The 115,343-nt window shown below is 54.8% G+C and carries 105 protein-coding genes, 1 tRNA gene, 1 pseudogene and 1 riboswitch (1 of these 108 running past the window's edge); of the genes and pseudogenes, 68 read left to right on the top strand and 39 right to left on the bottom strand.

Features of this window, described 5'->3' with window-relative positions:
• The 8 genes from EXY20_RS23635 to EXY20_RS23600 all read left to right on the top strand — a co-directional run.
• A protein-coding gene (locus EXY20_RS23635; protein ID WP_135554586.1) for an adenylosuccinate synthase crosses the window boundary here: on the top strand, positions 1 to 855 show its 3' portion. The gene continues 432 nt to the left of window position 1, outside the view; the window shows 855 of its 1,287 coding nt (coding positions 433-1,287); its start codon lies off the left edge, out of view; it ends in the stop codon at positions 853 to 855.
• A 554-nt stretch (positions 856 to 1,409) separates the two neighbouring features.
• On the top strand, positions 1,410 to 2,069 hold the full coding sequence (locus tag EXY20_RS23630) for a hypothetical protein (RefSeq protein ID WP_135554585.1): 660 nt from the start codon (positions 1,410 to 1,412) through the stop codon (positions 2,067 to 2,069).
• A 799-nt stretch (positions 2,070 to 2,868) separates the two neighbouring features.
• Entirely contained in the window at positions 2,869 to 4,518 is a 1,650-nt protein-coding gene (locus EXY20_RS23625) for a peptidoglycan DD-metalloendopeptidase family protein (RefSeq protein WP_135554584.1), read from the top strand.
• A 116-nt stretch (positions 4,519 to 4,634) separates the two neighbouring features.
• The gene (gene yycF / locus EXY20_RS23620) at positions 4,635 to 5,345 is read left to right on the top strand and encodes a response regulator YycF (protein ID WP_135554583.1); all 711 of its coding nucleotides are present in this window, start codon (positions 4,635 to 4,637) and stop codon (positions 5,343 to 5,345) included.
• Between the two features lie 69 nt (positions 5,346 to 5,414).
• Positions 5,415 to 7,334 carry a cell wall metabolism sensor histidine kinase WalK gene (gene walK, locus EXY20_RS23615; protein ID WP_135554582.1) on the top strand — a complete coding sequence of 640 codons (1,920 nt, stop codon included), beginning with the start codon at positions 5,415 to 5,417 and terminating at the stop codon, positions 7,332 to 7,334.
• Positions 7,331 to 8,617: a YycH family regulatory protein gene (locus tag EXY20_RS23610; protein ID WP_135554581.1), complete on the top strand. Its 1,287-nt coding sequence runs from the start codon at positions 7,331 to 7,333 to the stop codon at positions 8,615 to 8,617. The genes walK and EXY20_RS23610 overlap by 4 nt, the downstream gene beginning before the upstream one ends.
• Before the next feature lie 32 nt (positions 8,618 to 8,649).
• Entirely contained in the window at positions 8,650 to 9,387 is a 738-nt protein-coding gene (yycI, locus tag EXY20_RS23605) for a two-component system regulatory protein YycI (RefSeq protein WP_135554580.1), read from the top strand.
• Positions 9,388 to 9,418: 31 nt separating this feature from the next.
• Positions 9,419 to 10,225 (top strand): MBL fold metallo-hydrolase, encoded by an 807-nt coding sequence (locus tag EXY20_RS23600; protein ID WP_135554579.1) that lies wholly within the window; start codon positions 9,419 to 9,421, stop codon positions 10,223 to 10,225.
• On the opposite strand, the gene EXY20_RS23595 is transcribed toward EXY20_RS23600, so the two are convergent.
• Entirely contained in the window at positions 10,194 to 10,400 is a 207-nt protein-coding gene (locus EXY20_RS23595) for a hypothetical protein (RefSeq protein WP_135554578.1), read from the bottom strand. The two genes, EXY20_RS23600 and EXY20_RS23595, sit on opposite strands and share 32 nt — an antisense overlap.
• Positions 10,401 to 10,609: 209 nt before the next feature.
• Between EXY20_RS23595 and EXY20_RS23590 the strand changes: the two genes are divergently transcribed.
• Positions 10,610 to 11,827, top strand: coding sequence for a S1C family serine protease (locus tag EXY20_RS23590; RefSeq protein ID WP_135554577.1), 1,218 nt, complete (start codon positions 10,610 to 10,612; stop codon positions 11,825 to 11,827).
• Between the two features lie 128 nt (positions 11,828 to 11,955).
• Positions 11,956 to 12,129, top strand: a complete 174-nt coding sequence (locus EXY20_RS23585) for a CxxH/CxxC protein (protein WP_135554636.1) — start codon at positions 11,956 to 11,958, stop codon at positions 12,127 to 12,129.
• A 128-nt stretch (positions 12,130 to 12,257) separates the two neighbouring features.
• On the opposite strand, the gene EXY20_RS23580 is transcribed toward EXY20_RS23585, so the two are convergent.
• Positions 12,258 to 12,881, bottom strand: a complete 624-nt coding sequence (locus EXY20_RS23580; RefSeq protein ID WP_135554576.1) for a DUF3298 and DUF4163 domain-containing protein — start codon at positions 12,879 to 12,881, stop codon at positions 12,258 to 12,260.
• Positions 12,882 to 13,122: 241 nt separating this feature from the next.
• On the opposite strand from EXY20_RS23580, the gene EXY20_RS23575 reads away from it, so the two are divergent.
• From EXY20_RS23575 to EXY20_RS23565, 3 genes are all read left to right on the top strand, one after another.
• A complete protein-coding gene (locus EXY20_RS23575; protein ID WP_135554575.1) occupies positions 13,123 to 13,713 on the top strand; it encodes a TVP38/TMEM64 family protein in 591 nt (196 codons plus the stop codon).
• Positions 13,714 to 13,746: 33 nt separating this feature from the next.
• The gene (gene rlmH, locus EXY20_RS23570) at positions 13,747 to 14,226 is read left to right on the top strand and encodes a 23S rRNA (pseudouridine(1915)-N(3))-methyltransferase RlmH (protein ID WP_135554574.1); all 480 of its coding nucleotides are present in this window, start codon (positions 13,747 to 13,749) and stop codon (positions 14,224 to 14,226) included.
• Between the two features lie 106 nt (positions 14,227 to 14,332).
• A complete protein-coding gene (locus tag EXY20_RS23565; RefSeq protein WP_036692130.1) occupies positions 14,333 to 14,689 on the top strand; it encodes a nucleotide excision repair endonuclease in 357 nt (118 codons plus the stop codon).
• Positions 14,690 to 14,809: 120 nt separating this feature from the next.
• Here EXY20_RS23565 and EXY20_RS23560 read toward each other — a convergent pair.
• A tRNA-Met gene (locus EXY20_RS23560) sits at positions 14,810 to 14,886 on the bottom strand.
• Positions 14,887 to 15,136: 250 nt separating this feature from the next.
• Here EXY20_RS23560 and EXY20_RS23555 point away from each other — a divergent pair.
• The 5 genes from EXY20_RS23555 (at position 15,137) to EXY20_RS23535 (ending at position 20,156) form a co-directional block, all read left to right on the top strand.
• Positions 15,137 to 16,696 carry an SAM-dependent methyltransferase gene (locus EXY20_RS23555; RefSeq protein WP_135554573.1) on the top strand — a complete coding sequence of 520 codons (1,560 nt, stop codon included), beginning with the start codon at positions 15,137 to 15,139 and terminating at the stop codon, positions 16,694 to 16,696.
• A gap of 358 nt (positions 16,697 to 17,054) precedes the next feature.
• A complete protein-coding gene (locus tag EXY20_RS23550; protein WP_135554572.1) occupies positions 17,055 to 17,438 on the top strand; it encodes a hypothetical protein in 384 nt (127 codons plus the stop codon).
• A 12-nt stretch (positions 17,439 to 17,450) separates the two neighbouring features.
• Positions 17,451 to 18,635, top strand: a complete 1,185-nt coding sequence (locus EXY20_RS23545) for a DUF6575 domain-containing protein (protein ID WP_135554571.1) — start codon at positions 17,451 to 17,453, stop codon at positions 18,633 to 18,635.
• Positions 18,636 to 19,398: 763 nt separating this feature from the next.
• The gene (locus tag EXY20_RS23540; RefSeq protein ID WP_135554570.1) at positions 19,399 to 19,647 is read left to right on the top strand and encodes an Ntn hydrolase family protein; all 249 of its coding nucleotides are present in this window, start codon (positions 19,399 to 19,401) and stop codon (positions 19,645 to 19,647) included.
• A gap of 164 nt (positions 19,648 to 19,811) precedes the next feature.
• On the top strand, positions 19,812 to 20,156 hold the full coding sequence (locus EXY20_RS23535) for a hypothetical protein (protein ID WP_135554569.1): 345 nt from the start codon (positions 19,812 to 19,814) through the stop codon (positions 20,154 to 20,156).
• Between the two features lie 506 nt (positions 20,157 to 20,662).
• On the opposite strand, the gene EXY20_RS23530 is transcribed toward EXY20_RS23535, so the two are convergent.
• The gene (locus tag EXY20_RS23530; RefSeq protein ID WP_135554568.1) at positions 20,663 to 21,025 is read right to left on the bottom strand and encodes a helix-turn-helix domain-containing protein; all 363 of its coding nucleotides are present in this window, start codon (positions 21,023 to 21,025) and stop codon (positions 20,663 to 20,665) included.
• Positions 21,026 to 21,216: 191 nt separating this feature from the next.
• Here EXY20_RS23530 and EXY20_RS23525 point away from each other — a divergent pair, with 191 nt between their 5' ends.
• Positions 21,217 to 21,516: a hypothetical protein gene (locus EXY20_RS23525; protein ID WP_135554567.1), complete on the top strand. Its 300-nt coding sequence runs from the start codon at positions 21,217 to 21,219 to the stop codon at positions 21,514 to 21,516.
• Between the two features lie 125 nt (positions 21,517 to 21,641).
• On the opposite strand, the gene EXY20_RS23520 is transcribed toward EXY20_RS23525, so the two are convergent.
• Entirely contained in the window at positions 21,642 to 22,064 is a 423-nt protein-coding gene (locus EXY20_RS23520; RefSeq protein ID WP_135554566.1) for a MerR family transcriptional regulator, read from the bottom strand.
• Positions 22,065 to 22,217: 153 nt separating this feature from the next.
• On the opposite strand from EXY20_RS23520, the gene EXY20_RS23515 reads away from it, so the two are divergent.
• Positions 22,218 to 23,081 carry an SDR family NAD(P)-dependent oxidoreductase gene (locus tag EXY20_RS23515; RefSeq protein WP_135554565.1) on the top strand — a complete coding sequence of 288 codons (864 nt, stop codon included), beginning with the start codon at positions 22,218 to 22,220 and terminating at the stop codon, positions 23,079 to 23,081.
• Between the two features lie 31 nt (positions 23,082 to 23,112).
• Here EXY20_RS23515 and EXY20_RS23510 read toward each other — a convergent pair whose 3' ends face one another.
• The 4 genes from EXY20_RS23510 to EXY20_RS23495 form a co-directional block, all read right to left on the bottom strand.
• On the bottom strand, positions 23,113 to 23,586 hold the full coding sequence (locus EXY20_RS23510; RefSeq protein WP_135554564.1) for an SRPBCC family protein: 474 nt from the start codon (positions 23,584 to 23,586) through the stop codon (positions 23,113 to 23,115).
• 2 nt (positions 23,587 to 23,588) lie between these two features.
• Positions 23,589 to 24,035 carry an ArsR/SmtB family transcription factor gene (locus EXY20_RS23505; protein ID WP_207671326.1) on the bottom strand — a complete coding sequence of 149 codons (447 nt, stop codon included), beginning with the start codon at positions 24,033 to 24,035 and terminating at the stop codon, positions 23,589 to 23,591.
• A 204-nt stretch (positions 24,036 to 24,239) separates the two neighbouring features.
• Positions 24,240 to 26,096, bottom strand: a complete 1,857-nt coding sequence (locus tag EXY20_RS23500) for a heavy metal translocating P-type ATPase (protein WP_235886165.1) — start codon at positions 26,094 to 26,096, stop codon at positions 24,240 to 24,242.
• A 70-nt stretch (positions 26,097 to 26,166) separates the two neighbouring features.
• Positions 26,167 to 26,919 (bottom strand): glucose 1-dehydrogenase, encoded by a 753-nt coding sequence (locus EXY20_RS23495; protein ID WP_135554562.1) that lies wholly within the window; start codon positions 26,917 to 26,919, stop codon positions 26,167 to 26,169.
• A 375-nt stretch (positions 26,920 to 27,294) separates the two neighbouring features.
• On the opposite strand from EXY20_RS23495, the gene EXY20_RS23490 reads away from it, so the two are divergent.
• Both EXY20_RS23490 and EXY20_RS23485 read left to right on the top strand, forming a co-directional pair.
• A complete protein-coding gene (locus tag EXY20_RS23490; RefSeq protein ID WP_167859463.1) occupies positions 27,295 to 28,968 on the top strand; it encodes a sialidase family protein in 1,674 nt (557 codons plus the stop codon).
• A 16-nt stretch (positions 28,969 to 28,984) separates the two neighbouring features.
• On the top strand, positions 28,985 to 29,995 hold the full coding sequence (locus tag EXY20_RS23485; RefSeq protein ID WP_135554560.1) for an SDR family oxidoreductase: 1,011 nt from the start codon (positions 28,985 to 28,987) through the stop codon (positions 29,993 to 29,995).
• Between the two features lie 115 nt (positions 29,996 to 30,110).
• Here the strand turns inward: EXY20_RS23485 and EXY20_RS23480 are convergent, their stop codons facing one another.
• Entirely contained in the window at positions 30,111 to 30,644 is a 534-nt protein-coding gene (locus EXY20_RS23480; RefSeq protein ID WP_135554559.1) for a YbhB/YbcL family Raf kinase inhibitor-like protein, read from the bottom strand.
• Positions 30,645 to 30,817: 173 nt separating this feature from the next.
• On the opposite strand from EXY20_RS23480, the gene EXY20_RS23475 reads away from it, so the two are divergent.
• Entirely contained in the window at positions 30,818 to 31,483 is a 666-nt protein-coding gene (locus EXY20_RS23475; protein ID WP_135554558.1) for a GntR family transcriptional regulator, read from the top strand.
• Between the two features lie 133 nt (positions 31,484 to 31,616).
• Here EXY20_RS23475 and EXY20_RS23470 read toward each other — a convergent pair whose 3' ends face one another.
• On the bottom strand, positions 31,617 to 32,255 hold the full coding sequence (locus EXY20_RS23470) for a nitroreductase family protein (RefSeq protein ID WP_135554557.1): 639 nt from the start codon (positions 32,253 to 32,255) through the stop codon (positions 31,617 to 31,619).
• Between the two features lie 133 nt (positions 32,256 to 32,388).
• Here EXY20_RS23470 and EXY20_RS23465 point away from each other — a divergent pair, with 133 nt between their 5' ends.
• The 4 genes from EXY20_RS23465 to EXY20_RS23450 all read left to right on the top strand — a co-directional run bounded on the left by EXY20_RS23465 (position 32,389) and on the right by EXY20_RS23450 (position 35,259).
• Positions 32,389 to 32,742 carry a MerR family transcriptional regulator gene (locus tag EXY20_RS23465; protein ID WP_135554556.1) on the top strand — a complete coding sequence of 118 codons (354 nt, stop codon included), beginning with the start codon at positions 32,389 to 32,391 and terminating at the stop codon, positions 32,740 to 32,742.
• Positions 32,743 to 32,868: 126 nt separating this feature from the next.
• On the top strand, positions 32,869 to 33,330 hold the full coding sequence (locus tag EXY20_RS23460; protein WP_235886164.1) for a MarR family winged helix-turn-helix transcriptional regulator: 462 nt from the start codon (positions 32,869 to 32,871) through the stop codon (positions 33,328 to 33,330).
• A gap of 57 nt (positions 33,331 to 33,387) precedes the next feature.
• Positions 33,388 to 34,266, top strand: coding sequence for a haloalkane dehalogenase (locus tag EXY20_RS23455; protein WP_135554555.1), 879 nt, complete (start codon positions 33,388 to 33,390; stop codon positions 34,264 to 34,266).
• A 126-nt stretch (positions 34,267 to 34,392) separates the two neighbouring features.
• Positions 34,393 to 35,259: an aldo/keto reductase gene (locus tag EXY20_RS23450; protein ID WP_135554554.1), complete on the top strand. Its 867-nt coding sequence runs from the start codon at positions 34,393 to 34,395 to the stop codon at positions 35,257 to 35,259.
• Positions 35,260 to 35,611: 352 nt separating this feature from the next.
• Here EXY20_RS23450 and EXY20_RS23445 read toward each other — a convergent pair whose 3' ends face one another.
• Entirely contained in the window at positions 35,612 to 37,963 is a 2,352-nt protein-coding gene (locus tag EXY20_RS23445) for an alpha-L-rhamnosidase-related protein (protein ID WP_135554553.1), read from the bottom strand.
• Positions 37,964 to 38,149: 186 nt separating this feature from the next.
• Here EXY20_RS23445 and EXY20_RS40000 point away from each other — a divergent pair, with 186 nt between their 5' ends.
• The 7 genes from EXY20_RS40000 (at position 38,150) to EXY20_RS23410 (ending at position 45,909) form a co-directional block, all read left to right on the top strand.
• A complete protein-coding gene (locus EXY20_RS40000) occupies positions 38,150 to 40,285 on the top strand; it encodes a LuxR C-terminal-related transcriptional regulator (protein ID WP_235886163.1) in 2,136 nt (711 codons plus the stop codon).
• A gap of 66 nt (positions 40,286 to 40,351) precedes the next feature.
• On the top strand, positions 40,352 to 41,014 hold the full coding sequence (locus EXY20_RS23435) for a DUF4386 domain-containing protein (protein ID WP_135554552.1): 663 nt from the start codon (positions 40,352 to 40,354) through the stop codon (positions 41,012 to 41,014).
• Between the two features lie 424 nt (positions 41,015 to 41,438).
• Positions 41,439 to 42,491: a Fic family protein gene (locus tag EXY20_RS23430; protein ID WP_167859462.1), complete on the top strand. Its 1,053-nt coding sequence runs from the start codon at positions 41,439 to 41,441 to the stop codon at positions 42,489 to 42,491.
• A gap of 270 nt (positions 42,492 to 42,761) precedes the next feature.
• Entirely contained in the window at positions 42,762 to 43,289 is a 528-nt protein-coding gene (locus EXY20_RS23425; protein ID WP_235886162.1) for a DUF2306 domain-containing protein, read from the top strand.
• A gap of 113 nt (positions 43,290 to 43,402) precedes the next feature.
• Positions 43,403 to 43,969, top strand: coding sequence for a TetR/AcrR family transcriptional regulator (locus EXY20_RS23420; RefSeq protein ID WP_135554550.1), 567 nt, complete (start codon positions 43,403 to 43,405; stop codon positions 43,967 to 43,969).
• Positions 43,970 to 44,101: 132 nt separating this feature from the next.
• Positions 44,102 to 45,223, top strand: a complete 1,122-nt coding sequence (locus EXY20_RS23415) for an ABC transporter permease (RefSeq protein ID WP_135554549.1) — start codon at positions 44,102 to 44,104, stop codon at positions 45,221 to 45,223.
• Positions 45,223 to 45,909: an ABC transporter ATP-binding protein gene (locus tag EXY20_RS23410; RefSeq protein WP_135554548.1), complete on the top strand. Its 687-nt coding sequence runs from the start codon at positions 45,223 to 45,225 to the stop codon at positions 45,907 to 45,909. The genes EXY20_RS23415 and EXY20_RS23410 overlap by 1 nt, the downstream gene beginning before the upstream one ends.
• Positions 45,910 to 45,925: 16 nt before the next feature.
• Here the strand turns inward: EXY20_RS23410 and EXY20_RS23405 are convergent, their stop codons facing one another.
• Positions 45,926 to 46,837, bottom strand: coding sequence for a helix-turn-helix transcriptional regulator (locus tag EXY20_RS23405; RefSeq protein ID WP_135554547.1), 912 nt, complete (start codon positions 46,835 to 46,837; stop codon positions 45,926 to 45,928).
• Positions 46,838 to 46,936: 99 nt separating this feature from the next.
• Between EXY20_RS23405 and EXY20_RS23400 the strand changes: the two genes are divergently transcribed.
• On the top strand, positions 46,937 to 47,410 hold the full coding sequence (locus EXY20_RS23400) for a VOC family protein (protein WP_135554632.1): 474 nt from the start codon (positions 46,937 to 46,939) through the stop codon (positions 47,408 to 47,410).
• 65 nt (positions 47,411 to 47,475) lie between these two features.
• Here the strand turns inward: EXY20_RS23400 and EXY20_RS23395 are convergent, their stop codons facing one another.
• The 5 genes from EXY20_RS23395 to EXY20_RS23375 all read right to left on the bottom strand — a co-directional run bounded on the left by EXY20_RS23395 (position 47,476) and on the right by EXY20_RS23375 (position 54,136).
• Complete coding sequence (locus EXY20_RS23395) at positions 47,476 to 48,366, bottom strand: DUF6999 family protein (protein WP_135554546.1); 891 nt, start codon at positions 48,364 to 48,366, stop codon at positions 47,476 to 47,478.
• Positions 48,363 to 50,240 carry a 3-oxoacyl-[acyl-carrier-protein] synthase III C-terminal domain-containing protein gene (locus EXY20_RS23390; RefSeq protein WP_135554545.1) on the bottom strand — a complete coding sequence of 626 codons (1,878 nt, stop codon included), beginning with the start codon at positions 50,238 to 50,240 and terminating at the stop codon, positions 48,363 to 48,365. The genes EXY20_RS23395 and EXY20_RS23390 overlap by 4 nt, the downstream gene beginning before the upstream one ends.
• Before the next feature lie 322 nt (positions 50,241 to 50,562).
• Positions 50,563 to 51,369, bottom strand: coding sequence for an AAC(3) family N-acetyltransferase (locus EXY20_RS23385; protein WP_135554544.1), 807 nt, complete (start codon positions 51,367 to 51,369; stop codon positions 50,563 to 50,565).
• Positions 51,370 to 51,386: 17 nt separating this feature from the next.
• On the bottom strand, positions 51,387 to 52,712 hold the full coding sequence (locus EXY20_RS23380; RefSeq protein ID WP_167859461.1) for a GH39 family glycosyl hydrolase: 1,326 nt from the start codon (positions 52,710 to 52,712) through the stop codon (positions 51,387 to 51,389).
• 14 nt (positions 52,713 to 52,726) lie between these two features.
• On the bottom strand, positions 52,727 to 54,136 hold the full coding sequence (locus tag EXY20_RS23375) for a gas vesicle protein GvpG (RefSeq protein ID WP_167859460.1): 1,410 nt from the start codon (positions 54,134 to 54,136) through the stop codon (positions 52,727 to 52,729).
• A gap of 126 nt (positions 54,137 to 54,262) precedes the next feature.
• On the opposite strand from EXY20_RS23375, the gene EXY20_RS23370 reads away from it, so the two are divergent.
• From EXY20_RS23370 to EXY20_RS23335, 8 genes are all read left to right on the top strand, one after another.
• Positions 54,263 to 55,114 carry a helix-turn-helix transcriptional regulator gene (locus tag EXY20_RS23370; RefSeq protein ID WP_167859459.1) on the top strand — a complete coding sequence of 284 codons (852 nt, stop codon included), beginning with the start codon at positions 54,263 to 54,265 and terminating at the stop codon, positions 55,112 to 55,114.
• A gap of 216 nt (positions 55,115 to 55,330) precedes the next feature.
• Complete coding sequence (locus EXY20_RS23365) at positions 55,331 to 58,162, top strand: immunoglobulin-like domain-containing protein (RefSeq protein ID WP_135554540.1); 2,832 nt, start codon at positions 55,331 to 55,333, stop codon at positions 58,160 to 58,162.
• A gap of 92 nt (positions 58,163 to 58,254) precedes the next feature.
• Positions 58,255 to 58,878, top strand: coding sequence for a response regulator transcription factor (locus EXY20_RS23360; protein WP_135554539.1), 624 nt, complete (start codon positions 58,255 to 58,257; stop codon positions 58,876 to 58,878).
• Positions 58,879 to 58,905: 27 nt separating this feature from the next.
• Positions 58,906 to 59,616, top strand: coding sequence for a LytR/AlgR family response regulator transcription factor (locus EXY20_RS23355; RefSeq protein ID WP_135554538.1), 711 nt, complete (start codon positions 58,906 to 58,908; stop codon positions 59,614 to 59,616).
• 2 nt (positions 59,617 to 59,618) lie between these two features.
• Complete coding sequence (locus tag EXY20_RS23350) at positions 59,619 to 60,293, top strand: sensor histidine kinase (protein WP_135554537.1); 675 nt, start codon at positions 59,619 to 59,621, stop codon at positions 60,291 to 60,293.
• A gap of 88 nt (positions 60,294 to 60,381) precedes the next feature.
• Positions 60,382 to 62,196 carry an ABC transporter ATP-binding protein gene (locus EXY20_RS23345; protein WP_135554536.1) on the top strand — a complete coding sequence of 605 codons (1,815 nt, stop codon included), beginning with the start codon at positions 60,382 to 60,384 and terminating at the stop codon, positions 62,194 to 62,196.
• The gene (locus EXY20_RS23340; RefSeq protein ID WP_135554535.1) at positions 62,193 to 64,070 is read left to right on the top strand and encodes an ABC transporter ATP-binding protein; all 1,878 of its coding nucleotides are present in this window, start codon (positions 62,193 to 62,195) and stop codon (positions 64,068 to 64,070) included. Before EXY20_RS23345 ends, EXY20_RS23340 begins: the two co-directional genes overlap by 4 nt.
• A gap of 297 nt (positions 64,071 to 64,367) precedes the next feature.
• Complete coding sequence (locus EXY20_RS23335; RefSeq protein WP_135554534.1) at positions 64,368 to 66,620, top strand: helix-turn-helix domain-containing protein; 2,253 nt, start codon at positions 64,368 to 64,370, stop codon at positions 66,618 to 66,620.
• An 81-nt stretch (positions 66,621 to 66,701) separates the two neighbouring features.
• Here EXY20_RS23335 and EXY20_RS23330 read toward each other — a convergent pair whose 3' ends face one another.
• Positions 66,702 to 67,622, bottom strand: a complete 921-nt coding sequence (locus tag EXY20_RS23330) for a family 43 glycosylhydrolase (RefSeq protein WP_135554533.1) — start codon at positions 67,620 to 67,622, stop codon at positions 66,702 to 66,704.
• Positions 67,623 to 67,887: 265 nt separating this feature from the next.
• On the opposite strand from EXY20_RS23330, the gene EXY20_RS39540 reads away from it, so the two are divergent.
• From EXY20_RS39540 to EXY20_RS23295, 6 genes are all read left to right on the top strand, one after another.
• Positions 67,888 to 68,796, top strand: coding sequence for an ABC transporter permease (locus EXY20_RS39540; protein ID WP_135554532.1), 909 nt, complete (start codon positions 67,888 to 67,890; stop codon positions 68,794 to 68,796).
• A gap of 15 nt (positions 68,797 to 68,811) precedes the next feature.
• Complete coding sequence (locus EXY20_RS39535) at positions 68,812 to 69,693, top strand: carbohydrate ABC transporter permease (RefSeq protein WP_135554531.1); 882 nt, start codon at positions 68,812 to 68,814, stop codon at positions 69,691 to 69,693.
• A gap of 35 nt (positions 69,694 to 69,728) precedes the next feature.
• Entirely contained in the window at positions 69,729 to 71,357 is a 1,629-nt protein-coding gene (locus tag EXY20_RS23315; protein WP_135554530.1) for an extracellular solute-binding protein, read from the top strand.
• Positions 71,358 to 71,591: 234 nt separating this feature from the next.
• Positions 71,592 to 74,507 carry an endo-1,4-beta-xylanase gene (locus tag EXY20_RS23305; protein ID WP_167859458.1) on the top strand — a complete coding sequence of 972 codons (2,916 nt, stop codon included), beginning with the start codon at positions 71,592 to 71,594 and terminating at the stop codon, positions 74,505 to 74,507.
• Positions 74,508 to 75,285: 778 nt separating this feature from the next.
• Positions 75,286 to 76,014 (top strand): phosphotransferase family protein, encoded by a 729-nt coding sequence (locus tag EXY20_RS23300; RefSeq protein WP_167859457.1) that lies wholly within the window; start codon positions 75,286 to 75,288, stop codon positions 76,012 to 76,014.
• A 658-nt stretch (positions 76,015 to 76,672) separates the two neighbouring features.
• Complete coding sequence (locus EXY20_RS23295; protein WP_135554526.1) at positions 76,673 to 77,095, top strand: GNAT family N-acetyltransferase; 423 nt, start codon at positions 76,673 to 76,675, stop codon at positions 77,093 to 77,095.
• A gap of 72 nt (positions 77,096 to 77,167) precedes the next feature.
• Here the strand turns inward: EXY20_RS23295 and EXY20_RS23290 are convergent, their stop codons facing one another.
• From EXY20_RS23290 to EXY20_RS23280, 3 genes are all read right to left on the bottom strand, one after another.
• A complete protein-coding gene (locus tag EXY20_RS23290) occupies positions 77,168 to 77,344 on the bottom strand; it encodes an Arc family DNA-binding protein (RefSeq protein ID WP_135554525.1) in 177 nt (58 codons plus the stop codon).
• Positions 77,345 to 77,548: 204 nt separating this feature from the next.
• The gene (locus EXY20_RS23285; protein WP_135554524.1) at positions 77,549 to 78,514 is read right to left on the bottom strand and encodes a phytanoyl-CoA dioxygenase family protein; all 966 of its coding nucleotides are present in this window, start codon (positions 78,512 to 78,514) and stop codon (positions 77,549 to 77,551) included.
• Between the two features lie 108 nt (positions 78,515 to 78,622).
• Positions 78,623 to 79,525 (bottom strand): AraC family transcriptional regulator, encoded by a 903-nt coding sequence (locus EXY20_RS23280; RefSeq protein ID WP_167859456.1) that lies wholly within the window; start codon positions 79,523 to 79,525, stop codon positions 78,623 to 78,625.
• Positions 79,526 to 79,782: 257 nt separating this feature from the next.
• Positions 79,783 to 79,959: riboswitch (cobalamin riboswitch) on the top strand.
• A gap of 178 nt (positions 79,960 to 80,137) precedes the next feature.
• Here EXY20_RS23280 and EXY20_RS23275 point away from each other — a divergent pair.
• The 4 genes from EXY20_RS23275 to nrdF are packed head-to-tail and all read left to right on the top strand — an operon-like array spanning position 80,138 to position 83,773.
• Positions 80,138 to 80,362: a glutaredoxin family protein gene (locus EXY20_RS23275; RefSeq protein ID WP_135554522.1), complete on the top strand. Its 225-nt coding sequence runs from the start codon at positions 80,138 to 80,140 to the stop codon at positions 80,360 to 80,362.
• Positions 80,359 to 80,730 carry a ribonucleotide reductase stimulatory protein gene (locus tag EXY20_RS23270; protein ID WP_135554521.1) on the top strand — a complete coding sequence of 124 codons (372 nt, stop codon included), beginning with the start codon at positions 80,359 to 80,361 and terminating at the stop codon, positions 80,728 to 80,730. The genes EXY20_RS23275 and EXY20_RS23270 overlap by 4 nt, the downstream gene beginning before the upstream one ends.
• Positions 80,727 to 82,820, top strand: a complete 2,094-nt coding sequence (gene nrdE, locus EXY20_RS23265; RefSeq protein WP_135554520.1) for a class 1b ribonucleoside-diphosphate reductase subunit alpha — start codon at positions 80,727 to 80,729, stop codon at positions 82,818 to 82,820. The genes EXY20_RS23270 and nrdE overlap by 4 nt, the downstream gene beginning before the upstream one ends.
• A complete protein-coding gene (nrdF, locus tag EXY20_RS23260; RefSeq protein WP_135554519.1) occupies positions 82,808 to 83,773 on the top strand; it encodes a class 1b ribonucleoside-diphosphate reductase subunit beta in 966 nt (321 codons plus the stop codon). The genes nrdE and nrdF overlap by 13 nt, the downstream gene beginning before the upstream one ends.
• Before the next feature lie 61 nt (positions 83,774 to 83,834).
• Here the strand turns inward: nrdF and EXY20_RS23255 are convergent, their stop codons facing one another.
• The 7 genes from EXY20_RS23255 to EXY20_RS23230 form a co-directional block, all read right to left on the bottom strand.
• Complete coding sequence (locus tag EXY20_RS23255) at positions 83,835 to 87,713, bottom strand: coiled-coil domain-containing protein (RefSeq protein WP_135554518.1); 3,879 nt, start codon at positions 87,711 to 87,713, stop codon at positions 83,835 to 83,837.
• A gap of 103 nt (positions 87,714 to 87,816) precedes the next feature.
• A complete protein-coding gene (locus tag EXY20_RS39140) occupies positions 87,817 to 87,984 on the bottom strand; it encodes a hypothetical protein (RefSeq protein WP_167859454.1) in 168 nt (55 codons plus the stop codon).
• Complete coding sequence (locus EXY20_RS23250; RefSeq protein ID WP_135554517.1) at positions 87,981 to 88,463, bottom strand: hypothetical protein; 483 nt, start codon at positions 88,461 to 88,463, stop codon at positions 87,981 to 87,983. The genes EXY20_RS39140 and EXY20_RS23250 overlap by 4 nt, the downstream gene beginning before the upstream one ends.
• Before the next feature lie 76 nt (positions 88,464 to 88,539).
• Entirely contained in the window at positions 88,540 to 89,334 is a 795-nt protein-coding gene (locus tag EXY20_RS23245; protein WP_135554516.1) for a hypothetical protein, read from the bottom strand.
• Positions 89,335 to 89,355: 21 nt separating this feature from the next.
• A complete protein-coding gene (locus tag EXY20_RS23240; RefSeq protein WP_135554515.1) occupies positions 89,356 to 90,108 on the bottom strand; it encodes a hypothetical protein in 753 nt (250 codons plus the stop codon).
• Positions 90,105 to 90,596 carry a hypothetical protein gene (locus EXY20_RS23235; protein ID WP_135554514.1) on the bottom strand — a complete coding sequence of 164 codons (492 nt, stop codon included), beginning with the start codon at positions 90,594 to 90,596 and terminating at the stop codon, positions 90,105 to 90,107. The genes EXY20_RS23240 and EXY20_RS23235 overlap by 4 nt, the downstream gene beginning before the upstream one ends.
• A 185-nt stretch (positions 90,597 to 90,781) precedes the next feature.
• Positions 90,782 to 91,021, bottom strand: coding sequence for a hypothetical protein (locus EXY20_RS23230; protein WP_135554513.1), 240 nt, complete (start codon positions 91,019 to 91,021; stop codon positions 90,782 to 90,784).
• A 282-nt stretch (positions 91,022 to 91,303) separates the two neighbouring features.
• Here EXY20_RS23230 and EXY20_RS23225 point away from each other — a divergent pair, with 282 nt between their 5' ends.
• Together EXY20_RS23225 and EXY20_RS23220 are read left to right on the top strand one after the other, a co-directional pair.
• A complete protein-coding gene (locus EXY20_RS23225) occupies positions 91,304 to 91,771 on the top strand; it encodes a phage tail protein (RefSeq protein ID WP_135554512.1) in 468 nt (155 codons plus the stop codon).
• Between the two features lie 168 nt (positions 91,772 to 91,939).
• Complete coding sequence (locus tag EXY20_RS23220; protein WP_135554511.1) at positions 91,940 to 92,374, top strand: SRPBCC family protein; 435 nt, start codon at positions 91,940 to 91,942, stop codon at positions 92,372 to 92,374.
• A 97-nt stretch (positions 92,375 to 92,471) separates the two neighbouring features.
• Here EXY20_RS23220 and EXY20_RS23215 read toward each other — a convergent pair whose 3' ends face one another.
• Positions 92,472 to 93,893, bottom strand: coding sequence for an MDR family MFS transporter (locus tag EXY20_RS23215; RefSeq protein ID WP_135554510.1), 1,422 nt, complete (start codon positions 93,891 to 93,893; stop codon positions 92,472 to 92,474).
• A 368-nt stretch (positions 93,894 to 94,261) separates the two neighbouring features.
• Here EXY20_RS23215 and EXY20_RS23210 point away from each other — a divergent pair, with 368 nt between their 5' ends.
• The 5 genes from EXY20_RS23210 to EXY20_RS23190 all read left to right on the top strand — a co-directional run bounded on the left by EXY20_RS23210 (position 94,262) and on the right by EXY20_RS23190 (position 99,275).
• Positions 94,262 to 94,840 carry a TMEM175 family protein gene (locus EXY20_RS23210; RefSeq protein WP_135554631.1) on the top strand — a complete coding sequence of 193 codons (579 nt, stop codon included), beginning with the start codon at positions 94,262 to 94,264 and terminating at the stop codon, positions 94,838 to 94,840.
• A gap of 197 nt (positions 94,841 to 95,037) precedes the next feature.
• A complete protein-coding gene (locus EXY20_RS23205) occupies positions 95,038 to 95,997 on the top strand; it encodes a D-2-hydroxyacid dehydrogenase (RefSeq protein WP_135554509.1) in 960 nt (319 codons plus the stop codon).
• 155 nt (positions 95,998 to 96,152) lie between these two features.
• Positions 96,153 to 96,482: an ArsR/SmtB family transcription factor gene (locus EXY20_RS23200; protein ID WP_135554508.1), complete on the top strand. Its 330-nt coding sequence runs from the start codon at positions 96,153 to 96,155 to the stop codon at positions 96,480 to 96,482.
• Positions 96,479 to 96,874 (top strand): SRPBCC family protein, encoded by a 396-nt coding sequence (locus EXY20_RS23195; protein ID WP_135554507.1) that lies wholly within the window; start codon positions 96,479 to 96,481, stop codon positions 96,872 to 96,874. The genes EXY20_RS23200 and EXY20_RS23195 overlap by 4 nt, the downstream gene beginning before the upstream one ends.
• 151 nt (positions 96,875 to 97,025) lie before the next feature.
• A complete protein-coding gene (locus EXY20_RS23190; protein WP_135554506.1) occupies positions 97,026 to 99,275 on the top strand; it encodes an ATP-binding cassette domain-containing protein in 2,250 nt (749 codons plus the stop codon).
• Between the two features lie 103 nt (positions 99,276 to 99,378).
• Here the strand turns inward: EXY20_RS23190 and EXY20_RS23185 are convergent, their stop codons facing one another.
• Positions 99,379 to 100,860 (bottom strand): M81 family metallopeptidase, encoded by a 1,482-nt coding sequence (locus tag EXY20_RS23185; protein WP_135554505.1) that lies wholly within the window; start codon positions 100,858 to 100,860, stop codon positions 99,379 to 99,381.
• Positions 100,861 to 101,200: 340 nt separating this feature from the next.
• On the opposite strand from EXY20_RS23185, the gene EXY20_RS39135 reads away from it, so the two are divergent.
• From EXY20_RS39135 to EXY20_RS23175, 3 genes are all read left to right on the top strand, one after another.
• A complete protein-coding gene (locus EXY20_RS39135; RefSeq protein ID WP_167859453.1) occupies positions 101,201 to 101,353 on the top strand; it encodes a hypothetical protein in 153 nt (50 codons plus the stop codon).
• A 56-nt stretch (positions 101,354 to 101,409) separates the two neighbouring features.
• On the top strand, positions 101,410 to 102,510 hold the full coding sequence (locus EXY20_RS23180) for a cadherin-like beta sandwich domain-containing protein (protein ID WP_167859452.1): 1,101 nt from the start codon (positions 101,410 to 101,412) through the stop codon (positions 102,508 to 102,510).
• A 198-nt stretch (positions 102,511 to 102,708) separates the two neighbouring features.
• Positions 102,709 to 103,485 carry a TetR/AcrR family transcriptional regulator gene (locus EXY20_RS23175; RefSeq protein WP_135554503.1) on the top strand — a complete coding sequence of 259 codons (777 nt, stop codon included), beginning with the start codon at positions 102,709 to 102,711 and terminating at the stop codon, positions 103,483 to 103,485.
• Positions 103,486 to 103,521: 36 nt separating this feature from the next.
• Here EXY20_RS23175 and EXY20_RS23170 read toward each other — a convergent pair whose 3' ends face one another.
• The 5 genes and pseudogenes from EXY20_RS23170 to EXY20_RS23150 all read right to left on the bottom strand — a co-directional run.
• Entirely contained in the window at positions 103,522 to 104,310 is a 789-nt protein-coding gene (locus tag EXY20_RS23170) for an ABC transporter permease (RefSeq protein WP_135554502.1), read from the bottom strand.
• Entirely contained in the window at positions 104,307 to 105,218 is a 912-nt protein-coding gene (locus EXY20_RS23165; protein ID WP_135554501.1) for an ATP-binding cassette domain-containing protein, read from the bottom strand. The genes EXY20_RS23170 and EXY20_RS23165 overlap by 4 nt, the downstream gene beginning before the upstream one ends.
• A 248-nt stretch (positions 105,219 to 105,466) precedes the next feature.
• Entirely contained in the window at positions 105,467 to 105,754 is a 288-nt protein-coding gene (locus EXY20_RS23160) for a hypothetical protein (RefSeq protein WP_135554500.1), read from the bottom strand.
• Between the two features lie 7 nt (positions 105,755 to 105,761).
• Complete coding sequence (locus EXY20_RS23155; protein ID WP_135554499.1) at positions 105,762 to 106,391, bottom strand: cupin domain-containing protein; 630 nt, start codon at positions 106,389 to 106,391, stop codon at positions 105,762 to 105,764.
• A gap of 169 nt (positions 106,392 to 106,560) precedes the next feature.
• A pseudogene (locus EXY20_RS23150) lies at positions 106,561 to 107,112 on the bottom strand (SDR family oxidoreductase); the annotation flags it as partial.
• 112 nt (positions 107,113 to 107,224) lie between these two features.
• Here EXY20_RS23150 and EXY20_RS23145 point away from each other — a divergent pair.
• Positions 107,225 to 107,827 carry a TetR/AcrR family transcriptional regulator gene (locus EXY20_RS23145; RefSeq protein WP_235886161.1) on the top strand — a complete coding sequence of 201 codons (603 nt, stop codon included), beginning with the start codon at positions 107,225 to 107,227 and terminating at the stop codon, positions 107,825 to 107,827.
• Positions 107,828 to 107,881: 54 nt separating this feature from the next.
• Here EXY20_RS23145 and EXY20_RS23140 read toward each other — a convergent pair whose 3' ends face one another.
• Positions 107,882 to 109,141, bottom strand: a complete 1,260-nt coding sequence (locus EXY20_RS23140) for a sensor histidine kinase (RefSeq protein WP_135554497.1) — start codon at positions 109,139 to 109,141, stop codon at positions 107,882 to 107,884.
• Positions 109,141 to 109,818: a response regulator transcription factor gene (locus tag EXY20_RS23135; protein WP_135554496.1), complete on the bottom strand. Its 678-nt coding sequence runs from the start codon at positions 109,816 to 109,818 to the stop codon at positions 109,141 to 109,143. Before EXY20_RS23135 ends, EXY20_RS23140 begins: the two co-directional genes overlap by 1 nt.
• Positions 109,819 to 110,057: 239 nt before the next feature.
• Between EXY20_RS23135 and EXY20_RS23130 the strand changes: the two genes are divergently transcribed.
• From EXY20_RS23130 to EXY20_RS23115, 4 genes are all read left to right on the top strand, one after another.
• Entirely contained in the window at positions 110,058 to 110,798 is a 741-nt protein-coding gene (locus EXY20_RS23130; protein ID WP_135554495.1) for a polyphosphate polymerase domain-containing protein, read from the top strand.
• Positions 110,795 to 111,478: a DUF4956 domain-containing protein gene (locus EXY20_RS23125; protein WP_135554494.1), complete on the top strand. Its 684-nt coding sequence runs from the start codon at positions 110,795 to 110,797 to the stop codon at positions 111,476 to 111,478. The genes EXY20_RS23130 and EXY20_RS23125 overlap by 4 nt, the downstream gene beginning before the upstream one ends.
• 22 nt (positions 111,479 to 111,500) lie before the next feature.
• Entirely contained in the window at positions 111,501 to 113,312 is a 1,812-nt protein-coding gene (locus EXY20_RS23120; RefSeq protein ID WP_135554493.1) for a carbohydrate-binding domain-containing protein, read from the top strand.
• A 112-nt stretch (positions 113,313 to 113,424) separates the two neighbouring features.
• On the top strand, positions 113,425 to 113,907 hold the full coding sequence (locus EXY20_RS23115; protein WP_135554492.1) for an SRPBCC family protein: 483 nt from the start codon (positions 113,425 to 113,427) through the stop codon (positions 113,905 to 113,907).
• 67 nt (positions 113,908 to 113,974) lie between these two features.
• Here EXY20_RS23115 and EXY20_RS23110 read toward each other — a convergent pair whose 3' ends face one another.
• Positions 113,975 to 114,814 (bottom strand): ion transporter, encoded by an 840-nt coding sequence (locus EXY20_RS23110; RefSeq protein WP_135554491.1) that lies wholly within the window; start codon positions 114,812 to 114,814, stop codon positions 113,975 to 113,977.
• Positions 114,815 to 115,343 lie beyond the last annotated feature (529 nt).

The raw sequence follows: 115,343 nt of genomic DNA, 5'->3' as shown, positions 1-115,343 counted from the left end.
CTGCGTATCGCCGACCTGATGGACGCCGCCGAATTCGAGCGCAAGCTGCGCAAGCTTGTGGCCGAGAAGAACGAACTGCTCGTGAAAGTATACGGCGCCGACGCGCTGGATGCGGAAACGATTCTCCGCGAATACCTCGGCTATGCCGAAGTGCTGCGTCCGTATGTCACGGACACGTCTGTCGTGCTCAACGATATGATCGACGATGGCCGCCGCGTCCTGTTCGAAGGCGCGCAAGGCGTCATGCTCGATATCGACCAAGGCACTTATCCGTTCGTTACCTCGTCTAGCCCGACTGCGGGCGGCGTTTGCAACGGCGCCGGCATCGGCCCGACGAAAATTCACCAGATCGTCGGCGTCGCCAAAGCCTACACGACGCGTGTCGGCGACGGCCCGTTCCCGACCGAGCTGCTGAACGCCACCGGCGACCGCATCCGCGAAGTCGGCAACGAGTACGGCACGACGACGGGACGCGCCCGCCGCGTCGGCTGGTTCGACAGCGTTGTGGTCCGCCATGCCCGTCGCGTCAGCGGCATCACCGGCTTGTCGCTCAACTCGCTCGACGTGCTGAGCGGGCTGGAGACGGTGAAGATCTGCACCGGCTACAAGTATCGCGGCGAAGTGATCCAGCACTACCCGGCCAGCCTGAATATGCTGGCGGAGTGCGAAGCGGTGTACGAGGAGCTGCCCGGCTGGAGCGAGGACATCTCCGGCGCGCGCACGCTGGCCGATCTGCCGGCCAATACGCGCCGCTACGTGGAACGGGTGGCGGAGCTCACCGGCATCCCGATCGCGATCTTCTCGGTCGGCCGCAACCGCGAGCAAACGAACCTGGTTCGCCCGGTGTACGCATAATTCAAGAAGCCTCCGGAACGGGTGCAAGTTGCCCGTTTTGGAGGCATTTTCTGTTTCTGTGGGGGACGAAATAGCCAGTAAAAAATGGCTTATTTCTCAATGAAGCTAATCGCTTACGCTCGCTGATCCTGCGCTGTCCACCGTAACCTGTCTCCGCCGCTATCCGTTTGTTCGATCATCGCCACTCTTGCAGGCATCACCGCCGCGAGCACTCCGTCTGCCGCCGCCCGCAAGCCCCGAATGGTTCCTTCCACACGTCTATCCGCCAAAATCCGCTTCACCGCCTCAATTGCGCATCCGTCCACCGTCTGGCACTGACCCGTAACAGTCTGCCTCTGTCGCTATCCGCTCTTCTATCCGCCACCTCTTCATCACATCTCCCTTCGACGCTCCAGTGCCCCACCCGTCACCCACAAATTTCTCTTGTGCCGCGTTCCCCCTCCGTCCGCCGCGTTAAAACGCAACAAATCGGTCAATACTGGTAACTGGCGCAATTTTACAGTTGCAAGGCAGATTTGTCGCTAGCACATGAAGGAACGGAAGGAGAATGACGATTGCTCAGATGGTTGAACTGGATCAGCAAGCTGCTCGTGGCGGGCATCTTGATTGCCGGCCTGACGCTATATATTACATGGGTCACGGTGAGCATGTATGTGGAGAAGATTATCGCCCAGTTGCCGATTGAAGGTGTACAGCAGGTGGACTTGCCCGAGCTCGTTGGGCGATTGACGCAAGGATACAATTTGATGAAAAGCTTGGGCTCCGGCAATGGCGCCGGCAACGGAAACGGGGCGAAAGGCACTTCCGCCTCCGCAAACGCAAATGCGGCCGGGAGCCCCAGCCCGACGCCTGCGGGAAGCGAGGCCGGGAGCGGCAACAGCGGCGGTACGGCGGCGCAGAAGCAGCCGGGCGACGATGCGCTGGCGGTCATGGGGCGCAGCGGATCGCAAGGGTCCGGCATGACGGAGCAGCGGGAGTTGGTCATGTCGGCCGATCAGTTTCTGCGGGCGAAAGACAATTTGACCGAAGAAGACAGCATGACGATCTTCTCCCTGCTGATCGCGCGTCTGTCGCAGGACGAGCTGCAGCAGTTGTCCGCCATGGTCGAAGACGGCATAACCGAAGATGAACTCGGCCAGGTGGAGCGAATCGTCGAGAACCGGCTTCAACCGGGCGAGTATCAGAAACTGCTCGATATCCTTCAGAAGTACTAATTTCAGCGAGTCGTCACAAAATCGACAAAAAATCCGCGCTCCGGCGTTCGGCTTTGGCAAGCCGTTCGCTCGGAGGAATGGATGCGACCAAGCCGCGTCCCCGATCTTGCCGCTCGCCCATCCGCAAGCTCATGCCTCGGACGCCGCTACCCGCACCGGGGTAAGCGTTTTCCCTCGCAACCGAAAGAAAGCGCATTCAAAGCCCTTCGCAACCCGTTCGCCTACTTCGTTAATCCGCCCGTTTTCCGGCGCAGCGCCCCGGCAATCCTTTGTCTCTTTTCGTCGAATCGAGGGAAATTTTTAGAATTTTCTAGTCAATTACTCCTATTTAGGCGGTGAAAACGGTTGATAAAAGAAGTCCCCCGTGGTACTCTAAACAAGTACATTCTTTTCCATGACAAGTTGAACGGCTCCCCGTCTTACCCAGACAGGCCGCTTCTGCACGACATGCAAGCGCACGGATGGCGGTTTCCGCCCGTTCCGTCCCTACCTGCATGACGATATCGACAGCACCCGGACATACCGGAAATGTACATGCAACGTCTTGATTCGGAGATTCTGCTCCTCATTAGGAACGGCAGCGTTCGCGCAGGTCGCGCCGTCGTTTCCCGGAAATGCCAAGCATCGCCGCTTCGTTTCCGTGAGAATCGCATCGTACCGAATGAGGCGGCTATTGTCGTCTCTTCCGGCTTTTTGCGGTGCGTGCCCGGGATCTTGCCATTGTTTTCCGCTATCGGAACGGCGCGTGAGCCGCGATGCTCCCGCCCATGACCTCCATCCTGACGAAAAGGAGACCATCATGACAGGTTTCAAGTTGTTCCAATGGATCAAAGACCGACGTGACGCCCTCGCCGGCGCCGTGGAGAAGATCCGCTCCAAACGCTTGAACGGCCCGACAACCGACACGGATCAACCCGCCAAAAAACGCTTATTCGCACTCGTATCGATACAACGGTTCTCGGCCAAGTCCGCCGCGCTCGCAGCGGAAACGGGCAACAAGCTTAAGCAATCCAGCCTGACGCGCGAGACGTACTCCAAGTTCCGCGTGTACCGCAACGCCATTCTCGGCAGCGCCGGGGCGTTCGGACTGGCGACCGCTCTGACGGTCGGCGGCGATTATTATGTGAAGGCGAACACCTTCGAAGTGTATCACGTGCTCGTCGGCGGCCAGGAGGCGGGAATTGTCAGCAGTCCGCAAGTCGTGGACGACTACAAGATCGCCAAAGTGAAGCAAGTCGAGCAGGAAAATCCGAACGTTCACATGGTGCTCAATACGAACGAAATCGTCTTGCGGAGTGAAAAGGCTTACAAAATCACCAGCGACGACGAAGCCGCTCTGAAAGGGCTGGACGGTCTGATCAAGTCGCACGCGGTTGGCGTGAAGCTGTTCGTTGACGGCAAGTTGATCGGAACGATGAAGGATAAGGACGAAGCCGATCAGATGCTGGAGCAGATCAAGAGCCAGTACACCGGCAAGAAGTCCGACGGCGCGGCCAAGGTGAGCGTGCTGTCCGCACCGGCCAAGGAATTGAACGTTGGCGAGTCCGAGCTGCAGTCGGCCGATTTTGTCCAGAAGGTGGAAGTGGTGGCGGCGGATATCGAGCCGAGCGACCTGCAGGATCCGAACGATCTGCAGAACAAGCTGGTCACCGGCGACGTGCAGCCGACCAAATATGTCGTGCAATCGGGCGACTGCATCTCCTGCATCGCCAAGAAATTCAATATTTCCAAGCAGGCCATTTATAATAACAACCCCTGGATCGTCGACGACAAGATCAAGGTTGGGCAAGTGATGGATTTGACGGTGCTGCAGCCGACGCTGTCGGTTCGCACGGTGGAGAAGGTCGTCGAGAACCAGGAAATCCAGTACGATACCGAATACCAGAAAGACGACACGATGCGCGCCGGCACGACCAAGGTCGTCAGCCCCGGCAAGAACGGGCTGAAGAAGGTGACGATCAACGTCACCAAGGTCAACGGTCTGATGGCAGACGAACAAGTCATCGGCGAAGAAGTGATCGAGCAGCCGGTCAAGGCGGTGGCTGTCCGCGGCACGAAGGTCGTGCTCGGCGAAGGCACCGGCAAGTTTGCCTACCCGGTATTGTCGGCCAGCCTGTCCAGCGGCTTTGGCTATCGTTGGGGTGCGCTGCACAAGGGACTGGATTTCACGAGTCCGAACAAGAACATTCTCGCTTCCGACAACGGCAAAGTCGTTTACTCCGGTTACGACAGCGGCTACGGCAACCATATCATTATCGATCACATGAACGGGTATCGCACGTTGTATGGCCACATGAGCAAGCTGAACGTCTCCGTCGGCAAGATCGTCGAGAAGGGCGAAGTCATCGGCATCATGGGCAGCACCGGCGATTCGACCGGCGTGCATCTGCACTTCGAAGTGCAACGCAACGGCGTCGCGGAGAACCCTCTTAAATATTTAACCCGCTAGGCATTAGTTAAAACATGGTAGACGCGGTAGGAACGGGAACGTTCCTGTCGTGTCTCTTTTTGTGTTAGAATAGGAGCAAACGATACCCATATCAGCAGCTGCGGATGGTGAAGCCAATGTTCGGGAAAATACTCGTCGTGGATGACGAACAACCGATTGCGGATATACTGAAATTCAATTTGGAAAAAGAGGGCTACCAGGTGCTCTGCGCCTACGACGGCGGAGCGGCGGTGGAGCTGGCGTTAAGCGAAGACCCCGACCTGATCCTGCTCGACCTGATGCTGCCGGTCAAGAACGGCATCGACGTCTGCCGGGAAGTGCGCGCCAAGCGCAACACGCCGATCATCATGCTGACGGCCAAAGATTCCGAGATCGACAAGGTGCTCGGGCTCGAGATGGGCGCCGACGACTACGTCACGAAGCCGTTCGGCACGCGCGAGCTGTTGGCGCGGGTGAAGGCGCATCTGCGCCGGCAATCGCAGGCGCAAGTGCAGCAGGAGCAGGAGGCGCCGCCCGGACCGCAAGGGCTGCGCATCCACCGGCTGCTGATCGACAGCGACATGTACGTCGTGTACAAGGACGGACAGCAGCTCGACCTGACGCACCGCGAATTCGAGCTTATCCACTATATGGCGCGCAACTGCGGCAAGGTAATGACGCGCGAGCATTTGCTCCAGGCGGTGTGGGGCTACGATTATTATGGCGACGTGCGCACGGTCGACGTGACGATTCGTCGGCTGCGCGAGAAGATCGAGGACGATGCAAGCCGTCCGGAATACATTACGACACGAAGAGGGCTGGGCTATACGATGCGCAATCCCAAGTAGGGGAGGCGGCGTCGCGCCGGCCCGGTCGGCATTGGCGTTCGCGGGGACGCCATTCGGGGGGATTTCCCAGTGAAGGCGAAGGGCAACCATTTTTTTGGCACGGTTCAGGCGAAGCTGATCATCATCTACGTGCTGCTCATTCTGTTCGCGATGCAGCTGATCGGCATCTATTTCATCAAGACGATGGAAAATTCGTTCATGAGCAACTACACGGAGTCGCTCAACCAGCAGGCGGGCCTGCTGGCGGAGCTGGTCGGTTCGGCGCTTACCGCAACGCAGGAGAGCGGCGCCAGCAAGGCGACGGCCGGCGACGGGAAGAAGACGCCGACAAGCGAGCTGAACGAATACGTCAGCAACTGGTACAAGGTGAGCAACGCCGACGTCCAGATCATCGACGCCAACGGCATCGTGCTCAGCACGTCGCAGCAGAACGCGCAGGCGATCGTCGGACAGAAGAATACGCAGCAGGTCGTCAGCCGGGCGCTGCAGAACATCAAGGACAACGATAACGAGCGCACGATTACGGATACGGACGGCACGCGCAAGAAGGTCATCGTCAAGCCGGTCAGCGGCCCGGGGGACAAAATCATCGGCGCCGTCTATATCGCGGCGTCGATCGAAGACATTTACAAAACAACGAACCGGGTCAACCGCATCTTCCTCACGGGAACGCTGATCGCGCTGGCGCTGACAGCGTTGCTCGGGGTTATTTTGTCGCACACGATTACGAGTCCGATCAAGGAAATTACCCGTCAGGTGACCTCGGTCGCCAAGGGCGAATACAACCAGCGGGTCAAGGTCGCGAACCAGGACGAAATCGGCCAGCTCGGGCAGGCGTTCAACGAAATGACCGAGCGGCTGAAGGACGCGCTGGCGCTGAACGAAGAGGAGAAAGACAAGCTCGCTTCGATTCTGGCGAACATGAGCGACGGCGTGATCGCGACGGACGATGCCGGACGGGTCATCGTTGTCAATCACCGGGCGAAGACGATGCTGCAGCTCGGCGACAACGAGCCGATTGGCCGCGAGCTGGGCGCGGTGCTCGGCTTGCCGCAGGAGAAGCTGAAGCTGGCCTCGGCCCGGCCAGCCGGTGCTGGCGCCGGAGCGGAGCGGTTCGACGGCGCCGGCCGCGGCGAGAACTCCACGCTGATCGAAACGATCGATCCGGAAGGCGAAGAGTCGCGGCAACTGCGGGCGACGTTCACGTCGATCCATCGCCGCGAGAAGGGCGTCACCGGCACGATCGTCGTGCTGCAGGACGTCACGGAGCAGGAGGAGCTGGAGCGGGCGCGGCGCGAGTTCGTGGCGAACGTGTCGCACGAGCTGCGCACGCCGCTGACGACGATCAAGAGCTATCTGGAGGCGCTGGACGACGGCGCGCTCGAGGAGCCGCAGCTGGCGCAGCGGTTCGTCGGCGTAACGCGCAGCGAAACCGAACGAATGATCCGGCTCGTCAGCGACCTGCTGCACCTGTCGCGTTTCGATTCGAACCAGGCGCGCATCGAGCGGTCATGGACCGACGTGACCGAAATGCTGGAGGAAGTGGCCGACCGTTTCTCGTTTCAACTGCAGCAGCGCAACATTTCGATTTACTTGTTCGTGGAGGTCGGCATCGACCGGCTGCTGCTCGACCGGGACAAGATCGACCAGGTGCTCGACAATCTCGTCTCCAACGCGATCAAATATACGGCCGATTACGGGCGGATTGACCTTTCCGCGCGCAAGCTGGAGAACGGGGCGATCTCTTTCTCCGTCGAAGACAACGGCATCGGCATTCCGAAGAAGGATTTGGACCGCATCTTCGAGCGTTTCTACCGCGTCGACAAGGCGCGTTCGCGCAACATGGGCGGCACGGGGCTCGGGCTGTCGATTGCCCGGGAAATAATCAAAGCGCATGGAGGCACCATCGCGCTGGAGTCGGAATACAACCGCGGCACGAAGGTCAGCTTCGTTCTTCCCGCCGCCCTGGAGGGGGGCGAAGCCGTATGATGGAGAAATTCAAATCATTCGCGCTCACTGCGCTTGTCGTCGCATCGCTGGTGCAAAGCTACTTCCTGGCGTACAGCTCGCCCAAATTCGATATGGTCACGCCGACCGATTATGTGGAAACCCAGTTGAGCGGCACCCAGGCGGAGCTGGAGGAAGTGTTGTTTCCCGAGGAAATTGTCCTGCATTTTGGCGCGAAGAAGCATACGTTGCTGCCTGTGAATCATCAGTTTTACCACATGATCTTCGACGATTTCATCAGGAAGCGGAGCTTCGAGGGCCTGCGCAAAACGGGGCTGATCGGCAGCACCGTCAACTGGGAAGACGTGCGCAACAACCAGCCGGGCTTCGAGGTGCGCTTCAAGGAGGGCATCCCGCTGCACGCGCTGCAGAGCATCGTGCCGATCAAGGAAGACGTGCCGCTCGACAACGACCTGATTACCCGCATCTGGATGTATATGAACCCGGGCAAGGAAGAGGTGAAGACGTTCTTCTTCACCGACAACCCGCAGATCATGTACGAAGCGGTCAAAGCGGACGTGACGGCCAAGGACGTGGAGAAGTACGTCGGACTTGGCGCCTATTTGCCCACGTACCACAGCGACAACGGCGACTACTATTTGCCCGACGATCCGATTACGGCGATCGCGGTGAAGATGGCGTACACGCAGTTTACGTCGGAGCAGCTCAAGCGCAGCTTGTTCGTCGATCCGGAGATGACGCGGTTCCTGCTGGAACGGGACGGTACCCAAATCTACACCGACGGCAAAAAAGGGCTGCAAATTCGCGGCGACCAGCACTGGCTCAGTTACACGGATCCGATTTTCACGTCGGTCGAGAGCCGCAGCGACAGCCGGGAGAACCTGGTGTCGGCGATTCAGTACATCAACCAGCACGGCGGCTGGAACGGCACGTTCCTGTACAGCCGGTTGACGCCGAAGACGGCGGTCGGGACGCAGACGTTCCTGTTCCGGCAGTATGTCGACAGCATGCCGATTATCAATGCATATCCGTCGCAGTTCGGCTATATCAAGGTGTCGCTGCAGAAGGGCGTCGTTTCCAGCTACGAGCGTTCGTTGATTAATCTCGACGGCAAAGGCGCGGCCAAAACGGACGTCACCCTGCCCGGAGGCAAAGCGCTGGACGATATGCTGTTGGCTTACGGCAAGCGGTTCAACGTCGTCGCCGTGTTCCCTGCCTACCAGGCGAGCGTCATCGACCAAACCGTGGAACTGATGCCGCGGTGGGCAGTAGAACTACGCGACGGCACGTACGATTTTCTTTAGAGGAAGTTCAAAAAGTCGGGGGTGAATGCCAGGTGGATTGGAGCCGCGCCAAAACGATATTGATCGTTTCGTTCTTCTTCCTGAACGTGCTTCTCGGGTATCAGCTGTGGGCCGTGCGGTTCGACCAATCCACCTCGGCCGCCGACAAGAAGAGTTTGATCGAAGAGACGAACAAGCTGCTCGAGAGCAAAAGCATCCGCGTGCTGACGAAAGTGCCGGAGGAAACGCCGCTGATGAAGCAGCTGACGGTGAAGGTGGACGAGAAGAGCCGCAACCCGGCGGTCGTCGCTTTGACTACGCCGCTGCGCGTCAGCGGCATGCCGGGCAAGAGCGGGTTCCGCGACCTGCTGGCCAAAGCGAAGGTGCCGCATGCCGCACTTTACAGCGCGGATCCGGCGATCAGCACCGAGATCGTGTACGTGCTGCACCAGAACGAGCAGAATGTGCCGCTGTTTGATGCGACGCTGCAACTGTTTGTCTCCGGAGGGGAAATTTCGGGTTACAAACAGACCTATGTTGAAGTACAATCAGGAGGGGAACAGAAGGAGCAGAAGGTCATTTCCGCGTATACGGCCATCCGCGCGCTGGCGGAGAAAATACCGGACGGCTCGATCATCACCGACATCAAGCTGGGTTATCACGGCCAGCAATACGATTCGGAAACGCAAGTGCTGCTCCCTTATTGGCGGGTGCTGCTGGCGGAAGGCAATCCGATCTATATCAAGGCGTACAACGGGGAAATCGAAGGCTTGCAATCGCAGGTCAAGTAAGCGGGAGCGCAAGTGGAGGAACGAAACCTACATGGGATTGCGGTTTACGAACCTGTCGAGTGGATCGACGGGCAACGCGACGGTTGTCGGCAATGGGGAAACGTATGTGCTCGTCGACGCCGGATTGCCGGCGAAGCGGGTCGTTCAGCTGCTGGAGGAGCGGGAGCTTGACGCGGCCGTGCTGCAGGCGATCCTGGTGACGCACGAGCATTCGGATCATATCAAAGGCATTGGCGCGCTGGCGCGCAAGTACAACTTGCCCGTCTACGCCAACGAAAAGACGTGGAAGCAGCTGGACAAGCATATCGGCGAAATTGTCGCCGCCAAGCGGTGCATTCTGCCGACCGGCGCGCAGGTCGAAATCGGCTCGATGCAGATCGAGTCGTTCGGCATTTCGCACGATGCGGTCGAGCCGGTCGGTTATTGCTTCCGCGACGGTACGGAGAAGCTGAGCTTAGCGACCGACCTTGGCTACATGAGCCAGAAGGTGCGCGACGCGATCGCCGATTCGGACGTGTTGGTGCTGGAGTCGAACCACGACGTGGGGATGCTGCGCATGGGCAGATACCCCTGGCACATCAAGCAGCGCATCCTGAGCGACATCGGGCACTTGTCCAATGAAGCGGCAGGGGAGGCGCTGTGCGACATCCTGAGCGGCCGGACGAAGCGGGTGTATCTCGCGCATCTGAGCCGGGACCACAACATGATGGACTTGGCGCGGATGACGGTGGCCAATATTTTGCGCGATCATGGCATTACGATCAAGGAGCGCGTGTTTCAGCTGATGGATACTTACTACGACCGGCCTACGAAATGGGATGTGCTGGCGGAAGACTGAGCGAGTCGAGCATGGCCGCTTTGGCTTCCAGTTCGTCCTTGGAGCAGATGCCTTTCTCGACCAACAGTTCGGTCAGGACGCCGATCATGAGCAGGCTGCGGTAGTGCTGATCTTTCAGGTCGGCGAGCTTGGCCACCAGTTCGACTTGTTCCATGGGCGACAAGAGACGGTTCATGGCGTTCGGACGCTCCTTTCGGCGGTGCGCTTTGGGCGCGGCAGGCTTGACCGCGACGTAAATTGGGTATGTTACTATTGTAGGCACGTATTGGAAAAAACATTCCGATCGCGATCGGAATTGCTTCTTGCTTTTGACCGGCGATTGGGAAAATACGAAAGTGCGGCTCGTGTCGTGTGACCGGCGGCGATGAAGGGAGAGAGCGCGGGATGAGCTTGTTTCGCGACGATTTTTATTCAACCAAGGTGTCCAAATGGAGTCGCGGCGCTTCCCCTGGCTTTCGGTCGTGGCAGCGAACGGGGACATTCCCTTCCTTGCTCATCGCCGGTGCCGGCGGTGCCCTTCTCATGCTGGTGTTGTTCTGGGCGCTGAGCGTGAGCGGCGCGATCCAGCTGCACGGCGGCGGCACGCAGCCGGAGGCGGCTCCGAGTCCGGTGCCGGCCAAGGGCACGACGGCCGCCGACAACCGCGACCGCGCCGTCGACGCCGCCGCCAAGGTGGGGCCGGCGGTCGTCAGCGTCGTGAGCACATTCCAGGACAAGGATAAAGTGAAAGGGATGGGCATCGGTTCGGGCGTTATTTTCCAGAAGACGGGGGATAAAGCGCGAATCGTAACGAACAACCACGTGGTGGAAGGCGGCACGAGCTACGAAGTGATTTTGTCGAACGGCGATCGCCGCAAGGCGTCGTTGGTCGGCAGCGATCGGATGACCGATCTGGCGGTGCTGGAGACGGATGCCGGCGGCATCAAGACGGTCGCGGACTTTGGCGATTCGGATTCGCTCAAGGCGGGGCAATCGGTCATTGCGATCGGCAATCCGCTGGGGCTGGAGCTGTCGCAGTCAGTGACGGCGGGTATCATCAGTTGGCCGAAGCGAACGATTCCGGTGTCGCTCGCGTCCGATGGGGAAGCCGACTGGGAGATGGAAGTCATCCAGACCGACGCGGCGATCAATCAGGGCAATAGCGGCGGGGCGCTGGTCAATTTGGACGGCCAGGTGATCGGGATCAACAGCTTGAAATATGCCGACACCGGCGTGGAAGGACTGGGGTTCGCGATTCCGAGCAACCAGGCAAAGCCGATTCTCGACACGCTTGTCCGCGACAAGAAAGTGAAGCGGCCGTACATCGGCATTACGCCTGCGGATTTGCAGTCGTTCACGAGCGGGCTGGAAGTGCTGAAGCTGCCGGAGTCCGTCAAGGCGGGCGTCATCGTGCTGGACACGACCGGTCCGGCCAAAGAGGCGGGGCTGAAGATGAACGACGTCATCATCGAGCTGGACGGCAAGCCGATCTCGGGGACGATCGCGCTGCGCAAGTACTTGTACTACGACAAGAAGATCGGCGACAAAATCGCCGTCACCTATTACCGCGCCGGCAAAAAAGCAAGCGTCAACCTGACGCTCGGCGAGCTGACCGACAAGTAAACGGGTCGGAGCGTTTGATCGACACCGTTCGGCGGCGGCGGCGGGATGGGCTTGGGTTGCGGACAGCCGGACGGTCGGCGAGGGGACCACGAATGGACAACAACAGAATCGGGTGGGATTGGCAGCAGATGTATGTCGTATGCAAGGATCATGTGGAAATCGCGATCGACCGGTTCGTGGATGAGTACGAGGAAGCGCCGGACATCGTCGACTTGCGTGACGTGACGTTCCGCGCGTGGAAGCCGCCGGTTCGCTGCGAAGAACGGGATTGCTCGTGCGAAGGGCGATTTCTGGTCGTATAGCTTGCTTGCTCAATTGTTTATGCAGAAGGGTTGTCTTGTCCACCGGAAGGTTGGTGGCAGGCAGCCTTTTTTTGAAGGTTGGAAACCGCCGTTGCAACGCAGCGCCGGGTTGATTCGTATCAGTAAAGTTAAGCGATATCTGCGGCGAGCCGATCGAGCGGGCCTTGTTCGGCGGCGATATCGAGTATGTCGTAGACCGGGATCGGAAACATCGGGAAGCCGACGTAGTAAGGCGACAGCTCGTAAAGCGGGTAGTACAGGACAAGCGACTTGTCCGCAAGGTAAAATGGCTGCTGCGGCGATATGTGCTGGAAGCCGTTCAACAGCGGAATTTCGCGGCGTTTGATTTGTTCGGCGACGATGGCGGACAGCTTGGCGACATAATTCGCGTTCGGCTGGAACAAACTGGCGAGCGTGTCGATCGCGCCGGTCCGGGTGTCGAACGTAAGCGATTTGGCCACCGTGTTGCCGTGGGCCATATGTGGAGCGTAAGCATAGTTGGTGAACAGAATGCTGAGGATGCCGCGTTCGTTGGTTTTGATCTCGAAGTGGCCGGTCATTTGTTCCGGCGCGCCGGGCAGCGTGTTGAGCTGCTCTTGCTGCAGCGACAGCACCGTCTGGTTGATGGCGCGATTCATCCGCTCCTCCGCCTGCCGGTCCGGCAAGCCGACGATGCGCGGATAATAGATCGCGGTCTCGCCCGATTTGAACACATGCGACTGGATCGCAACCGGCAATTGAAACAAGGCCATGGCGTCGCCCCCTTCGTCAAAGCACCCGTTACATTAGCCTATGCGCCATGTCTCGTCCCGGTTCGCTAGGAATCGCGCCGGCGGCGGGCAAAAGTTGCGACGGCCTGTCACGCCGTTTGCTTTATCCAGATTGAGCCAGTATAGTTAAAGTTGATCGGGAATCGTTGGGGCGCCCGTTTGCTGCCAGCAAGCGTACAAGCCCGAACGAGCGCAGCCCTGTGGAAAGGTGAATGGTTCCAGAATGAGTTGGATCGATACGATTTCCGGCATGTCCTGGGAGGACGTGCAGCATATATTGAATCGGTATGAGGCGCTGGGGCCCTTGCCCGGCATTGTGGCCACGTTCGTGGAGGCGTTCCTGCCGATCCTGCCGTTGATTGCGATCGTGATTGCCAACGTCAACGCTTACGGTCTGTGGGAGGGCGCGCTATTGTCCTGGATCGGCGTAGTGGCCGGGGCGATGTGCGTATTCTTGTTTTTCCGCCGGTTCGGCGGGCGGTTCCGCGGTTTCGTGGAGCGTAAGTACCCGCGCACGAAGAAATTTATCGAGTGGGTCGAACATCGCGGTTTTACGCCGGTGTTCGTGTTGGCTTGTTTTCCGTTTACGCCTTCGGCGTTCGTCAACATCGTAGCGGGCATCTCCAAGCTGCCCGTGCGGGTGTTCCTTATTGCCACCTTGCTCGGCAAGGCGATCATGATCCTGATCGTGTCGCTGGCCGGCCACGACCTTGGCAACCTGCTCAAGACGCCGTGGAAGCTGGTGCTCGTCGCTGTTATGCTCGTCGTGATCTGGTTCATGGGCCGCAAGCTGGAGGCCCGGTATACGCGCTAATCCCAAGATTTCGCACGGAGGCATCTTGCTCGTATGAACATTACCATCGTCGCCGTCGGCAAGCTCAAGGAGAAGTACTGGGCCGACGGCATTGCCGAATATATGAAGCGGCTCGCTCCCTATGCCAAAGTGCAGATCGTCGAAGTCGCCGACGACAAAACGCCCGACACGCTCAGCGCGGCGGAAGAGCGGCAGGTCATCGCCCGCGAGGGTGAGCGCATCCTGGCGCAGCTGAAGCCTGACGCGTACGTCATCGCCATGGCCATCGACGGCAAGCTGCTCTCCTCGGAGGAGCTCGCCGACCATATGAGCCGCCTCGGCACCTATGGCCGCAGCCAGCTCGCCTTCGTCATCGGCGGCTCGCTTGGCCTCTCCCCGGATGTCCTCCGCCGCGCCGATTTTCAATTATCCTTTGGAAGAATTACTTACCCGCATCAATTGTTGAGAGTAGTGCTCGTGGAGCAGGTTTATCGGGGGTTTACAATTATGAAGGGACGACCGTACCATAAGTGACGGCGAAAAATTTTTTTCTTAAAACTTGCAAAGCGCTTGTATTGCCCGCAATCTGTTCGATGCCGAACTGAAAATAACAATGACGCAGAAAAGAGAGTGAATGTTCATGATACAAATAACGATTCCGACTCCGGATGTCACGATTTACAAACAGAAGGCCCCTGAATTAAGCCATATTTACGGGTTTACGGATTTCATTCTGATTCCAAGAGATAAAGCGGGGATTTTTATGTTCTACAATGATAAGGATGAACTCCTATTCGTTGGAAAGGCACGAAAGCTAAGACCCAGAATCAAGAAGCATTTCGAGGATACGGTATCGGTCATCAAAGAGAAGCGGGAGGAAGTGATCAGAATCGAGGTTTGTTTAGTCGAGGATCCCGTCCATAGAGAAATATACGAGACGTACATTATCAACGAATATAAGGCTAAGTACAATGTAGACAAGGTGTTATACAAATAATAGACAGAGCTCCTATTGCCCAAGGAGCCACGAAATTATATGATAACGCAAAAATGCCCTTAATCCACGTTCAGCGGGTTAAAGGCATTTTGATCTATATGCCGAGCTAGAATTGTAAGTTGGTTGCGGGGGCAGGATTTGAACCTGCGGCCTTCGGGTTATGAGCCCGACGAGCTACCGGGCTGCTCCACCCCGCGACAGTGTAACTAAGTATTGTGATCTTTAACGTTGACCGGAAATTTAATACTACAGCAATTCGAGCCAATATGCAAGCTTACGGGGCTTTTGAATTACACACTCCATAAATAACTTGAGAATAAAGCAAGAATGTTTTGCACCTATGTTAGAATTCATAGTATGGATGTAAACGGACCATCCAATGGCGGCTGCGGTGCTCCTTTCACTTTTTAGCCGTCTTATAACTTTCAGAGAGCAGGATAAGTTGTAATGACATTTAATAAAAAACAACGCTACCGCTTTAGTGAAGCGCCCATATGGAATATTCAGCGGAAGTACTATGAAAAAGAAGGAACGAAGGCTTGGAATAATGACCAAGTTCCTCAATATATAACGAGTAATCCGATGATCGCTGCTTCCTATGCCGAAATGATAGTTGGGTTTCTTCAAGATCGGGCGAATAAGGAAGATTGTTTGGAACCTGTTATGATTGTGGAGCTCGGAGCAGGAGCGGGACGTCTTGCTTTTCATGTGTTAAGTGAGTTGCGCCAGTTAAGAGACTATGCGGGGACTTCGCTACCTCCGTTCCGTTATATTATGACGGATTTGGCGATAAACAATGTTCTGGCCTGGAGGGAGCATCCTGCTCTACAAACTTTTATTGCCGAAGGATTACTCGATTTTGCGAGGTTTGATGCTGTTCATGATACGGTTCTGAACCTTGTTGTATCAGGCACAACGATTAGTGAAGGAGATTTAAAACAACCGTTAGTCATTGTTGCCAACTACTTTTTTGATAGCATTCCACAAGAGTTGATTTATGTAGATGATGGTCGAATTTATGAAGCCGATGTTTTTGTCGAGTATCCCGAACTTCATGATTCACTTAAACCATCGGAATGGTTAGAACAAATAGCTTTGCATTATGAGTATCGGCGGGCACCCGAGTACGAACAAGAAACCTATCCATACCGTGATGTCATTGCAATCTATCAGGAACAACTAGAAGATTCGCATATATTGTTTCCAGTTGCCGGAATCACTTGTTTGGAGCGTTTGAATCGGCTGTCTCTGGTGACGGGATTCCTCTTAATAACGGCAGACAAGGGAGATCATTTGCTTGATAACTGGAAATTCGCAGAACCGCCAGAGTTGATCCTGCATGGAAGTTTTTCTTTAACGGCAAACTACCATGCGATTCAGCATGTTTTTGAACGAAGAGGAGCCATCGCGCTATTTCCCCCGCATCATTATAAGAATATAAACGTTGGCTGTATTCTCAATATGGATAAACCGATGAGCTATTTCAATACAAGATTAGCTTATCGTCGATGTATGGAACGTTTTGGTCCGGATGAGTTTTTCAGTTTGAAGATATGGGTAGATCACAATCTAGATAGCATGGGACTACAACAAATCTTGAGTTTTTGGCGTTTGGGTGGGTATGATGCGGAATTTTTCATTCAAAGTACGAAGCGGATCTCTAGTCTGTTGCCGGATGCAAACGATGAAGAAATGCAGGATATTTCGAAAGGCATACAGCTTATGTGGTCATCGTATTACGTTATGGAGCAGCGCTATGATTTGGCACTCGATGCCGGGCTGCTACTGTTTGAGATGGCAATGTACGAGGACTCCAAGCGTTTTTTAGAAATTTCGATACATCAAGAACAAGATGAGATCGTATCGACCGTATTTTATTGTCTGGCTATTTGTTGTTTCGAGTTAGAGTTAGACGAAGATGCCCTGAGCTACGTGCGGAAATTATTAGTACTCGAGCCTGATCATGAAGAGGCATTGGAATTGTTAAACAAATTGGAGTTGGGCTAGTCGGGTCCAATAAATGGCGGCAGTCCAGGACGTTAACTTCTCGTCAAAGGTTGCCGCTTTCCGGGTGCAGGTAGTTGCAACCTCATGGGAGTGAAAAAGACTTTCTGCCAGAGAGGAGTATGCCGCGGCAGCTCCTTTCATAATTTTCGCTGATAGACCCGTTAGGCTGGTCCTTACCATAAGTGACGGCAATGATTGTGAAAAATCGTCATGTAAATCAACTTGGGTTGTCCTCAAACAGCATATTGTACCCGGCCTATCGTTTGGGAGGACTATGGAATTTTTTACTTACAAGGGTAATAGAGTTTGGTACAATGGACTCAACACTTTGGATTTTTTTCCTGAGGAGTAGGTCTAATTGGAAATTGGTTATAATAATAAGTATAGAAGTCAAATGCCCGTGACTAACTGTCCGCCGGACTCGGCCAAGAGTAAAGATTTAAATGATGTTTATCGATTAACTTTAAACAATCCGCCTAAAGAAGAGGACTTTCAAAGTCATATAGAATCAGGGAGAAAGTATCCACCAGGTAAGGAATGTGAGGCTGCTTCAGTATCTGTTTTTAAGGATATCCAAGAAGCGAGTAGGAAAAAGAAAATGATTCCTGCCTTTAAACGTCATGGTCATATTGTTATGGGACAAATTAAGGCTAGTACAGGTGTGGTTTCAGAATCAACAGTAACCTCTCATGTTGACTGGTGGATTTACAGAGGGCAAACTGTACATCACCTGTTTAAGTAGGGGGGCAAGATCATGGATTTTGTACTACCTAAACCATTAGGTGAACTTACAATTGTAGATGTTTTTGAGTATATCGATGGTCCTAAAATATTTTCATGTATAAATGAAAATGGTCAACTTTATGTGACCAACTGGATAGATACAAATTCAGAGTCCGACACTTGGTTTTATGTCTCAGTGAATGAGAGACAATTAGTTTCAATTCGTCAGGGCAAATTATCAATGAGGGACCTTATCACTGAGTCAACATTAGGAGCTATTCTTGAGGTTGTTACTCCAATTTCAGGATATGGACAGGTACAAGTACGTGAAAGAGCCATATCAAGTATTCGAGAAGAAGAACTTCCAGACACAGATTCATATTTAATATCCAATTATTTAGAGCCCCACCCTCCCTTTTTATTACCGAAACAGGAAAGTACTATTGAATCTGCTAAGCGTGGTAAACGTGATGTATTAGATTTATCATTTTCAACTAAAGGTCAGCATGATAATGAAATTGATGTTACAGTTCTGGGTTCGGCGCTTTTATATACTCAAGACCTGGTGAATTTCCTTCCACAGCAGAAAAAGCAAGCAGGTAGACACAAGCTTTCAAAGGAAAGTGTCGGAAAGTTTAAACTAAAGGCAGTAGGTTGTTATGCTGCTTCCTTTGGAGTACGATTAGAATCTAACGCTGAAACAGATTTGTTCGGTGATACTGACCTATCGAATACTTTAGAGATAGTAATGAAACTCATCGACTCTACCAAAAATAAATCGAAGTTTAAAGAGGCCCTTGGTGGGCATAATCTTAGAGCTATCAAAATATATTATGATTTTCTAAATTTGTTAAAGAATGAGGATGTGGAACTCACAGCGGAATGGGCATCGCCTAACGAGAAGTACATGTATTCTAGGCTTGATCGGGAGTCAATTAATTCGGCTATACAAGCAATGAATGAGGAGACAAAGAAAGAGGAAAATGATATAGTTGTCCATGGACAACTTGTCGGTGTTAATGTAGAGCGTAATAAATTTAACTTGATAACTGCTGGCGAAGAACATATTCATGGTAAAATATCAGAGCAGTTGAAAAATACAAAGTATACAGTGCCGTTAGAAGTTAAAGCGATTTTAAAAGAGAATGTGGAAATAAATGTTCTAACAGGGAAGGAGATAACGGTTTATACATTGGTTGATATAATAGCACGGTAGCTCATTTATATGGGCTACAGTGCTATTATATTTGATCTATTAGGAAGCTTCCTATTTCTGAAAGTGTGACAGACTCTATCATGATCTACTAGAATTGCCGCAAGAAAAGAGGGATAAAAAGAGTATTCCCTAGCCGTGTCAAGCATGACCGATAAGTTGCAAACGTGTCACATAGCCAGATTTTTTTCACATTTACCTTGTTCTTCATTCATTAGTAACTGATGATCCATGAATTTTAGGGCAATCTGGTCAGTTCACGCTCCGCACCAGTCGGCGAATGTTCGATTCCGAGCCGCTGAATCCATACTCGTCTACAAGTTGGTGAAGGATGATCGCCGCCGTATGTCGTTGTTTGCCCCAAACGCTTTAATCTCCTTAAGCCACTCGTCGATCAGAATTCGTTCGGTTTCCTCTCGTAGTTTTCGTTCCCTGTAGGTTCATTTGCGTTCCGCGGTAGTCGGCGGCTTTTCGGCCCGCGTATGTTTCTTGTCTATTTCGGGAAATCCTTAGCTTCTTAGACGTTCCTCGTTGGGTGAGTTCTTCTCGTTCGATGCAATGTTTGATAAGATGAAATTGAGCCACCGTGATCCTCCTTTTCTTCCTCTTTGCCAGTTGACGGTAAACTCTAGCTTACAAGAGGCCGAGAGAATTGATAATTCCGTGACTCGCTTTTATTTCCATAAATTGCCATGAAATGGCTCGTTTTTATTTTAGTGAATACATTTTCGGTAACGTTTTATTTTATTAAATAGAGGTGACTCTGATGACTGTTGTTGCAGCAATGGTGTCTGCCGGAGACAAATTTATGAATCAAGTTTATCTTGCATGTGATAGTAGAGTTGTGTTTAGGTCAGAAATCAGTCTGCGAGAAACATTATACACTGATAAAGCCCAGAAGATTATTATATTAAATGATTCATTAGTTATTGCATATGCTGGTGATTTCTATCGTGCAAATCTAGCGATTGAGGCAGTAATACCCAAAGTTAAGGGAATATACACGATATTGTAATTTTTATAAGTGATTTAATAAGCTCAGAATGGAGGAGTACATACTTACCAACTTCATTTTTTATTTGTCTTTATGATTCACAGCGAGAAAAATGGAGTTTATTTACGATTCATTCTAACAACTTTATGCCGAGAATTACAAATCCGGGATTGAATGTAATAGGGATGGATGAAGACTATCAGACACAATTTAGGTCTCATTACTTTGATTGTTTTCGTAGCCTTGTATCTGTTGATTCTTTCGAATCAATGGTAACTTCATCTTTAATTTCTGCATTTCATCAATCTTTTAATCGAGAAGTAAACGGAATAATTAGTATGTATTTATTTGATCACCAGGGAATTAAGCGTCTTGGTGCGGCGGAAAACAATGATTCGAAAAACTGGGTTGCATATGCCCCTGATTCAAAAAGCACAGTAAGATTTGTTAATGGAAAACAATTTGGTTGGACAAAAGCTGACTTTAAAGAGTTAAAAACGAAAGAAAATTTAGAATACGGTGACAAGTGAATTAGATGTCATTGGATAAGACTGTCTACCCAGAGTAAGTAAGTGGCATAACGAACCACATGATCAAAAGCTGCATCAAACCGTAGCCGAGCCTGGCCACATGCACCATAAACCAGTCGGAATGCATGAAGAGCAGAGGTTTCCCGACTTCGGGCATCATGATCTATATACAATTATGGAGATCGTATTTATGATTAGAGAGATTGAAAAGCAAAAACAAACGGGCAAGCCCCAATGATTCCGGAGGAGCTTGTCCGTTTGTCGTAATTTTTTCGCATAACATTGAAGTCAGGTCAGTATCACAAATGGGGCGGAATCGGAGCGTCGCGGCGCACGAAATTCCGCCTTTACGATGATAGGTGGAAGTATATTACAAGTAGCCGAAATCTTCGCGTCGCGACATACAGGCCCAAATAACATGATGAGTATAAAACATACACAGCCATGCAATAAAAGTGGAATTCAATATTGTTTAAGAACTGAAAAAAAAGCTTTTTTACCTCGAGTTACCTCTTCGCCGCGTCTACCGCGGCTACGATTTCCTTCATCACGCGCAGAAGAGTTAGGAGCTCCGACTCTGTACGCTCTGCGAGTAGAGAGTTAATCGCATCCAACGCATCTTTCCTGGTCGTTCGGCCATTTTCAAATTCCAATTCGTGAAACTGGAATATTTCAATGGGAGCGATGTCCAGAGCGACAATAATTTTTTCTAACGTCTCCAAGGAGATGTTGCGCTCCGCATGTTCGATGCCGGAAATATAGCTATAATGAATGCCTGCTTTTTCAGCTAAGGCTTCTTGTGTAAATCCCTTCGCTTTTCGCAGGTTCCGAATGCGATCCCCGATCAACTTCGAAAAATTTGAGGCCATGTCCCAGTCCCCCTTCTTAACAAGCGTAGGGAAGCAATTAAAATGATGACAGGAGTAAACATATAAAATTCCGTTGATAATTTTACTTATAAGTAATATTATTTCCTTGAGTTGATATTTTATTTATTTAGTATTGAGGAGCACATCCTTCCAATTTTCATCAAATCGGGTTAACGGGGAGGGGCAAGAGGATGAGCGATTTTCCGGAATGGGTGAGGGAGGCGCTGCGGGCAAGATTTGATCGGCAATCGCTGCTGGCGTTGGATGAGGTTCGATTGAAGATGTTGCGAGAGAAAGTGCAAGCGAGGACGGAGCGAATCATGCGGCAGGCGGATGATGCGTTGAAGGGCGATTTGCTGCTATGGGAAGAGGAAATGAGCACGACCAGCGGGCAGGAGGCAGAAGAGGCGTATATGAAAGGGGTTCGCGATGGTGCCGAACTGGTGATTGCACTGATCTGCCGAAGCAGGGAACCGGATCTATTTACATAGCCCGGCGAATGCCGGAAAATAAGGACGCCGGAGCAAGCCCAAACTGGCGCAGCCGAACGCCGCCGCGGCAGCATGGCGCATTCCGCGGCGACTCGACAGCCAATCGCCCAATCCCTACAAAGCTCTTACGCACGCGGCCGACCTTTAACCGGTTCCGCCAAGGTGCAGCTCCCCGATTCCGGAAAGGTCCGAGCCTGCAACAGCCGCATCTCCAGGAAGACGACAATTTGCTGCAGAGAAGCAATTTGCTGCTCGATGTGGTGTTTGTGCTCTTCCGCCAGCGCGACCAACTCCGGGTAATCGGAAATCAGTTCATCCCGCCGGAGGGTAAGAAAGGGCTTCATACTTTCCAGAGAAAGGCCGGTTTTCTTATAGCAGGCGATCATCCGCATCGTCTCCAGATCCTCGGCACGATACAGGCGATGGCTGTTCGGCTTCCGCTCTGCATGAGGCAGTAAACCGATTTTCTCATAGTATCGAAGGGTATCCGCGGGAAGTCCGGTTTGTTCGGAAGCCTCTTTGATCGTATAGGTCTGTTCTTCGTTCATGGTCCACGATTCCTCCCATCGGTCCTGTTGTCTCCAGTATACAAGTTGGAGTCAACTCCAAGTCAACTCATGCAAGTTGGCCATTGACTTGAAGTCGACTCCAACTTGTAGACTATGGCTGAGGCAATGTAAATCGACGGGAGGACGAGAAAGATGAATGGGACCAAGACAGCTTTGATTACGGGTGCAGGCAGCGGGATCGGTTTGGCGTTGACGCGCAGGCTGTTAAGCGAGAATTGGCAGGTCGTCGGTCTGAATCGATCGGCGTTTCCTGCGGAAGATCCGATTCTTCAAGTGGCGGCAAGGGAACGGAGGCTGCGGGAATATCGGGCGGATTTGGCCGATTTTCGGCAATTGAAACAAGCGCTCGAGCTCATTCTTGCACAAGAATCCCGCCTCGATCTGATGTTCAACAACGCCGGTGGAAGCCTACCCGAGATCCGGTATTCTCCGCAAGGACGCGAGCTCCATTATGAGCTGCAGACGGTCGCGCCGTACCTGATTATGATGGAGCTGAAAGGACTGCTGGAGCGGGGGGAGCACCGGAAGGTCGTCAACACGTCTACGAATGCGTTCGCCGGCCTCAATCATTTTAATTCCCGTACGTTGGAGCGGCCGGATTCCTTTCGCAAGTTGTTCGGGCCTTATGCCGCTACTAAGCTCGCGTTGTCGTTATGGACGCAGGAGGCGGGGCCGCCATTATTCGCTCAAGACGGAATCACTGTCCTCAGCGTCGATCCGGGCGGCAATAACACGATTAACCCGAAAAATCGGGCGGGCTTGCCTTTCCTCCTGCGACCTGTGATGAAGCTGCTCTTTCCCGCCCCGTCAAAAGGGGCTGGTTTGCTTTACGATGCGGCGCTTGGTCGACAAGACAGCGTTTCAAGCGGCAGCTATCTGACGAAAGGCAAACCGTCCCCATTGAAGTTCGCGGAGCAAGGAGCCGAAGTGCTGGCCCGAGTGGATGAAATCTACCGAAAGGAATATAAGCTGTCGCTGTTTCCGGGCTCGGGCTAATGATCAGGTCGGGGGAAGGGGGCGCCCCCAATTAATCTTTCAATACTTCATCCAGCGCGTTATACGTTTGCTGCATGCCTTTCTCCATGCCGCTTTGAATCATGCCGTCCCGGTCCGCCACACTCAAAAAAGCCGAGGTCGCAATCAGCTTGGTGACGCCCGGTTCGATCTCGATCAACTCCGATTTCTGCAGAGAGACGTGGCCGCGTTCCCCAAGACCTTCGAATTCGAAGGTTTGGATCGTCATTTCGGGCGAAACCATATGGAAGCTCCCATGGAAGCCGAATTGTTCGCCGTTCGGTCCGAGTTGGACAAACCGCCAGGAACCTCCGTCGCGCACGTCAAGGTGCTCGACGCGGTTGGTGTAGCCCGGGCCTGTCCACCAACGTTCCAGCTTGTTCTTCTCGGTCATGGCGGCAAATACTTTGGCGCGAGGGGCGTCGAACAGACGTTCAACGACTATGTTTTGCGTGCCGGGTTCGGCAGTGACTTTGGCTTTGTACATGATTAATCATCCTCCTGCAAAATTTTGTCCAGTTCATTGAAGCGGTAGTTCCATAGTTCCTCGAATTGAGCCAGATAGTGGCTCGCATGCTGGATAGCCTCCGGTGCGATACTGACGATTTGCTCCTTTCCTTTGCGGCGTTTGACAATCAATTGTGCCTTGGCTAATACGTTCAGGTGCTTGGCGACGGCGGCGAACGACATTTCGTAATGTTCGGCGAGTTGGCTGATGGTAAGCTGCGTATGAATCAGTCGCTGCAGGATATCTCTGCGAACTGAATTGGCAAGCGAACCGAACAAATCGTCGAGGTGAAGGTTATATTCAACCATATGGTTGAATATAACCGGTGTTGAATGAAATGTCAAGCGCCCCATGTCTGCCCGCCGTCGACGCTTCGCGCGAGCATAATCCGATGATCCTTGGCTCCCTCGTAATTGCTTTGCGTTCACATGGCCAGCATATCCCCATTGCCCGCCCCGAAGACGAGGAAATGTTCATTCCCGTTATCGCCGGAATCCATCCCCTCAAATCGCGGCGTATACACGACAATATCCGTTTGTTTTTGTGACAGTTCCAAAAATGTAGCGAGTATAACGGGAATTTGATCATTTTGTGCGTATCGTTGGTTTTGATGATTCATAAGCCCGTTTCGGTTAGCGGTACTTAAGCAATCGCAATCCATTGAGAATAACCAGAATCGTGCTTCCCTCGTGTCCGATTACGCCGAGCGGCAGTGTAATGATCTGCAGCAGGTTGGCGGCAATCAGCGCAAGAATAACGCCGACGGAGAAAAAGACATTCTGTTTAATAATTCGGCGCATCTTGCGAGAGAGCTGAATGGTTTTTACGATTTGCGACAAATCGTTTTTGACCAGAATGACATCGCCCGTTTCAATCGCAGCCCCGCTCCCCGCGCCCATTGTGATCCCGATGGAAGCTGTAGCCAGCGCCGGGGCATCATTGATTCCATCCCCGACCATACCTACGCTGCCATACTGGTCTGTCAATTTCCGTATGTAATTTACTTTGTCTTCCGGCAAGCATTCGGCGACATAATCATTCAAGCCCGCCTCCTCGGCGACAAGCTTAGCCGTTCCTTCATTGTCCCCGGAAATCATGACTGTGCGAATGCCCGCAGCTTTGAGCGCAGCGATCGCCATCACAGATTCGCCGCGAATGGTATCCTTCAGCGCGAATATCCCGGCAATGCCCGACTCGTCAGCTGCAAAGACGAGCGATTTTCCCTCGTTCTTTAGCTTCTGAGCGATCCCATGGTGGAATAGGGCACCAGCCGCTTCTCCGACAAACTGCAGCTTGCCGATTCGCCATGTTTGATTCCCGACCACTGCGGACACGCCTTGTCCAGCTACATTCTCCAACGCTTCCGGACTTTCGAAAAGGCACCCGTGTTCTAACGCATATGTTGTGATAGCTCCTGCCAAGGGGTGTGTAGATGCATCCTCTATTGAACCTGCCGCGTGCAGAACATACATGCGTTCGTTCTCGCGGCGCGGGATGAAATCGGTTACGATCGGCTTTCCTTCGGTAATGGTTCCTGTCTTGTCCAGAGCCAGCACCGAGAGCTGCCCGATGGTTTCCAGATGCATGCCGCCCTTGAACAGCACCCCATGTCGAGCACTGTTGGAAATGGCAGACAACACGGCAGGCATCGTGGAGGCCACTAAAGCGCAAGGGGAGGCCACAACAAGCAACACAAGCGCCCGATAAACCGTCTCTGTCCATGACCAGCCGACGACGTAATGGGGAAGCACCATCATCACACTTACCAGCAGCAATACGGTTTTTACGTACGGGGCTTCAATTTTCTCGATAAACAGCTGATTGGCCGGTTTCAGCTCTTGCGCGGATTGAACCATGCGGATAATGTTCTGTACCTTGTTGTTTTCGCTTTTGCTCAATACCCTTACTCGCAGCAGGCTTGCTCCGTTGACGGTGCCGGCGTAGACAGAGGCGCCCGGACCTTTTTCGACTGGCACAGGTTCTCCGGTTAATAACGATTCATCAATCGAGGTTTGCCCCTGTATAATCTCGCCGTCGACCGGGATATGCTCCCCGGGCCTGACGCTGATCACTTGATCGGGAAGCAAGGTTCGAATGGCAACCAATCGTTCCGATCCATCCGCTTCAATTAAGTAGGCTTCCTCCGGCTGCAGTTTCATGAGCGCAGTAATTTCCCGGCGGCTCTTGTCCATCGCATAGCTCTCGAGCGCGCCGCTTAAGGCGAAAATAAAGATGAGCACCGCGCCTTCGTTCCAATAACCGATGATTACGGCTCCCGTCGCAGCCAGAATCATCAGCAAATTCACGGTGAGCTGCCGTTTCTTGATCAGCTGCAGAAGGCCCTCTTTGCCAGGGGCATAACCGCCAATCAGATATGCGAGCAAGAAGAAGCCAACGGATCGATCTTCTGGCAGCAGCCAGCCGATGCCGATCAACAATCCGCTTAACAGGGCAGCGATGATCAATATATGCTGTCTGACAAAGTTCAAGGCTACCGGATACCTCCTCATCCTCTAGTAAGCAGCTTTGCGTTCGTTCGGGAGTATCCCCAAAAGAAATTTAATGCGCCGTCCAACCGCCATCCGCTGTCACTGTGGCTCCATTGACGAAGCTGGAATCGTCAGAGGCCAGGAACAAGGCTACCCGAGCGATTTGGTCCGGTTCACCCATCGGCCCTTGTCCCGATCGGCCGATCGCCTCGAGTCCGAGCGGATGGGGCGCGGTGATGGTGGCTCCAATATTCGTGTTCACGCCGCCCGGAGCGATCGCATTCGCGCGTATTCCCTTAGGTCCATAAGTTGCCGCGATGTTTTTCGTCAAGCCGATCAGGCCGTGCTTGGATACGACATAAGAAGCGCCGCCTCTGGCTCCGAAGAGACCGCCGATGGAGGCGTTATTGACAATGACCCCCTTGCCTTGTTTCAGCATGACTTGAAGCGCGGCGCGCGAGGCGTAGAATGGACCATTGAGATTGATGCCGAGAACACGTTCCCATTGTTCATTGGAAACCTCTCCTGCCGGAATGAAATTGTCCATAATGCCTGCATTGTTGACTAGCACATCAACCGATCCGTATAACTTAACGGTTGTATCTACCAGATGCCGGACGTCCGCTTCATTAGCTACATCCGCAAGAACCCCGGTTGCAGTCCCTCCGGCGGATTGAATTTCCGCCACCACGGCATCCAATGCTTGTTGGTCAATATCGGACGCCGCGACCTTAGCGCCTTCCGCTGCGAACAGCATCGCTATCGCTTTGCCCATACCGGCTCCGGCCCCTGTAACAATAGCTGATTTTCCTTTTAGTTTCATTGAAGTATCCTCCTGTGCATCCATGGGTATGAGTCCAATATACTCCTTTTTATCGCCGCTGTCTCTTGCCACTTATAAGGATTATTCTCCAATATTGTTGAATCTACCCGCCGTCGAGAAAGGTAGCCTTGGATTCGAGCCAGGGAATTCACCATGCTGGAGCCCCTGATGCGGCAGAATCGATAAGGTCGAAGGGAGGCCTCGATTTTGACATGGGCAAAAAGGCTTCGCGACATCATGATCGGGGCCCAAAAGGCAAAAGTCGGGCCTGTTTGCGGAAACGGCTCAAGGCTAGAATACAGGTATCGGCCGTACAGGTTGATAGAAGGAGAACGCATCGACGGGTTCCATCAAAGGATAAAAGGAGAGACTACGATGTCTACTATGCAAGCCCCGCAGAGCATTAACGTATCGGGAAAAATCGGCCCGTTCATCACCCTCGAGGATGGAACGATCCTTTCCATTTATGCCGAAGGCCGCGAGCACAGCGACTGGAATAATACTTCGGTTCCGCAGCATTTGTATAGCCGTCTTTCGTTCGACAACGGAGATACCTGGGGGGAGCCGCGAATGATCGCTTCCCATCCCGGCATCGGGGCGGTGGCGCTTCCTTATGCTTTGTTCGCGGATACGATCGGCCAGCTGCATCAAATTTATTGTGTCTATCGCAACTGGGATAAGCACGTTCCCTATGTGGACCGAATCGTGGAAATGTGGGGGATTCGCTCCGCGGATCAAGGAAACACGTGGTCGGAACCGCAACAAATCGATTACGGCCACTCCTATACGGGGTCGATCAATAATGTGACGGTGCTGGGAAGCGGGCGGATCGTGATGTCGTTCTCTTATTTGACCAGACGCCAAACCGGCTGTTTTACCAGCACGGCTATTTTTTCCGACGATCATGGTCAAACCTGGAAACACTCCACGAGCGATCTTGTGCTGGATAACGGGGGAGGCCACAGTGAATCGGGTGCCGTCGAACCGGTAACGGTCGAGCTGCCGGACGGCCGTATATGGATGGTCATTCGTACGCAGACCGGCAGGCTGTATGAATCGTTCTCTGTTGACGGGGGCGAAAGCTGGAGCGACATGCAGCAAACGTCTTTCGTTTCTTCGAATTCGCCGGCAGGCCTGCTTCGTCTGCGCGACGGCCGTATTCTGATGTGCTGGAATCATGGCAAGGGGGAGCCGATTCATCATGGCATCAGCTATGCGAGGCAATCGCTTGTTGCGGCGATCTGCGGAGATGACGGAACCTGGCGCGGGTATCGCCAAATTGTCGGAATGAAGCGCGAGCATGACGTGAAGCAGCTGTTTTGTTATCCCTGGATGACCGAGCTGCCGGATGGAAGCGTGCTTGTCGGTTATTACGACGTCAATTTGGCCAATTTTATGGGCACGCTTGTTTTTAAGGCGGTGCGTATTAGGCCCGAATGGGTGGTCGAACCGGAAGCGCAAACGCATTTTGCCGACCATATGCATGACTTGGCCGTAACGAATGAGGGAGTCGAAGTGATTGCGCTGTCCGCCGAAGCCAATGCGCTGCGTATTGCGAAGGTAGATGCAGGGAAACCGGCCGGGGCTACGTGGAACTTTCCGATCGCGGGGAAGGGGGAGCTTACTCTCCATGTTAAAATAAATCGGACTCCATTTGGCGGAACTTATGTGAGTTTGGGAGAATCGTTCCTGCTGCCGCACAATCGGGAGGGGGGATTATTCCGCCTGAAGATTGAAGCCGATGGCCGTCTTGCGGTGCAATATGCCAACGAAGGGCCGTATGTGCTTCTGGAAAGAGGCCAATTGCCGGCAGACGAATGGGCGGAGCTGCGGATAGAATGGGATTGTACCTATGGGAACGCAGCGGTTAGCGTGAACGGCGTATTCGCCAATACGCTCCCGCAGCTCGAGCAAGGGGACGGCATTTCTTATGTTCGCTTGTTTGCTGCGGAGGTCGGCGAAGGTATACAAGTCGGCAGCATGAATAGTCTAAGCAGGGATTGGGAGGGGGCCGCGTCGAATCCGTTAAGGTCGGGATTAACACGATAACGGAGGCGAATATACGTTGAGAGCATTGTTCATCGGCGGTACCGGCACGATCAGTTCGGCCATTACGAAGCAACTGGTGGCAGACGGGTGCGAGCTATATTTGATCAATAGAGGGACTAGAAGCGGCACGCTGCCGGAAGGTGTGAAGCTGCTGCAAGGGGACATTCGGGACGAGGCGCATATTGCGGCGCTGATTCAGGATTTGACGTTCGACGTGGTGGCGGATTTTATCGCGTTCGAGCCGTCGCAGTGTGAACGGGATTACCGGCTGTTCAAGGATAAGACCAAGCAGTTTATTTTCATCAGCTCCGCTTCGGCCTACCAGACCCCGCTGTCCGATTACCGGATTACGGAAGGGACGCCGCTGTCCAACCCGTACTGGGAGTACTCCCGGAATAAAATTGCCTGCGAGGAGTACCTGATCAAGCAATACCGCGAAGCGGGCTTTCCGATCACGATTGTCAGGCCGAGCCACACGTACGACGAGCGGTCGATTCCGCTGGGCGTCCATGGCCGCAAGGGCAGCTGGCAGGTGGCGAAGCGCATGCTCGAAGGCAAGCCGGTCATCATTCACGGTGACGGCACGTCGCTGTGGACGATGACGCATAATCGCGATTTTGCGAAAGGGTTCATCGGGCTGATGGGCAACGCGCACGCGATCGGCGAGGCGGTTCAGATTACATCGGATGAGACGGTGACGTGGAATCAGATTTATGAGGCGATTGCGGATGCGCTCGGCGTGAAGCTGCAGGCGGTGCACGTGGCGTCCTCGTTCCTCGCGGCGAGCGGTTCGTACGATTTCCGCGGCGGTCTCTTGGGCGATAAAGCGAACTCCGTCGTGTTCGATAATGCGAAGCTCAAGCGATTGGTGCCGGATTTTGTAGCGACGACTCGCTTCGATCAGGGGATCAAGGGGACGGTGGCGAACATTCTGGCGCATGCCGAGCTGCAGGTGGAAGATCCGGAATTCGACGCATGGTGCGATCGGGTGATTGGCGCCATGCAAGAAGCGATGGGGAAAATATAGGGGCCAACGCGCTCGCGCGGCGGCGTCAGGGAAGACAGCCATTGATGCAATGGCTGTCTTTCTTGTGAGCGGGCTACGAGCTCGCGTTACTAAGCTCGTGTACCCCGAACGCAGTTTACTTGACTTCTCCAGTTGCCACAAGAACGGCTCTCCCCAGGGTGTGGCTCAGCATGGTGAACCCTAAAAGAGCTGGCGTGGCGTTAGGGTCCACGCCGATATGATCGACATCCAGCGCATGAACGACAAAATAATACCGATGAGGACCATCTCCCGCCGGAGGCGCCGCACCGATAAACCGTGCAAGTCTCAAATCGTTGGGCAGCTGCAGGGCGCCTTGCGGCAAGCCGCTGCTGGGGTCGCTGCCTGCGCCGGCAGGCAGTTCAGTGACGCTGGCAGGAATGTTGATGACGGCCCAGTGCCAGAGGCCCGATCCTGTCGGAGCATCGGGATCATACGCGGTTACGGCGAAGCTCCGCGTCCCTTCGGGCGCGCCCGACCATTTCAAATGGGGCGATAGATCTTTGCCGCCTTCCACGCCTGACATCCCCGAATAATGCCGGGGCGGCAGAGGAAGGCCCTCCGCAATGTCGTTGCTCGTCACTTGAAAGATTGCGACTTCCGGCAATGCAGCCAATGGGTTGTGGCTCATTGTAAAAACCTCCTTTTTGCTAATAAATCGATTGTATAGTAAAGAATCGATTATGTAAATATAAATCGATTGTATTTGTTGTTTTCGAATTTGATCTATTTTTTTAACAGATTTAGAGGTAAACTAAGTAAACATGCAGAATCCCGTTGGGCGCGAAGGATGGTGTTGGCTATATGGCCAAAAGAAATGGTTCGTCCACCTTAAGCGAAATTGTCACTAAAAAACTGCAGTCCGATATCTTGTCCGGACAATACGAACCGGGCTCTCCATTAACGGTTTCGGAATTAGCCAAGAGCTTCGATGTCTCGGTTGCCGTCGTTCGGGAAGCGCTGACGCGGTTGGCGACGCAAGGCCTCGTCTTGCAAAACCCGAATCACGGATTTTCAGTAAAGATGGTGTCGGAGGCAGAACTGAATAGTATCGTAGAGGCTCGGTTGATCAATGAATCAGCTGCATTGCGCCTGTCAATCTCCCATGGCGATCTCACATGGGAATCCAATGTAATCGCCGTTCACCACAAATTATCGCAAACGAACGAGTATGAGGAAGGGAATCAAAAGCTTGCCCTCCGCGAAGAGTGGTCCGACCTCCACCGTCAATTTCATTTCGAACTGATCGCCGCATGTCCCAACCCGGTTCTCTTGGAAATCTGCAAACGCCTTTGGGATTTGAGCGAATTTTATCGGCATGTTTCCACCCCGCAGCAATCCGTCCGCGATGGCCGCGCCGAACATAAGGCGTTGGCGGAAGCCGTTCTTCGCCGCGACAGTGACCGTGCCGCCGAGCTCTTTAGCGCGCATATCCAACTTACTGCGGATACCCTGTTAAACAACCGATAGGAGCCGACGGGCACGACAGCAGTTGAACCATGCGAGAAAAAATGAAAGGCCATCCCGCAAAAGGATGGCCCTGAAGCTTGCCGTTACGGACAGCGCGGGGAACGTTACGATATCGGTTGTACGCGAATTCGCATTAGCGCCAAAAGGTAATTTTCGCGCTATGCAAGCGCACGGATTCATGGCCCTCATCCTTGGCCTTTCCAATGGACAGAATCATGACGGGAACATATCTTTGGTCGTCCAACTCGAATGCGCCAACGACCCGATCGCGTTCAAAGCCCGCCATCGGATTGGTGTCATACCCATGTGCACGGGCTACCAGCATCAGTTGCATGGCAAATAAGCTTGCATCGATTTTAGCAATTTCGATCTTTAATTCTTTCGGTATTTGCGGATACATGCCCAGAATTTGCGCGACCTGCTTGTCGCGTATCTCTTTGGGCATTTTTCCTTGTTCCACAGCAGTATTATATATCTCTTCTACATATAACTCGCTCTGCGTATCCCCCAAAATAATGAGCATCGCCGCAGATGTATCGTTTTGCCGCGTATTGAACTGGACCAGAGGCCGAAGCTTGTTTTTTCCTTCAGGGGAATGAACCACGATTACGCGCCATGGCTGCATATTTGCAGAAGAGGGCGCCAAGCTTGCTTCTTGAATCATGGCGTGCATTTCTTCCTCTGTAATTTTGACGTTCTCATCGTACAGTCGTATGGAACGACGGCCGGTCATAATGTTGACAAAATCGTTATTTTGGATGTTTTTCAGCATATAGGCACTCCTTCTGAAACAACCCGTTATTTTGACAGCAGCGCTGTCTCGGGTTATCCTGTTGCCAGTATGAACTATGAACCTTGGTTTATAGCAAACAGCAAATTAATGTTGATTTCGGAAGGGACTGGTTATGAAAGCTAGCGAAGTTTCCAAGCTGACGGAATTGCCCATATCCACGTTGCGATTCTATGAACGCAAACGGTTGATCCCGGAGCAATTGATATCAAGGGACGAAAATAATTACCGCGTATACGATGATGCGGTGGTTGCCTATTTGCAGGATGTGAGAATGCTGCTTGCATTGGGTTTTACGATCCATGACGTAATTTTACTTGTCAATGAGAGCTCCGAAGTAAAGAAGGAAGCATTGGTAATGGATAAAATGATCTATATTCAGGAGCTGGAAGCCAAATTGAAGGAGTCGAAGGCTTTCTTAAGCGATGTGTTAGTGGGCAGGGCGAATTTTCAGACCCGCTGCAAATAGCATGGACCCTGTACAAGATTACGCGACAAGCAGGGACGAAACACAAATAAAATTAGTTGCAATAGCATCCTATATGAGCTATTGTTGAATTAGTTGCAATAGCATCCTATTGGGAGGAGGGATCAAGTGAGCGAACATTGGAAGCCGCATGACAAGGGTGGGGAGGAGTCGCATGGTCAATACATTTCGGCCATCTACCGGCATATGCAGGTGTTGATTTCGGCAGAGCTGGCGCCTTATCGAATCGGAAGCGGACAGTATATTTTTCTGATGGCGATTGCGTTTCAACAGCCTATCACTCAGAAGGAGCTAAGCCAGAAGCTTCACATTGACAAAACGACTGCGGCCAAAGCGATTGCCAGGCTGGAAACGGAAGGTTACGTACGGAGGGAAGCGGATCCTGCCGACAACCGCTATCATCAACTATATTTGACGGACTCGGGACGTGCAGTGGTACCCAGGGTACAAGAAGCATTGGCTCGCGTCAAGAACAAAACACGGAAAGGGATTAGCGATGAAGAGTACAGCTTGCTAATAAGTCTGCTCAAAGTCGTGCTGCGGAATCTGACTGTTCCGGAGGAGGCGTAAGGCGCGCGGCACGAGAGAACGGACGGTAGAGAATATGATGGAAGGGTGAGATGAAAGATGAATAACGGGGCGCATCCCTATGAGAAAAAGCGGAAACGAGTATTCGGGTTAGAGATGGCATATATTGAGGAAGGGAGCGGTGACCCCATCGTTTTTCTGCATGGAAATCCAACCTCCTCCTATCTTTGGCGCAACCTCATTCCCCATGCCCGGAAGCTGGGACGTTGCATTGCCCCGGACCTCATTGGAATGGGCGATTCCGCAAAGCTTCCGGACAGCGGGCCTCATACGTATGCGTTCGCCCAACATCGCCGCTATCTTGACGAACTGCTCCATCAGCTCGACGTGCGCGAACGCGTAACTTTCGTGGTGCACGACTGGGGTTCGGCACTGGGATTCGAATGGAGCATGCGCCATCCCGATGCGGTTAAAGGCATCGTTCATATGGAGGCGATTATAAAACCGCGGAGCTGGAACGAAATGCCGGAGAAGGGCCGCGCCATCTTCCAAGCGCTCCGGACACCAGAAGGGGAGCGGATGGTGCTGGAGCAAAATTCGTTTATCGAATTCAACCTGCCGGTGAATATATTGCGAAAGCTGACGGATGAAGAGATGGCAGCGTACCGCCGGCCGTTCCTCGAGGCTGGCGAAAGCCGCCGCGCCATGCTCAGTTGGGCTCGCCAGCTTCCGTTCGACGGAGACCCTGCGGATATAACGGCGATTGTTGCCGGGTACGGAGAATGGCTTGCGCAAAGCGCCGTTCCCAAGCTGTTCATTCGATGCGAACCGGGCTTAATGCCGCAATCCCATATCGATTTCTGCCGTACGTGGCCATCGCAAACCGAAGTTACCGTATCAGGCCTCCACTACCCTCAGGAAGATGCACCCGCGGAGGTTGGCGAAGCGCTTGCCAGGTGGCTGCAAGGTTTGAATTAATGGCGAGGGGCAATGAACCCGCCGACTTTTTCGATTCCGCTCGCATGATGCGATATAATGGCGGTGACGGGCTTTAAGCAAGCAGGTTGAAGCCGCGCATCCATTCTGGTGAGGGAGTGTGACGTCATGACAGCTCAAATTTCGGCGGCGAAAGCCGGCACGTTCCAGGTTGGCGGGGATTTAACGGTGAATCGTATGGGATACGGCGCGATGCGGCTGACCGGCGACGGCATCTGGGGCGAACCCCGCGATCCCGAGGAAGCGGTCCGCGTCCTGCAACGAGCGGTCGAGCTTGGGGTTAATTTTATCGATACCGCCGACTCCTACGGGCCGTTCGTAGCGAACCGGATGATCAAGAAGGCCTTGCATCCTTACAAGGACGGGCTGATCATCGCCACCAAAGTCGGCCTGACCCGCTGCGGCCCCAACGACTGGCGCCCGGTCGGACGCCCGGAATACTTGCGCCAGCAAGTTGAACTGAACCTCATCGATCTCGGCCTGGAGACGATCGACCTGATGCAATTGCACCGCATCGATCCGAAGGTGCCGCTGGCCGACCAACTCGGCGAGTTGAAGCTGATGAAAGAGGAAGGCAAAATTCGCCACATCGGGCTCAGCCAGGTAAGTGTCGAAGAGTTGAAGAGAGCAAGTGAAATTACACCGATCGTCACGGTTCAGAACCTGTACAACCTGGCCAACCGCGAATCGGAAGAGGTGCTGGACTACTGCGAGAGCAACGGGATCGGTTTCATCCCGTGGTTCCCGCTGGCCACCGGGAAGCTCGCGGCAGAAGGAAGCCCGCTGGCCGACATGGCCCGGCAGCACAACGTCCGCCCGGCCCAACTCGCGTTAGCTTGGCTGCTCCGACGCTCGCCGGCGATGCTGCCGATCCCCGGCACCTCTTCCACCCGCCACGTGGAAGAGAACATCGCGGCTACCGAAATCACACTCAGTGAAGCGGACTTCCATACCTTGGCCGATCTTGCCAGATGACGCGGTAAACCGGCGCTCCGCTTCTCCAGAGCAGCTCATCCGCTTCGCTCCTTCGTGAACGAGCGTACTCGCGCGCTGCTGAAGGAAGCCTGCCCTGGCAAGCCGCCTCCTGAGTGGCCCGATTGATTGCTCGGCAACCCAAATAGCCCATGAAAAATGGCCTATATGCCCGATATCGCCGGGCTCGTTCGAAATAACCAGTGAAAACACTGGTTATTGGCCTCAGATCACCTTCAAATAGGCCTTTCAAGCGAAATAGCCAGTGAAATCACTGGCTATTTCGAATGGACGGCCCGTTTTTGGCGAAATAGGCAAGAAAACAGGGCCTATTCTGCAGGGAGTTAGTTACTTGCTAGGCGCTTACGAGCGTTTTTCCACTGTCGTTGACGATCACCACGGCATAACCGTTCGGAACGTTCAACCGGTAGACCAAAGTATCATCGCTGCGGGCTTCCCATTGCAGCGCGATTACTTCATTTCCCGCAGGAATGGCCCCTTCGCATTGCTGCAAGCCGTTGTTTTCGAACCGGATGACGATTTGCCGGGTATGATGGTTGACCTCGTGCAGCCCGAGAGCACTCCGGTACAGCCAATGCACGACATGCGAAGCAAAGCCGTGATCGCAGCTGGCCTGGGCGCCCGTATTTTCCCACAAGGTTCCCGTTCTTTCGGCCATATGCGCAAAATAGCCTTCCATCTCGCTGAGCAATTGGCTCCCTTTTCCACAATCGGAGAACAAGTCGAGACGCATGTAGTTTCCGACAAAGGCGTTGGCCACGTGGACGTCGGGATAAGCGCCCGTCGTTCCCCGGTCAGGCCCGAACCGCTCCGCCAGCACCTGCCATAACGACGGATAAGTCTCTGGCGTGGCGACTCCGAAAAAGAACGCATAGTACTGGCATACTTCCGTCGTATGCTCAGTAGTAACCAACCTACCTTCCACTCTTACGGCATTGTCGACGAAAAACGCCCCGTTGAACGATTGCGCCGCTATCGTCTCCCGTATTTGCGCCGCCTGCTCGAGTAGCGTTGGATCTCCGTAGAGCCGTCCGGCAGCCGACAATGCGCCGGCATACAGCATATTGCTCGGATAATTCACATCCTGCGTATAGTCGTTCGCTTTGGACCACTCGACGAAAACCCAGCTTTTCAACTTTTCCAAAAGTCCGTCTTCGTTCAGGAAGGGAGCGAAATAGGCGAACAAGGCGTAGACCTTCGCTTTCACCTTCGCAACGAGCGCTGCGTCTCCCGTTCGGGCCGCATACTCTTCGAGCTGCAAGACGAACCACAAGGCCCAGTTCGGAATGAATACCCCGTCGTCGTGATCGGCCGGATAACACATGGGCAGCATGCCGGGCGGAAGCGCGGCGAACTGCTCCGGCAGCGCATAATTGCCCAGAAAGTTCCGCTCCATCGCCGCGTCGCCGGTTAGCCAATAGGCCGTCCGCGAGATGAAGTAGCTGTCGCAAAGCCAGCCGGCCCGCTCCCTGGACGGACAATCCATGAACAAGTCGGACGCGTTCTGACGAAAGGTTTCCGCCGCGGCGTCGAACAGCCGGTTCAACCCGCCCCTGTCACAGCGGAACGTCGCCCGGTCCGCGTCCGGATTGACATACTCCCGGATGTACAAATCCTCTATGCGGCACGCCCCTCTGGCCACAATGAGCTTCGCATAGCGCAGCGTATACGGCTCGAAGCTCTCCAATTCGTAGACGCCGGGCTCCAGCTCGTACCCGATCCCGTTGACGCAATCCAACCGTTTGAAATCGACGTCTCCGTCCTCAGTCAAGATTTCATCGAATGCCAAATAGAGCTTGGCCGCTTCCGCGCAATGAATGGTGGCGCCGATGAACCCGGTTCGGTTGATGCCGAAATCGACGATCCGATAGGTTAGAGGTTCCAAATCGAATGCGCTTTCATCCGTGTAAGCGACAGGCTGCTCCTTGTGCGAGCCGGTGCGAAGCTGCTGCAGTTCCTTGGACATCTCGACCTGCAGCTCGTTCTCTGTGTACCCTCTCAGCGTCCGACCGATGTTGGTCAGCGACCGGTCTTTCCAATACGTTGCACGGTCCAGATCGAGCGAAATGCCGCCCCCGGCAAGCAGGCGGACAGGGCTTCTCTTCTGGAAAGTGGAATAGGAGATGCCCCGCGGGATAATGGTCTTCGCTTCCAACTCTTCGCATTTTTCCGCAGTTTCAATGCTTCCGGTTTCGACACGCCACCGGGTGCTCTCGGGACGAAGGCGGTAATATTCGGCGAAAGGCCGTTGGAAGCTGTATCGCTGTACCTTCTGCACGCGCTCTTCCAGCACGATGGCCTGAAAACCGCCGTCCGTCGCCGACGTTGCCGCCTCGACCGCTCCATTCACCAACACTTCCGCTTGTACGAACGAGGGCTGGTTCAGCAGATAATAGCTATTGACGTTATAACCGGCGACTTCGATTGCGATCACGTTGTCTCCGCCGCGCAGCAGGCCGGCGATGTCCCATTCGTCCAAGCGGTAATAACCGTGTGGTCCTCTTGCCGGACCATGCCCGCCAAACGTTCCGTTCACATAAAAGCGATAGAGGCTGGAAGCCGTAATTCGAAGTGTTGCGCTCTGTGCCGCATCGGTTGCGATGACGGCCTTGAATCCTGCCGTTACGTTCATTTCCCGGCTTCTGCCGGCCGGCCAGACAGGCCTGGCCCGATCGAATTTCTCCATTGAGTTGTTCTCCCTTCGCCAATCGGCAAACCTCTCTTGTGATTATAGCAGAACTTTCGGACGAGGATTGAACAAAGGGAAGCAAGCTGATATGGTGAAACAAAGGGCCGGCAAATACAGAACAGAGTATAACTCGCCACTGCCCATAACGGTACAATCAACGGATCGCGAAGGATGGTTGAATCGATGTCCGCACCCATCATGGCCACCAAATTTTATATCCCTGCGTCTCGGCCGCAGGCGGTTCTTCGTCCACGATTGACCGAAAGGCTCAGCAAAGGTTTGTACCGCAAGTTTACCCTCATTTCCGCCCCCGCCGGCTATGGAAAAACGACTTTGGTTTGTGAATGGCTCCGTCACTGCGACCGGCCGGCCGCATGGCTGTCGTTAGACGAAGGAGACAGCGAACTTATCCGCTTTTTAACCTGTATGATCTCGGCGCTGCAGACAATTGAGGCAAATATGGGGGCAGGGGTGCTCGCAGCATTTCAAACGCCGCAACTGCCGCCGATTGAGCTGCTCCTGACGGCGCTGCTTAATGAAATCGCGGCTGTCCCGACACCTTTTATACTTGTGCTTGACGATTATCACGCGGTAAATTCGAAACCGGTCGACGATGCCGTGTTCTACCTTCTGGACCATCTTCCCGCCCAGATGCACCTTGTCATGACGACCCGCGAGGATCCGCGTATTCCGCTGGCTCGATTGCGGGCTCGGGATCAAATGACCGAAATACGAGTAGCCGACATGAGATTTACTCTCTCCGAATCCGGACACTTTTTGAACCGCATGATGGGCCTTGAGCTGTCCACGGATACAATCGCTTCGCTGGAATCGCGCACGGAAGGCTGGGTTGCGGGGTTGCAATTGGCTGCCATTTCCATTCAAGGAGATCGCGATGCCGATCGGCTCCTACCGTCTTTCACCGGCAACCATCATTTCGTCCTGGATTATCTGGTAGAAGAGGTTCTGCAGCGGCAACCCGAAGCGGTTCAAACCTTTTTGCTGCAGACATCGATCCTTGACCGGCTGTGCGGCCCTCTTTGCGATGGGGTTGTGCTCGATCCCGCAGTTTCCGGCCAGACAACGTTAATCGATCTTGAGCGGAGGAATGTATTCGTCATCCCCTTGGACAACGAACGACGGTGGTATCGCTATCACCATTTGTTTGCCGATCTGCTCCGCAAAAGGCTGCAAACAATCGTAGACGGAAGCGATATCGCGGAATTGCATAAACGGGCAAGCGACTGGTATGAAAACCATGAATTCGAAGAGGAAGCGTTTCGCCATGCCGTAGCGTCCAATGACATCGATCGGGCCGCACGTCTGCTGGAGGGGAAAGGAATCCCGTTGCATCTTCGCGGGGCTGCAGGCATCTCGCTGAATTGGCTGGCAACATTGCCTGTCGCGGAACTGGATGCCAGACCGGCTCTGTGGGTGATGTATGGTTCAGCCTTGCTGATTGCAGGCAAGCTGACGGGTGTTGAACACAAGCTGCAAGCGGCAGAGGCGGCACTGTCGGGCGCTGTACAGGACGTCCGCGTCAAGGATTTGATCGGATTAATCGCCGCGACCCGGGCCACATTGGCATCCTTGGTTTTGACTAGCCATCCTGACGGTGCGGAGCGAAACCTGCAGATTGCCGAAGCAGGCATGCAAAACGGAGAGCTTGACGACAAGACGGAAGAACTTGTCGGACTGATTGCCCCTGCAAGCGATGCGGAAGCAAGCGGAAATCAGGAAATCGAGAAGGTTATCGTCCAGTCGCGGCGTGCGCTCGCGTATTTGCGACCGGAGAATATTCCCGTTCGGACAGCCGCCGCCTGGATGCTGGGCGTTGCTTGTCAGCGCCGCGGAGATTATGCCGCCGCTCGCGAGGCCTATAACGAAGTCATATCGAATTCCCTGATGGTGGGGCATCCACTGATGGCTGTAATGGCCATGATTGGACAAGGTCAAATCGACGAAGCGGAAGATCGAACCGGTTCGGCGGCGGATTGTTACCAAGCGGCTCTTCGTCTGGGCGGCGATCTGCCGCTTCCCGCTCTCCGCGAAGCGCAATTCGGTTTGGAACGTGTGCGCAATCGCGAAAAGAAAGGCAGCTTGGTCGAACCGCTAAGCCAGCGGGAAATCGAGTTGCTTGCGCTCATCGCCAAGGGGCTCTCGAACAGGGAAATCGGGGAGAAGCTCTTTCTGGCGTTGGACACGGTCAAAGGCCACAATCGCAGGATTTTTGAAAAGCTCCAGGTGCAAAGACGCACGGAAGCGATCGCCCGTGCCAGAGAGTGGAATCTGTTCCCGAACACCCGCAAACCACACTAAAGTGTCTACAGCCCCCACTCCTTCTCGCGCTATACTGCCTTATAAAGTAGCCGAAGGGAGATCGACATGGATAAATTTCCAAGAGTGGCAGGGGCGCTGTTTCTGGTATCGACGGGAGCATACATGTTCGGAAACGGACTTCTGGATCCGATGCTAAGTCGCGCGGATTTTCTCGCCAACCTGTATCCGGACCGAACAACGGTGTTTTCGGGAACGTTGCTGGTGTTGATTAACGCTATGGCGGTGGCGGCGATTGCCATGCTGCTGTTCCCCATTCTTAAGAAGCATAACGAAGCGTTTGCGCTGGGGTACTTTGGATCCCGGATCATGGAGTCGGCCTTACTTACGATAAGCGCAATCATCCCGCTTGTCCTGATCACACTTGGCAAAAATTATATCTCCGCTGGTGCCGCCCAAGATTCATTTTACGAAATGACCGGAAAGTTGCTGCTTGAAGCGCATGCTTTACTCTTTCAAATGAGCATGATCGTGCTGAGTTTGGGCAGTTTGTTGCTTTGTCACGTCCTTTATCGATCAAGGCTGGTTCCACGATTTTTGTCGATCATCGGGTTTATCGGATATTCGGCATTGTTGGCAAACAGTTGTCTGGCAATCCTCGGCCGGGAAATCGGCTCTGTTCTGTACGTGCCGGGTGCCATATTCGAGATTATGTTTCCGGTATGGATTATTGTGAAGGGGTTTAATTTCCAACATAGGAGTCGAGACTAGTAACACCTGTCTATGGAGGTGTTACCAGGATGACGGTTGTTTGTCCATCATGCAATAAGGAAGTAAAAATTAAAAAAAACGGGAACGGCAGATGCGCATGCGGAGCCCATATTAAAGTGTTGAATGATTTTATATAGCCTAATACTACTATGCTTCTATATACAAAAATAGCGACATTTTTTAAATTAGAACTAGACATTTCACTTGTTACGTGTAATTATTCTCCATATAGTGAGAAATGAGGTGTCTAGGGTTGAGATACATTTACAAACTATACCAGGAACAATCCCTCAGTAAATTTAATGAAATATTCCAACAGAGGTTTCATTTTGATTCGACCGTTCATTTAGGATTGAATATAAAACCATTGAGTCAACCTCATACGTATGAGCTATATTACGTACCGACAAATGAAATGTTGAAGATGGCAAGTAAAATTCACGTTGTTTCCGATGCGTTTCATCATACGTTCAATAAACTTCCAACCGTTGCTCAGAATCAATTTATTAATGAGTGTTTAGTTGAAGAACTATATCATACCAATCAATTAGAGGGAATAAGAAGTACCAGGGAAGAAATAGCGAAAAGTACAAAAGAATTAAAGTTAAATAGAAAAGCGAAAACAAGATTCGATAGCATGATCAAGTCTTACATGAGCCTGCTGGGGGATGAGATTGAATTACCCAAGAAGCCGGAAGATCTAAGGAAGATTTATGACGATATTACAAATGGGGAGATCGATCCGGAGAAGCTTCCTGATGGGGAAGTATTCCGAAAAGACGCCACGTATGTATTAAAAAAATCGGATACGGGCAAGATCATTCATCAAGGAGTAACGCCAGAAAGGGAAGTCCTTGAGTTCGCCAAGCAGTTGTTAACCTTTATGAACGATCCTGACGAGATCCCCCCGTTAATTAAGGTGGCAGTCGGCCATTATTATTTTGGATATATTCATCCCTTCTACGATGGAAACGGAAGAACCTCCAGATTTATTAGCAGTTTATATTTAACCAAGACGTTGGGTGACATCTCCTCATTATCGTTATCCAGGGGATGCAATAAATATAAACATAAATACTTGGAAGCCTTTGATTTTACCAATAGTATCAAGACCAGAGGAGAAATGAATTTTTTTATTGAAACTTTTTTGGCTAATATTTTAGAGGCGCTTGTTGAAATGAATGCCGAGTTAAAAGAAAAAAGCGAGTTGCTGGGTATTGCAGCAAACAAGTTGAAAAATGAACCAATACTAGTTGGTAGGGAAGACTTTTATAGAGACGTACTGTTTATCCTGGCGCAAAATCACTTCTTTGATTCCAATAGCGGACTTACGATTAAAGAACTGTCAACCATTCTTGATAAATCGGGAGCGACGATCAGAAAAATAGTGAAGGAGTTGCTGGATCTCTCATTAATTAACCAGAAGGGTGAAAGACCGGCATATTTCTATATGCAACAAAATTATTTTGAGATCTAGCCACACGGGACAATATTAAATTGTTCATCTACGGCTCGCCCTGGGAAGCGGGCTTTTTTTCGTGATGTTATACTTTGTTTATCGTTTGTCGCGAATTTGGCAACAGTGGGACTTTACAATGGAAAGGTGGGATTTGGAGCTAATAATAAGGTTGGGGTGGAGCCGTTTATGAAGATTCGCAAGAGCTGGTGGGCGCTGGTCATTGTCGCTTTCGGAGTGATGCTTCCGTTCGCGGTTCCGTACTTCTAGATGAATCCGGACGACAGCCGCATGAGCATTGTGCCGGGTACGGCGCAGTATTCGGTGTTGGTCGCGCATATTGCGTTTGCTTTTGTGGCGATGGCGACGGGTTTTCTGCAATTTGTCGATCGTTTGTGCGTTCAACGTCCCGCCATGCACCGCATGGTCGGCCGGGTATACGTCGGCGCTGTGTTCGTTAGTGGGCTGCTCGCATTTCTGCTGATTTTCTATATCGCGGATTACGGCAGAGCGTTGTCATTTCTCGTGTTGGCGTTGGCGTGGCTGTGGACCTGTTGGAAAGGCTACCGAGCGGCTGTACGGGGAAAATATGACGAACATCGCGCCTGGATGATTCGCAGCTTCGGCATCACGCTTGTGGCGGTGAGCGCGCGGCTGCTGGTGCCGGTCTTGTTGATCACGTATCTGGCTCTGCACGGGTTTTCCCTGCCGGACGGAAGAGAAGGAATGGTGGAGCAGGTATTGAATGTCAACGTATGGGCGGGAATTGTCGTGGATGTGATGATCGTGGAGTGGGTGGTGCTGCGAAAGAATAAATAAGTCGAGGGCGCAAGTAAGCGGCGAGTCATCCCGAACGAACGGGACGGCTCTTCCAATGCTGACCGCGGCATCGGTTTTTGTTACAATAGGGAAACAAGGGAAGTGATTAGGGAATGGGACGGAAACAAGCGTACACGCAAGCGGAACTGCTCGACACGACGAAACGGCTGCTGCTGGAACACGGCTATGACGGCTTTCATCTGAAGCTGCTGTCCCGACACTTGCACGGAGCACGGAGCACCATTTATCAGTATTACAGCAATAAAGAACAAATTGTCGCGGCCTGCATGAAGCGCGTCATGATGAACATGCTGGACAGCGCGTCCCTGGTAGACGAATCGGATTGCATGAAGGCGCTGGAGCAGATTCTGCACATCTATATCCAGGAATCCGCGTTGCATCGGCTTCTTGGGGATATGCACAAAATCAATACGGTGGCGGCCTCGTCCGCGGCGGAAGATCTGGCGTTCGTGGAGCAGTCGCATGTCACGCTGAAAGACCAGCTCAGCCGCTTGTTCGCCCGTGCGCAGCAGCAAGGCGCGCTTCGCAGGGATGTTCCGCTTCCCATTCTGATCGGCGTCTTCTTTAATCTCATCAACACGCCCAATATGCTGAGCATTCCGACCGCACAGTGGAGCAAGCATTTATTCGACGTCTGGCTGAATGGCGCACGAGAATAAGGCTGCTTTTTTCCGCTTTATTTGACACGGTTGTCATTTAAGTGGTTTAATAGGGGAAGCGCACGCTGCGCAGCGTGGACAGATATCAAATTCGACACGAGTGTCAATTAATTCGCAAGGGGAGGGAAAGGAATGTTTTTGGCGATCAGGGAACTTATGCATAATAAAACAAGGTTCCTCATGCTGGCGATCATTTTCGTGCTGATTTCTTGGCTGGTCTTCATCTTATCCGGATTGGGAAACGGCCTGGCTTCGCTTGCCGCTTCCACGATCAAGCATATGAAGGTCGAATACGTCGTCTTCGAACAAGGCTCGCAGTCTTCGTTGAGCAAATCGCTGCTGTCGGAGCAGCTGGTTGACGCGGCTGCGCGGCAGCCGAACGTCAAAGCCGCCGCGCCGCTCGGCGCCACGATGGCGACTGCGCTCAAGGGTCAGAGCGAGAAGGATGAGGATAAGCTCGACATTGCCATTATCGGGATCGTTCCCGGCAGTTTTTTGGAGCCAAAGGTTGTCGAAGGGGGAGGACTGTCCGGCGATAAGCCAACCGGTGTGCTGGTCAATATTTCGATGAAGGACGAAGGGTTCGCGATTGGCGATACGTTCAAGCTGGACGGGTCTACGGAGTCGCTTACTATTGTCGGGTATGTGAAGGGAGAAACGTATAACCACGTTGCTTCCGTGTTTACTCCGATCGAGGAATGGCGCAAAATCGCATACGCCGCCCCGGGATCGGACAACGGCGTTGCGAAGCCGATAAATGCGGTGATGCTGCAAGGGGAAGGTATTCATCCGCGCGAATTGAACGAGAAGCTGCCGAACACGAATACGGTTGATCGCAAGGCGGCCATTCAAGGAATGCCGGGGTATAAGGAAGAGAGCGGCTCCATTACGATGATGCTCGCCTTCCTGCTGACCATCTCCGCCTTCGTGCTTGGCGTGTTCTTCTACGTGCTGACGCTGCAGAAGTCGAATCAGTTCGGCATCATGAAGGCGATCGGGGCGAGAAACGGGTTTTTGGCGAAAGCGATCGTTTCCCAGGTGCTGCTGCTTTCCGTCGGAAGCATCATCATTGGCGTTCTCCTGACGTATGCGGCGGCAGCCGTGTTGCCTCGAGCGATGCCGTTTATTCTGAGCACGAAGCTGGTCGTGATTTATGCCATCGTGCTGGTTATTATTGCATTGCTCAGTTCGCTCGTATCGGTTCGGAAAATAACGAATGTGGATCCGCTCAAGGCGCTGGGGAGGGTGGAGTAATGACGACAGGATTGCACATGAGCAACGTGACGAAATATTATGCGGAAGGAAGCAACAGAATTGCCGCTCTGGATCAAGTGTCCATTACAGTAAGCCCCGGGGAGTTCGTCGCTGTCGTGGGACCTTCCGGCTCCGGAAAAAGCACGTTCCTGTCGGTTGCAGGCGCGCTGCTGAAAGCTTCCGAGGGGGAAGTGAAGCTGAGCGGGCAAGAGCTCTCGAGGCTCTCCGACCGGGAGCTATCCACGATCCGCCTGAACGAGATCGGCTTTATTATGCAGTCGTCCAACCTCGTTCCTTATTTGAACGTGCTGGATCAGCTATTGGTCGTGAAGCGGATGTCGGGAAGAGTGAAAGCGGCGGATAAAGAGGCGGCGAAGAAGCTGTTGGAGGAATTGGGGCTTGGCGGGAAGCTGAAGAGTTTCCCCGAGGCGCTGTCCGGAGGAGAGAAACAACGGACGGCGATCGCTCGCGCGTTGATCAACGATCCGAACGTCATTTTGGCGGACGAGCCGACGGCCAGCCTGGATACGAAACGCGCGCACGAAGTCGTGAGCTTGATCGCGCAAGAGGTGAAATCGCGGAAAAAAGCGGCGATCATGGTCACCCACGACGAGCGGATGCTGGAGTACTGCGATAAGGTTTACCGGATGGAAGACGGCAAATTAACGGCCGTTTCGCCCGGTTAAGCGAGACAAGATCTTTTCAAGAGTAGTTCTCCATCATTTGATGCAAATAATTCCGAAACTCTTCCACGTAGGTTTGGGGCCCTATGATGGTAAGATTGGTGCCAAAGGACAACAAAAATTGGAATCCCGTACTGTTTCGCGGGACATCGACGGTTGCCAGAAAAAACTCGTCATTATAGAGTTCAATACTCTTTCGACCGAACCTTTCCATGAATTGATCTTTGACGCCAGGCGATATCAATGCTCGAATCGTGACGAGTTGCGGTTGATAACGCGCTTGGCGTTCTTGTTCCGGCCAATCGTCTCTCGGGTGGAACGTCTGTTCATCCATCCTGAGATGATCGATCCGGGATAATTTAAACGTTCGATATCCCTGACGATGCAAACAGTATCCGATCAAGTACCAGCTCGTTTCGCTATAATGAAGCTCATAAGGCTCGACCGCTCTGTTCGTCTTCGCGCCGTTTTTATCCAAATAGTCGAAGGAAACGAGCTTCCTTTTTCCTATGGATTCGTGACATGTCATTAAGGCGGCAATAATCTCGGACCGACCCTCCCAATCGTAGAACGACAAATGAATCGAGCGTTTCAGAGGCAATGGGCCGACCATTGCTTCTATTTTTTTGATCGTCCTTTCCACTTCCTCGCTCATGAGAATTTGCCCCAGGCCGCCGAGCGCAGTCAGTATATTTTCCAGGTCGGAGTTGCTCAATAGACGTTTATCCACCTTGTATTCATGCAAGATGCCGTAGCCGCCATTCACTCCATTGACGGAATAGATCGGAATATTGGATAAACCCAGCGTTTCCATATCGCGAAGGATCGTCCTTTTGGAAACGTGGAATAATTGCGCGAATTCTCTTGTTGGAACGACTTCTTTTTTCAGCAAAATCATGATAATCGATATGAGCCGCTCAACCTTGTCCATATTCGCCCTCTTCTTTTTTACTTGATCGCCGAATGGTGACAGCTAGTTGTCATCATTATTCCATTATACTACATATATCTCAAAAAGGAGGTTTGTATGATGGCGGCTATTGCCTATTTAAACTTTGAAGGGATTGCAGAACAAGCGATTGCATTTTACGCGGAGGCTTTGCATGCGACTGAAGTGAAGAAGGTTACATTCAGGGATTTCCCGCAGGATCCGAACTACCCGCTGCCGGAAAATGAGTTGGATTTGATCATGGAGTCTTCGATCGCATTCGCGGGCGGGAAAATCATGATGTCGGATCTTCTGCCTTCCATGAAGCGGGCAACAGGCGAGTTGGCGAAAGGAAACAACGTATGGATTAGTCTGGTCCTCGAGGATAAATCGGAATTGGAAGCTTGCTTCAATCAATTGTCTGTTGGGGGGCATGTGATCATGCCGTTGTCCGAAACTCCGTGGTCTTCCTGCTTCGGCATGCTGGTGGATAAATTCGGGGTGTGCTGGAAATTTAATCGTGATGCGGATAAGTTTCTTGACCAAATGATTGCCGCCAATAGAAAGCGGGAATGACAGGTTCAAGCACGGCAGGTCTGAAGCGAGGGCACCCCACGGGGCGCCCTTTGCTGTGTGGGAGTCTACGAAGTCGCCTCCGCCTGTTTCTCCTTCAACTCCGCCAGCAGCGCGTGGAGCTGTTCGGTGGCAAGCCCGTGCAGCACGAGACGGAAGCCGGCGCGCAAGGTCGTCAGCGGCACCATCGGATGCTTGTTGTTGATGAGCGCGAGACGGTCGTTGCTGCCGATAATTTTCGAAGCGAGAATCCCGATGGTTTCGTCCAGCTGCAAGGAGTTGGTCGCCCGCCAGAAATCCTTGTCCGTCAGGAACAACTGATAGACCGGGGTGAACAGCTCGATCGCCGTCGTCAAGTCCAGGAAGTTCGTCCAGCGGGCGGGCATCGGCTCGATCGGAATCCGGCTGGTGGTAATCGCCGCGAGGTTGAGCGGGTGCTGCCGGGTGACTTCCACCTGTTTCGCCTGCAGCTCGCGGTTGAGCGCAATGATGAAGTTATACAAATTCAAATCGTGGATCAGGAACAGATCGTCCTTCACCGGCTCCAGGTTCGTCGGTTTCAGCGGATTCAGCGGCACTTCCACGCCGGGGATATTGTCCCGGATAAACTGCAGGATTTCCGATCCGAGATAGAAGTGGCGCAAAATCATGCTGTTCGCTTCCGGGCTGACGAACGTGCGCATGCCCCGGTACAGGACGCGATGCAGCAGGCGCGACGAGGTGAACGCTTTGGGGAAGACGATCTTGTAGAGCTGAAACAGGATGATGAACAGTCTGGAAAAAGGCCGCAGCACCGGCAGCAGAAACTGCCGGGACCGGCTGGAGCAATCCTTCAGGTAAGTCGCCTTGGCCTCCGGGTTGAAGGGGATGCCCCGATCCAGGTAGACGGCCAAAAACGGGTCCGGGTCGTTCCGGTCATGCGGCATTTGTTCGTAATAGTCGGCTACGCGTTTGCTCATACGTTCCCCAACTCCTCCAATTGCAGCAGATACAGCCTTGCCGTCGTTTTGGCCGTTTTGACAATGCGGTCGGCGATGCTTGCGGTCAGCATCGGATGCTGAATGCCGGCTTCCAGCCTTTCAAAATGCTTCTCGTCCGAATCGCTATGGTAAAGCAGGAAGGCTACCTGCTCGTCGTTCAGGCCGAGTTGGTCGCGGATCATTTCGCCCCAGTAGCGCGCCATTCGGCACCCGAGCCCTTCAATAATCCACATGGCCCCCATCAGATCGAACGGATTTTCCCGGCTGGCCCGCTGGAACAAATAGGCGGACAGCGCTTCGCTGCCGATATTTTTTTCGCCGGACTGGATGTCGGCCAGCTTGCCGCCAACCGATACGTAGTTGCGCTCCAGGATTTGAAAATCGCGGTGCTCATCCCGGGCATGAGAGATAAACAGGGAGCGCAGCTCGATATGCTCGATAGCGATGTAGGAAGCGGCGCGCGCAATCCATTGCGAGCCGTCGATCACCTGCTGGCGAATGTTCTCCATCAGTAGCTTGTAATCCTCCAGGGTGAACTTGCCCTGGTACAGCTTGCGAATGATCGGCGTCTGGCCGAGCCGCTGCTCGAAATCGATCCACACGTTCACCAACTGGCGGATCAGCTGCTGCTGAACGGGATTGGAAGTGTCGTAAGCGAGGTCGGGCGCTTCCGGTTGACGTTCGACGGCGGCGATCCGCCGCGGCGCGGAGCGCTCCTCCGAACCGACAACAGTCAGCAGCATAAACGACGTTTGGAAACGGCCGCTCTCCGGCACCATGCACAACACTTGTTCGCCGGGCTTCAAGCAGCCGTTGTGAAACAGCTCCTCCAGCATAATGTAAATCGACGCCGCGCCGGTGTTGCCTTTTGTGTAGAGGTTGGTGAACCATTTGTCCGCCGGGATGGTCATCCCGCCGAGCTGCATAAGCCGGAATATCTCATCGCGGAAAAAATGGGAGGAATAGTGGCACACCATCCAATCAATCTGCTCGGGATTTACTTTGCCTTCCTCAACCAGCTCGAAAAACCGTTTGACGCCGACTTTCGGCATCTCGTTGACCAGTCGAATGTCCTGCTTCAGGTTGACGGCCCCGCAGTCGGCGGCTTCGTGAATCGAAGCGTAATCCAGCCAACTGGCGACTCCTTCGCGGTTGGCCCGTTTGTCCGTGCCGGCATACATGCAGACATCGTACAGATGAGCGTATGACTTGTTGTCGATCCACTCGATGCGCAGCGACAGTCCGCGATCGCTCGGGGCGGGCTGCAGCACGGCGGCGCCTGCGCCATCGGACAGCATGAACCGCAGAAAGTCGGTGTCGAACGGAATCGCCTGGTTCATGAACGCCGCTTGCGCTTCGAAGCGGGTATGCTTGAAGACGCGGCTCGGGAACTCGCTGGCGCAAGCGATTGCCGCCTGATGTTGGCCGGACGCCACCTGCAGGAAGGCGTTCTTCATCGCCTGCATGCCGCTTCCGCACACGCCGTGATGCGTGGCGATTTCCAGCTCGGGCAGCCCGCTTTCGGCATGGACCATGCTGGCGAAGCCGGGAACGAGCAAGTCGCCTTGCGTCGTGCCGGCAGCGAGAAAGCCGATTTGGCCGGAAAGCTCCTCCTCGCACCGTCCGAGCGCTTCGCGGATGGCCAGAGCGGCCATTTCCGCGTTGGTGTATAAACTGTTCTGCGTTTTATCGATCGCATAATGACGGTAACGAATGCGGTTCTGTTCGAGGATGCGCCGCATCGATTTGGACGGTTTGCCGCCGATTCGGCCCAGATAGTGTTCGATTTCGTCATTGCCGACAGGCGGGCCGGGCAAAAAGGCGCCGATACTCGTGATATAAACGGGATTCATCTCGTACCCTCCTGATCCGGTTTCCGGATGGACGCGCTCATCAACCGGTACCCTTATCGTAACGGAGAGAAACGGTTGTTCCTAGTACTATTTTCGACTGGTACCTGTCGTCATCGCCAGCTCAAGCCGAGGGAATGGGGAAATAGGCCGTCGACACAAAATAGCCAGCGATTTCGCTGGCTATTCGCGTCAATCAACCCGGATTCGAGGCATTCGGTGGAAATAACCAGTGTTTTCACTGGTTATTTCCGCCGATATGAGTGAAATGAGGCAAATAAGCCAGTTTTCATGGCTTATTTTGCCATGCCGACAAGCGCAATTCTCACACCAAACCGCCATACCTTCCCGGGTCGATCGGCGTATCGTCCAGGAACAGGTCCGGCTCGACGCGCAGCATTGCGCTGAGCAGTGTTGTCATCTGTGCCGCATCGCATACGCGCGTCTCCGCGTGGCCGAAGCGGCCGAGACGCATGACGCTCTTCCGCTGCAGCAGCTCGTCCACTTTGCCGTAATGCTCCCATACCGGCGTCGTATGACCGCGCACCGGCGCAGCAATCCTTGCGCCATCGGGCGCAATCGTGTACAGCTGCTTCGGCTCGTCCGCCAGCCGGTTCGGGATATCCGCCCACTCCTCGATGCCGTGAATGAACGTATTGCGCGTCAGGTCGACGCCGATCAGCAGGATCGTCGCCTGACGGTCGAGCAGCCGGCCCCAGGCGGAGCCGCGCGCGCAAGGCGTCGGGAAACGTTCGTCACCGGCGACGAACGACTCCGCGTCGCGCCCGAGCGCGGCGACGGAATGGGTCGGATGCCACGAGCGAAACACGCCCGGACGCTTGCGGAAGCGTTCGGTCAGCAAACCCACGCATGTCAGCGAATCCGCCACGCGGAACTCGGCGCCGTCCTTGTTCACGTAAGCCCACGTATGCGTCGGAAGCACGAGCAGGCCATCCCGCATATAGTCGGCGAGCGCATCGAGCACCGCATCCGGACCGCCGCAGGCAGGGCCGATGCTCTTCATCGAGGAATGCACCAGCAGCGTCCCCGCCCGGTCGATCGCCAGCCGCTTCAAGTCCTGCAGCAGCGTTTCCTTCGTGATGGACTCGGCGCTGCGATGTTCTTCAGCCATGCGAGATCGGCCTCCCCTTATACAGCAACGAATTTCAGCAACATGACCGCATGCTGCGGAATCAACAGCGACATCCGGCCTGACGCGATCGGCGGCAAGGGCTCCGGCTGCAGGTTGCGCTCCCGATCGAGCACATACAGCTCGCCGCGCAGTCCCGTTGCAAGCCCGTTCAACGCCAGTTCGTACATGCGCGTCCCGGTGCCGTAGTTGCTGATGAGCACGGCCGCTTCTCCGTCGTCATTGACGGCGGCGCAGCAGTACAGTCCCTGCGCTCCTTCGCACGGCGCCGCCTCGACGCGATGCGGAAATTGCGCCAGCCGGTTGAACGCGTCGAAGGCGTAGTATGCTTTTTGCGGAACGCCATAGTAGTCGAACAGCCCGCAGAACAGCGCATGCGGCTGCGCATCGTAGTAGTTCGCCTGATCGACCGGACACTCCTGCAGCATCGTCAGAACGGCCGCGGCGAAGGAAGCGCCTTCGACCCCTTTGCTCCGCTCGAACATCTCTTTCCGCATATATTCGCTGCCCGGCTCGAAAATAACCGACCACAGGCTGCTGTCCATATAATTCCACTCGTCAAAAACGCTTTCCGTCGCAGCAAAGCCAAACGCATCCAACTGGTGGCGAACGTACGAAGCCATCTGGCGAATGCGCTCCGGATCGATCGTATACACATGCCACGAAAAAAAATCCAGCGGCAGTTGGCGGTCCCGGCACATCTGCAAGAAAGCCTGCGCCAGCTCCGAATCGGCGGCTGCAGCCGCCGGCCCGCCCACCTTCAAGGCAGGATCAAGCTGCTTGATGGCCCGCGCCGTTACGCGGTACAGCTCGAAATACTGCTCCATCGTGCCGGACCACATACGCGCGTTCGAAACATCCGGTTCGTTCCAGACTTCCCAATACGCGATGTTATAGTGAAAGCCGTCCGCCCAGCCGAAATTGTAGTGGCGGATAATGCCGACACAGATTTGCGCCCATCGCTCGAAATCGGCCGGCGGGTGCACGTAATATTTGTGCGGCGTATGTTCGATGCTTTCGCCCAGGCGAAACAGGATTTGTGCGCCAGTGGCAAGTATTTTCCCGATATAGGTATCCGAACGCGTGAAATCGTAGCTGTCCGGGTCCGCCGGGTCCTTCGCGAAATCGGGGAAAATCGTATGGATATCGACCTCCCAGGCATGCGGCCAATTCGGATCGTGCAAGCGGACCAGCGGGAACTGCGCCTGCTTGTAGTAATGCGATACGTCTACCAGCGCGCCGTACCCTTCGGGCCCGTTGTTTACGCCATGCAGACGTTTCAGCGGGCCGATGCGGCTGTCAAAATGAACGGTAATATCGGTCACGGGATCCCACCCACCTATGGTTGAATTGATTCTGTCCATAACGAGGCGATTGCCTCGAGCGTATGCTCGACCAGCAATTGCCCGCCCTCCGGGCCGACCAGTCCGCTGAACAACTGGGTGCTGTACCCGCCGGAGGCTACCGCATCCGCCGTCGGCAAGTAGCCGCCGGCATCGCAGGTCAGCTGCGAGACGAGCGTCATCCGCGCCGCACTGCGCGCCTTGATCTGCAGGCCGTACGCGGTGAACAACTCGAACGGGTTCGTCGCCAGCGCCGCCTCGCCGATCCGCAGCGCATGCATTTCGAAGGTATAGAACTTCGAGCGCTTCAACTGCCGATAGCGGTTCACAACACTCCAATACTGGAAAATATCGCTCTGCCGATCAAAGCCGAGGGAGTCGAAATAGGCATTCGGTTCCTCGTGCGATTCGTAGATGCGGCGGAACCGCTCCCACTCCTGCGCCGCGAATTCCGCTTCCGACTTGAGCGCCATGCGCAGCGGCAATTCCACGCTCCTGACCGCATGCCGGAAAACAGGAGCGTCGTCCATCTGCCGCCGTGCCTGCTCCAGCGCCTCCTCCATGGCGCCGACCAGCCTGCGCGCGGCCGTCAGCAGCTGCTCGTCGATGCTCGGCCGGCCGTGCTTGAACCGGACCAGATCGCGCGGGGACTGGTCGCCGGCCGCGCCGATCATGCCCAGCACGCGAACGCCGGCACCCCATTTTTCCGCGACCAGCTCGCGTACTTCATGCAGGAAGTCGGCGGACACACGCGTATCGTTTTCATTGATCTGCGCGGTGCAGGCGACGTTCGCGACGATGCCCGTCAGCTCGCGCGCCTCGTTCCAGGTGTAGAGCAGCTCCACGCGGTGATCCTCCGGACCGTCGAAGCTCTGAAAGTGATCGTTATCCAGGTGCCCGTACATGCGGGCGGTGCCATCGTCGTACCGCACCCTGCGGTTGAACCCGATGGCCGCGTACCCTTCTCCGCGCCCGACCGCGCCGGGACGACGACTGCGCCACGCCTCGGCAATCGCTTCGGCGATGCGTCCGATCGCGAAGCTTGTATATTCCGCTGGCGTCATGACACCTGACGGCTCGCGCTTCGTGAACAGCGGGACCCATTCCGACGAGTCGTAAGTGAATGGCCCCGTGTGCGTATGCGTCGCATTCAGGATGACCGCGTCAGGGTCGAGCTCCGGCACCAGCTGCCGGACGCGTCCGCGCACCCCGACCTGCACATGTTTCTGGATGGCGATCAAATCGCAGCCGACCAGCACCGCCTGTGTGCCGTCCGCTCCTTCCATCGCCAGCGCGGTTGCCATAATCGGGTCGCGAGCCTCCGCAGCGATCCGCTCATGATACTGTCCAACCAGCGCAACAGGCTTGTCCGGCGTTATATTCGCCATGCCCCATCCGATCTTCATCGCGGTTGCCTCCTTGTTGACTGTCCTTCAAGCGCCAATTTCACCGTCTTGCTTGCCGTGCGGCCTGCTTCCGCGCGGCTTTGTGCTACAATGGACAATAACCAACCCATGTCCCGGAGGTACACCATGCTTGACTTGCCGCACGAAACCAGAGCGATGTGGCTGCATCGTCCGACCCCGCTGGAGAAGCTGTGGGGCATCTGGCCCCTCAGCATGGGGCTGACGATTACCAAGCCGACCTACCGGATGGCTTCGCCTGCCGTTTCCGGCTACGGGCTTGTTTATATCGACGGGGGAGTCGCTCATTTTACCGATAGCAAGGGCCGCGAGCGGCTGCTCGGCAAAAATACGCTCTTCTGCCTCATCCCCGGCGTCATGCACCAGTACAGCCATGCGGAGGCCGAACAGCCGCTGCGCATGTACTGGATTGCCTTCAACGGCAAGCAGTCGCTCCAGATGCTCCATCGCATCGGCTTCTCGGAGGACAACCCCTTCATCGCCGGTTGGGACGAGTCCCGGCTGCTGCCGATCTGGCAATCGATGGAGCAGGTGTTTGCCTCCGAGGAGACGACCGACCGGCTGAGCTTCGTGCTGCTGCTGATCCGCTGGTTCGACGAGCTGCTGGAGCAAGCGCGGCAGCGCGGCTACGAGCAGCTCCCGAGCACGGATCTGCTGCTCGGCAGCATCGAGTTTATGAATCACCACTTTGCCAGCGGCATTCGCATTCAGGATGTCGCGAAGCACGCCGGCATGACCCGATCCCACTACACCAAAGTATTCACGGAGCGAATGGGCTGTTCGCCGAAAGCCTACCTGCAGCGGCTGCGCATGGAGAAGGCGATGCAGTACCTGAAGGAAACACGCTTCTCGCTCGCGGAAATCGCACTGGCGATCTCCTATCCCGATGCGTACGCCTTCAGTCGGGCGTTCAGCCAGTACTACGGGTATCCCCCTTCCCGCATTCGGAGCACGGATTGAAACCGTTTGCCGCCGGTTAAACCCATCTTAGCAACGGCTCATGCAAGGAACAATGGAATTATGTCGCGGGATTGGGATGGCATTTTGTGCGGTTGTCTACTCCTTTCGGTCAATAGATGAGGAGTGCGGTTCCTTGTATAGTAAAAAGGACGTTCCTGTCGAACGACTGATGAAGCGAGCTGTTTCGCTCGACTGCGCAAGGAGGATTCAGACAACATGAGAAAGATCGTCTTGCTGGTATTGGCAGGTTTGCTTGGGGCCGGCTCTTGGTTGGGGACGTATCCTGCAACTGTACAAGCCGCAGACCCCTATTCATTTTCCGCTGGACACGGTTTGCCGGGGGATCCTTATGTGGTGCTGACGGCTGAGGATATGGATCATGTGCGGGATGAACTTGGCGCGGACTACATACTGGGGGCGGATATCGATTTATCCGGCTATGCCGCCGGATCGGGATGGCAGCCGATCGGCACGTACGACGCCACACCTGCACTGAGCCATCCGTTTACGGGCACCTTTGATGGCAACCAGTTTACCATTACAGGGCTGTTCATCAATTTGCCAAGCGATCGGATCGGTTTATTCGGTTTTGTGGAAGATGCGGTTCTCAGAAATATTCGCTTGGAGAATGTAAATGTTACGGGAGCGGGTGGTGTTGGCGGACTTGCAGGTCTGGCACGCAGTACCAAGATTACCAATAGCTCGGTGTCCGGTTCGTTAAATGCGACCAGTAATGATGTCGGGGGATTGGTAGGGTATATGGCGCGTGCCGGCGCCGGTATTCAAGATAGCTATAGCGCAGCAGATGTCACAGGCAATACTGGCGTCGGTGGTCTGGTGGGTATGGTCGATGCCAGTACTGACGGGATCGAGCGAAGTTACGCATCCGGGAATGTGAGTGGGGTAATGAATGTGGGCGGTTTAATCGGATCCAGCTATGGCCCCATTCTCAACAGTTATGCAGCGGGAAATGTACATGCTTCCGGCACTTCTGGCGAACGTGCCGGGGGGATAGCGGCGTATTTGCAAGGCAATCTCTTTAACAGCTTTCAAACGGGGACTGTGACGGGCTCATTGCTGGCCAGCCTGGTATATCGGCGTGATGGCGGGAGTATCGCGAATTCCTTTTATAACACGAGTTCGTCGGCCTGGCCTGCTGTGCGAAACGGAGATCCCGGCTCGGGTTACCTGGGCTTGTCGGATGCCGATATGAAGAAGGCATCGAAGTACGGAGCAGGCTTGGACTTCGCTGCGATTTGGGGGATTCAAGAAAACCTTTCCTATCCGTATCTGCGCCATTTCAAACCGATTGTTCGGTTGGATGTTACGGCCACGACATACGGCTCCATTAACCCGCTGACCGTGAGCGGTTCCGTGATTGACGGCAGTATGGGGGAGCCTGTCCAGGTTACCTATGAAATACGGGACAGTTCCAATCAATTAATAGTCACCGATACACAGCCGTTTGCTGCCGCCACGGGGGTTAATCAAAGGTACAGCTTCGAAGAGACATTGGATAACGCAAGGTTTCCGGAAGGTGCCGTTTACACCGTAAAAGTGATGGCAAGGGATGATGAGGGGCATGATGCGCCGGTAAGATCGGCCACTTTCATTGCCGACTATACTCCGCCGGTCATCACGCTGGATGGAGCAAACCCGATGGTTGTGGAGCGGGGAGATCCCTATGTCGAACCAGGCGCTACGGCGTTGGACGCCATTGATGGCGACGTGACGGGAAAAATGACGATAAGCGGAGCGGTGGATACGAATCGGGTCGGCAGCTATACCCGCACCTATGAGGTAGTGGATGGGGCGGGAAATCGGGCAACAGAGGTTCGTACCGTCAATGTCGTCGATACGGTTGCGCCTGTGATTGCGCTTAACGGCGCGAACCCGATACAGATAACGGCGGGAAGCGCGTTTGTTGATCCTTGGGCAACGGCCCAGGACGCGGTCGATGGCGACTTGACGGTGCGAATCTCCGTAAGCGGGACAGTGGATGCGAACCAGGCGGGCAGCTACTCGCTCACCTACAACGTTCAGGACAACTCCGGCAATGCCGCCGCGAGCGTGGTTCGGACTGTTATTGTCGTCCGTTCGGACAGCGATGACGGCGACAGCGGCGGCAGCCCGCCGATCGTTCAACAGCGATCGGGCAACGCCGAACTGGCTCAGCTCACGCTGCGTATGGGAGGCACCGAACAGGAGCTGACGCCGGCATTCGCCCCTGGCATAACCGAATATGCGATGGAGACCGATGCCGCGCAGGTGGAGCTTCAGTTGGCCGTGGCCGATCCGAAGGCGAAGGTGAAGCTGCAGAATGAGCCTGTAGGCGACACCACCCGCATTCCGTTGATCGAGGGAACACAGACGATCGAAATGACGGTGCAGGCGGAAGACGGCACCGTGAAGGTTTACAGGCTGACGATTACGCGTCGCGCCGTCGATAACAACGAAAGCGTGCCTTCGCCTGCTTCACCTCCTGCTTGTCCGTTTACCGATATCGAGGGCCACTGGGCAGAGGCGGATATATGCGAAGCAGCCGGCTTGAAGATCGTGGAGGGCGTAAGCGCGAACCTGTTTGTTCCCGACCAGGCCGTAACGCGGGCCGAGTTTGCCGTTATGCTGCTGCGGACACTGCAAATCCCAATCGTTCCGCAATCGGACATCAACCCTTTCACCGATAGCGGGAGCATCCCCGAGTGGGCGCAATCGGCCATTTACACAGGGGCAGTTGCAGGGGTGCTCCAAGGGTATCCGGATGGAACCTTTCAGCCGCAGCGGCAAATCAATCGGGCGGAAATGGCTACGATGCTGGCAAGAGCGATGAAGTGGGAGACGAATGGCGAATCGGATCTGCCTTACTCCGATGGCGCCAACATTCCGGTCTGGGCGCAAGATTATGTAAAAGCCGTTCATGCGAACGGGCTGGTGCAAGGTCGGGAGAACAACCAATTCGTACCGAACGGAATGACGACCAGAGCGGAAGCGGCCGTAGTGATGCTGCGGCTCTCGAAGCTGCGGGATCATCCCCCGCAGGATCTGTAAGCCACCCGCCAGTTGTCTGCCATCCAATTCACCTATATAATGGGACACATTCCCGTTATATAGGTTTTTTGTGTGGAAAGGCGGAACCGCTGATGAAAGTGCTGATCGTGGATGATGAGCCGGCCATGCTGCTCGCTTTGAAGCGCATGCTGTCCGGAATCGACGGCGTCGAATTGGTCGGAAGCTTCCGAAGCGCGGCAGAGACATTGGACTTCGTTCGGAGGGGGAACGTCGATCTTGCCATACTGGACATCATGATCGCCGCGGATGACGGATTGGCGTTGGCCCGCAGCTTGCGTTCGATTCGGGCCGAGCTTGACATCGTGTTTACCACCTCCCATGCCGAATTTGCCCTGCCCGCTTACGATGTTTATCCGCTGGACTATATCGTAAAGCCGATTTCCGCCGTGAGGCTGGCCCAGTCGATCGCCAGAGCGGTTAACAGACGCAGTTCATCTTCCGCTCCCGAACAGCCTGCAGCAAATGAAGAAGCGTTGAGCACGCCGCTGACATCGCGGGAGAAAGACGTGCTCCGCGGCATTGCCGCCGGATGGTCGAACGAAGAAATCGCCGAACAGCTCCAAATCAGCTTGAGCACTGTCAAGGTTCATACCAGGCACGTATTCGCCAAGCTCGAGGTGCATAATCGCGTGAGCGCCGTTACCCGGGCGCAGCGCCTTTCCCTGCTTGATGAAGACGGCACCGGGCAGCAGTAAGGATATATTTTGGGCGGAGGTCACGGTATGGCCTACACAATCGCAATTTGCGACGATGAGCAGGTGGAGCTCCACTATTTGACCAAGCTCGTTAACCAATGGGCGTCAATCAACAAGCACGTCGCGATTACGGAATCTTTCGCATCCGCGGAAGCCTTTCTATTCCGATATGCCGAAAACAAGGGCTATGACATCCTGCTGCTCGACATCGAGATGGGGGCCATGAACGGCGTGGAGCTGGCGAAGGAGATTCGCCGCGCCAACGAATCGATGCAGATCGTGTTTATTACCGGCTTTCCCGATTATATCGCCCAGGGATACGAGGTTACGGCCCTGCATTATCTCATGAAGCCGGTGAGCGAGGCGAAGTTGTTCGCCGTGCTGGACAAGGCGTGCAAACAGCTGAACAAATCCGAACGGGCCATCTTGCTGGACATTGGCGGGGAATGCGTCCGGATTTCGGTAAACGCGATCCTCTGCGTCGAGGCTTTTGCCCATTCCGTGGCAATTACGACGACAGCAGGGCAATACGTTGCGAAACAGTCCATCAGCGAGATCCAGAGCCTGCTGGGAGAAGGATTTATTCGCTGCCATCGCTCCTATCTCGTCGGGCTGAAGTATATCAAGCGGATGGGCAAAACCGATATCATTCTCGATAACGATGCCGCAATTCCGCTGTCGCGCCGCTTGTATCACGAGGCGAATCAAGCATTTATCCGTTTTTATAAGGTGGAATAAGGATGGGGCTTGTCCATTTTCTGTTCGGTCGAATGATGGACCGCCGTATTTCCGCTTATCAGAACGACCTCATCGCCCAGCATTACGACGAGGTGCAGCATATATACAAACAGATGCGCGGATGGCGGCACGATTATCACAATCACATTCAGACGCTGAAGGCGCACCTTGCGCTCGGTCAGCTAGCGGAGCTTGACGACTATCTAAGCCAGCTCGATACGGACCTGGCCGCCGTCGATACGGTAATCCAGACCGGCAATATCATGATTGACGCGATCCTGAACAGCAAGCTTTCGCTGATGGCATCCAAGAGCATAGGCGTCAATGCCAAGGCGACCGTCCCGGGCAAGCTGCAGATTTCCGAAATCGACCTGTGCATCATCATCGGGAATTTGCTCGATAACGCGATGGAGGCGTGCCTGAGGCAAACGGACCGATCCGAACGGTTTATCCGCGTCTATATCGGGATTTTAAAAGAGCAATTGTATATCTCCGTATCGAATTCGGTCGGTGAAGAATTGATCAGGAGCGACAAGACCTTCCTCTCCACGAAAAACAGGCCCGATCACGGCTTCGGTCTCATGAGGGTCGATCGAATCGCGGCTAAATATAACGGATACGTCAATCGTCAGCACGAAGATAGGGTGTTCGCCACGGAAATTTTGCTTCCGCTGTAACCGTTCGTGTACCGATTACGACCGTTCGTGCAAACACGAACGGCGATGCCCGCGTTAATGCTACCCTATCGTCAGGGAGGTGCGGCGGATGAACACTACCGAAAAAAAGAAGCCGTTATATTCGTTGCCGAGTAATATCCTGTTTTTGCTCCGAAAGTCGTGGCAGATGGACAAACCGTTGTTTTTCGCCATGTTGGCCCGGATCCCCGTTGTTGTGTTGCTCCCGTTGTTGGCAACTTTCTTATCGAAATATGTGGTGGAGCTTGTATCGAACGGGTCCTCCGCCGGAACCTTGATTGCCTATGTGTTGGGTATTTCCGCCGTGATTTTGTCGCTGCACCTGTTGAATACCTTCGTCAGCACAAAAATCCAGTGGAGAGCTTATGGCAACCGGTTTCTATACATCCATTTGTCGATTCGCAAAGTCATGGACACCGATTACGAAAACGTCGAAAGCCCGGACGGGCAAACCAAGATGCAGAAAGCAATCAACTCCATCGGCGGCGATAACTCCGGAACGCAGCAAATTTTTACCCAGCTTGTGAATATTGGCTCCAATGCGATCGGTCTTCTCACCTACTCCGCCCTGATTATTTCGCTCAGCCCATGGATTGTGCTGATTCTGATCGGCATGACGTTAGCCAGCTATTACGTGAATAAAGCCAACAACGATTGGGTGCATCGGAACAAGGATCAATGGGTGCCGATCGAACGGAAGCTGAAGTACATCGCCAATAAGGTGGGAGATTTTGAAGTTGCCAAGGATATGCGCCTTTACGGCATGTCCGACTGGTTTCGGCATGTGTTTGCGAAGCTGCTTGCCGATCGAATCGCCTGGAGCAAAAAAACCGAAACGCGCGGTTTTGCCGTGGACGTCTGGGCGGCTGTCGCGAATGTAATCAGAGACGGTGCCGCTTACGGGTTTTTGCTTTATCAAATCACACAGAACGGGGTTACCGCTGCGGAGTTTGTGTTTTATTTTGCGCTGATTTCCCAGTTCTCGGGCTGGCTGCTCGGGATCATCGACTCCTACAATACGCTGCAGGCGACAAGCCTCTCCTTTTGCGATTTGCGCGAGTTTCTGGATTTGCCCGACCGGTTCAACCGCGGCCAAGGCGCGAAGCTGCCAACCGGTGCGCCCGAAATCGTGTTCGAGCAAGTCTCCTTCCGCTATCCGCAGAGCGACAAGACGACCCTGAAGCGCCTGAGTTTCACCATAAAGCCGGGTGAAAAAATCGCGTTGGTCGGGCTTAACGGCGCCGGGAAAACGACGCTGGTCAAGCTGTTATGCGGCTTGTATCATCCGACCGAAGGGACGATCCGGGTAGGGGATGCTGCGATAATCGATTACAACCGTGACGACTATTATACGATGCTGTCTGTCGTCTTTCAGGATATCCACTTGCTGCCGACTTCGATTGCGAAAAATATCGCCCTCTGTGAAGAACGGCAGATCGGCAGACAGCGGCTTGAACATGTGCTGGAGCTCTCGGGGCTTTACGATAAGGTGCAAAGTCTGCCGGAGCGGGAAAACACCTTGCTGCTCAAAAGTGTTCATGACGATGCAACGGATCTATCCGGTGGAGAGAAACAAAAGCTTGCGCTTGCAAGAGCGCTGTACAAGGGCGGCAATATCATCGTTCTCGACGAACCAACCGCCGCGCTTGATCCGATTGCGGAGCAGGAGATGTATGAGAAATACAATCAATTGACGGCGGACGCCACCTCGATATTCATCTCCCATCGATTATCCAGCACGCGCTTTTGCGACAGGATCCTGTTTCTGGAGAATGGGGAAGTGATCGAAGAAGGCACCCATCACGAGCTCATGATGCTCGGAGGCAAATATGCCGAACTGTTCCATCTCCAAAGCTATTACTACAAGGAGGTTGTGGGGGGATGAGGCGCTTCATCGACGATATGCTCTACATTCTGAAAGGGGTAAAAGAAATCAGCCGCATTCGGCCCTGGCTGCTTACTCATCTGGTCATTCGGGGAATGTTTGAGGCGGTTGCGCCTTTTATCAACATCTATATGTCGGCGCTGATTATCGACGGAATTGCAGAAGGGAAACCGTTGCGGCTTCTAATCGAATACGCTTCCATTACCATCTCGTTAAACTTGGCGGTTGTTCTGCTTGCACGATTGGTATCCAGATCCAGTCAGGTTCTGAAGGATGAGCTTGCCCATCGGTATGAAATGATTTTGAGTCGGAAAATCATGGATCTGGATTACGAAAGCGTCGAAAATCCGGAAACCCACCGTTTGAAAGCGAAGTTTAACGAGATGCGCAATATGAACAGCGGGGGAATCTGGCTGCTGATGAATTCGTTCCAAGCGCTGATGAAAAGCTTCTTTACGATTGCCCTCTCGGTTGCGCTGACCTTCTCGTTATTTACGTTAAACGGCGGCGACGGGGTTGCGGGGATTTACCGCTTTGTGGCATCGCCGATTTTTTCGCTCATTTTGGGAATAGGTATTCTTGCGAATGTTATGGTAAGCATGTATGCCAATGCCACCGTGACCACAAAAATGCACCAGCTTCAGAACGGGATTATCCCGTTGAACCGGATTTTCGGCTATTATCTTAACAACTATATCTCCACCTATCACGCGGGCAAAGATATTCGCATCTACAACCAGAAAGGCTTGATCGACAGCGAATGGATGGCGATGTTCTACGGCGCTCATGCCACGTTGAACAAGCTGTCCAACCAACAAATGAAGTATTACAGCATGGCCACGATCTCCACAATCGCGATTACTACTTTGATCTACCTGTTCGTCGGGTTAAAGGCGTTGGCGGGGTTGTTCGGTGTCGGCGCGATTGTCCAATATGTCGGGAGTATCAATGAGTTCACCGGCGCGTTTACGAATTTCATGAACCAGCTTGCCAAGCTTCGCGCCAATAATGAGAATATGAAGCTTTATTTCGAATTTCTCGGGATTCCCTCACGAATGTATCAGGGGACGCTCCCCGTCGAGAAACGGGCGTTGTGTCAGGGCGGCGACAACGATTACGAAATCGAGTTCCGCAATGTTTCGTTTCAATATCCGTCCTCTGAATCCCATTCGCTGCGCAACGTATCGTTAACGTTTAAAGTCGGCGGACGGCTTGCGGTTGTCGGGATGAACGGAAGCGGCAAGACGACCTTCATCAAGCTGCTCTGCCGCCTGTACGATCCTACCGAAGGGGAAATTTTACTCAACGGCATCGACATTAAGAAGTACAATTACAGTGAATATATGTCGATCTTTTCGGTTGTTTTTCAGGATTTCAAGCTGTTTTCATTCGGCTTGGGTCAGAATGTCGCTGTCCAGGCGGCTTATGACAAGGCCAAGGTGGAGGCGTGTCTGGAGGAAGCGGGCTTCGGCGCGAGATACCGCGAGATGCCGGATGGAGCCGAAACTTGCCTTTACCAGGATTTTGATGAAAAAGGGGTGGAAATCTCGGGAGGAGAGGCGCAAAAAATTGCGCTGGCCCGCGCGCTTTACAAGGATGCGCCGTTTATTATTCTGGACGAACCGACCGCTGCGCTCGACCCGGTTGCCGAGTTCGACATTTACTCGAAATTCAACGGCATCGTCGGCAACAAAACCGCCATCTACATCTCGCACCGCCTGTCCAGCTGCCGCTTCTGCGACGATATTGCCGTGTTTCACGAAGGCCGGCTGATCCAGAGAGGCAGCCATGACGATCTTGTCTCCGATGAGCGCGGCAAGTACCACGAGCTTTGGCACGCACAAGCGAAGTATTATGCGGGGGCTTCCGGTTAGGGAAGGGCGTGTTGACGGCACCTTTATTATACAGTCAATTGTACTCTAACAGATGAGGAATTCGTCTAACCATTTTTTAACATTTAAGATGACAAATTAACAAATTGATGCTGAAGCAGGGAGTGTGGAGTTAGGACCATACCAAAAAACAGCGGAAACCCTTCACAAGAAGGGTTTTTTGATTGAAAATAGAAGTTGTACCGCATAGGTTTTTTGAGAATAATTAAAGCGCATACAACGAAGATGCTCCGAAAGTGCAAAAAAGCGCAGCCTCGGAAGAAAGGACGGTGAGTGCTATTGAAACGGTCGAAACAAACGATTTTCCTCAATTTTCTCGTTTCCTATATCATCATTTTTATGATCCCGCTTTTCATTTTAGGTTTTTTCGTCTACAACCACTTTGTGTCCGCTTTGCAGCAGGAGGTGGAGCGGAGCAATCAGAATATGCTTGTCCATAGCAAGGACAATCTGGACAAGACGATGCGGCAGATGAAGGAGATTGCGATTCAAATTTCGAACAACCCGGAGCTGACCCCCTATGCGCTAGGCAATAATCCGTATCAAGCCATGCTCGCCAAAAACATGCTGAATTATTCTGTCGTGCAAGATTTTATCCGCGAAGTGCTGCTGTATGTCAGGGGCAGGGATATGCTTTATTCCGCATTCAGCACGTACGAGCTGGATCGCTTTCATAAGGATATTTACCCTTACAAGAATTGGCCGCTGGAACAAATGAGGCAGGATTTGAACAGGCTGTCGGAGCCATTGCTCAGACCGGCCGAGGAACTTGCGGGGAAAGACCCTTCGGCCTCTCGTTTGCTTACCTATATGATCCCGATTCCCGTGAACAGTGTGAAGCCGTATGGAACGGCCGTTTTTATCATCGACGAACAATCGATTCAAACCATGCTGGGCACGCTGGAGCAAGGAAGCAAAGGGTTTACGTCCATTTACGACGAACGCGGTCAATTGATTACAACCACCGGCAAAGCGGCGGTTGCCGGATCGATCGATCCTGGCGTATACGTGCAGCCCGGCGACTCCGGGTTTCGCACCATCCAAGTGAAGCACGAGGGAAGCGAGTACCTGATATCTATCGTTACATCCGATTATACCGGCTGGACCTATTGCACGGTCGTTCCTCTCCAGCAGGTAATGTCGGCTGTAACCGGTGCCAAGAACAGAGCGTTGGCCGGATTGACTTTTGTGATCGTCTGCGGAATTGTCGTCATCTATATGATCATGCATGTGAATTACAACCCGCTGCGCAAGATCATTCACGCCGTGGAAGGATACGCGGGCAAAGGAATCCGCAATTTCAGCGAGATGCGGCAGGGCATTGCGATGCTCGCTGAATCGAACGATATGCTAGCGATGGAGGTCAATCAAAGCAGGCCTGCCGTCAGGCAATATTTTCTGTTCCAAGTATTGAAGGGCGGATTCTCCAGTCGAGAGGAATTTGTCAGGCAAGCGGAAGTGGTTGGAGTCGGAATAGCCGCGGAGCGCTGCTCCTTCTGCGTCGTTGCGATTCTGACGCCGGACGGCGTTTTGCCGGATCCCGAGGAGCAGCGAAGGCTGCTGGAAGAACTGGACGATCATATGCATCAGGTTTTCCGCGGGTATCGTGTGCAAGCCCCGATGGAAAATAGGCGGGTTTATCTTTTGTTCATGGACGGAGAAGATGACGTTGCGGTTGACCGACTCGAACAGATGCAGCGGATGCTTTATGATCAGTATGAGCGGGAGATTACAGTCGGAGTCGGCGGAGTCTGCCGCGAACCGGATGCAGTCGGCAAATCATATTTGGAGGCTTCTACGGCTATCGACTACAGGTTGATCAAGGGGACCCACCAAATTATTTATTACCGTGACGTTTCTTCGGAACAGGACCTGTCGGAATGGTATCCGAAACGGGAATTGGAAACGTTTGAGCTGGTGGTTCGACAGGGAGAGCAAGAGAGAATCAAGCAGGTATTGAACGATGTTCTGCATCAGATCGAAGGGAAACGAATTTCGCTGCATACGGCGCGCTGCATTTGTTATGAAATGGTTGGCATCGTGATTCGGCTGGCATATGGGGCCAAACCCAAATCAGCCGATCATGAGGTTCCGGATGTGCTCGGCTTGATGAAGTACAACACGATTCAGGAGCTTGCGGATATGGTTGTCGGCGTCTGCTTTGCTCTATCCCGGGAAGAGTCCCAGAGCGAAGAGGAGCATGTGCGGATTCGAAACGAATTGCTTGCTTTCGTGGAGTCGAACTACGGCGATTGGAATTTTTCCGCACAAACGATGGCCGACCGTTTCGGCCTGTCCGCTTCTTACATGAAACGTTACTTCAAAGAATATACCGGTCGTACGATGACCGAGGTGTTGAACGAGGTGCGTATGGAGGAAGCAAAACGGCTGCTCAAGGAAGAAGAGACGCCGCTCAAAACGATTATTCAGACGATCGGATACTACGACACCTCCAGTTTTATCCGCAAATTCAAACAGGAGACCCGACTGACGCCGGGCGAATACCGCAAGCTGCACCGAATGGAAAGGTGATCGTGACCGGCGGGCACTGGCCCGTGAATGCGCAAGAAGTGAAAAGGGTTGGGCAGAGTTCGCACTCTGCTCAACCCTTTATTATTGTTGTGGTGATTCATCCTCCTGGCGAATGTCACATTCGAAGCGGAGAAGATACGGCCAATCGGTTCGAGTATGCTGACACAAGCCCCATGCGATGCCGGGGCCGCTCCCTTCCCGATAATGATCCTCGCGGAAAGGCCCGGGAGCGGAAGGAGGAGCGATCGTTGCGATGACGTCAAACGAAAGTCCATCCGTGCTGATTTGCAGTGTATTGCCTTGCGGCCCGACCGGGGAAACGATCGCTGCGACCCCGTCGCCGTAAGGAAACACGCACACTTCATGACCGCTCGCAATGATCGGATTCAGCGTGTGTTTTACATACGGACCGGTCGGTCCATCGGCGATGGCCAGTCCGGTTTTCGTATCCGCGGGGCCGAAGCCTTTTTTCCGGCCTTTGTAATACAGCCAGTACTTCCCTTCCCGCACGATGAGACAAGCGTCGTCCACCCGATGGCTGTCGAAGTCGTCGGGATTGCAACTCGGTGTAATCAACGGATTGCCGGCGAACTTGTGCCAAGGGCCTTGCGGATGATCGGCAACGGCGACGCCGATTCCGGTAGGAGTTGCGTTCGAACCGCCGTTGTCATTCGTAAACGGCTTCGGCACCGCCGTATAAAACAAGTACCACTTGCCATCCGCAACAAGCGTCGTTGGCGTAAATACGCCGTTCTCATCCCAAGCCCCCGCTCCTCCTTTGGGAATCGCCTCTCCTCGTTCCGTCCATTCGTGCCCGTCCGGCGATGTGGCGTACCAGACGGAGGCGTGATAACCGGAACATCCCTTCTCCGTTCGCGAATACCAGGCATAGTACAGATTGTCGTGCAGAAGTACGGGGCTCGGATCTCTGCGGGTTACCCCTTCCTCGTAACCGATCGCGACGGTGTACGTAAATTCGGGTCGAATCGTTTGTGCTTCCATTCCCTGTTATGCTCCCTCCATGGCGATCTTCTTGCAAACCACGCCTTCATTATGATCGCGCTTTCAGGCAGCGTATATATGCGAGTCGAACTATGCATGTGCCGGAAGGATGATGGCGCCGATTCGCCCGTTTCGCATACGGATGGCACGATTCACCGATATCGCAGGGCACTGCCGTTCTGTATAGTGAAGCCAGGGCAGTCAGGAATGCGCTTACAAAAATGAACCAAGCTTTTCGGAGCAGGAAAGAAGGGAAGCGGCCAGCATGAGAAGCGGCATCGGCAAAAGAATCAAAAAGAATTATGAATTGTACTTGTTTATCTTCCCGACCTTATCTTACTTCATTCTGTTTCACTATGTACCGATGTACGGGGTGCAAATCGCATTCAAGAACTATCTCGCTTTCAAAGGCATTTCGGGAAGCCCTTGGACCGGATTCGACCATTTCGAACGATTTTTTCGATCCTACCAATTCGGCATCGTAATCAAAAACACACTCCTCATCAATGCCTACGAGCTGCTCGTGGCGTTCCCTATTCCGATCGTGCTGGCGCTGCTTATCAATCAGGTCGCAAACAAGCATTTTCGCAAACTGATCCAGACGGTTACGTATATGCCGCATTTCATTTCCGTGGTCGTCATTGCCGGTATGTTGTACTTGTTTCTTTCTCCGCGCCACGGACTAATCAATCAGCTTATCGTGTTTTTCGGCGGGGAACCTTATTTCTTCTTGGCCAGCCCGGAATGGTTTAAAACGATTTATGTATTTTCCGGCATCTGGCAAAATGCAGGCTGGGCTACGATCATTTATTTGGCCGCCCTGGCGGGGGTTAGTCCGGAGCTGCACGAAGCGGCGGTTATGGACGGGGCGACCAAGATGCAGCGGATCAGGCATATCGATCTGCCTTCGATTATGCCGACCGTCGTCATTTTGTTCATTCTCAATATTGGTCAGTTCATGAATGTCGGCTTCGAAAAAGTATATTTGATGCAAAATCAATTGAACCTGGACGCTTCGGAAGTGATCCAAACCTACGTCTACAAATCCGGTTTGCTTGGCGCGCAATACAGCTATTCGGCGGCTATCGGATTGTTTAATTCGATGATCAATTTTGTGCTGCTGCTCACGGTCAATAAAGCCGCCAAACGGTTGAATCAATCCAGTCTGTGGTAATGGGGGAAAGCACAAATGAAAGCAAACCGATCCGACCGATTGTTCGACGTCATGAACGCGGCGCTGATGATCTGCTTGATTTTACTGGTATTGTATCCGCTTTACTTTATCGTGATCGCGTCCTTCAGCAATCCCGATCAGGTCAATGCCGGCCATACATGGTTCTATCCGCGTGATATTACGTGGGAAGGATATACCCGCCTGTTTTCGTATTCCAGCTTGTGGCAAGGGTATGCCAACACGATTCTCTATACGATTGTGGGCACGGTGATTAACGTTTCCTTGACGTTGACGGCCGGATACGCGCTGTCCCGTCAGGACCTCGACGGCCGCAGGATCATCATGATGATCATCGCGTTTACGATGTTTTTTTCGGGTGGGCTGATTCCGACTTATTTGTTGGTAAAAAGCCTCGGCATGGTCAATACGGCGTGGGCGTTGTGGCTGCCGGGTGCGGTGTCCGCCTTCCATATCATCATTTCGCGAACCTTTTTCCAGACGACGATTCCACACGAGCTGCTGGAAGCGGCCGAGATGGACGGCTGCTCCAATACGCGCTTCTTCGGGCGCATCGTGCTGCCGCTCTCCATGCCGATTGTGGCCGTTATCGTTTTGTTTTGCGCCGTGTCGCATTGGAATTCCTATTTTCCGGCGTTGATTTACCTGCGCAACGAGAAGCTGTATCCACTGCAAATCATCCTCCGCGATATTCTGATCGCGAACGAATCGCAGTCCGATCTTGTCGGGGATATCGCCGATGTGGCGGCAAAAACGCGAATCGCCGATATGATGAAATTTGGCGTGATCATCGTATCGAGTTTGCCGGTGCTGATCTTGTATCCGTTCCTGCAGAAGTATTTTATGAAAGGTGTCATGATCGGTTCCTTGAAAGGGTAGCCGACTGGTACAATATAAGGAAAAGGGGTTTGAGCATGAGGAGATCAGGGGTAACTGCCATTCTTGTTGCCGCCATGGCCGTTGGCGCGATCGGCTGCAGCGGCGGGGGCACGTCGGACACAGCGGCCACCAATGGGCCGCAGGCTTCCGGCGTACCGCCGGCGACCGCGAAAGACAGGCAAATGGTCGGCAATATGTACACGACTGGGTTGCCGATCGTCAAGGACAAAGTGACGCTGAAAGGCGTGATGTCCAAAGCGTCGACACAAGCCAAATCGATCGAGCAATTGAAGGTGGTTCAGGACGCGGAGGCTCGTACGAATGTCAAAATCGCGTGGGAGCAAATTCCGGCGGCATCCTTTAAGGAGAAGAAAAACTTGATCCTGGCCAGCGGCGATTTACCCGACTTCTTCGCCGGCGGGCTGGAGGACGTGGATATTGCCACTTATGGCTCGCAAGGCATGCTCGTACCGCTTGAGCAACTGATCGACAAGTATGCGCCGAACGTCAAGAAGGTGCTGGAGGCCAGACCCGAGTACAAAAAAGGGGTAACGGCGTCGGATGGGCACATTTATACGCTGCCACTCGTGGAGGAACAGGAGTTTCTCAAGTTTTACGATGGACTGATGATCAATACCAAATGGCTTGCCAAGCTGAATCTGAAAATGCCGACCACGCCGGATGAGCTTGTGCAGGTGCTGAGGGCCTTTAAGGACAAGGATCCGAACGGCAATGGCAAACAGGATGAAATCCCGTACAGCTTCATTTACGGCATGGCGCCATACGGCATTTATTCGATGTTCGGCGCATTCGGACTTACGGACAATACGAATCATCTGGTCGTAAAAAATGGCAAGCTTGTCTTTACCGCCGTGCAGCCGGAGTATAAAGAAGCGGTCAAGTGGTATGCGCAATTGCACAAAGAAGGATTGATTGACAAGGAATCGCTTACCCAGGACGACAAAGTGTTTTTCTCGAAAGGAAGAGAAGGCATTCTCGGCGTATTCTCCGGCGTCAGCGAAAACAACATGATTGCGGAGAAAGATTTTGGCACTTATGCGGCCGTGCCGCCGCTCAAAGGTCCTTCGGGCGAACAAGTGTGGAGCCGTCAGTATCCCGGTTTCTCCAGGTCCGGGTTCGCCATTACGAAAGCCAACAAAAATCCGGAGATTACAATGCGCTGGATCGATGCGATGTATACGGATAAAATCGGCCTGGAATGGAGAATGGGTCCGATCGGCATCAATCTGAAGGAAAACGGTGACGGTTCCTTCGAATACATGGAAACGCCCCAAGGAATGGCGTACGGCGAATTCCGGCACAGCGAAGCGCCGGGTTCTGTTTCGCCGGTGGCTGTCCTGAGCGAAACGTTCAATAAATTGAAAATGCAAACGGCGCAGCAAATACGTCAAAACAGCTATCTCATCTACAAACCGTTCCTGGAAAAAGAGATTTATCCGATTGCGTTTTTCAGCATCGAGGATTTGACGCGAATTAATACGCTGAAAACCGATATTTACGGGCTGATCAACAAAAAACAAGCGGAATGGATTGCCAAAGGAACAATCGATGCCGAGTGGAACGACTATGTCAGCCAGTTGAACAAGATGGGGCTCGACGAAATGATGAAGCTGTATCAAAAGTATTACGACAAGAGCAAATAACCTGACACTAGACGCTTATTCAATACCCCGCACTTGGCAGAGTTTATGCAAGACGGAGTGACATTTACCCGAGTGGTCACTCCGTCCCCTCTCTGCGCTCCCGCGCAGGCCTGTCTCGCCTCAGATCAGGCGTATGATCGGGACGCCCGCATTGATCTTCATCGGTGCGGTCCCACGAACGCTTATTGGTAAGCGGAAGCAACATCTTTCAAGTAGAGACGGGAGATGAGGATGATGACAAGAAAGAAACGGAAGTCCGGCAAACTGGCGTTTGCCGCGTGTCTGGGATTGACAGGGGCTGCCCTGTGGGTGTCTAGCGGGGTCCATGCGGCAGCGCCGCCCGCCCCGAACGGCACCAGGCTGGAGGCGTTGGTGGAGGCCAATTATCCGGATTTTGACTTTGGCTTTATGCCCACACAGTTCGTGATCAACGATGACCCGGAGCCGTCTGATTATATCAGGGACATCGTCGAGTTGGACACGACGATGGTCGCGCTGCAGAACACGATGGACAGCATAGCGAACGAAGACGGCACTTACAACTGGACGAAGCCCGACCAATACCGCGATTATGCGCAGTCCATCGGGAAGAAGATGCATCAGTATCATCTTGTCTGGACCTCTGCGGTCCCCGGCTGGCTGAACACGTATTCCCCGACGGACGTCAACACGAGAATGAAGGATTTCATCAATGCGTTCATGACGCACTATAACGGCGATTACAGCGCATACAACGTCGTGAATGAAGCGATCTCGGATTCCGGGACCGCGATGTACAGGGATAATTTCTGGTGGCAAAAGCTGGGGGATGTCTATGTGGAGACCGCCTTCCGCGAGGCGTCCGCTGCGCGGGCCGCAAATGGCGAGACCGATCTCAAGCTGTATTACAACGACTTCAACACGGAGAAGATGGGCCCGAAGTCGGACAAAATGTACAATATGGCCGCAGACTTCCTGTCCCGGGGCGTACCGCTCGACGGGATCGGGTTCCAACTGCACGTCAAGGGAGCCAGCGTGCAAAGCATTGGCGAAAACATGGATCGATTCGGCGCGCTCGGGCTCGAGATGAAGGGGACGGAGCTGGACATCCCGATCGACTCGGCAACGGCTGTCAAGAATGAAGCGGATCAGGCGGCCGCCTACAAGAACTTGCTGGATCTGTTTTTGGATCACCCCCAATCGAAAGGGCTGCTCATTTGGGGCGTGACCGATGGCAGAAGCTGGCTGGGCGCGAATTCCAAACCGCTCCTGTTTGATTACGGCCTGTATCCGAAGGAAGCCTACTACGCCTTGCAGCAGCGTCTCGCCCATGAGCCGGATCATGCGGGCGTGATCGAAGCGGAGCACCTGGAGCTGAAGGGAAGCTCGGATACGGTCGCAGTCGTCGATACGGGAGCGGCGAGCGGCGGCCAGCTCAAGCGAGCCGATCTGGATGAGGTCGACGACTACGTGTCCTACAAAGTCTATGTCAACACGCCGGGAACCTATCCCGTGAAAGTGACGGGACTGACCGGTTCGAACCGTGGCCAGTACCAACTGTCCATCAACGGGACGAACGTCGGGACGGCGGATCTCTACAGTGCGACGTCTGCGGCCGTGGAGACCAACCTCGGCAATTACACCTTCGGCACCAAGGGAACCTATACGTTTACATTTAAGGTAACGGGCAAAAGCGCGAGCAGCACGGGCTACATCCTGTCCTACGACAAATTCAAGCTGGACGGTCTCGCAACCTTCGAGGCGGAGGATGTCACTGCAGATACGAGCGAGAACAACACGACCGTCTTTGACACGCGAGCGTCAAACGGCATGTACATCCGCTCCAACTCGAACAGCGCCGGCGATCATGTGAGCTACACCATCCACGTGCCGACTGCGGGCACGTATGCGCTCCAGGTCACGGGGATCACGGGAGCGGATCGGGGCAAATATCAGCTGTCGGTCAACGGAACGAATGTGGGCAGCGAAATCGATCTGTACGGTACCGCCTGGCAGACGCGGGTCGATTCGGTAGGCAGCTACAACTTTAGCGCACCAGGCGACTACATCGTCAAGCTTCAGGTGACGGGCAAGCATGCAAGCAGCAGCGGCTTCGCCCTCACCTTTGACAGCATCAAGTTGAACGGCTTCACCTCCCCGGCAGCGACGGGAGCTCCTCCTCTACCGACTGCGGATGTAGTCGGAACCATCGGCGACGGCTGGCTGACCGCCAATGTAGAGCAATGGGATACGATCTATCCGAACGTGTATGCCGAGAGCGGCGGCACGTATGCGATCGACTCCTCTCGCGTGGAGCTGGGGGTCCGGTATCAAGGGTTCGATGCCCATGCTTATGTGGCCAAGACACTTACAGGCGACGGAGAAATCGTAGCCAAGGTGGAATCGCTCGGGGGCACCGGCATTGGCGGCAGGGCAGCGTTGCTCATGCGGGAAAGCTTGTATCCGCAGTCCAAAAACGCTATTGTGTTCACGAACAGCTTCTTGTCGGACGCCACCTTCAATACTCGGACGGAAGACGGGGATGTTTTGCCGAAACCTACAAATGTCCTTACCGGTATAGTCGCTCCTTATTGGCTGAAGCTGACCCGCACGGGCAATACGTTTGCCGGCTATGTCTCAAGCGACGGAGTGGCGTGGACGCAGGCCGGGGCGAACCAGACGGTCAACGTGACCTCTACCGTGTACATGGGGATGAGCGTATCCGCCATCAATCAGGTCGGACAGGGGCAGTTCTCCAATGTGGAGCTGCGGCAGTTTACGGACGATGCCCAACTGACCACCTTGACTTACGGGCATGCCGGCGGCGGCAGCGGCGCCTGGTCGCATGTCACCCGGAACGAGTCGTACGGCAAGACGATCTCCTACAGCAGCACCGCGGGCAATTATGTGCGCTACGCCTTCAACGGCAAATCGGTTCAGGCTTATGTGCAAAAAGGAGCGGGCGCGGGTCAGTTTGATGTGTACGTCGACGGGGCGTATGAGACGACGATTGACGGCTACAATGCCACGGCGCTGAATCAAGTGAAGGTATTTGAGAAAACATGGGCCTCCAGCGGCCCACATACGATCGAGCTGCGCAACAAGGGAACCAAAAATGCGGCAGCCACAAACTATTGGCTGAACATGGACTACTTTAAGATTAGTAAATAAGCAGCGAGACGGTCTCGAACAGGAACAAAAGAACCTTCAAAACCACGATAACCGTGGGGTTGAAGGTTCTTTTGTCGGCCAGTTCCGGAGCGGAAGGGAGCGGTCGTGGAGGTGTGAGGCTCTCCCTCACAGGCCTCGCGATTTCCAATTAAATTTGACTGAGTGTTCCTTCCTTAATAAAATATAGATAGGAGATAATTGAAAGGAGTATCTAGATATGCCAACAACCCTGTAATGGTTCTTTCAATGCGCAAGACTGATTTCCTGTCAATTTATTTACAGGATCAGTCTGCTTATTTGGACCTTTACAAGGGATGCGTGTCTAATGCGTGGTATAAAAGGAATCGATTATCTCCCTTACCCCTGTTGATGCAGCTCCCTCCGATTAAAAAGGAGGAATCCACTCTCATGTCTGATTTAACCCAACCTTTCGAAATTTCTACGTTCCATTTGAAATCAATTGTCCGCCAAATGCTTTGTAACGACAAATTGTCGCTTTCCGACTGGTCTTATTACAAACTTACATATAGTGTAATTAGTGCCAACTATATTAAAGATAATTCGTACAGTGATTGATATCAGTATACTGTAATGAACCCAGGATTTGAAAATCCTGCAAGTTGGAACTACTGGAGAAGAGAATACCTTTTCTATACTTCTAATACTATAATAGACAGCTTTTTTAATAATCATTTTGATTTGGTTGTTCCGAAATGTTTTGATGCTGTAGAAAAAGATAGCGACACTATTTGGATATGGCTGGAGGATCTGAGCGATATTGCAGGTCCGGATTGGCCACTATCATGGTTCCTTCCAAGGAAGAATGATTAAAGAAAAAAGGAATCATTCAGAACCATGGTTTACTCAAGAATGGTTAAGATCAAAAGTATTGGAAAATACCGATGGAATGCCCATTATTTTTGATGAAAACGTCTGGAAGGTGGATTTGGTTCTTGAGACGGTACCGACACAAATTAAAGACTCGGCGCGATTAATTTGGAAAAATCGCGAAAAACTATTGAGACTCTTAGATGGAATGTCCAAAACGGTTTGTCATTTTGATATATGGCCACCAAACCTTTTTGCACGCTCAGGTCCAAGCGGACAGGAACAAACGATCATCATTGATTGGTCCAGTGTAGGATGGGGGGTTCCTGGTGAAGACATTGGAAATCTGATCCCCGATTCGATTTTAAGCCCAAATCAAATACGTGTAAGCGATCTGGAACAATTTGAACAGGTAGTTATAGCAGGATATCTGCGTGGTTTACAGGAGTCTGATTGGGAAGGAGATAAAGATTCCGTTTTTGTAGCCTATGTGATTACTACTTTTCTTGCGTGGGGATTACCTTTATTAAAATGGATTCTAGAAATCTCTTCGGATAAAGAAAAATACGAAGAACTGTCAAAGAGATGGGGATTGCTCATACAGGAAATTATTTCTCTACGAGTTATTGTAATCAAATACTTCCTGATCAATGGAATGCGGGTTCTCGATTCCATTTAACACTATTTGTATTTGACATAAAGATAAAGAGATAAGTTTTTTGAGAAGATTCCTTCACAGTTAAGTATCATTAGGCCTATGATCAAACAAGAACATAGGCCGAACCAAGTCCGTGTAAACTGCGGGCTTTTTTTGTTTATCGGATTTCTACGTACTGTTTACGGCAGTATCGTTATAATCAATTACTACCCTCGATTTTGCGTTATAGATACAATATATTGTAAATTAAGTATCTCCATCAGATTTGGAGTTGAGTATATGTCAATTCGCAAAAAAGGATCAAGAAGGATCGTTGTCGGTGAAGAGTCTTACAGATTATATGCGAAAAATCATATATAACGAAGGGTGATACGGCCAATTCCAGCGATTATATGCGAAATTTCATACATAACTTGCGATTTTAGCCTCATTTTCGAAATTATATGCGAAAAATCATCTATAATCTCTGCTCTCTGCATCCATCCGTTCTCGCCAATCGATCCACAGTTAATCGACAGCCTCTAAAGATGGCTTATTACGCCAGTCCCTTGTTGTTCCGCCGAGGTTGCGTGCCTGCGATCCGTTTGAGCTGCCGAGGCACGCCCGGTATAGAAGCTCATCACTGAGGCAGGCTGTAACTTCGGCGATCCGTCCATTCTATAAGTAAGCAGGTGGTAACGTGACATCCGTAAATTATAAGATCCTTGAACGCACTCCATCTGTGGCGGAACATCAATATCTATGGGAGTCTGTCGGATGGGGCAGTATCGATACAGGGAGGTCGAAGGGCTCACTGGACAACTCTCTTTATGGGGTTGTCGTCACCGTTAATGATGAACCGGTAGGAATGGGACGTATTGTCGGCGACGATTGGATGTATTTTTATTTCCAGGATGTAGCTGTACTCCCTTCTTATCAAGGTCTAGGAATCGGAAAAGAAATCCTGAACTATTTGCTGGCTTATATCGAGAAGCGCTGTTCTGGTGGTGGGGTTGCCTTTGTCGGACTGTTTGCATCGGAGGGGAAAGCTTTTTACGAGAAGTTTGGTTTCAGGAATCATTCCCCGCATATGACAGGGATGTTTAGCTTGCTCGAAAAATAGGTTCTCCGGGAAAGAAGGGGTTGTCGTTATTCGGGCAGCCACGAAATGCGCTTGCATAGTGGAGTGGGTTGCTCAACGGTTATCGGTTCGGATGACTCCGTGGGTCTTCTCGAATTCTTCAATATGCTGCTCAATCAAATATTCGATTTGCATGGCGATGGAACGTTTATTTTTATCGGCAATGAATTTGATTTTATCAAAATTGGACTCTTCGAGACGTAAGGTAAAGACCCGTTTATTGGTCGCCATAAGCTGAACTCCTTCAAAGTGATGTCAATAGTATATCACTATGCTTGGAGTATGAGGAGAAGGAACTCGCCCAATTGGTATTATCGATCGAGATAATGTATAAACAAGGCTTGATCGATGGCTGGTATCTTGCACGCAGATTCTCCAATTGAATCAAGAACAAAACCACGCCCCGTCATGTCAGCATGAGCGGGGCGTTGCGCGTTACATCTCCATCTTGCCCATATCGCCTTGGGGCATGGCGACCATCATGGCGCCGCCGTCTTCGCCGGATTCTTTGGCCGGGGAGAGGATCACCGGCGTGCCGAATTTCGGCAAGGAGAAGGGCAGGTGCGTGCGGCCGCGCGCGAGCACTTGCCGCTCGTTCGTGCCGCCCCAAGGCACCCAGGAGCGAGCGTTGCAGTAATGGGTAACATAGGAGCGGCGGTACCGGTCCGCGGTGCGGTTGGCATACGAGCGGTGCAGCAGATGCGAGTGGAAGAACAGCACGTCGCCGGGCTCAAGCACGACAGGGACGGCAGGTCCGTATTTGGCCGCAACCGGCGACAAATTGTTGATTTCGTCGTTCATATGGCTCGCATTCTCGACCGTAAACAGCCCGTCGATGACCGTTTCGGTCGCATGGACGAAATGGCCGCGCGAATGGGGCGGGTAAACCGGCTCATGATGCGAGCCCGGCGCCACCCAGAGGCAGCCGTTCTCTTCATCGGCCCGATCTAGCGCAATCCAGGCGCCGATCAGCGAATCGGGCTGGGTCTGGATGTAGAACGAGTCCTGGTGCCAGCCTTGGCCGCCTTTGCCCGGCGGGTTGAAGAACATCATCGACTGCAGCGCCAGCACGTCCGGGCCGATCAGCGCTTCCAGCACGTCGAGCAGCCGCGGGTGCAGCAGCCCCCACTCGGCCGTCGCATTCTCGAAATGCGGCTGGTGCAGCCGCGCGGAAGAGAGCCGCTCCGGCTTCTTCTCGCCCTGCCACGAATGATCGGCATGCAAATGATCGAGGCTCTTGTCGGCCCCGGTATAAATCCCGTCGGTCCATGCCCGAAGGCGGTTCGTGTCGTCCGCAGAGAGCAGCCCTCTGGCGATTAGAAACCCGTCCCGGCGATACGAAACATATTCGTCAATGCTAACGGAGTAACGCTCTACCTTGTCCTGTGTTGATGCTTCCATCGTATCCCCACTCCTTCACGATCGCTTGCCATATATAGCTCCATTGTGCAGCAACGAACCAGCTGGTACAATGTACGCAATCGGAAAAAAGATGGACGAATTTGATCTTCATTCGGGCGGCAGATCGTGAAACACGACGTAATGATTGAGCGGGTAAAACAGCTCCCACTCCCCAGGAGGAGCCAGCTCGCGCATGCGGATGTCGGTGAACTTGCTCCGGTACATGGCCGCGGTCATCCCCATGACCCGCCGGAACAGCCGGTGAAAGTAGTACTCGTCGGCAAACCCGAGGCGATGGGCGATCTGCTTGACGCTGTCCGTGCGCTGCAGCAGGTGCTGGGCGGCAAGATCGATGCGGCGCTTCGAGATCCACGCTTTCGGCGAATGGCCGACATGACGTTGAAACGTGCGGCTGAAATGTTCGTGCGACCAGCCCGACGTTCGGGCGAGCGCTTCGACGTCGATCGGACCGTCCGCATGGCGTTCGATGTATTGCAGCGCCTCGGCGATCTGTCCGGGCATCTGGACCGCGGCGCCGTCGTTTCCAGTGGCGGATAGAGCGGCTTCCATCTCTTCCAGCACGGTGAGCACGATCGTTTCGGCGAAGGAGTGCCAGCGCGCCGGCCGCTTATGGCACAAAAACAGCAGCTGCTTCATCAGCACCGGGACGAGCGAATGCTCTTGCAGCCGGACGAGCGGGGTGCCGGAAGCAAGCGCGGGGTATCGTCGTTCGAACAGCCATTCGGCAAAGTCGAAATGAAGGAAAAGATGACGAGTCGGCTGCAGCGGGTCGAAGCGGTAAGCATGCGGCTCGAAGGGGCGGGTGAGCAGCACGCAAGGCTGCTGCAGGGAATGCGTCTCTTCCTCCAGCGTATACTCCGTATCGGTGCTCTTCGGAAAATAGACCAACTCGTAGTCCTTGAGCCGGCGAACGCCGAGACGTTGTCCGGCCTTCACCGTCACGTCGGCGGCCGTATGAAACTCCAGAAATGCGGAACTAGCGGCAGTCACAGTCAACAACCTCCCGTCGTTGGCCCCTCGAATTCTCTTGCTTATCGTATCATTGAAAGCCGTGATTGTGTTCATCGCGGCGACACATTTTCCGCCAATAGACGCATGGAACCTGGATCGGAATCGTGATAGAATAAACCCGTTTGAACGTTCTTTCTGAAAAAAAGAGCCTTTCGAATCAATATATCGTGAAAATTTTTCATAGGCATACTACATCTTGTGATCGATTTGGACGTGTGCTATAATTTTCAATAACTTCACAATTCGTTTCGCAAGGTACTGCACGGCAGTTTAATAGGGAAGCTAGTGATAATCTAGCGCTGTCCCCGCAACTGTATCGCTGACGAACGTTCACATCCACTGTGCCGATGCATGGGAAGGGAACGCGAGGAGGAAGCGAAGCCAGGAGACCTGCCTAAGCGAAGCGACGAACCATTTCTCCGGGGACTGGGAAATGAAACGATATCGTACGGAGCCCGTTTTGCAGCAGCGTTTCTTGGTTAAGAAACAGTTGCCTGCCGGGGTCGGATGGTGCATGTCGTTTTGCAGCAGCGCCCTTGGGATGAGGGCGTTTTTTCGTATGCCCAAGACTAACACATGAGGAGAATCATTATGAAACTGTATACAAAAACGGTATGCCCCAAGTGCATGTGGATCAAATCCGAGATCGCGCGAACCGATCTGGCGATTGAAATTATCAATATCGATCACGACGAGGCAGCCCGCGAAAGGCTGATCGAGGTTGGCATGCTCAGCTTGCCGGTCATGGAAGCGGACGGCGAGTTCATCCACGATCCGAACGAGATGATGAAGCGAGTGGAGCAGCTAACCGTATGATCGCTTACGCGAGTCGAACCGGCAATGTTCGATTTATCATTTCGCGGCTGCAGCTTCCGGCAGTCGAAATCGAAGAAGGCCGCACGATCGGGGAACCGTTCCTGTTGTTTACCTATACGGACAATTTGGGCGAAATTCCGCCTCGCGTGAAGGCATTTATGGCGGGCAGCGGCACGTATTGCCGGGGCGTGATCGTGAGCGGCAACAGCAATTTCGGCCACCGGCTGTTCGGGGCGGCTGGAGACGCCATCGCGCGGCAATGGCAAATTCCGCTCGTGCGCAAAATCGATATGAGGGGCTTCGCCGATGATTACGAAGCGATCCGGAGCTATTACGAGCAATGTTTCCGAAAGGAGCTAGTCGGGTGAAGTCGTATTTGAAGCTGAACAACGAAGTGCTGAACCAGTACAGCCGTACGGGAAAGCTGGATCTGGCCAAGGATAAGGAAGCGACGCGGCGTTATTTTCTGGAGCACATCAACGCCAAGCTGCGTTATTTCATCGATACGCAAGAGAAGATTCGTTATCTGGTAGACGAAGGCTACTATGAGTCCGCCTTCCTGGAGAAGTACGAGATTTCGTTCATTGAAAGGCTCTACGAAAAGGCGTATGCCTATAAATTCCGCTTCCCTTCCTTCATGAGCGCAAGCAAATTTTATGAAAGCTATGCGATGAAAAGCCGGAACGGCGAAGAAATTCTCGAGAAATACGAGGACCGCATCGTCATTACGGCGTTGTATTTGGCGCAAGGGGACGAACGGCTGGCGGAGAGCGCGGTGGAAGCGATGATGTCGGCTTACCAGCCGGCGACGCCAACCGCCCTGAACAGCGGCAAAAAAGCCCGCGGAGAGCTTGTCAGCTGCTTCAAGCTGACGATGGACGATTCGATGAGCAGCATTGCCGAGAATATCGGCTATTGTTTGGAGCTGTCCCGCCTGGGCGGCGGCGTCGGGGTCAACGTCACCGATCTCAGACCGCTCGGCGACCCGATCAAAGGCATTCTCAATCGCGCCAGCGGCGTGATGCCGGTCGCAAAGCTGCTGGAGAACTCTTTTTCCTACTCGAACCAATTGGGTCAACGCAACGGCTCCGGCGTTATTTATTTGAACATTTTCCATGCCGACATCGAAAACTTCATTTCGGCCAAGAAGCCGAATGCTGACGATAAAATCAGACTCTCCACCTTGTCCACCGGCATCATCGTGCCGCACATTTTCTTCGAGCTGATGAAGCGGGACAAGGATATGGTGCTGTTCAGCCCGTACGACATTTACAACGAATACGGCAAGCGGATGTCCGAAATCAGTATCAGCGACATGTATTACGAGCTGCTCGACAACCCGAATATTCGCAAAATCAAACGGATCAACGCGCGGAAATTGTATACGGAAGTGAAGAAAGCCCAGTTCGAATCGGGCTATCCGTTCGAGGTGTTCGACGATCACGTGAACGCGAAGCATCCGCTGCGCAATTTGGGCCGGGTGAAGATGTCCAACCTGTGTACGGAAATTTTGCAAGTGCAGGAAACGAGCATCATCAACGACTTCGGGACGGAAAACGAATACGGGCTGGACGTGTCCTGCAACCTGGGTTCGATCGATATTCACAACGCCGTGCGGGTAAACGATTTCGAGCAGCTGGTCGATACGGCGATGCGGCTGCTGACGAACGTTTCGCTGATGACCGATATCCGCAACGTGCCGTCGGTTACGAAAGCGAACCGCTGCATGCATTCCGTCGGCCTCGGCCTGATGAACCTTCACGGACACCTCGTTTCCCAAGGCATTCTGTACGGCTCGGAGGAGTCGGTTGCCTTTATCGACGCGTTCATGGAGGCGGTCAATTATTATTCGCTCTTGGCGTCCATGCGGATTGCGCGGGAGAGAGGGGAAACGTTCCACGGCTTCGCGGAAAGCGATTATGCGACGGGCGTTTATTTTGACTCGTACGTGAACAAAGCAGCTGCGGACTTGCCGCAGGCTGTACGGACAGCGCTCGGGAACGTACCGTCCATCACGCCGGAGATGTGGGCCGAGCTGAAGGAGCAGGTCATGGAGCACGGGTTGTTCAACGCGTATCGCCTGGCGATTGCGCCGACCGGAAGCATCTCGTACATCCGCAACAGTACGGCTTCGGTTTCGCCCTGCACGGAGAAAGTGGAAATTCGCGATTACGCCGACAGCCGGACGATCTATCCGATGCCATTCCTGAGCAACGACAATATGGCCTTGTACAAGGAAGCTTACGAGATCGATCAATACCGCATGATCGATCTGTACGCCGCGGCACAGCGGCATATCGACCAGGGGATCTCGATGACGCTGTATGTCACCGACCAATGGACGACGGAGCAGCTGGCCCGCCTGTATATTTACGCCTGGATGAAAGGCATCAAGACGGTGTATTATGTGCGGCAGCGCCTGCAGACGATTGAGGAGTGTGTTTCATGCTCGGTATAAAAGCGTTTGAAGCGGTCAACTGGAACCGCAATCAGCACGAGTTGACCAAGGTGTTCTGGGATCAGCAGTGGAAGCAGATCTGGTTTCCGGAAGAAATCGCCGTCAGCAAGGACATCAAGCAGTGGCAGGATTTCGTCCACCAGGATACATACAAGAAGGTGCTCGGCGGGCTGACGCTGCTCGATACCATTCAGACGAATATCGGCATGAACGAAATTGCCCGTTACGAGCCGAATTTGCAGGAGAAGGCGCTTTATACGGTGTTCGCTTCTTTCGAGGCGATTCACGCCAAGTCGTATTCGTATATTTTCACGACCTTGTGTACGAACAGCGAAATCGACCAGATTTTCGACTGGGTCAAACGCAACGAGTACCTGCAGTATAAAGCGAAACGAATCAGCGACGTGTATCAGGCGATCGAAGAGGGGGACGAAGTTTCCCTGTGGAAAGCGATGTTCGCCTCGGTCATGCTGGAATCGTTCCTGTTCTACTCCGGCTTCTTCTTCCCGCTGTACCTCGGCGGACAAGGCACGCTGCGGAACAGCGCGGAAGTGATTTCGCTCATCCTGCGCGACGAATCGATTCACGGCGTGGCGATCGGCTATTTTGCCCAGCAGCGGTTCAAGCAGTTTACGGCGGAGCAGAGAGAACAGCTGACGGTGTGGGGCTACGAGTTTCTGCTCGACCTGTACCATAACGAGATGAGCTACACGAACGATCTGTACGCGGAGACGGGATTAAGCCCCGACGTCAAAAACTATGTCCGCTACAACGCCAACAAAGCGCTGATGAACATCGGCTTCGAAGTCATGTTCCCCGACGAGGAAGTGAATCCGATCGTCATGAACGGCATCCGGAACGAAGGGTCGACGTACGATTTCTTTTCCCAGAAGGGTTCGACCTACGCGGTGGCCAAGGTGGCGCCGATCACGGACGACACGTTTCGGTTTTAGCACATCGACATATACTTGACGGGAACGGAGCTTCGCCGGATGGCGGGCTCCGTTCTTTTGTTTAACCCAAGCCGAACCCGAAGTTAAGCTTCAATCTGCGATCAATCTGGTCCATCAGAACATCCAGATTCGTATGCTTGTCCATTTTCTCGACGTGGATAAGCTTGTCTACGTTCAGGATCTTGGTTTCGCCGGCTTGTTTGCCGCCGGCAACAGCGCCGATCTGAGGAGCGAACGGTTTCAGGCGATCCACCAGCGAACCGGAAAGATTGACGGCTGCGAGAATATTGCGGAAGTTATCGGCGCTGAGCACGTATTCTTTCTTATGGAGAACCGCCCATTTGCCGCCTTCAAAATCGCCGGTGTACCCTCCTGTATCCATATAGGCAGGATCGCTGCCGACATTCGCGTTCCGGTCGCGGATTTGCTGCGCATAGCGGTGCGCCGCTTCCGCACTGGCCGTATTGCCCGCTTTCGTGTATTCGTCATACTTCTTTTTGGCGTAAGCGATTTGTGATCTTGCGTATTCATCGTCGTACGATGCCAAATACAGCTTGGCCTGCCAGTCCTCCTGGAAGCCCATGTTCTGCATGATCAATCGTATTCGCTGCTCCGGATTGTCCTGAAGCAGCTTCTGATAGTCGTCTCCCGTGGCGCCGCCGCCGAACCCGACACCGCTCTGCGCCTGATTCGCAGCCGCTACGGCTGTCCCTCGCGCGGTCTGCTCGTTGGCCGTGAAGCCGCTCGCCGTTTGACCCAATTGGTTTAACAGCTTCGTGCCGCTGTCCGCAAGCGGATCGGTCATTTCCTTCTTGATGCTGCTGCCGATCTCGGCAATGACGGATTTAATGCTCCCGCTCAAACTATCAAAGATCGCCGTTACATTTTGCGTATGTCCGGCGAACACATCTTCACTAAGTTTCGTCCATATTTTTTCGTCGTTCAGCGTGGCGTCCAGCTTGTCCTGGATCGCTTTGTGCTTCTCATCCTCGGCGGATTTGGCGTCGTTGACTTCCTTCTCCTTGGCGGCCAAGCGGTCCTGCAAATTGAGCTTGACCACGTCGCGGCTGCGCTGACGCTCGAATTTGGCGATATCGTCGTTCATTTGATCCAGCTGTTGCTGAAGCTCCCGCTTCTCCGCCTTGGCCCCGATCCCGTCGTTCAACGACAGAAGCGCGATTCGTCCGATGAGCGTTTCCCGTTCCTTGAGCTTGGCGGTGCGCTCATCTCCGTAATTTTGGGCGTCATCCTGCCTGTCCATGGCTTCCAGCTCTTGATTGACCGATTGCTCGAAGCGTTCCATCTCCCGATCGAGCTGGTTCATTCGTTCTTCGTGACGCTTCTTCTCCAGATCGGTCAATTGCTCGTACAGTTCCTTGTATTGCTTCTTGACCGACTCCAGGCCGTTCTTCGTTTCGTCGACCCATCGGCCGTGGGATGCGGCGATCCGCTTGTTCGATTCTTCCGCCGCCTTGGCCATCTCTCCCTGAACGCGGGCGATCTCCTTCTCCGCTTCGGTTCGTTCGTCAGAGCCCGCTTCATACCGCTCCTGAACCCGTTTCCAGGCCGCCAGCTCTTCATCCAGCGAAAGCAGCTTCAGCTTCTTCTGTTCTTCGATCCAATGCTTCGAGAAGGCAAAGCTGCTTTCCTGAATCTGCTCATTGGCGCTGACCGCAGCGCTCTCGTAATCCCACCAGGCGCGGGAAAGCTCGGCCAGTTTGGTTTCGTTCTGCTCAAGCTGCTGCAACAGTTTGTTGCGCTGCTCCTGGTCCAATTGTTCGATGTCGAGCCGCTGCCGAATGCCGGCAATTTCGCCGCGAAGCCGATCCGCCTCGTTATGGGCCAACTCCTGTTTTTGCCGCTGAATATCGATCGTCTTCTGCTGCTGATCCCGATAGTCCTGCGAGGTTTTGTCGTACTTCGCAAGCAGCGACTCCGATTCCTTCAGCTGCGTATCCAGGTCGCGCATGGCGCGGGCGTACTCGTCGATCACATACGGATCGACCGGAGCCGAAACCGACCGGTTCGAGCCGCCCGGCGAATCGAGCGTCGGCTTCGGCAGCGGTTTGTTCAACGCTTCCCGCTGCACCTTCAACTCCGCCATTCGCTGTGCCTGCTCGTCCAACGCCTTCTGATCCGATTCCGAAAAAATGTCGCTGCCCATTCCAGTGCCGTCCGGCAGCATATAGCCGATCGTGTTGAAGTAGGCTTCGTAAAGTTTCCGTTTGTTTTCCAGCGACTGCCAAAGTGCGGTGCTGCTCTTCAGTTCATTGTCGACCTCAAGCAGCGCCTGTTCCCGCTGCGCTTCGGCAACCTGCTGCACAATCACGCCTTTTTGCAGCGTAAGATCGTTCGTTTCGTTGATGTATTTGGCGATTTCCGGATAGGTTTGGATCAATTGAATCAACGTTTCGCTCGACAACGATTCTCCCTTGTTCAGCACCTGATAGGCGTTGCCGAGCTGATCCATGCCGCTTTTCCATCGAACGAGCAGATCGGTCTGCTCCTTGAGCGGACCAAGGCCCGCTTTGATGATCGCAATCGACTGCTGCGCGGTGAAGCCTGCGTTCAGCAGCGTTTCGCCCTGGCTTTTCCAGGCATTGCGATTGTCGCCGATCGTCGCATTGAGCTGCTGAAGCACTGCAATCTGATTCGGCGCAAGCTGAAGCAATTGCTCGGATGAGAATGCGGACCCGACATCGCCGAGCTGGTTGCGAAGCGTTATGAGCCTTGCGCTGACTTTATCGATGTTGTCCGATACGTAGGAGAACCTCTTGTTAAACTCCTGCTGATCCGACGCCGTTTTCAGGACGCTGGCTTGCAGCTGCACCTGCTCCTGGATGTATCGCTTATCCGCCTCCGTCAGCTCGCCAACGATACCGCTATGTCTGATGTACGCTTCCGAATTCGCGATAATTGCCTTATTGACCTCTTCGTACCCTTGGGCGATCTCATGTTGATTCGTTTCCAATTTCTTTTCGGCATCGCGGACATATTGGTTCTTTTGCAATTCGGATAAAGGGAAGGCTCTGCCGTTTACAAAGAAAACATCATTCTTTTTGGCTTGTTTGACGTCGTCTTCAAGCTCTTTTGTTTTTCCTTCATTGCCGGTGATGGTTTTATACAGTTTGTCGCGGGCTATGTATGCTTTATCCAGCGTCTCGCGATCTTGAAAATCGCGAAGCTGCTTCAAATGCTCCAGCTCCAGTTTAATACTGTCGACCGTTTTGAGCCGGGCATTGCCTTGCGCGTCTATATAGCTCGTGACGGATGGCATCAGCTTGATAAACTGGTTCTGTACCTCAAGCAGTTGCTTCTGCTGCTCGGAAGCTAGCATGCCCGATGCGGAAAGTTCGGCATACCGGTTGACGAGCGTTTGGAGCTGAGCGCCGTTGTTCGTATACGATTTGATCGCGGCAGCTTCCTTTGCTTCCGCTTCGCGCAATTTGGCGAAATGGCCGATCAATTGTTCGACGCCGAAGTTGACAACCGCGAATGCGGCTCCAACCCCCGTAGCGGCCAGTCCGGACATGCCGATCTTTAGCAGCGAACTGGCAGTGCCGGCTTTACCCAGATTTTGCGCCAGTTTCCCCGCGTTCTCCGCTTGTTCGCCGATTTGCTTGGTTGCATTGGCATCGACTTCAGGCTTCGGAGGCTCGAATCTTTTTTTCACGCTCTCGACAGCCAGCCCGGTTGTTGCCTTCTCCAGTTCGCTCCAGTTTTTCTTCACAACTTCCTGAAGCGATTTTGTCAGATCCTGAAACCATCCGCTGTCTTTTTTGCCCCCGCCTCCGCCCCCTCCCGCGTCAAGTTGAACGGTAAGTTGCAATCCGGCAAGCTTGCCGGACAATTGTTTGATTTGCTCATTCAAGTTGGCGATCGCCCGCGGACTCGTATCAATGGCCGTCTCGACAAGCAGCTTTAATGGTTCGTTTGCCACTTTGACTTCCTCCCTTATATGCGCGCAACGCGGCTTTCTCATTTTGGTCCAAACCGCGGCGTCTGCAAGATGGAAACGCCGCCGTTTGGAACAAAATAGTTCGTCAAGCCGGCAGATCCTGACCCGCAGCAGCATCCGGGGCGGCCTGCGCTTGCGATAATGCCGCGATAATTTCGTTAAATGCGGGCACCTCGTGCCCCTTCAGCTCGATGCGCCCCAGAAAAACAAGCAAATTCTGCAGCTCCTTGTCCGATAAACGGTAAATGTTCATTCGGCTTGCCCTCCTTGATGCGGCACGTCCGCGGATTGGTTGCCAATTGTTTCGACAAGCGCTTGCATTCCTGCGACCAGTTCGGCCGACAGCTTCAGCAATTCCTGTCTATCGAAGGCTTGTTCCCCATTGCCGAACAATTCATTAAGCACGCCGGTGTCATACAGCGCATTCGAAACGGAGATCAGTTGCTCCAGGTTGTCGATTGGCGGCAGCTCAATCGATGTGAAATGCTTGACGATGAGCGCATAGAGCAGGTAGAAGGATTCGCTCGTCGTTTCGCGGTCGGAGGAGTTTGTCCATTGCGGGTCGGCAAGCAGGAGCAAGAACGCTTGCATTAACCGCTGGATCTTGCGCTTGCGGAAGCGCATATCGATATATTCCTCATATTTGCCGAGCAGCAGCACTTTGCGGCGTTGATCGAGCGCTTCGTTCTGCCGGGTCAATTCGTCGGGTGTCAATCGTTTGGCGCGTGGCACGGGGATCGTTTCTCCTTTTTTTTCGTATCATGAAAGCCGGAGCGGAAGACAACTTCCGCTCCCGCAACGGGATGGCTTACGCTAGCAGCGTTTCGTCGTAGACGGTCATCGTCCACATATCGTTGCCGTTGATCGGTTTCAGGATATCGAGTTCGAGATCGAGCATCGTCGGATCGCCCGTGGAGGCCATGCTGAACTTGAAGGAGTCGAGCAGCTTGGCGTTGTTGATCACGATTTGCGCAGCGTAATCCTGCTTCGTATAAGCGTCGCGAACGAGGCAGTCGAGCACGACCTTGAACGAACCGGCAAACTTGTCCGACGAAACGGTGATCGTGCTGGCATCTTCATCCGTTTCCGTTTTGTAATAGGCAACCACTTTGGCGCCGTCGGCGATTTCGTCGGCGAAGAAGCCGAGCGTTTTGCCGGTAACGGTATATTTGCCCGAAGCTGCAGCCGAAGCCGTATAGGCAAGCTCCGACCCGTGCGTGCCGTCCGGGTTCAGCTTGTATACGCTGATCAGGCTGCCGGCTGCAGCCGGAGTGAACTTCAGCGCAGCCGCGTCGGAAGAAACGACGAGCTCGTCGCGTTGGTAAATATTCGCCGAAGCGATGGCGACGTTGTTCGAAGTGAGCATGGCGAGCGCCTCGTTCGTGATCAGCGCATCCTGCAGCTTCACCTTGCCTTCTCGGTTGGACGAGAAGCCGACGATTTTGGCATTGCCGCGGCCGCCGCGGGCGTAGACGGTCTCCGCGCTGTTCTCGAGCCCGGATGTTTTCAAATTTTGCAGCTGAACGCGGGCTTTGCCCGTTTGGATATCGTAAAAGGTAGCGAGCGCAACCTCGCGGACAGCGTACTGTTGTGGCGTTGTCATGAACAATCATCTCCTAATTGATTATGGAATGAGGGTCGTCCAGTGAATACTGGCGAAATTGAGTTGGCTCCCGTCCACAGTGCCGGCGTATAGGCCGGACATCGTGAACTGGTAGTTGTCGATGTGATCGAGCCGGAAGAATCCGTCATACAGCTGATAAATCGTCAAGTCGAAAATGGCGGCGATCGACAGATCCGGCGAGCGCCAAGCCATGCCGGAGACGATGCTGTGCAGGTTCATCTCTTGTTTGCCCGTCGGTTTGCTGCGGCGCGACTTGACGATCCGATCGATCATTTCCTTGGCGCGCGAATTGGCCGGACGAAACTCCGGCCCTTGCGGAAGCTTCATATGGTGAGCCAGCTTGAGAACCGTTTGCATGCGATCGAAGTTGCCGGCATGGATGTGTCCGCTTGCACCGGAAGCGCCTGCGGCAGGATCGCCAAGCACAAAGCGGTTCATTTCCTCCGCCCCCGCCATGGCTGCCTTCGTTTGAAAAAAAAGCGCCAATCCTTCCAGCACGAGCGAGCGGAACGGTTCGTTGCAACGGCAATAAGCGCAGAACAAGTCGAACGGGCTTATGCCATCCGCCTCGACGTCTTCCAGTTGGCTCGCATCAAACAGCAATGCGGCGACGAGCCGATTGTAGTGAGTTTCGCATATTTCGGCGATCAACCGCAGCTTCGGCGCACGCAAAAAACCGGCATCCGCGATAGCGATCGGGATGTCGGCGAGCAAACGCAGCTTGATCGCTTGTTCGTCATCGGGAAGCATCAATAATTTTCACTTCCGAACGTGTAGATCAGCCGATACCCGGCATAACCGCTCGGCGCCGCAATCGAGTTGCCCGAACGAAGAAACGTTCGACCTACCGAAGCCAGATGCTTGCCGAACAGCAGCGCGTTCGCGCGATCGGCCACCCAGGCGCTTCTTCCATCCGTTTCTTCGAACGAATAATGGCAGTAAACGTCGATAGCGATGTCCTGATCGGCGATCAGATGGTTCGACGTTTCCTTTCGCAGCCGCGGATAATAAACGAGCCTGCATTTTTCCTCCGTCGTCAGATCGTCAATATCACGGACGTTGCGGATTACATCCGTGATAATCGTATCTCTTCCTTCCGGCGCCATGGCCAGAATATCGGGCTTTCCGCTGTCCAGCGGATCGTCGCCGGCGTCTGCCGGCTTGTAGTGCAGCAGGCGAAGCAGCGTTTCGTCCGCGACAAGCACGGATCGTACAGCCTGCAGATGTTGACGCAAATTCATGGTACTTCAGCTCCTGTGGCGGATTCGGTCGTGCGCTCCGAATGCTTATTTATTTTATTTCTATTTTGGCCGAAAAAATAGTGCCGCCCTCCGCTGTCGTCATCACTCCCCTCACCATCTCAAATATACTGCGCCATCCCCCATTTTTGTTCCGATCATTGCGTCACATGCTTTCATTGCCGAATTTACCCCACCCCATCGCTTTCCAGCAAGGAGTAAAAATTGTCGCGATCCTCGTCATCGAATTTGCCAAGCGACCGTACGCGGACAAATTCATGTCCCCCGTACAGGTCGATTTCCTCGCCGTATTGATTGTAGAGCGCAACCATGCCGCCCTCCCGATCCGACTCCATGTACCCGTAACAGGCTGTTTCCGGCATTTTGCCATAGAAGAGCGTAAACTTGACTTTATCCAGTCTGTGCATGAGGCGGCTCCTTTCCGTGAATCTGGACAAAATTGTACAGGAACCCGGACGATTTGGAAAAAGCGACCCTGCTCCTTCAACGCGGCTCTTCCTTCGTATCTTTGAAACGTAAAGGGGGCCTCCCGCTCTATCGCACATTCGCGCATGATCTCTTGACGAGACGCGGGTTGGCGTGTATGATAGCGTGCCGGTTAAGAGGCCAGGCAAGGCGCAAAAGTTTTTCTTGCCTCGTTTTGGTATACTATGGGGTAAAGACACGATTCATTGAAGGAGAGATGGAACATGGCGTATGTCGTTGATTTTAAAGAGGTGTCCACGGTAGGGCTGGAGTCTTCGCCTGTCGCGGAAGCGCTGGCGGGCTTGCGCGCCAATGAGGCCCGTTATTTCATGAACAAGTACAAGCATGAATTTACGGTCGTCCCCGCCAGCGAAAGCCAGGAGACGCTCGATTATGTGAACCGGATCCTGAAAGAAGAACGAGGTCTTGTATTTGCGGCCAAGCCGTTGGAAACGTCGCAGTTGCAAGTGGAGAATATTCTCTGGACCTTCGTCTTCTATGAGGATGGGCTCGGGGTCAACGTCTTGTATACGATTGACGATCCGAAGAAACGGGCCGTCGGATTCAAGCTGTCCGAAGGGATGGAGGTGCCGAAGGAACTGGAGGAGAAGAAGTTCAAGTTCGCCAGACAGAAGTCCAAGCTGGCCGGAACGATTCGGGGCACGTTCTTCGTGATTAAAGGGGAGTATTGACACAAGCGTCAACTCCAGCCCGCCAAGAAAAACGAATAACGGAACGTGTGCGCGCGAAACAGGCGATGACAAGGCTGTACAGCGGGACGAGCAGGACGGAAATCGCGAGAACCGGCGGGATTTGCTATAATAGATTGCGAGTCGTATCACATGAGGAGGGACATGACAATGGAAACGGGCAACAACGTAACCATTACCGTCGAAACCGTCGTCAACGCGCCGGTCGCCGAAGTATGGAAGTATTGGACGGAGCCGCAGCATATTACTCAGTGGAGCTTCGCCTCCGACGATTGGCACGCGCCGCGGGCCGAAAACGATTTGCGAACCGGCGGCACTTTCCTGACCCGAATGGAAGCGAAGGACGGCAGCTTCGGTTTCGATTTTGGCGGCGTGTACGATGATGTGAAAACGCACGAATTGATCGCTTACACGCTCGGCGATGGAAGAAAAGTGAGAATCGACTTTATTCCCCAAGGCAACGAAACCAAAATCGTCGAAGCGTTCGAAGCGGAATCGACCAATTCCGTGGAGATGCAGCAAGCCGGCTGGCAGGCGTTTATGAACAACTTCAAAGCCTATAGTGAAGCCTCTAAGGAAGAATAGGGATCACAGCTCGCTTGGCAATGACAAGGCCATTCCATCAGGGATGGCCTTTATGCATTGCCGCTGCAGCAAGCACGGCAGCAGACCATGCGATGCTTTATTGCCGGCTGGCCCTCCTCCCGATCAACCATCCCGGCACCAAAAGGAGGATGGCAAGCGCAAATTCAATTCGGAAAACCTCCTGCAGTCCGGCGACCGTGCTCTGCGCCTGCTCGTACACCGCGGCGGGATTGGGCGATTGGCGCAAATAACGAGCGGCTCCGGACGACATGGTGCCGACGAACCAGGCAATGCCGATCCCTCCTGCCACTTGCTGGAGCGTATTGTAGATGGCGGTGCCATGAGGGACAAGATGCGGCGGCAGCGGGTTCAAACCCGCCGTTTGCGCCGGCATGACGACGAACGAGATGCCCAGGAACAAAAGAATATGGCTGAACAATAGAAACCCTTGCGACGTATCGCTGTCGATGCCGGTCAACAGCCACAACGACATGGCGATCAGGATCAGCCCGGGCATCATGACGAGTCTCGGGCCGAAGGTATCGAACAGCTTGCCCGACACCGGCATCATGATCCCGTTCAGGATACACCCCGGCATCAGAAGCAAGCCCGTTGCGAACGCAGTCATCTGCAGCACATCCTGCATATAAATCGGCAACAAGGTCGTGGTGGCGAACAAAACGATCATCAGGACGACAACGACTGCCGCAACCAGGGAGAAAGCGGGGTACCGGAAAACGGCAAGGTTGAGCAGCGGTTCCCGAATCGCGAGCTGCCGCCATACCAGCAAGAGCACGGCGAGGCCGCCTGCGGCGAGCGATCCGTACCCCGTCGGCGACACCCAGAGACCGGGTTGGCTGAAGCCGTAGGTGACGCAACCGAAACCGACGGTCGAAAGTGCAATGGAGATCAGATCGACCCGGGGCCTGGTCCGTTCGGTCACATTCTTCAGGAACTTGCCGGCATACAGCATCGCCGAACTGGCGACCGGCAGCACCACATAGAACAGCCAGCGCCAGTTCAAGGTATCGAGAATCAGCCCCGACAAGGCCGGCCCGATGACAGGGGAAACCATGATGACCAGGCCCATGAGCCCCATGGCGGCGCCCCGGCGTTCCGGCGGGTAGAGGGCGAGGATGGTATTCATCATTAACGGGACCAACAGACCGGTCCCGCAAGCCTGAACGATTCTGCCCGCCAGCAAGATGACGAATCCCGGGGAAACAGCGCATAATAGGGTGCCGGCCACAAATAACGCCATAGCGGACATAAACATTTGCCGCGTCGTGAACCATTGCTGCAGCAAGGCGGTCGCCGGCACCAATACGCCGATCGCGAGCATGTAGCCCGTTGACAGCCATTGGACGGTCGTGGCGCTTACATTGAATTCCCGCATCAAGCCGGGGAGCGCATTGACCAGCAAATTTTCGTTGAGGAACGCGACGAACGCGCCGATCAGCAGGGCGGCCAACATTGGCCCTCTTTTTGCTTCGTTTACCGCTTGGGCTTGGTTGTTCATCATCCGCCTCCCGACATTCATTTTGTTTCTTGTACGTGCGCCGCTTATCTTTCTTCGGCCTGAACAACATTTTACGGGATGCAGAACGAGTTGAAAAAAGCGAAACGGCTCCTCCTGCCGGGAAATTCGTTCGTATTTTTCACACATTAAGGGGGAGTTCCCTCTGCGTCGCGCATTCGCGCATTATTTCTTGACAGGATGGGAGTTGGGGAGTAAGATAGCGTGCCGTTATGCTCAAGCGATTATTGCTGCATGTGCGATTCATCGAGGAGTGAAGGAAAGTTTCGCTTGACAGGCGGGAGCGAGGCATGGGAAATTACTGGTGTTGATCGACGAAATGAGCGCGGATGCGAGAAAAGGTGAGCACACTGAAAGCGAATCGGATGGAAGCCTTCAGCGATGGCGTGCTGGCGATTATCATCACGATTATGGTTCTGGAGTTCAAAGTGCCGGAAGGCCATGACTGGCATGCGCTGACCGAACTGGGCCCGAAAATTCTCAGCTACATCTTCAGTTTCGTTTATGTCGGCATCTACTGGAACAATCATCATCATCTGCTGCATATGGTTCGCACGATGAACGGGCGGCTGATGTGGCTCAACCTGCTGCTGCTCTTCTGGCTCTCCCTTGTGCCGTTTACGACGGCGTGGATGGGGGAAAGCCATTTTGCCGCAACGCCGACGGCGCTGTACGGGATCATTCTGCTGCTGGCGGCGCTGTCCTACTGGCTGCTCCAGCTTGCCATCATGCGCCAGCATGCCGGCGATTCCTCGTTCGTCGTGTCGATGGGCAAAGACTGGAAAGGAAAGCTTTCGCCCTTCCTCTACTTGATTGCGGTCGCGACCGCGTATGTGAGTCCCTGGATATCCGGCTGCTTCTTCGTGCTCGTTGCCGTCGTCTGGTTCGTGCCGGATCGGCGCATCGAACAGGCGCTGAGAAGCCGCTAAACGAAGCGCTTCGATTCTCGGGTATTGGCGAGGGGCGAAGCGTTTTTTTCGGTAGTGCCGGCAATAAGCCGATGTGGTGCGGCCGGCATGCTGTTTCGTCGCGGGATGATAAATCCGGAGGCGTGTGGTAACATGGTGACATCGAAATTTTTCCAGCGAGGCGCGCCAACTATTGCGAGAGAAGGGGACGAAACAACGTGAACATCGTCGTACTGGATGGATATACGCTTAATCCGGGAGATTTGAGCTGGGAAAGGCTGGGTTCGCTCGGCAGCCTCCAGGTGTACGACCGGACGGCGCCGGAACAAATTGTGGAGCGGGCCGCTCATGCGGAAATGGTTCTGACGAACAAAACGCCGCTATCCGCCGAAACGATCGCCAAGCTGCCTCAGCTTCGCTATATCGGCGTACTCGCAACGGGATACAATGTGGTGGACGTATCCGCGGCGGCGGCAAGGGGCATCCCGGTCACGAATGTGCCGGATTACGGCACCGGGTCCGTGGCGCAATTCGCGTTCGCGCTGCTGCTTGAGCTGTGCCACCGCGTGCAGCGGCATGACGATGCGGTCAGGAACGGAGAGTGGGCGGCCTCCCCGGATTTCTGCTTCGTTCGTGCGCCTCTCATCGAGCTGGAAGGCAAGACGCTTGGCATTGTCGGGTTCGGGCGAATCGGCCAGCAGACGGCGCGAATCGGCGCGGCATTCGGCATGAACGTCTTCGCTTCAGCCCGCTCGCCGAAACAGCTGCCCGGCTTCGAGCATGTACGCTGGGGTTCGACGGAAGAGGTGCTTCGCGCAGCGGATGTCGTCAGCCTGCATTGCCCGCTTACGCCGGAAACGAATCGCCTGATCGATCGCGAGCGGATCGGGTGGATGAAGCCGACGGCGTTTCTCATCAATACGTCGCGGGGAGCGCTCGTGGATGACGAGGCGCTTGCGGAAGCGTTGAACGAAGGTCGGCTCGCCGGAGCCGGGCTCGATGTGCTGACGATGGAGCCTCCCGCTGCCGGCCATGCGCTAATCGGGGCGCGCAATTGCATCGTTACTCCTCACATCGCCTGGGCGACGAAAGAGGCGCGGGCAAGATTGCTGGGGGTCGCGGAAGACAATGTGATCGCGTTTTTGCAAAAATCCCCGGTCAATGTGGTAAACCGGTAGCCGAGGGATTGGAGAAAGAGGTTGACAGGACGCCATTCGGTGTCCTATTGTTAAAAGCGTCACCATTTGGTGTCCAATTCAAGCGCTTGAGGCGGACAGTCGACTGCTTGTATAAGCTTTGCCGGAACTTATAAAACTAGTCGGGAGAGGGTGTTGTGAGCGAGAACCATCCGTTGCGCGATGTATTTGACGCCGTCGCCGACCCGACTCGGCGCCGCTTGATCCAGCTGTTGTCGGAGAAGCAGGAGCTGCCGCTGCATGAATTGACGGAGCCGTTTCAGATGGGCCGCACGGCGGTATCGAAGCATCTGGCCATTCTGAAGGAGGCCGGACTAGTCATCGACCGCAAAGTCGGCCGGGAAACGCGATATCGGCTGAATGCCGCCCCGCTCCGCGAAATTCTGGACTGGGCCGCGTTCTACAGCAAGTTCTGGAGCACGAATATGATGCGTTTGCAACAACTACTCGAGGAGGAAGAACAATGAGCCTGGCATTGTCCATGGATTTCCAATATCAAACGACGATCGAGAAGGCTTGGTCCGCGTTAACCGATTCCAACAAGCTGGCCAAATGGATCATGGCGAACGACTTCAAGCCGGTCGTCGGGCACCAATTCGAGTTCCGCACGGAGCCGTCTCAATACTGGGATGGCATCATTAAGGGCGAGGTGCTGCTCGTAGACGAACCGAACCGGTTGTCCTACACGTTCGCCAACGGCGACGAGAAGCACACGGTCACCTGGACACTGCAGGTTCTCGAGGACGGGAAAGTGAATCTTCATCTCGAACAAACCGGGTTCACGAACAAGCAAGGTCTCGAAGGAGCCCGGTATGGCTGGAGGAACTGGTTCGGCGGGTTCGAACAGGCGTTGGCGTAAGCAAGCGTTGAGCAAGGGGGGGCTGCGAAATAAGCCATTTTGTGGAGCCCCCGTTGCTTCGTATCAGGATTAAACACTATCATTTCGTGATAGACTGGTAGGTAGGAAACCAGCTTCATCATTCCCATGAAGCCACGCAAAGGAGGCTATTATGTCCCGGGAGTACATCGAAATTCGCGGCGCCCGCGAGAACAACCTGAAAGACGTATCGCTCCGCATTCCGAAGCGCAGCATCACCATTTTCACCGGCGTGTCCGGCTCCGGCAAATCGTCGATCGTCTTCGATACGATCGCCGCCGAATCCCAGCGGCTGCTGAACGAAAACTTCAGCATGTTCGTCCGCAACTTCCTGCCGAAATTGCAGCAGCCGGACGCGGACGCGATCGAAAACCTGAGCATGGCGGTCATCGTCGACCAGAAACGGCTCGGCGGCGGCTCGCATTCGACGATGGGCACGATTACCGATATCGCCCCCATCCTGCGGCTGTTGTTCTCGCGCGTCGGCCAGCCTTCCGCCGGCAACGCCAATGCCTTCTCCTTCAACGACCAGCAAGGCATGTGCCCGGAATGCAACGGCCTCGGCCGCAAGCTGGGTGTCGATCTGGAGAAAGCGCTCGATCTGTCCAAATCGCTGAATGAAGGCGCCCTCCTGCTGCCGGACTATGGCGTGGAAAGCTGGGATTGGAACATTCATGTCCAATCGGGGTTGTACGATGTCGACAAGAAGCTGGCCGATTATACCGAGGAAGAGATGGAGCAGCTCCTGTACGGCAAGCCGCAGAAGATTCAGATGCATGTCGGCGGGAAGCCGGTCAATTTTACCCTGGAGGGTGTCATCGAGAAGTTCAGCGGCAAATACATCAAGCGCGATCTCAAAACGATGTCCGAACGCACCCAGCGCACGGTGGAGCCGTTCATCACCATCGGCCCGTGCCATCTCTGCCGTGGCGCCCGCCTCAGCCAAGCGGCGCTCCGCTGCAAAATCAACGGCCGCAATATCGCCGAGCTGTCCTCCATGGAGGTAGGCATGCTGATCGACGTCATCAAGGAAATCGATGAGCAGGCGGCGGCGCCGATGGTGAAGGCGCTGACGGAAAGGCTGCAGCACCTGGTCGACATCGGGTTGGAATACCTCAGCCTCGACCGTGAAACCGACACGTTGTCCGGCGGCGAATCCCAGCGGGTCAAGATGGTCAAACACCTGAGCGGCAGTCTGGTGGATGTGGTGTATATTTTCGACGAGCCGAGTGTTGGCTTGCATCCCCGCGACGTGCACCGGCTGGGCGAGCTGCTGCAGAAGCTGCGCGACAAAGGCAATACGGTCATTGTCGTCGAACACGACCCCGACGTGATTCAAGTCGCCGATCATATCGTCGATGTCGGGCCTTACGCCGGCAGACGCGGCGGCACGATCGTGTACGAAGGCAGCTTCTCCGGTTTGCTGCAGGCCGATACGCTGACGGGCAATCATATGAAGCAGGCGATGCCGATCAAGGAGACGTTCCGTTCGGCTGCGGGCCAACTGTCCATCGCAGGAGCCAAGCTGCACAACTTGAACAACGTGAGCGTCGACATCCCGACGGGTGTGCTGACGGTAGTGACGGGCGTGGCCGGCTCAGGCAAAAGCACATTGGTCAACGAGGTGTTCCTGCAGAAGCATCCCGACGCGATCGTGATCGACCAGTCGGCGGTCGGCGTATCCACCCGTTCGAATCCGGCCACCTACACGGGCATCATGGACGATGTGCGCAAAGCGTTTGCCACCGCCAACAAAGTGAACGCGGGCCTGTTCAGTTTCAATTCCAAGGGCGCCTGCGAGAACTGCCAGGGGCTGGGCGTCGTTTATACGAACCTGGCTTTCCTGGAGGATGTCAAAACGACTTGCGAGGTGTGCGGCGGCAAACGGTTCAAGGAAGAGGTGCTGGCCTACAAGCTGGGCGGCAAATCGATCGCCGACGTGCTGGAGATGACGGTCGAGCAGGCGCTCGCTTTTTTCGAAATCAAAGAGGTGGTGCGCAGGCTGCAAGCGATGAGCGACGTGGGACTCAATTACTTGACGCTCGGCCAGCCGCTCAGCACGCTGTCGGGTGGCGAATGCCAGCGCATCAAGCTGGCCAGCGAGCTGCACAAGCAAGGCAGCATTTATGTGATGGACGAGCCGACGACCGGACTGCATATGTCGGATATCGCTCATTTGCTCGAGATCATGAACCGCCTTGTCGATGCCGGGAACACCGTCATCGTGATCGAACATAACCTCGATGTGATCCGCAACGCCGACTGGATCATCGATATGGGACCGGAAGGCGGCAGCAAGGGCGGGCAAGTTATTTTCGAAGGCACGCCGAAGCAGCTGCTGAGCGCGACGCATTCTTTGACAAGCCGGTATTTGGGCAGGTAAACAACAAGGGAATGGCGAAATAAGCCAAAATGCCCATCCGAAGGAAATTACAAATGAGGCCATCCCGCCAAGGATGGCCTCTTCGTCATCGTCGATGCCGGCGTCACTCCAGCGCATCCAGCGGAAAAATCGGCCGCCGGATGTGGCGGAACGGCAATGCCATCAGGTCGGAGGAGCACGGACCGCGCGTTTTGACCGTGTAGCTGGCTGCGGCGATCTTGTCGTATGCCCGCCGATGGGCGACGGCGGCTTTGACCCCGATGACGGCCAACTGCTCGGGATGGACGCCCTGGCTCCGCCACTGGCCGAGGTCGAACGGCGGCATCCGCAGGGTCGTCAACAGGATCGTCACCCCGCGGTGACGCACGACGGCCGACGGCCCCATCTCGGCATTCACGCCGTGCGCGGACGCATAGTGGCTGTTGCGGTCCTCGAGCGTAAAGCGGCCGTCGCTGCGCGACACGAGCTCGATCTCCAGCTCGACCGGCCCGGGGTCGAGCGGGCTGCCTTTGCCGCCGATCGACAGCGTCGCCGTTGCTCCGATCGGCACGGCCTGCAGCGCCGCAACCGCGGCCGCATCGGCGATGGCGACGGCGCCGCCTTCCACGTCGTGGCGCAGCATCGCCCGCAGCACGTCGGTGCAGTCGCCCGGCGCGCCGCCGCCGATGTTGTCCGCCGGCTCGACGAGCAGCACCGGGCCGCGGGCGACCGGCAAGATCCGTCGCATCACTTCCTCGAGATCATGCTCGTCCGGCAAGCCGGCCTGCCGCAACGACCATGCCTGCTCCGCCAATTCGTCAAGCGCCGCCCGGGCAGGCGCCGGATCGCCTTCGGCGACGATCGAAAACGCCACCCCCGCGTCCGGCACGTCGGCGAACGAGTAGCCCGCCCATACACTGGCAGTCAGCACGCCGGGGACCTCGCGTTCGATGCGCCGCGCGGCCGCTTCCAGCTCCCGCATCGGCGCATCGGCGGTGCCGGTGCCGGTAGGCGGCCAGAGGATCGGCGCCTGCCGCACGTACGTCCGCGGCCGGACGCCGCTCTTCAGGCAGCGCGCCAGCAGCTCTGCCGTATGGACGGCGCGTTCGCAGGCGTCGATGTGCGGATTCTCGCGGTAGCAGACGAGGCAGTCGGCATGTTCGCCCATGGCGGCCGACAGATTGCCGTGCAGGTCGAGCACGGCATACAGCGGCAGCGCCTCCGCTCCCGGCGTCGCGCGGATGCGGCGCATCAGCTCTCCTTCGGGATCGGGATGCTCCGTCGTCACCATCGCCCCGTGGAGGACGAGGAAGATGGCGTCGAGCCCGTCCGGGATCGCGCGGGCCAGCAGCGTCGCCAGCTCCTCCCAGAACAGCTCGAACACCGCATGATCGGCGGTGCCCGAAGCTCCCGCGTCGTAGAAGCTGCCCGCCACGACATCCCAGCCTTCGCGCGCGGCTACCGACAGGAAGCCGTCGACCATCGAGCCGTCGCCCGCTTTGGCCAGCAGCTCGTCCCCGCGGGAAATGCGAAAACCGGCAATCCCCGTCACACCGCCGGTAAAACTGTGCGATTCGTTAAAAATACCCGCCAACAACACCTTCATGTACAACGCTCCTCGGAAGTAAAGTCAAGCGGGAACCGAACGGGCGCGTCTGCATCGGCAAGCACGCCGCGTCCGTTGCCGGCTTGTTTGGCATGAAACGGTTCCGTTGCATCCAGCTTACCATGCTTGCCGCGCCATCCATAAGAGCAAAGTTGTCAGAATCGAGGAAAAATCGTCAGTCGCGCCATGAGGCAGCAAACAGCAGGCGATTGTCGCCGCTTTTACGCGAGATTAATAGATGGAAAAGCGAGGAAAGGCATGCTACCATGAATGTGGCAGTTCCCATTTTCGAGATGACCATGAACCTGCAACGCGGCAACGATGCGGAGGAGCAAACGCGATGAAACGATGGAGTTTGATAGGATGGATCGTTCTGCTTGCAGCGGCTGTCGTCCCTCTGGGCGCTTCGGCTAACGGCGGCGGAACGCTGACCAATCTGGCGCTGAACAAAACGGCGCGAACGGCAGCGCATGGACAACCGTTGTCGACATGACGAATAATAGGGTCGATATCGTTACCAGCTCCATTGCTCCGATACAGGCGCGTTACGTGAAACTGAATGTGATTGCACCGACGAAAGGCGGCGAAGGAGCGATTCGAATCCAGGAGTTTGCCGTAAACGGCGACCCGCAGCCGCAGCTTCCCGCGCCGGCGAATGTGACGGCCGTCGCAGGCGACGGTCAGGTGACGCTCCAGTGGGATGCCGTGTCCGGTGCCGATACATACGCGATTTATAAAGGAACGGCCCCCGGCAGCTACGACGCGAATCCGCTCGACCAAGTGAACATGCCGGGCACCTCGTACATGGCAACCGGGTTGACCAACGGTACCACTTACTACTTCGCGGTTACGGCCGGCAACGCGGTGTCGGGAGCCAGCGGCTATTCCAACGAAGCGAGCGCGATGCCCCGTTCCGGCAATGCGGATTTGAGCGGGTTGTCGATACCGTTCGCGACGCTCGATCCTTCGTTCTCCGCCGCAACGTATAGTTATACGGCAAGCGTGCCGAACAGCGTGGGTAAAATCATTGTGACGCCGACGGCAGCGGATTCGAACGCCACAGTTACGGTGAACGGGAGTTCTGCTCCCTCCGCGGTCAATCTGGAGGTAGGCGCCAACACCATCAATATCCTGGTAACGGCGGAAGACGGCATCTCGTACGAAGTCTACACGGTGACCGTCACCCGAACCTCCGATGTCACGCTGGTCTCCGCGCGATCGGACGGGGACGGACGAACGGTGCTTACGTTCAGCGAACCGCTCAAGCCGGAATCGCTCGTACCCGAAGCGTTCCTGCTTCGCATCGGCGAGCGGCCGGTTGCGGTGACGCAAGTGTTCTGCGACCCCGTATGCGGCGATACGGTCAAACTGGTCGCAAGCGAACCGCTGTTCAAGTGGGACCGCATCTCCCTGGACGTGGCCGGCAGCCTGCTGCAGAGCGTGCATGGCTCCTGGCTCGCCGCGATCGAATCGCGCAGCGTGCAGACAGACACGGGCGCCTTGAGCCCGGACTTCCTCCTCTCCGGCGGTGTTCATCTCGACGGCATCATGTCCTACCTGCAGCGCCGCCAGTTCGATATCGACGCCAACGGGGACGGAAGCTTCGACCGCGCCGACATCGAAGCGATGCTGGCGCACATTGAACCGTAAAATAGGCGGAACGGCGCTGACGGGACTCCCCTACTTGCACCGTAGACATGCCACGCCCGAACGAACCGTCAGGCTGATCTTTTCCTGGCGGTTTCTTTGCGGGCGATATCGTTTTTCGCGGTTCGCGAAGCGGGTGTGTTATACTGTATGCGGGATAGACAGTTAGGAAACAGGACGATAGACAGGAGACCGCAAGGCATGGAGCACAACGAAAAGAAGGATGAAGCGGTCCTGCAGCAATTGCCGCCGGGGGTGGCGCTTAGCTGGGGGATCGTCAGGCAGCCGAAGCGCGGGCCGAAGGGCGAGCTGAGCGTGGGCAAAATCGTTGACGCGGCCATCGTCATCGCCGACCGGGACGGCCTGGCGGCCGTCTCGATGAGCCGGGTGGCGCAGTCGCTTGGCTTCACGACAATGTCGTTGTACCGCTATTTGAAAAGCAAGGATGAATTGCTGGTGCTGATGCACGACGCCGCATGCCATATCCCGATTCCGCCGGAGGATCCGGGCCAAACGTGGCGCGACGAAATGAAAGCGTACGTGTGGGCATGCATCGGCATTTTCCGGAAGCATCCGTGGTTCGGCGAGATCCCGATTGCCAGCGTGCCGCTCAGCCCGGGCAACTTGCAGGTGATCGATTGGGCGCTTCGCATCATGCGCGATTTCCCGGCCAACGATTTCGAGAAGATGTCGTTCATGCTGCTGCTCAGCAGCTATGCGCGGGCGTGCGGCTTGATCGCGCGGGACATGGACCGGGCCGTCCGCGAAGGCGCCGAAGCCGATTCCTTCAACGGGTCCCGTTACGGGGACGCGCTCAGGCGGCTGGTTACGCCCGAGCGTTTCCCGTATCTTCACCCGGTGCTGATGGCCGGCGCTTATACCGACGAAGCCGACAATCCGATCGGCGACGATCTGGCGTTTGGGCTGGAGCGGATTCTGGACGGCATCGAGCAGTACCTGCATGCGGGCCGAAAATAAGGCCGAAAGCGAGCCGGCGGAGCCGCTCCGGCCCGGTTAGCGACGGCCGGCTTGGCGGCGGAAGGCGATGCCGCACCAGACCAGCGCGACGGCCAGAATCGCCGCGCACCAGGCAAGCGCCTGCCAGCCGTAGCCGCCGACCGGCGTGCCGGTCAACAGGCCGCGAATCGTTTCGATCACCGGCGTGATCGGCTGATGGCCGGCAAAGCCTTGCAGCCACGACGGCATGGTGGCGATCGGCACGAATGCGCTGGACAGGTAGGGCAGGAACAGCAGCACGAAGCCGTAGCCGCTGGCGGCGGAAGGGCTGCCGGTAACGAGGCCGATGGCGGCGAACAGCCAGGTGAACGTCAGGATGAACAGGACGATGACGCCGAGCGCGCCCAGCCACTCGATGGCGGAAGCGGTCGGACGGAATCCGACGAGCCAGGCGACGCCGATGACGATGCCCGTGGCGAGCAGGTTGCGCGCGAGGCTGGCGGCGACATGGCCGGTGACGACGCTCAGGCTGCGGATCGGCATCGTGCGGAAGCGGTCGATGATGCCGTTCGACATGTCGGTGGCGACGTCGACGGCGGTGCTCGACGAGCCGAACCCGGCGCACAGCAGGATGATGCCCGGCACCACGTAGTTGACGTAGTCGCCGCCCGGAGCGATGGCGCCGCCGAATACATAGGTGAACAGCAGCATCAGCATAATCGGCAGCATGATCGCCATGAGCAGCGATTCGACGTTGCGCAGGCTGTGGCGGATGCTGCGGCCGATGAAGACGGCGTTCGTCGCCGCGAAGGTTGCGGGTTTGACAGCGAGCGAGTCCTTATTCATGCGAAAAATGCCTCCTTGTCTGGGGATGGATGCGCCGCTTGCGCGGTGAAAGCGAGGAAAACGTCGTCCATGCTCGGCTTGCGAATGACGATCCGCGTATCCGGCGGGTACGCGGCGGCGAGCTCGTTCAGCGTTTGGCGGACGTCCTGCACACGGCCGCTCGTCGGGACGGCGCGAATCAGTTCGTCGTGCCGGTCGCGCAGCTCGATCACTTCGCCGCCGACGCGCGCCTTCAGCGATTCGGGCGTGCCGGCCGCCACAATGCTGCCGCCGCTGAGCACCGCGATTTCATCGGCCAGTTGGTCGGCTTCCTCCAAATACTGCGTCGTCAGGAAAATCGTTCGCCCTTGCTGCTTCAATTGCAGAATCATGTCCCACAGTGCGCGGCGGCTGACCGTGTCCAGCCCGGTGGTCGGCTCGTCGAGGAACAGCACCGGCCGGTTCACGACGAGGCTTACGGCCAGATCGAGCCTGCGGCGCATGCCGCCGGAGTAGGTTTTGACGCGCTTCGCGGCGGCGTCCTCGAGCTCGAACCGCCGGAGCAGCTCCGCCGCCCGCTGGCGCGCGCCGGCCGGCGTCAAGCCGGACAGCCGGGCCATCATCAGGATGTTCTCGCGGCCGGTGAGCACTTCGTCGACTGCCGCGAATTGGCCGGTCAGGCTGATCGATTGCCGGACCGCCTGCCGGTCCGCGACGATGTCATGACCATCGATTCGCGCCGAGCCTCCGTCCGGCACGATCAGCGTAGACAGGATGTGGATCAGCGTTGTTTTGCCGGCGCCGTTCGGTCCGAGCAGGGCGTAGATCGTTCCTTGCGCCACCGACAGGCTAATGCCGTTCAGCACGTTTTGGGCGCCGTATCGTTTGCGCAAGTCGCGGACTTCAATAGCCGATGCGGTTGCGTTCATCAAGATCACTCCTCGTTTAAATTGTCGATCATATAAACAGTATATTTCGTACACAAAAATTTGAATTCCGCCTCCGGACCGATTTCGGAATCGACTTCCGGACCGGTTTTTTGCCGAAAAAAATGGAAATGTTCCGCGTCCCGCACCGGTTGCCGCATCTCCGCAGCAATCGCCGCGCCCTGCACCGCCATCTCAGCTTAAACGCAAAAGTGCATGTAAATAGCCTCTTTCCCGCCCTTTTCGCATGCTTAAATGTATTTATGCATGTAACGCAGGCGAAAAGTCCGGTTTTTCGGCCGAACCCGGAGTTTTACCTGCATTTTTACATTTAAAAGTTCGCAACCGGCCAAACCGGCCACTTTTAAGTGCAAAAATGCATGCAAACTTTCCCCTCCGGCGGCATAAAGTACCGCGCGCGGAAGCAAGCCACCCGCTGACCGCGGCTGAACGCGCACCAGCGCAAAAAAAGCCGCATCGCTTCGCGCGATGCGACTTCCCGATCCAGTCGGCAGAAGGCCGACGATACGCCGCTGCAACGCGCCGCTATCTCCGCGGCTGCGGATAATAGGGCGGTCTCGGCGTCGCCGCCGCCGGCACGAAGTGCTGCTGCGCATACGGCTGCGGAACCGCTGCCATTATCCGATGGCAGTCCTCGTACGGCCCGATATAGGTGGACGGCTTAACGGGCGCAACGGTTTGCTTCCATTGTTGTTCGTCCATGCAGTACGTATGCGCCATAACGTTGGCGGGCGTAAAGCGGAGTATATCCGAGCCGAGAATGACTTCCGGCGTAGGAGCGTCGAATATGGCGAGCAGATGGGTTTGGTCGGACGTGGCGATTTCGTAGTGCCACCAGCCTTGCGGCACATTGGCCACTTGCCCCGGGGCGATCGGGAAATTGAGAATCTGTTTGGTAAACGGGTTCAACAGCGAAACGACGGCGGCGCCCGAAATGCAATAAACGAGCTCGGCGGCGTTCTGGTGATAATGCGGCTCGACGACATTGCCCGAGCTGAGGAAAATGTCCAGCAGCGACGTGTTCTCCAGCGAATTCAATTGCGCGACGCCCAGCACATTGATGTAGTTTTGACTGTTCTTGCGAAACAGCGGGCTCGTGTTGACGTCGAACGTATATTGTATGGCAGGCGACGTGTAATCCAGGTAAGCGGTCATAGCGGCGGTTCACTCCCGTTGGCGAATTCATTCTCCCGTATGGTATGCGGGAAGAACCGGTCAGGTGCCTAGAGTAGAGCGAACGGGCAAACGAAGTCGCGGGCGGAGAAAGCGAAAGCCGCCCGTCGAGCCGGGCGGCCTGTCTGTAGTCCCCTTATGAAGCGATCCGTCAATAAGCCATCCAGCCGGCATCGGCGGCGACGACGGTGCCGTTGACGAAGCTGGCGTCGTCGGAAGCGAGGAACAGCGCCACTCGGGCGATTTCCTCCGGCTCGCCTACGCGAGGGTTGGTGCCGATGCCGGCCATCGCCCTCTCCATGCCGAACGGGTTCGGTGCGGTCATCGAAGCGCCGATGTTCGTGTTGACGCCGCCCGGCGCAATGGCGTTGCAGCGGATGCCAAGCGTGGCGTATTGGTAGCCGACGTTTTTCGTCAAGCCGATCACGGCATGTTTGGAAGCCGTGTACGCGGCGCCCGCGCGGGAGCCCATCAAGCCGCCGGCGGACGCGATGTTGACGATGACGCCGCTCTTCTTCTCCGTGTAGAGCGGCAGCACCTTGCGAATCGTGCGCATCGGCCCGGTCGTATTGACGGCGAAGACGCGTTCCCACAAGTCGTCGGTCAACTCCCCGGCCGGTACGAAGTTGTCCATAATGCCGGCGTTGTTGACCAGAATATCGACGGTGCCGAATGTCGCGACGGCGGTGTCGATCATGTGCTTTGTACACTTATAGTATAATAAAGCGGATGAAACGGAACAATCGGCAAAAAAGCGCCGATTGTCAGCTAACGTACAAATCGGCCGGGTTTGTTGAAGAAAAGGAGCGAGCAAATTGTCCCACCTGGATCGACGCGTTGTCCGCAGCAAGGAGGCGCTCAAGCAAGCGCTGCTTCAGCTCATGCGGCAGAAGGATTTCAGCGCCATCTCGATTACGGAAATCGTGGCGGCGGCGAACTATAATCGCGGCACGTTCTATTCCCATTACGACAGCAAGGAGGCGCTGCTTGCCGAATTCATCGAGGATTTGATTCAGGATTTGCTGATGTCGTTTCGTGCGCCTTACGAGCATGAGGAAATATTCCGCATCGACGAGCTGACGGCGAATTCGGTGCAAATTTTCGAGCATATTCATCAGCATGCCACCGACTACACGATCTTACTCCGCAGCAATGTCATGCCCCAGCTGCGGGAGAAAATGTTCGCCGCGCTCAAGCGCATTTCGCAAGAGGAGCTGGAGTATGCGGAGAACGGTATCGATCGCGAGCTGCTGGCCCATTATTCGATCAACGGTCTGCTGGGGCTGATTTTGTACTGGATCGAGGGAGGCTTCCAGTATACGCCCGCGTATATGCAGGAGCAGTTGATCAAGATGATCCACTGGCATCCGACGGAAGCGAAGACGAGGAAACCGGGCGCGCCGCCGCGGCGGTCCTGATCGGAGCGGGACGCGGTGGCGCGCCCGGATGGATGGCGCGGGAAAAAGCACATGTTAAGGAAGCTGCACCAGGAACGTCGTCGTATCGCCGGGCACGCTGCGGACCGTGATGGTCCCCTGGTGCTGTTCGACGATCGCCTTGGCGATGGCAAGGCCGAGGCCGTAGCCGCCATGCTGGCGCGACCGGGAAGCGTCGGCCCGGTAGAAGCGGTCGAAGATGCGGCCGAGATGCTCCGCCGCGATGCCTTCGCCGGTGTTGGCGACGGTCAGCTGCATGTCGTGCGCGCGCTTCTTCAGCGCGACGTGGATGCTGCCGTTCGGGCCCGAGTATTTGATCGCGTTGTCGAGCAGGATCATGACGATCTGCTTGATCTGCTCGGCGCTGCCGCGCATCGTCAAATTCGGCTCGATGTCGTAGCGGAGCGTCAGCTCTTTCTCGTACGCGACCGCTTCCATCGTCAGAATGACGCTTTCCACGCATTCGCTGACGTTGATAGTCGAGAAGAGCGTATCGCCCCGGGTATCGCCCATGCGGGTCAAATACAGCAGTTCGTTCGTCAGCGTCTTCATTCGTTCCGTTTCCGACTTGATATGGTGCAGCCATTTCGCCTGGCTGCGGACCGTTTCCTCGCCGTTCGCCAGCAGCACATCCGCATGGGTGTCGATGACGGCCAGCGGCGTCTTGAGCTCATGGGAGGCGTCGGCAATGAACTGCTTCTGCTTGTCGAACGCTTCCCGCACGGGGGCAATCGCCCGGTTCGCGAAGAACCGGCTGGTGAAATAAATGACGATCAGCATCGCCAGACCAACCGCAAGGAAGGTATACACCAGGTTGGTGACAAATTTGCGCTGCGCGGTGACGTCCAGGAATACGACGGAATGGCCGTCGCCGTTCGGCAGCGCCAGAAACGCCCAACGGGTGCCGTCCAGGCTGAACTGGCCTTCGCCGGAAGAGGCCGCCGCCGCTTTGGCGAGCGCCGCCTGATAGAAGTCGCTGTCCATATCGAAGCGGGAGTCGGTCGCCGTCAGCTTCCACTGCCCGTCCGCCTGCAAACGGAACGATACCGAGCGCTCCACCGGAGGTTCCGCTTGGTTCATAAAGTCGGGCTGAAGCTTGCCGCCGCCTTTTTTCGGCCCGCCGCCTCCTCCGTCCGGCTTGTGATAGAAGTCTTCGATCCGGTGCAGCTCCATATCGATGTCGTTGCTTACGTTCTGATACGTAATCGTATAGATGGAGACGAAGGCGACCAGCATCATGAACGAGATGATGACCAGATTCAGCACGAGGAACCGGTTCCGCAGCTTCGTGAACATTACGACACGACCTCCAGGCTGTAGCCGACGCCGCGAATCGTATTGATGCGGACCGTGGCGTGCAGGAAGAGCAGCTTTTTGCGCAAAAATGAAATGTAAACCTCCACGTTGTTATGCTCCGCTTCGGAGTCGTAGCCCCACAGCTTTTCGATAATTTGTTCCTTGGAAGTGACCGCGTTCTTCCTCGTCAGCAGCAGCTCCAGCAGCTCGCTCTCCTTCAGGATCAGCTTGATCTCCTTCCCGCCGCACGACAGCTTCAGCGTCGCCGGGTTCAGCTCGATATTGCCGAGCTTGAGCGTGTCCTCCGGCACGACTTCGCCCCGGCGGCGCAGAGCCGCCCGGATGCGCGCGAGCAGCTCGTCGGTCGAGAACGGTTTGGCCACGTAATCGTCGGCGCCGTAGTCGAGACCGGCGATTTTGTCTTCCGTTTCGCCCTTGGCGGTAAGCAAAATCACAGGAGTCGCATACCCCTGCGCCCGCAGCTTCTGCAGGAGGCGGATGCCGTCCAGCTTCGGCAGCATGATATCGAGCAGCAGCAGGTCGTAAATGCCGCTTAGCGCATGATCCAACCCTTCCTGGCCGTCATGGACGGCGTCGACGGAGTAATGCTGCTTCCGCAAAATTTGGGTCAACGCCTCCGCAAGATGCACCTCGTCTTCCACGATCAGGATTCTCATGGCCGTTTCCCCCTTGTCGTCCCGCTATCGTTTCCGGCCGATCGGCCGGGCTTGCTTCTCATTATAGGAACCGAACCTTTAATCAACCTGAAATGCCGATTCGCCCGTTTGGCCCTTCTATCGTAGCATTTCATCCCGTGCAAAAGAAATATCGAGCCGTTCGCGACATTTAAGTTTCGTTAAAGGTTGCGCCGCTAAGATACAGACATGAACCCACCGCATGAAAGGAGACTACCGAGATGGCCATTGAAGTATTCAACCGCTACGAAAACAAGTACGTGATGGACTCGCAGGCATTCGCCGCCATCTATAACCGGTTGCTCGCTTATATGGAGCCGGACGAATACAACCGGAACGACCGCTTCTATTCGATCAGCAACCTCTATTACGATACCGAGCACGACACGCTGATCCGCGCCAGTCTGGCCAAGCCGAAGTACAAGGAGAAGCTGCGCATCCGCGCCTACGGGGTACCGGCAGAGGGCGCCAAAGTATATCTGGAGTTGAAAAAGAAGGTGTTCGGACTGGTGAACAAACGGCGTACGGCGCTGAAGCTGGAGGAGGCGTACGCTTTTGCCGGGACGGGATCGCTGCCGATTCTCCGGGAATACATGAACATCCAGGTGGTTAGGGAAATCGAGTATTTCCTGCAGCGGTACAAGCTGATGCCCAAAGTGTACCTGGCCTACGATCGCATCGCGTTGTTCGCCAAAGAGAATCGCGATCTGCGCGTCACGTTCGATACGAACATCCGGTCGCGACGGTACGATCTCCGGCTGGAGCAGGGCGATTACGGCGAGCAGCTGCTCGGCGACGGGCAATGGCTGATGGAAGTGAAGGCGGAGAAAACGATCCCGATCTGGCTGTCCCGGCTGCTGTCGGAGCTGGGCATGTTCCGCATGAGCTTCTCGAAGTACGGCAACGAATACAGAAGGGCGCTGGCGAACGGCGTTCTGGCAAAGGAGAAGATGCCGGTATGATCGATTCGTTATTTTCCACCGCAATCGAGGCAACGGAGCTGACATGGACCGACGCGCTGCTGACCGTGCTGGTCGCCATCGCCCTTGGCGCGGTCATCAGCTTCACTTATATGAAGACGCAGCCCGCTTTTACGCAAAATTTTACGCTGACGATGGTTGTGCTGCCGGCGATTGTGGCGATCATCATCCTGCTGATCGGCAGCAACATCGCCCGCGCCTTCAGCCTGGCCGGGGCGTTCTCGATCATTCGCTTCCGCAGCGCGCCCGGCGATCCGAAGGATATCGCCTTCGTCCTGTTCACGATGGCGGCCGGTCTTGCCTGCGGCGTCGGCTCTTACGGTTACGCGGTGCTGTTCACGGCTGTGCTCTGCGTGCTGATGTTCGTGCTCAAGGCGACGAATTTCGGCGCGAATAAGTCGGCGCAGAAGCTGCTGAAAGTGACGATTCCGGAAAATCTCGGGTACGAGGAAGCGTTCGACGAAATTTTCCGCAAGTTTCATGTCGGCTACGAACTGCGGAAGGTGAAAACGACCGAACTGGGCAGCCTGTACGAGCTGGTGTACGCGGTGCAGATCGACCATTTGGCCAACCAGAAGGAATTTCTCGATGCGATCCGGTGCCGGAACGGCAACCTCGACATTACGTTGACGATGAATCCTCCCGCCGCGGCGGACTACTAAACCAATGAAAGGATGAGAAGCGATGAAACACAACTGGAGGGCAAAAGAAATCGGATTGCTGCTGCTTTGCGCCGCAATGATGACGGCGTGCACCGATACCGGAAGCAAGGACCCGGAAACGGCCGCTGCGGCGGCAACCGGGGTGAAAACAAGCGCGTCGGCGAAGCCGGCGGGCAGCGCCGCGGCGGTTCAGACAACCGCCGTCAAGTACGACGACGACGACGCCTACACGGACTGGAGCGCGGGCAGCTCGACCGCGATCAAGCTGAACGGCGCCGGCGCCGCTGTCGATGGGGCGGGAGCCAAAGCGGCGGGCGGCATCATTACGATTACCGCCGCCGGAACATATGCGATCAGCGGGAAGCTGAACAACGGCCAACTTGTGGTCGACGTGCCGGACAAAGGCACGGTTCGGCTCGTGCTGAACGGCGCGGAGCTTCATAACGAAACGTCGGCGGCGATCTACGTCAAGGAGGCGGGCAAAGTGATTCTGTCGCTGCCCGAAGGGACGACGAATCTGGTGTCCGACGGCGCCAGCTATACGTTCCCGGACGCGTCCACGGACGAGCCGAACGCGGCGATTTTCAGCAAGGACGACTTGACGATCAACGGCAGCGGCAAGCTGACGGTGCAAGGCAACTACAACAACGGCATCGCCAGCAAGGATGACCTGAAAATAACCGGCGGCACGCTCGCCATTCAAGCGAAAGACGACGGGCTGATGGGCCGTGACCTCGTTGCCGTGAAGGCGGGCGACCTGACGATTCAGGCGGCCGGGCACGGGATCAAGACGACAAACGACACGGAAGGCGAAGAAGGCGACATCGTCATCGCAGGCGGCACGCTCCGCATCGAATCCGGCGAAGACGCCCTGCACAGCAAGGGCGGCATTACGATTGCCGGCGGGGAGCTGAACCTCTCGGCGGGAGACGACGGCATCAATGCGGACATCTCCATCGCCATCGACGGCGGCACGATCGACATCGTCAAGAGCAATGAGGGCATAGAGGCACCGTCCATCGTGATTTCGGGCGGCACGACGAGCCTGGTTTCTTCCGACGACGGCGTCAACGTTTCGTCGGGCAGCGGCGAAAGCGCCAAAGCGGGACCGCGCGGCGGCGGTGGCGGTAATCCGCCGGCAGCTGGCGGAGACTCGAGCTTGAAGCTGACGATAGGCGGCGGCTATCTGTTCGTCGAAGCGCAAGGCGACGGGCTGGATTCCAACGGCTCGATCGAAATGAACGGCGGCACCGTCATCGTCAATGGGCCGACGGCGAACAATAATGGCCCGTTGGACTACGACGGCACCTTCGTTATGACGGGCGGCTTCCTCGTCGCCGCCGGCAGCTCGGGCATGGCGCAGGCGACAGCCGACCAGTCGACGCAAGCGGGCATCCTGATGACGTACTCCCAGTCGCAGAAAGCGGGAACGCTGGTGCATCTGGAGGACAGCGCGGGCAAAAACCTGCTGACCTTCTTGCCGTCGAAGGCGTATCAGTCCCTATTCGTCAGCTCGCCCGACTTGAAGAAGGACGGCCAGTATACCCTGTTCTCCGGCGGTTCTTCGAGCGGCAAGGCGACGAACGGTCTTTACGAGGGCGGCGCTTATCAGGGCGGAAGCAAGGTCGTCGCGTTTACACAGGCGAGTACCGTTACCTGGCTGAACGAGTCGGGCGTTACGACGAGCCGCAGCGGCATGATGGGCGGCATGGGCGGCCGCGGTCAAGGCGGCGGAGGCGGCCAAGGTGGTGGTATGGGCGGTCAAGGAGGCCAAGGCGGCATGGGCGGCGGACGGATGCCCCAGCAGGGAGGAGGAGGCCAGCCGGCGCAGTGACGGCGGAGAAAGACCCTCCTGACGGATTACAAATCGGCTTCTTGACGTAATAATAGGCGAAGGGTACGCTAGCTTTACCTGAACCATCACTCATGTCAGGAGGTCGGTGTCGATGCTCGCAGAGTTGCAACGACTCCCGCACGGCGGCTGCACGGCCCGGTTCGACCGGGTCGTGGCGCACCCCGCTGCGGAAGTATGGGCGTATTTGACCGAGGACGGCAAGCTGCAGCGCTGGTTTCCCGAACTGTCGGTCGCGGAATTGCGGGAAGGCGGCTCCATCCGGTTCGATATGGGGGACGGCACCTTCGAGGAGATGCGGATTACTGAGATGGAGCCGTCAGCCGTGCTCGCTTACACGTGGGCCGACGACCACGTCCGGTTCGAGCTGAAGCCGGTGCCGGGCGGATGCCGCCTCACGCTGATCGAAACGATTCGCCGCATCACCCCGCATACCCCGAAGGATCTTGCCGGCTGGGACGTGTGTCTCGACGCCGTGCAGGCGCTGCTCGACGGCCGGACGCTGGACCGCAAGAGCGAGTGGGAGCAGCGGTACGAGAAGTACAAGCAGGCGATTGACGCGCTCGCCGCCGAGTAAAGGCAACGAAGAAGACCCCTGCCGATCGGCAAGGGGCCTTCTTCGTTCGTGCCGGTTCGTCCGGGGCTTAGCCGGAATTCCCGATTCGTTCGTTTCTTTCTTCGAGCAGCAGCAGCTTCAGCTCCCGCACTTCCTTGCGCAGCAAGGCGAGCTCGGTCGCTTCCGCCTTATGCGTCTGGGCTTCTTCCAGACTGGCGACCTTCTCTTCTTCGTCGTTCGGAATATTGGCGGCGTTGTTGACGATTTCGCCGACGACCAGGTTCAGCATGCCGAACACGACGATGAAGATGAACGACACGAAATAGAGCAGCGAAAGCGGGCTTTCTTCGGCGATTGGCCGGTAAATGTTCGCCCAGTCATCGAAGGTGGCGATTTGGAACAGTGTAATCAGCGACTTGGACAAGTCGCCGAAATAGTCCGGCGAAGCTTCGCTGAAGAAGGTGGCGCCGACAACGCCATAGATGAACAGGACGATCACCATCAGCAGCGAAATGCTGCCGATCGCAGGCACGGCCATGAAGAGCGAGGTGATGATCCGCCGCAGCGAACGAATCGAAGAAATCGTCTTGAGCACCCGCAGCACCCGCAAAATCCGCAGAACGCTGACGAACGGCGAGCTCATGAACGCAAGGCTTGCCGCCACGACGATAAAGTCGAACAAGTTCCAGCCGTCCTTGAAATAGCTTGTCCGGTAGGCGATCAGCTTCAGCACCACCTCGATCGAAAAGATCGTCAGGAACACGATGTCGAGGTTGTGGAACAAGGTTTTGTATGCTTCGTCGACGCTGGGGTAGCTTTGGAACCCGATTACGATCGCATTCATGAACACAACGGTGAGAATAAAGTTGGTGAAACTTTTGCCGCGAATGAACGCGTTGATTCCCGATACAGGTGCGGTTTCCGCCATGAACTCCTTGTCCTCATTTCTTCGTTGGGCTGTTTGACTTTGGCAACTTTTACATATTCGCTGTCCGGTACGATGTTCCTGTTGGCGGTCGGTTGATTTTTTGTTAAGAAAACAAGCCTTGTATGGTTTGAAAAATTGGCCCTGTTTCATGTTATGGCTGAATGCTCGAGCGAACGGAACTCACCGCCCTTATTTAGGAGATTGCGCCCCTGGTTTTGATGCTAACGGAACAGAGCGCTCTTATTTTCGCATGTTTCGTCTCATTTGGTGTTTTTTCATCCGATAGCGGCTGTTGGTTCCGTTACCTTCGATAAAAGTGGCTCCAGGAGACAAATAAGGGCTGTAGGTTCCGTCCCTCGTATTTAAGGGTATTTCTCACGAATGCTCAGCCATTCGCAGGACTTCATCGATTTTAATGTCAGATACAGCGGTGGAATGGTAGGACGCTGGGCCGTCGGTGGCGCGTTCGGGCATGCGGGAACAGAAGGTACGCCATTGCGTACTTCGCCTGAATGCTCAACGGCACGCT

This window comes from Paenibacillus cymbidii (assembly GCF_004764705.1).
Lineage (GTDB): Bacteria > Bacillota > Bacilli > Paenibacillales > NBRC-103111 > Paenibacillus_AN > Paenibacillus_AN cymbidii.
This window is presented reverse-complemented; position numbering and strand designations above follow the sequence as displayed.

What these genes read in the sequence shown, in the direction of transcription:
- EXY20_RS23625 (WP_135554584.1), top strand. Translation starts at nt 2,869, where the DNA reads ATGACAGGTTTCAAGTTGTTCCAATGGATCAAAGACCGACGTGACGCC.
- yycF (WP_135554583.1), top strand. Translation starts at nt 4,635, where the DNA reads ATGTTCGGGAAAATACTCGTCGTGGATGACGAACAACCGATTGCGGAT.
- EXY20_RS23610 (WP_135554581.1), top strand. Translation starts at nt 7,331, where the DNA reads ATGATGGAGAAATTCAAATCATTCGCGCTCACTGCGCTTGTCGTCGCA.
- EXY20_RS23600 (WP_135554579.1), top strand. Translation starts at nt 9,419, where the DNA reads ATGGGATTGCGGTTTACGAACCTGTCGAGTGGATCGACGGGCAACGCG.
- EXY20_RS23595 (WP_135554578.1), bottom strand. Translation starts at nt 10,400, where the DNA reads ATGAACCGTCTCTTGTCGCCCATGGAACAAGTCGAACTGGTGGCCAAG.
- EXY20_RS23590 (WP_135554577.1), top strand. Translation starts at nt 10,610, where the DNA reads ATGAGCTTGTTTCGCGACGATTTTTATTCAACCAAGGTGTCCAAATGG.
- EXY20_RS23585 (WP_135554636.1), top strand. Translation starts at nt 11,956, where the DNA reads ATGTATGTCGTATGCAAGGATCATGTGGAAATCGCGATCGACCGGTTC.
- EXY20_RS23580 (WP_135554576.1), bottom strand. Translation starts at nt 12,881, where the DNA reads ATGGCCTTGTTTCAATTGCCGGTTGCGATCCAGTCGCATGTGTTCAAA.
- EXY20_RS23575 (WP_135554575.1), top strand. Translation starts at nt 13,123, where the DNA reads ATGAGTTGGATCGATACGATTTCCGGCATGTCCTGGGAGGACGTGCAG.
- rlmH (WP_135554574.1), top strand. Translation starts at nt 13,747, where the DNA reads ATGAACATTACCATCGTCGCCGTCGGCAAGCTCAAGGAGAAGTACTGG.
- EXY20_RS23565 (WP_036692130.1), top strand. Translation starts at nt 14,333, where the DNA reads ATGATACAAATAACGATTCCGACTCCGGATGTCACGATTTACAAACAG.
- EXY20_RS23555 (WP_135554573.1), top strand. Translation starts at nt 15,137, where the DNA reads ATGACATTTAATAAAAAACAACGCTACCGCTTTAGTGAAGCGCCCATA.
- EXY20_RS23545 (WP_135554571.1), top strand. Translation starts at nt 17,451, where the DNA reads ATGGATTTTGTACTACCTAAACCATTAGGTGAACTTACAATTGTAGAT.
- EXY20_RS23540 (WP_135554570.1), top strand. Translation starts at nt 19,399, where the DNA reads ATGACTGTTGTTGCAGCAATGGTGTCTGCCGGAGACAAATTTATGAAT.
- EXY20_RS23535 (WP_135554569.1), top strand. Translation starts at nt 19,812, where the DNA reads ATGGATGAAGACTATCAGACACAATTTAGGTCTCATTACTTTGATTGT.
- EXY20_RS23530 (WP_135554568.1), bottom strand. Translation starts at nt 21,025, where the DNA reads ATGGCCTCAAATTTTTCGAAGTTGATCGGGGATCGCATTCGGAACCTG.
- EXY20_RS23525 (WP_135554567.1), top strand. Translation starts at nt 21,217, where the DNA reads ATGAGCGATTTTCCGGAATGGGTGAGGGAGGCGCTGCGGGCAAGATTT.
- EXY20_RS23520 (WP_135554566.1), bottom strand. Translation starts at nt 22,064, where the DNA reads ATGAACGAAGAACAGACCTATACGATCAAAGAGGCTTCCGAACAAACC.
- EXY20_RS23515 (WP_135554565.1), top strand. Translation starts at nt 22,218, where the DNA reads ATGAATGGGACCAAGACAGCTTTGATTACGGGTGCAGGCAGCGGGATC.
- EXY20_RS23510 (WP_135554564.1), bottom strand. Translation starts at nt 23,586, where the DNA reads ATGTACAAAGCCAAAGTCACTGCCGAACCCGGCACGCAAAACATAGTC.
- EXY20_RS23495 (WP_135554562.1), bottom strand. Translation starts at nt 26,919, where the DNA reads ATGAAACTAAAAGGAAAATCAGCTATTGTTACAGGGGCCGGAGCCGGT.
- EXY20_RS23490 (WP_167859463.1), top strand. Translation starts at nt 27,295, where the DNA reads ATGTCTACTATGCAAGCCCCGCAGAGCATTAACGTATCGGGAAAAATC.
- EXY20_RS23480 (WP_135554559.1), bottom strand. Translation starts at nt 30,644, where the DNA reads ATGAGCCACAACCCATTGGCTGCATTGCCGGAAGTCGCAATCTTTCAA.
- EXY20_RS23475 (WP_135554558.1), top strand. Translation starts at nt 30,818, where the DNA reads ATGGCCAAAAGAAATGGTTCGTCCACCTTAAGCGAAATTGTCACTAAA.
- EXY20_RS23470 (WP_135554557.1), bottom strand. Translation starts at nt 32,255, where the DNA reads ATGCTGAAAAACATCCAAAATAACGATTTTGTCAACATTATGACCGGC.
- EXY20_RS23465 (WP_135554556.1), top strand. Translation starts at nt 32,389, where the DNA reads ATGAAAGCTAGCGAAGTTTCCAAGCTGACGGAATTGCCCATATCCACG.
- EXY20_RS23455 (WP_135554555.1), top strand. Translation starts at nt 33,388, where the DNA reads ATGAATAACGGGGCGCATCCCTATGAGAAAAAGCGGAAACGAGTATTC.
- EXY20_RS23450 (WP_135554554.1), top strand. Translation starts at nt 34,393, where the DNA reads ATGACAGCTCAAATTTCGGCGGCGAAAGCCGGCACGTTCCAGGTTGGC.
- EXY20_RS23445 (WP_135554553.1), bottom strand. Translation starts at nt 37,963, where the DNA reads ATGGAGAAATTCGATCGGGCCAGGCCTGTCTGGCCGGCCGGCAGAAGC.
- EXY20_RS40000 (WP_235886163.1), top strand. Translation starts at nt 38,150, where the DNA reads ATGTCCGCACCCATCATGGCCACCAAATTTTATATCCCTGCGTCTCGG.
- EXY20_RS23435 (WP_135554552.1), top strand. Translation starts at nt 40,352, where the DNA reads ATGGATAAATTTCCAAGAGTGGCAGGGGCGCTGTTTCTGGTATCGACG.
- EXY20_RS23430 (WP_167859462.1), top strand. Translation starts at nt 41,439, where the DNA reads ATGGCAAGTAAAATTCACGTTGTTTCCGATGCGTTTCATCATACGTTC.
- EXY20_RS23425 (WP_235886162.1), top strand. Translation starts at nt 42,762, where the DNA reads ATGAGCATTGTGCCGGGTACGGCGCAGTATTCGGTGTTGGTCGCGCAT.
- EXY20_RS23420 (WP_135554550.1), top strand. Translation starts at nt 43,403, where the DNA reads ATGGGACGGAAACAAGCGTACACGCAAGCGGAACTGCTCGACACGACG.
- EXY20_RS23415 (WP_135554549.1), top strand. Translation starts at nt 44,102, where the DNA reads ATGTTTTTGGCGATCAGGGAACTTATGCATAATAAAACAAGGTTCCTC.
- EXY20_RS23410 (WP_135554548.1), top strand. Translation starts at nt 45,223, where the DNA reads ATGACGACAGGATTGCACATGAGCAACGTGACGAAATATTATGCGGAA.
- EXY20_RS23405 (WP_135554547.1), bottom strand. Translation starts at nt 46,837, where the DNA reads ATGGACAAGGTTGAGCGGCTCATATCGATTATCATGATTTTGCTGAAA.
- EXY20_RS23400 (WP_135554632.1), top strand. Translation starts at nt 46,937, where the DNA reads ATGGCGGCTATTGCCTATTTAAACTTTGAAGGGATTGCAGAACAAGCG.
- EXY20_RS23395 (WP_135554546.1), bottom strand. Translation starts at nt 48,366, where the DNA reads ATGAGCAAACGCGTAGCCGACTATTACGAACAAATGCCGCATGACCGG.
- EXY20_RS23390 (WP_135554545.1), bottom strand. Translation starts at nt 50,240, where the DNA reads ATGAATCCCGTTTATATCACGAGTATCGGCGCCTTTTTGCCCGGCCCG.
- EXY20_RS23385 (WP_135554544.1), bottom strand. Translation starts at nt 51,369, where the DNA reads ATGGCTGAAGAACATCGCAGCGCCGAGTCCATCACGAAGGAAACGCTG.
- EXY20_RS23375 (WP_167859460.1), bottom strand. Translation starts at nt 54,136, where the DNA reads ATGAAGATCGGATGGGGCATGGCGAATATAACGCCGGACAAGCCTGTT.
- EXY20_RS23370 (WP_167859459.1), top strand. Translation starts at nt 54,263, where the DNA reads ATGCTTGACTTGCCGCACGAAACCAGAGCGATGTGGCTGCATCGTCCG.
- EXY20_RS23365 (WP_135554540.1), top strand. Translation starts at nt 55,331, where the DNA reads ATGAGAAAGATCGTCTTGCTGGTATTGGCAGGTTTGCTTGGGGCCGGC.
- EXY20_RS23360 (WP_135554539.1), top strand. Translation starts at nt 58,255, where the DNA reads ATGAAAGTGCTGATCGTGGATGATGAGCCGGCCATGCTGCTCGCTTTG.
- EXY20_RS23355 (WP_135554538.1), top strand. Translation starts at nt 58,906, where the DNA reads ATGGCCTACACAATCGCAATTTGCGACGATGAGCAGGTGGAGCTCCAC.
- EXY20_RS23350 (WP_135554537.1), top strand. Translation starts at nt 59,619, where the DNA reads ATGGGGCTTGTCCATTTTCTGTTCGGTCGAATGATGGACCGCCGTATT.
- EXY20_RS23345 (WP_135554536.1), top strand. Translation starts at nt 60,382, where the DNA reads ATGAACACTACCGAAAAAAAGAAGCCGTTATATTCGTTGCCGAGTAAT.
- EXY20_RS23340 (WP_135554535.1), top strand. Translation starts at nt 62,193, where the DNA reads ATGAGGCGCTTCATCGACGATATGCTCTACATTCTGAAAGGGGTAAAA.
- EXY20_RS23330 (WP_135554533.1), bottom strand. Translation starts at nt 67,622, where the DNA reads ATGGAAGCACAAACGATTCGACCCGAATTTACGTACACCGTCGCGATC.
- EXY20_RS39540 (WP_135554532.1), top strand. Translation starts at nt 67,888, where the DNA reads ATGAGAAGCGGCATCGGCAAAAGAATCAAAAAGAATTATGAATTGTAC.
- EXY20_RS39535 (WP_135554531.1), top strand. Translation starts at nt 68,812, where the DNA reads ATGAAAGCAAACCGATCCGACCGATTGTTCGACGTCATGAACGCGGCG.
- EXY20_RS23315 (WP_135554530.1), top strand. Translation starts at nt 69,729, where the DNA reads ATGAGGAGATCAGGGGTAACTGCCATTCTTGTTGCCGCCATGGCCGTT.
- EXY20_RS23305 (WP_167859458.1), top strand. Translation starts at nt 71,592, where the DNA reads ATGACAAGAAAGAAACGGAAGTCCGGCAAACTGGCGTTTGCCGCGTGT.
- EXY20_RS23290 (WP_135554525.1), bottom strand. Translation starts at nt 77,344, where the DNA reads ATGGCGACCAATAAACGGGTCTTTACCTTACGTCTCGAAGAGTCCAAT.
- EXY20_RS23285 (WP_135554524.1), bottom strand. Translation starts at nt 78,514, where the DNA reads ATGGAAGCATCAACACAGGACAAGGTAGAGCGTTACTCCGTTAGCATT.
- EXY20_RS23275 (WP_135554522.1), top strand. Translation starts at nt 80,138, where the DNA reads ATGAAACTGTATACAAAAACGGTATGCCCCAAGTGCATGTGGATCAAA.
- EXY20_RS23270 (WP_135554521.1), top strand. Translation starts at nt 80,359, where the DNA reads ATGATCGCTTACGCGAGTCGAACCGGCAATGTTCGATTTATCATTTCG.
- nrdF (WP_135554519.1), top strand. Translation starts at nt 82,808, where the DNA reads ATGCTCGGTATAAAAGCGTTTGAAGCGGTCAACTGGAACCGCAATCAG.
- EXY20_RS39140 (WP_167859454.1), bottom strand. Translation starts at nt 87,984, where the DNA reads ATGAACATTTACCGTTTATCGGACAAGGAGCTGCAGAATTTGCTTGTT.
- EXY20_RS23245 (WP_135554516.1), bottom strand. Translation starts at nt 89,334, where the DNA reads ATGACAACGCCACAACAGTACGCTGTCCGCGAGGTTGCGCTCGCTACC.
- EXY20_RS23235 (WP_135554514.1), bottom strand. Translation starts at nt 90,596, where the DNA reads ATGAATTTGCGTCAACATCTGCAGGCTGTACGATCCGTGCTTGTCGCG.
- EXY20_RS23230 (WP_135554513.1), bottom strand. Translation starts at nt 91,021, where the DNA reads ATGCACAGACTGGATAAAGTCAAGTTTACGCTCTTCTATGGCAAAATG.
- EXY20_RS23225 (WP_135554512.1), top strand. Translation starts at nt 91,304, where the DNA reads ATGGCGTATGTCGTTGATTTTAAAGAGGTGTCCACGGTAGGGCTGGAG.
- EXY20_RS23220 (WP_135554511.1), top strand. Translation starts at nt 91,940, where the DNA reads ATGGAAACGGGCAACAACGTAACCATTACCGTCGAAACCGTCGTCAAC.
- EXY20_RS23215 (WP_135554510.1), bottom strand. Translation starts at nt 93,893, where the DNA reads ATGAACAACCAAGCCCAAGCGGTAAACGAAGCAAAAAGAGGGCCAATG.
- EXY20_RS23195 (WP_135554507.1), top strand. Translation starts at nt 96,479, where the DNA reads ATGAGCCTGGCATTGTCCATGGATTTCCAATATCAAACGACGATCGAG.
- EXY20_RS23190 (WP_135554506.1), top strand. Translation starts at nt 97,026, where the DNA reads ATGTCCCGGGAGTACATCGAAATTCGCGGCGCCCGCGAGAACAACCTG.
- EXY20_RS23185 (WP_135554505.1), bottom strand. Translation starts at nt 100,860, where the DNA reads ATGAAGGTGTTGTTGGCGGGTATTTTTAACGAATCGCACAGTTTTACC.
- EXY20_RS39135 (WP_167859453.1), top strand. Translation starts at nt 101,201, where the DNA reads ATGAAACGATGGAGTTTGATAGGATGGATCGTTCTGCTTGCAGCGGCT.
- EXY20_RS23175 (WP_135554503.1), top strand. Translation starts at nt 102,709, where the DNA reads ATGGAGCACAACGAAAAGAAGGATGAAGCGGTCCTGCAGCAATTGCCG.
- EXY20_RS23170 (WP_135554502.1), bottom strand. Translation starts at nt 104,310, where the DNA reads ATGAATAAGGACTCGCTCGCTGTCAAACCCGCAACCTTCGCGGCGACG.
- EXY20_RS23165 (WP_135554501.1), bottom strand. Translation starts at nt 105,218, where the DNA reads ATGAACGCAACCGCATCGGCTATTGAAGTCCGCGACTTGCGCAAACGA.
- EXY20_RS23155 (WP_135554499.1), bottom strand. Translation starts at nt 106,391, where the DNA reads ATGACCGCTTACCTGGATTACACGTCGCCTGCCATACAATATACGTTC.
- EXY20_RS23140 (WP_135554497.1), bottom strand. Translation starts at nt 109,141, where the DNA reads ATGTTCACGAAGCTGCGGAACCGGTTCCTCGTGCTGAATCTGGTCATC.
- EXY20_RS23135 (WP_135554496.1), bottom strand. Translation starts at nt 109,818, where the DNA reads ATGAGAATCCTGATCGTGGAAGACGAGGTGCATCTTGCGGAGGCGTTG.
- EXY20_RS23130 (WP_135554495.1), top strand. Translation starts at nt 110,058, where the DNA reads ATGGCCATTGAAGTATTCAACCGCTACGAAAACAAGTACGTGATGGAC.
- EXY20_RS23125 (WP_135554494.1), top strand. Translation starts at nt 110,795, where the DNA reads ATGATCGATTCGTTATTTTCCACCGCAATCGAGGCAACGGAGCTGACA.
- EXY20_RS23120 (WP_135554493.1), top strand. Translation starts at nt 111,501, where the DNA reads ATGAAACACAACTGGAGGGCAAAAGAAATCGGATTGCTGCTGCTTTGC.
- EXY20_RS23115 (WP_135554492.1), top strand. Translation starts at nt 113,425, where the DNA reads ATGCTCGCAGAGTTGCAACGACTCCCGCACGGCGGCTGCACGGCCCGG.
- EXY20_RS23110 (WP_135554491.1), bottom strand. Translation starts at nt 114,814, where the DNA reads ATGGCGGAAACCGCACCTGTATCGGGAATCAACGCGTTCATTCGCGGC.